Raw genomic sequence first — 115,343 nt, 5'->3', positions numbered from 1 at the left:
GTATGAAAAATACTTTACCCCCGTCCAATAACTCAATGCCAGCTAATCCATCTATGAGCACTACCCCTTCAAGCCAAATGCCCATGCAAGGTAGATCTGGTAGTCAAAGTGGCTCAGGAACACAAGGTATGATGCGATAATATCAAACCAAGCGCCTTTCACACAACGTGAAAAGGCGCTTGGTTGGTTACAGCTATAAACTAAGTAACGAGCAACGTTGAAGATCCCCTACATAATATTAATGGTGATGAAGATTATGATCTTGTGGTAGCTGTTGTTGCTGATGTTGGGAAGGAGGTAACACGGCAGAGATTGCTTGAGGCATGGATGTAATTACAAGAATAATAGAAATAATCGAGGAGATAAGATACACCCAGGCAGCAGGACGATCATAACTCCACTTGCGTTTTGCAATATAAATGAACCATGCGGAAACAACAAGGGAAACCAGTAAAAAGATAATCTTGAGGGGAGGAGATAACGATAAAAGGCTTGAGCTTAGAGTCGTTAACCCTAAGGCAAGCAATAAGGTATGAACCCAGTGGTGAGAAGAAGCAATCAGTGCCAATAGGACTGAGCCAATTCCCTTAATTATTCCCTTTCCCTTTTTTCTTTCGTCTGTTTTGTTCTTTTTCATATACACCCCTCCGTAATTCTTATGTTTATAAAAAGTTAGTTTGAGGTTTTCCCTCAGGACCAGAGTGTTTGTTACCAAGTTCAAAGTTGACTGAACTGATATTTCAAGTTTAATGACCAGATACGATTTCTCATGAAAAAGTTGTGAATTTCTAATGAAGTTAATTCTTAGGTTCTGATTAATGCCTGGCGACCCGATATCATGATGAAAGAAAAAAAGAATTAAACCTGATGAAGAATATGCTTGAGAGCGAAGAAGACACGGTCGGCATTTAACTGCCACCCGTATCCTCTTGCTCATTTCGAACGAAACTAATTAATTCTAAATTATTTAGTTAGGTTAGTTTACGTTCAACGTAAACTGTTGTGTCACATTGCTGCCCGAACTGTCAGTTACTATAACACTGAAAGTTGAAGATCCAGCTGAAGTCGGTATACCGCTAAGGATTCCATCATTCAACGTTAAGCCTGCAGGTAAACTACTGCCTGGTACCAAATCATAATTGTACGTTCCGGTACCACCTGCCACATCAAAACCGGCGCTATAGTACATACCGTTGATAGTTGAAGGCAGGCTTGTCACAGTGAAAGTTAGAGGCTGAGAAGTCGCTGTCTGTGGCTCTATGGTGATTATTCCGATAGCCGATGCAGTCGTGCTGCCACTGTCAGTGACAGTTACCTCAAAACAGTAAGAGCCTGGTGTCGTCGGTATGCCACTGAGTATTCCATTAGGACTCAGCGTTAATCCCGCAGGGGTCGTCGAGCCGTTTGCTATTGCAAACGTATACCCTCCAGTCCCTCTTTGAGCACTTAGGACTGCACTATAAGCCATTCCTTCTGTTGCGTTCGGCAACATTTGATTGGAGAAACTCAAAGCAGATGGAGTCGTACTGTCCGCAGTCACAACAACATTTATACTTGCCGTCACTTGATTGGGATTCGTAACATTAGCCGGGAGATTCGACAAAGTTCCACTAAATGTATACGTTCCCGATGTCAAGCCATCGTACGATGGAGTTCCATTATCCCATGTCACATTGGCGATGGCATGTGGGTGTCCTGGGGCACTTAAATTTAGCATTACAGCACTCGGTAATCCTATGGCTCCCTGTGTTGTCCCGTTCGCGACAGTGATTGGCGAGGTCGTTGTTACCCCAGTGACTATTTGACCTACGGTAACACTTACATTTGCCGTTAATTGATTAGGATTCGTTACATTGGCAGGCAAATTTGATAAGGCTCCGGTGAAAGTATACGTGCCTGCTGTGGTACCATCATATGTTGGTGTTCCGTTATCCCAGGTTAAACTGGCATTAGCGTTTCCGCCGCCGCTTAGGTTTACCGTGACTGTGTTCGGTAATCCAATGGCTCCCTGCGTTGTTCCATTCGCTACAGCGATTGGAGAAAGACTGGATATACCTGTAACTGTTTGACTTTGAACAACAGCGCTATCGACTGTAACACTAACACTTGCGGTTACTTGATTTGGATTTGTAACGTTGAATGGCAAATTCGATAAGGTTCCGCTAAACGTATACGTACCTGCTGTGGTACCATCATATGTTGGCGTTCCATTATCCCAGGTCACATTGACGTCAGCGGTCCCTCCACCGCTTAGGTTTACCGTGACGGTATTCGGCAGGCCGATGGCTGACTGTAGTGTCCCGTTTGCCGCTTCGATAGGGGAAGGTGACGTTACATCAGTGACCGTTTGTGGATTTGATTGAGTTACCGTTACTCCTGTTGCCGGAGTTACAACATCGACAGTCCCGTTACCAGCCAATGTGAAATCTACATCAGCCGTAATCGCAGCAACATGTGTACCCGAATCGACTGTAACCGTAGCCCCTGTGGCTTCAGCAGTGACTGTAACAAGGGTAAATATTCCAGATCCTGACAAAATCGGCTGAATTCCTGCAGCCGCCACCTGGACATCACCGATTGTAGCCCCGCTCGCCGCATTAATGGTAACGCTGGCACTGAGGGTAACAGTTGGGACGGTCGTACCCGCCGCAATGCTTATGGTTGCATTGTTTGCCGCACTTGTTGTCGACACAGCACTTACTGTACCAGTTCCTTGCACACTCAGACTAACCGGACCAGCCACTTGAACATTATTGATCGTTGCGGTACTATCTGCCAGAATTGAAACTGTTGAATTTACAGTGATCGGCCCAGAAATCAAAGCTCCGTTGGTCGCTTCTAATAATAAATTAGAAGCGGAGGACCCTACTGTAATTGGTGAACTTATCGTACCGCCAAGTTGCACCGTTGCGCCACTTGTTGGTACATTAAGGGTTATATCACCGAAGGCATTACTGCTGTTACTTCCCGTACTGTTATTAACAAGATTAGCTGCGGATTGTACTAATGTGTTGCCAATCATGGTACTGCCCTGCGTCACGATACGCACTGGAGTCTGATTTGGAGCGTTTACCGTTAGGGTATCTGCAATCGTCACCCCAATTAAATCAATGGAATGGTCGGCTCCTGACTGAACTACAACATTTTCTGCTGTTACGTTGTTCAGGGTTACACTACCTGTTGGACCTGGATTCAAGGTTAAAGTCCCAGAGACTTTGACATTCTGCAGGGTCATACTTGTGTTCGAGCCCCCGCCCAATGTCATATCTCCAGCAACGGAGAAGAGACCTGAACTTGGCCCGTAAGTATTGTCAGATGTTTCTGTTACATTCCCATAGAACGAATCTCCGGAATTCCAAGTTGGGTTAGTCGTGGTACCAGTTGAGTCGTTTGAATGACTTGAACTATCAGTACCACCAGCAGTACTGCTTACTCCGCCATTTTGGATCACCTGGACTCCGTCCCCTACCTCAATCATGTCTGACGGAAAATTATTTCCCATAAAGTTCACGACCGGAGCAGCGTCTTGGGATTGTGGGAAATATGATAATTTGATTTTACCAAATGAAGTCCCGTCGACAGCCTGAAAACTCGCCGAAGACGATGCTACAGTTCGTTCAATTTTAGTACTGCCTGTCGCATTAATTAGAACGTCAGGGCTGCTGCTTTGATTATCAAGCAATTGGGCGTTCACGTTCACAAGATTAATTCCTTTTGGCCCGCCAGATAGAATTACGATGTTTGTTGCAGTCACATCTTGCAAAGTAGCTGTACCATTGTCTCCCGGGTCAAGAAAGATCGTCCCGTTCACAGTGAGATTGTTTAGAGTGACGTTATCTCCTTGTACATAAACACTGTAGTCCGTTTTAGCATTCTTTACCGTTACATTATTCCCCGTTACTTTGAGGATCCCATTAAGTTTTTCTAACGTTTGAGAATCGTCTGACCCTTTGCTCGATCCGTCTTGACTGATTACCTCTGAAGGTACTAACGAATTAAGTGCATCTTCTGAGACGACAGCCGGTCCCCCGAGACCTATCACATTTGTCAATAAATTAGACTGGGCGTAATTATTGCTCGCCTCAGGCAACGTCTTGCCAGTTAATAAGATAAGCGCATCGTTTTTTACTGCCAGAGGTACTCCCGCCAAAGCATCAACCATTGTTTCCCCATTAGCTAGGTAGGTCGTTTTGTTTTTGGCTCCAGCGAAGTTCTCTAAGACTTCAAGGTTCGTATCATATTGAGTCTGCCCATAATACCGCTCAACTGTTCCAGGTATTTGAGCTTTTGCCGTTTCACTGATAACCGCTGGCCCACCAATGACATAGGTTTGCTTGACATTGGCTTGGACACCTTCCAGATAGTCTTTAACATAGGCAGATAATGAACTGCCATTGGTATATAGGATAGGCATCCCTTGGGCCCCAGCAATAGCAGCTACGGATAAGGCATCTGAACCGGCTCCGCCAGTGACTACAACCTGGCTAATTTTTACGCCTTGATTGGCCATTTCTTTGGCTATGTTTACAGATGTCTGAGAAGCATCGATGCCTCCGAGGTCCTTTACTTCTGTTACCGTTTCAATTGTTTTTACTTCATCAAGGACATTCTTTTTGATGACAGCCGATCCGCTGGTAACATAGACTTTCTTGACCTTAAGCCGTGTCAGTTCCTCCTTGGCGTTCTGATTTAGATCATTACCTTCAGTCAAAATAATAGGTGCGTTTAATTTGGCAGCTAAAGGTCCTGCGGCCAAGGCATCGATAAGATTTGCTGGCATACCTGCAGCCAGTATGGCATAATCAGAAGTTCCAGTCCAACCATTCTTGGCAATCTTAGCTGCCGTTTCATACTGATCATAACCATAAATACTGGTCGTGTTCGAAACCGTCTGTGCCACGGATGCTGCTGCCATAGACGGAGAAACTACACTGAGTAAAGAAAAACATGCAGCTAATCCTCCGATAAGCAAGTTTTGTTTTAATCCGTGCACCAATTCACCCCTCCTCTTCTTTTATTTTCTATATCTAGAGTTACCTCTAAATACCACTTTTAGCAAACAATAAAATCTTAAGTAGGAACAAACGCTTTCAAGTAAGTTGTGGTTATTATAAATACGTTGTAAATATAAATCTTTGAAATATTTACAAAATCGAGATTATACAAGGGGTATTGATTGAATCAAGAAAGTAGCCATGTTTGTAAATTGTGGTTGAACTATGTAATAACCTTTGGAAAAGTGCCGAGAATTTATTCTCAGCACTTTTTGTAGCATTCAAATACTTTAACCAATCATCATATAATCGCTTTAATTAGAAATTCATCATGGTACTTCCGGTATTAGCTCCCCCAATTCCGTTCATCATTGTATTACCCGAACTAGCAGCACTACTTCCACTCATCATATTCCCTTGAAATTGGCTCATGAATTGATTCATTTTGTTAAGGTTATCTTGTCCTATTTGAGCCTTAACGGCTGGGTCTGAATTCATGAGATCTTGCATTGACTTAACGTCTCCTGTTTGCATAGCTTTTTGCATTGCGGCTGAATTATGGAGATTTTGCATTGCTGATGAGTTCATTAATGTCTGATGTTGGGCTGGAGTAAAGGTTTGCTGCATGAAATTTTGCATTTGACCAACCCATCCATGGTCCTGTCCCTGAGTCGTTCCCGCCAAAGCCGGTAAAGCCATAAGCCCTACCGCCAATGTTGCAGTTCCTACGATTGTTGTAATTTTCTTAGTTAATTTTTTCATTGTAATTCCCCCTTATTTTTATTTGAATTTATTTAACTGCTTTTCTATGTTCTTAGTGTAGCTTTTGGATACGACTATCTCATGAAAAAGTTGTGAATTTCTCATGAAGAAAGGGATGCAACGAAATTATAAGTTTCGCTACATCCCAACCATAATCCAGCAATCCAATTTACCCAAAGTACTTGTTGTGTTGTAGTTCTCTAAGGGAAAGACTTAATTAATTAGGATCAAGCCCTCTCTCCCTAAACACAATCTCTATGACTTTGCGAGTTCCGAAACTCTCCTCTCTTGTCACGAAGAGCTCGTTAATATTAATATCTGCCTCTTTACGTGACCAATGGCAATGCGTATGTAAATAATTCAAAAAGCAGGATCCTTTCAATAAGTGACCCTGCTTTTTCATGACATCTAAAAGTTACTTTGAACCCATTGCTTCTTTTACTAAAGGCTGCAGGGCTGGATCTTTTACCATGGCCTCAAATGTTGCTTTCATTTTAGGATCAGCCATAATCTGCACCATTGGCTTAAACATCGATGGATTAGACATAATGCTTACCATGTTATCGAGATTTTGACTACTCCCCATAATCCCGATCATATTCTTTTGGACCTCACTGCTTTTCATAATATCGATCATCATCGGCGTTATTTGTGAAGACCCCATTACTTTTACCATGGACTGGCGTGTATCAGGTGAACTCAGAACATTTGCCATTTCTGTAGGATTGCTCGTCATATATTGAGTCATATTACTGGGGTTCATCACGCTATTTTGACTTCCACAACCAGCAAGACTTAACACTGTGATAGAACTTAGGGCAATAAACACTATAGTCTTGACTCTCTTATTCAAAATCGATCATCTCCAATCATTTTTGTACTTAATAACAATTACTGAGTTAAGAGCTATATAAATTTTAATAAGTAAGGTTAAAGAACTTAACAAATCAAATACGACTTAGCGGGCACCTCCTTAAAAAGGATTAATCATTATAGCTTTTAAATAGTTGAATATACGAATATCTCTATAATTCTCTTGTATTTCTACATAAATTCTTAAATTCCTTCTTATTTTGCAGGTTTATGGATATCATCACAATGTACTATTATTTACATATGTAGGAGCTATTCTTACAGGTTAATAATTCCAGGAACGATAACTTGGATTACATGTGTTCTATGATTTTTAAATTAAGTATTCTATTTTAAAGGAAAAGGAAATGGCTAAGACTGTAATCCTAATACCATTTCCTTTTTATTGTTACCTTGTTTACTATAGGTACAGTCATTTAAAGGTTAATCTCTTAGTCAATATAGCGCAAAGTTAAAGGATTCGACGCGCACCAAGGTAATGTTTTGACCAATAACTTTCCGACAAATTATGAATACCTACACCATCACTAGATGCTCCGACTGTTTGTCCTCCACCAATATAAATTCGTACATCAGTAGCTCCAGGAGCATAGGTTTGAAAAAACACAAGATCTCCTGGTCTTAGATTATTACGACTTACCGTTGAGCCTAGTTTGTATTGTTCGGCAGCAGTTCGTGGAAGTGAAATTCCGGAGGCCCTAAATACATGTTGGACAAACCCTGAACAATCAAATCCTTTTATACTCGTTCCGCCCCAGAGATATGGAATACCTTGTAAACTTAATGCATGACTTATAAGCTTATCTACGTATAAACTGCCCCTCGATACTTGGGGCATCGAAGCTTGTTTAGGTTTGATATTAGAAACCTTCTGTGCAGAAGTGCTTTTTTTCTTGGTATCCTTATTTATCGGAGGTACTCTTAATGTCTTTACTAAGGCCGGTGTTTTGCTAACAACAGGCGTTATCGATTCTTTTTGGTTAGAAATAATTTTACTAGTTATTTGAGGTTCATTCATGTTAGACTCGATTGAACTTGTCCAATGAAAGGCTACACGTATTGCTTGAGAATATGCTTTTGATTGAGAAACTACTACAGGGGAATTTTTGTATACGGTACTTGGTAGCTTAGTAACCATAGGGGTAACTTTGGAATTTAAAACCGCCGCTTGAGAAGGGGCAATCCCCACTAAACTATTTGTCAAAAGAACACCACTAAGGGCAACCCTAGTAAACCACTTTTTCTGGAGAATAAACAATGACTGGCTCCACCTTTCATAGCTTACGAGGTTAGTTGTCGGATTCGGGTAAAAAGGTGTAAACCCTACATGTTCAAAACATGATTCACCCCATATGAAATCCCCCGTTCCAAGCATTTATGCTCAGATTCAGCACTTCAATTTTTAAATATTAGTATTTAGCTTTGCGGATATTGTCTTATAGAAGTCCTCCTTTCTTATCTCGTAATGCTAAATCCCATTCATCTTGAAACATCGTAATTATACTCTAGTACTATGAATTTCCTATGAACGAACGTATTTTCCGATATTGAACATCTTCTTAGAACATACTCTTATTTGCTGGCTTATGATTTCCCTAAATACGAAGAAGGTGAAAGCGAATGGTTGTTTCGCCTGATCTCTCAAACTTATCCTTTATCATGCAAAACGGAGTTATTTTTCTTAGTTTATCGCCCAACCCGTGCAAAGGTTCAGATGGCCCTAGGGTTAATATTTTTAAAATTATTATAGAGTAAGAAGCAATTGACGTATAGAAATTTCAGGATGCAGCTTAATTCCTTTAGTTCAAAAATAATAAGTCCCCCTGTAGCTTCATCATACATCGAAAAATTACTTTGAAATTTTTTTCACTTTTTATCGTAGCATCTATATTAAGATGATACATTTGGGTACCGGGTAGATTCAAAATCCTGAATTGATTATCGAGATATTGCCCACGTAAAATTTTGAACTAATTTTATATCGGGCGCACCATCCATAATGTTTGGAACATCCAGGCCAATCCAATAGACGCTCTTAAACTCGGGCAGCTTATCATAGAATTGAATAGTAACATGATTCCCTTGATAGACTTGGATCATTGGTCCCGGTGAATTCAATTATATCCCCAATCATTAGTGCCGAGTCCGGGTAGAATTCCTCTGTATTTTTCATTTATGCTGTTACCTTCCTTATCTGTATCTGTCATTTTAGTGATCTGTTTAAGAACTACTGTTTTCCTCGAAATTTATAGATTTTTTTGTAACAGGGTGGTCCTTGTGATTTTCCTGGTCATGATGAGGATCCCCATGTTGGCCGCCGCAGCACCCCCCCATACCTTTCCTATGCATTAAGATCATCATCCCAAATATTAATAAATACCAACCATATTGGTTTAAGAACAGCCACATAAAACATCATCCTTTCTTTGAAATTGAAAAGTCTCCACTAAGACAATTGGTTAGTGTTAGCAAATTTCTTTGCTTCTAATGGAGTAATCTTAAAAAGCGGATTCTTTAGTTAGCTGAATGAATGAATTCACTCTTAGTCTGTATTCCTATATGATAAAACAATCGCAGAAATAAGAGCGATGACGATCATCCCTATACTACTCCATTGAGCCGAAGTCCAATGGAATAAATAACGTGCACCATCCCCTCGGAAAAATTCTAAGCCGAATCGTCCTAATGAATATAGAATAATGTAGATTAAAAAAAGAATACCCCTCGGCCATTTGCGCCAATGTGAAAGAATTATGATTAAGGCAAATACAATCAAATCCCATTGTCCTTCCCAAACCTCTGCAGGCCATAGGGGTTGACTTCCATAAGCAGCATAAGCAGTGGTACCAGGAGGATAGACTAGACCAAAACCTGAGTTTGTCGGTCTACCGAAGGCGTCGCCATTGAGGAAGCATGCTATTCGCCCAATTGCCTGTCCTATAATAATACCGGGGGTTGCAATATCTGCCATTTTCCAGAAATTAAGCTGATGTTTACGTGTATAAATCCACCCAACCATAAAAGCTCCTAGCAAAGCCCCCTGAATTGCCAGGCCACCATGCCAAATCTTCAAAATCTCGGCAGGATGTAGGTAATAATATCCCCATTCATAAAATAAGACTTGCCAAAAACGTGCTCCAATCACAGCTCCAATCACGGCATAGACTACTAAATCCAAAAGATGCCGACGATATTCTTTTTCAGAAGAAGCTAGTGAATAAGCGACCCCTAAGGCTATACTTATTGCAAAAGCAACTACGACACCATAGGATCTTAAAGAATATCCCCCGATGCTGAATAAAGTTTGTAGCAAATTCGACGCTCCTTCCTACTTTAGTATCAATAGATATACCTATTATCCATTTTGCTTTTTCAGTTTTTCCTCCTTTAATTACCCTAGGAATAATTTTCGCGTTAACTTGTCTTCATGTCCTGAGTATAGTAGAACAATTCGATTTTGATGTGAATTAGTTGTGAATTTCTAACGAATAAAAAACTTTGCAAATTAATGGGCGTTCTTAGCTCTTTTGACTAAACTTAGTAGCAATAGGAATGTTTCCGGTATTTCTCCACCTTTTTCCCTTCTTCAATACCTTGCAGGCTTAAGCACAGTTGTTTACATAAAGATCCTTTCCTGTAACTCCCCCACCTTGCTATCTAGTTGTTTGGGCTAATCCAAAGGCAGAATACGGAACAAATTGTATCTCATGAAGCATAGCTTCTACTGGTACTTCGGTGATGAGTTGGCCGTTGTCCGTGTTAAAAATTTGCACCCCTTGAATATATCGAGAGACATAAGCCGACTCACGTAAAGATACCACCCGAGCGGGTGGCATCTTAGTTTTTATAGAAAAATTGTAAATCATCTTAGTAATTCGTTTTATAACCGGCATTAAAAAGCAAGTGCAGAAAGTGAATAATTCTAAGGATAAGACTCTAACTATAGGCACTTTACAAAAGTCTTATCCATGGCCCTGGGAAAATCAGATGGATAACTCAACTAATGAGTTTAGCTGTAGCTTCTATGCCTTAATTTTTGTATCGGTTCGCAGCCTTCTTCAAGGAATCAGCATCAAAAAAGTGTTCATTACTATTAACTGGATATCGTGCAATTCTTTCCACTTAGTTTAGCTTTTAGTAGAGCTTTATCCGAGACGGCAATAACCTCATGAATAGATCTTCCATCATCCGGATAACTTGAAACACCCAAAGACACGGTTACCTGAGGAAACTCACCATTATCCAGTTGGCATATTTTAGATCTAATTTTTTCAGCCATTCTGATAGCATTAGCTTTTTCACAATCCGATAAAAATAGAACTATTTCCTCTCCACCATATCGATAAACTCGATCCGTCGCACGAACACAAGTTTTAATTGTTTTTCCTACCTTTTTGAGTACCATATCCCCAATAGCATGACCAAAGTGGTTGTTGAAATTCCTGAAATTGTCAATATCGAGAAATATAAGAGAGTAAACCCCATAATTTGTTACTTTATTTATATCTTGGTCAAATGCCCTACGGTTAAGGAGTCCTGTCATATTATCCATCAGAAGGCTAGACTTTAACTGACGGTTAAGCCTTTTAATTTTATCAAGCTGTTTATCATAAATAAGAAAGATAATGAAATTTGTCAGTCCATACGAAATCCCCATTATTAGGCAATGCAAAAACAGATTATTAAATAGTGGCTTAGCTATAAAATACAAAAGTATCATCGAATAAAATATCCCAGTCAATATCATAGCAATTAACAACCCTAATTTTCTCATACATTCCCCTCTCCCTCTAAGTAATCGCCAGAAGCCTCTCTTCACATTGTAAAAAGGCTTCTACGATTTCTGGGTCAAAATGTTGATTTTTACCGGCGACAATTCTATTGACAGCTTCCTGATGAGAGAGTCCTTTCTTATAAGATCTCTTCGATCGAATTGCGTCATAAGCATCACAGAGAGCAAAAATTCTAGCTTCCAAGGGTATTTCCTCACCCACGAGTCCCTCCGGGTACCCTCTTCCATTAAATTTCTCATGGTGATAGGCGCAGATGTTCATACCCATTTCAATGAATGACTCTGTCAAATGATATTTTTCAATCGTATCGCTAAGAAGGTTTTGGCCTGTTTGTACGTGTTTTTTCATTTCCTGATACTCTGCGTCCGTCAATTTACCCTCTTTTAATAAAACAGCATCGGGAACCGCTACTTTACCAATATCATGCAATGCTGCCGCGTAATAAAGATTATCTAAAAAGTCATGAGTAATTACCTTGTTATACCTTTTGTGGGTACTTAATTGTCGAGCTATGATCATGGCGTAATCCCTGGATCGTTCTAAATGTTTCCCAGTCTCTGGATCACGTCCCTCCGCCAGGGTGGCAAGTGAAAAGACGATAGCCTTTTGTGTGTTAATCGTCTTTTTCACCACTGAAAAAGTGGTGAAGATACTGAATATGATTAAACTGAGAAAAACCACACATATAGCTCCGAACAGGTAAATGAATTTACCTAAAGTTACCTTTAACAAAGGTAACTGATGATATTCGGCAATGATAAATGGTTGTTCAGAAAAGACTTTAACCCAAGAATAATGGATCATTTCCAAGTCAGTCACTGCATACCAACCCGTGTTACCTGTTAAATCATAACCCAGTCTTTGAATGTTAAACGTTCCAGTCTTCTGATCGAGGAAAATATCTGTACCATAATCCGTTTGCAGAAACAACTGCGTGTTAGGTAAAACCTCAAATACATTCATTAGATCGAGATCGATGAACAAGACACCTTCTTTCACAGAACGATCATCGTAGATAGGCATAGCAAGTGTCATAAATACCCGTTTTGTAGTGTTTGCCCCTTCTTTTACCGTCCCAAAATAGATTGAAGAAAGTGTTTCCCGTCCTTTGTTCAAGGCAATCGCTTTTTGGAAAAGTTTCCTATGTAGTTCTTCATTGCTCATACCATCGGACCAAGTGGATTTTCGTTTCGTTGATCCTTCCACTTTTAACGTCTCAGCACCGGACAGATTTGTGACGGTCATTTGATAAATTTTTTTGCTATCCAAAAAACTCGAGAGTAGTTTCTCTGCTCCACTTCTTTTTAAAGGATTGAAGTTTTCATTAAAGTAAGATTTCACATTTGGTAACGATAAAGTGAAGTCTAAGTCCCTCTGAAAATCCGAAAAATATTCGCTGATATTCGTTTTGCCTGAAGTAACTTCGGCCATAGTCTTTTGACTTCTCCACTGCTCTTCCTCTTCATAGACCTGCCTCGTCCCAAAGTATAACGATATTCCAAAGACAATTAGCATAAGGAGGATTACCAAGAGATAGACCAAATTTTTTCGAATTAACTTCCGTATTATAAATGAATCCTCTCCCGGCTGAGATAGAAAACGTTTCATAGTTGGTAATCCTTTCACTTAACGTATAATACCAAAGGTTCTCATTGACAACCATAGTATAGATGTTAATTATGACTAAGTTATGAATAACTTATGAATATGTCTTGAAAAGTTGGTAACAGGGCTTAAATTTTATCAAATATATAACGGCCAAAACATCTGAAATTCATAATTATTTCACAACAAATTCATACAAATTTGCAATTATAATTAGAAGGATTTTATATCTGAGTGAGGAAAGGAGGAGCAAAAGAAGTTATATAACGGGGAATACTTTTGCTTAAAATAAAGGACATTTATATAATATTGTAGAATATTGTAGCATAAAGCAGGATTTGAGGAGAGTGGAGTATTTGAATTTAAAAAATAAGGGTTTAGGCTTCCAAGTTACAGTTATGATGTTATGTATCGCATTAGCTGCCGGGATTGTCGGAACCATAGGAATCTACGGCATGTATCAAATGAACGATACCTCAAATATGGTTTATCAACAAGACGTTGTTCCTTTAAACCAACTCTCAGAGTTACGTTTCGATGCCCAAGGCTATATTATCGATGTTGCCTTTGCAGTTAACGCACGTACACCGGAAGAACGCCAAAAATACTTATCGGACATTACTCAAAAAAATAAAGATGTTAACGAACATATGGCCAATTATGATAAGATTTCCAAATCGAATCAGGATTTAGCTTCTTGGAACCAGTTTAAAACCACCTGGAATGACTATCTTGAATCATCAAAAATAACGATTCAGGAACTAACCGAAGGGCGGATTGAAGACGCTAGAGTCCACATGTATGATGCTGATGAGAACAAGCATATGATGGCTAGCGATATTATTCAAAAGTTAGTCGACTCTAAAATGAGTCAAGTGGATATGCACAGTACAGTAACAAGTAAAAATATATTTAAAAAAGCCTCATTAATTTCAATCTTGCTTGTTGTAATCGATGTCATCGTAAGCTTTGTAATAGGCTGGTTCTTGAGCCGCGCACTGAGTAAGATGATGCAAAGCTTTGTGTTCAATGCATCTGAAATAGCTGCTGGGGATATTGCTCAGAAGAAAAAGACTTCTTGGAAAGCATGGAACCGCGAAGGAGCTGATCTTCTACAGGCTTTTAGCGATATGGGGGTCTCTTTGAGGAATACTATTACTAAAGTTGTCGACATGGCAGATCATTTAGGGCAAACCGCTCATGAAATGCATATGGGTGCCGAGCAATCTGCTCGGGCTGCAGAACAAGTAGCCTCCACTGCCACTGAAATAGCGACGGATGCAGAGATGCAGGTCAAGGAAATTACGGAAAATTATCAACGCATGAACTCTGTAATCAACCAGTTAAACCAGTCTGAACAGCAGGCTGAAAAAGTAAGCCTAGCCTCCCGACATTCCGCTGAACTTTCGAATAATGGCAGCCTTGCCCTTGGAAAAGTCGTTGTTCAAATGAATGACATCGAACGTCAAGTCCAAAACTTAAGCCAGGTGATTGGCGATGTCGATGAAAAGTCTCAAGAAATTGCCGAAACGGTACAACTTATTGATGATATTGCGCAGCAAACCAATCTGTTAGCATTAAATGCCGCAATTGAAGCCGCACGGGCAGGAGAAAACGGTCGTGGATTTGCAGTTGTTGCTGAAGAAGTGCGTAAACTAGCCGAACAAGTTCAAACGAGCTTAGTCGATATCTCTCAGAGGGTTCAAGAAATGCAGCATGTTTCCCAAAGTGCACATCGCGGAATGACGACGAGTATGAAAAGCGTCCAGCAAGGCAGCACGTATTTAAAAGAGATTTCCGAACAATTCACCATAATCCTCAAGGCGGTTGAAGAAAGTTCTCAACTAGCTCAGGACATTGAAACTACTGTACAAGAAGTCCAACAAGATGGAGAACAGATCAAATTGGGTATGCAAAACGTCGTTCATCATGCAGAATCCACTTCGGCCGGAACACAAACTACAGCAGCTGCTGCAGAGCAGCAAAATGCGTCTGTTGAAGAATTATTCGCCTCTGCGGAAAGCCTAAATCAATTAGCCAAGGATTTGAGGCAATTGATGGATTATTTTAAACTCTAAGGTCCAGTTATATATCGCATCTAAAGAATAGTAATTAAGAAGACAGAAATGGATTGCAGTTAGGAACTATTGTCCATTTCTGTTTTCTTATCAAGAGCATAAAAAATCCTCTATAATATAAGTAAAGTCAAAGGAAATTGATTCAGGTTTAATCCTAGATCCATTTCCTTTGACTTTACTTTCTTATATGATTTGTAGTTTTTGCTTTTTAATTCAGAATACCCTTTCTAAGGCTCACATAGTCATTCTTATTAATCTCGCCGCGTGCGTAACGTTCACTTATAATACTCAGTGCATCGTCAGTTGTGTATGGAATATTGGATGTAGGAATCCTCTTACCCAGACAGCGAAATAAGGCCATTATCAAGACCAAGGAAAACAACTGGATACCAAATCCTAAAAGACCTGTCCACCAATAACCCCCTCCATAACCAGAAGCGAAATTAGAACCATATCCGTAGCCTTAACCCGGGCCCCAACCGCTCATCATTCCATAACCGAATCCCATCATTTGTATCATTCTCTTTAAGTGAATTTAATGAACTATTATTAACCTCTTTTAGCTGAGTTAAAGATTTATTCGTAAAGTGGTTGAACATTAAATCTGGAATAAATCTTTGTTTTTTATTTACACTGTATTACTACATCATCCTATATCCACTGTAACCGCCCACCATGCCGTAACCATATGGAATAGCCCCGCTAGAAGGTGGGGGAGTTAATTTCTTGACTTGGTAGAGAAGCTTGATTTGTTGTAGCAGCCATAGCCGGGATAGCAATGATCCCGATGGCTAGAAACGTAGCCCCGAGCAGCATAGATATTTTTTGTTAACCTTTTTCACACATTTACTCCTCCCTCAAATTTTTATTATTACTCTCATGGTGACTCTTATTAAGCCATTGTGTTTTGAATAAGCTATGAATTAACTATGAACGACAAGCTGGGTTCTACACCGAGCCTAAATAATTGCCAACTCTTATACTATTCCTATTGATTTAGTATGGATTATCATGTACAATTACTCTAAATGATAATGTTTATCATTATATGAGTGGTTAATCTTATGTACATACTCAGGCTAATGTTTCGTTTCATATATTCTTTAAATTTGGAGGAAACCACTATGGCAAACGAACGAGCCTTTAACGCGAAAACATTATCTCTATCAAAGTCTAATAGCATAAAACGATTAGTTCTCTTATTTGCTACGATAGGGCCTGGATTAACTGTCATGCTCGCTGATACTGACGCAGGTTCCATTATTACTGCCGCACAATCAGGAGCGCAATGGGGTTATAAACTGTTGACTCTCCAGTTACTTCTGATTCCTATTTTATATTTTGTGCAAGAATTAACGATTCGCATTGGGATTACAACCCGACGGGGCCACGGAGAACTAATTCAAGAAACTTTTGGAACGAAATGGGCTTGGGTATCCATTAGCACACTCTTTTTAGCAGCACTTGGTGCCTTGGTAACTGAGTTTTCGGGAATTGCTGGTATAAGTGCATTGTTCGGTGTACCGCAATGGGTAACGGTTCCTTTTGTTGCATTAATTTTAATACTTATTTCATCGACTGGAAAATATAAAGTTGTTGAGCGAATTGCAATTTTGGTTGGACTTTTTGAACTGGCATTTGTTCCAGCTGTTCTTTATGCAAAACCAAATTATTATTCAATAGTTCACGCAATTGTCGGAACTCAGCCACTTAATAACCATTCCTATTGGCTGCTGGTCGCAGCAAATGTAGGGGCAGTCATCATGCCCTGGATGATATTCTACCAACAAGGAGCTGTCGTCGACAAAGGCCTATCGTCAAAGGTCATTAAGTACAGTAGAATCGACACGGCTATTGGATCTGTTGTCACCCAAATTATTATGGGATGTGTCTTGATATTAACTGCTTCCACCATCGGACGGGTTAATCCCAACACACCCCTTGAAAATGTTCAGCAGATTGCCACTGCTTTGACTCCCTTTCTCGGTACGGTGACAGGTAAAACACTCTTTGCGGTCGGTTTAACCGGAGCTGCCTTAATCGCCGCTATCGTTGTTTCCTTGGCGAGCTCTTGGGCATTCGGAGAAGTTTTAAAAGTTCCATGCAGTTTAAATAATACATGGAAAGAAGCGCCTGCTTTTTATGGTTTCTATTGTGCTTCGATAATATTAGCTTCAATTATTACTCTTATAGGTATCCCGTTGATCTCACTTACGATTGCAATTGAAGTGATGAATACACTCCTCCTACCTATAGTCATGGGATTGTTGCTGGCTCTCGGTTGGAAAGTGCTTCCCCATCCGTATCAGCTTCACAAATGGGAAAAATATATTCTTCTCCTTATCTATATCCTTGTTTGTTCCTTGGGAATTTATACACTTATTCAATTATTTCCCACCCCTACAATCTAAATCTGAAATTAGAATTGACTGACTTTCGCCCAATTTTTCAAATCAATCTGTTATGACAAGCTCTTCCTTTTTCTATTCTTAATGTAGCCCAGTAACTTTGAATGGTTACTAAAATTAGGAATCCGGTCTAAGTCTCCGCATCGGAACTTAGACCGGATTCCTAATTTTAATCAATTGTACCTGAGATCGTGCTGCCTCCCTTATTACCCCTCGGAGGTAGGACTAATACTTCAGTGGCAATAACACTCGCGAGCTCACTATGAAAAGTCTTTGAAAAAATCAAACATCAGATGATATTTGTTTGCTTCTTCACCGTTAAAGCCAGACAGCAATCACTATGAGGAATTCTTTCCGTTGCCGTGTTATCATGCTAAATTTTGGTGAGTGAATTCGCTCTTCGTCATATTCCGCGACGCTAATACAACTCCAGCAATAAGAGCTATGATGATCATGACCACACTCCTCCATTGAGCAGAAGTCCAATAAAACAAATAACATGCTCTATCCCCTCGTAAGAATTCTAGGCTAAATCATCCTAGAGATATAGAACACTATAGGTTTATAACAGAATACCTCTCGACCACTTACGCCAATGCGAAAGAATTAGAATTAGAGTAGAGAGAATGATATCCCATACCCCTTTCCAAACCTCTGCAGGCCAAAGTGGGTTGGCTGCCATATTCGGAATTATTTTACATATTTTTTGTTTAGAGCGATTCAAATCAATTTGATGCTGCTGCGAATTGGAGGCAATTCCCTAATAAATTGGGAGCTTAAAGAAAACCCTCCCAATCGATTGAGAAGGTTTCGTTAAGATTTTAGTTTTTAATAGGCAAAATATTCAAAAACTTATATTGATTACATTCAAAGATTTCTTATTGGGCACTATAGCCGGCATCAGTTACCGCTTTGACCAGATCTTCGCGACTAGCATTACCGATTACGATAGCTACTCCTTTTGCGAGGTCAACACTTGCCTTTTCGACACCGTTTACTCCGCTGAGTGCTTTTTCCACGTGCATTTTGCAATGATTACAAGTCATTCCTTCGACTTTTAACGTAGTTTCGCTCATCTTATTTACCTCCAATAATTTCTATAATTATCTCCAGGCTGATTGGATTTGCCTAGAGAAATTTATCAGCAACTAAATTTGTATTCCGTTACCAAAACTTAGGCCGCAAGCTTTTGATCATACTTTTTAAGCAGAAGGGAACTGGTTACAACAGACACCGAAGAAAAGGCCATCGCCAGTCCAGCCCATTCTGGGGGCAATAATTTTCCGGTTACTGGGTAGAGCATACCCGCTGCTATGGGAATCCCGACCGTATTGTAAATCAGGGCCCAAAAGAGGTTTTGCTTGATTTTCCCTAAGGTTTTTCGCCCTAATCGTATAGCACGCTCAACATCGAGCAAATCATTCCGAACTAAAACAACATCCCCTGTTTCTTTTGCTACATCTGTGCCGGAACCGACGGCTATGCCTATATCCGCTTGGGCCAAAGCCGGCGCGTCGTTGATGCCGTCCCCGACCATGGCAACTTTTAACCCTTGATCCTGAAATTTCTTGACGATATTAATTTTATCCTGAGGTAAAACCTCAGCAATCACCTCGTCGATCCCTACTTGGGAGCCTACCACATTGGCGACCTTTTTATTATCTCCTGTAATCATAAAGGTCTTTATTCCTAAGTGATGTAAGCGAGCAATCGCTTCTTTAGTGCTTTCTTTCAATACATCGGCCAGGGCAATTAGGCCAATGACCTCTCCATCTATGGCCACAAAGCTTGTGGTTTTACCTTCTTCAGCTAAACGCTGAAAATCAAGTTCAGAAGAGCCTAAGTTTGCGTGATATTTTTGGATCAATTTTATATTGCCAATCAGCAGCTGCTTTCCTTGGTAAAGACAGACAATGCCATGGCCGCTTTTCTCCTGGTAATTTTCCACATCTTCGATAGTTACATTATCATCCTTAGCCCGTCCAACGACTGCCTGGGCCAGGGGATGAATTGAAGGATTTTCTCCGGCTGCCGCTATTGTAAGAACTTCCTTGTCCGTATAACCATTAAAACTAACGATATCGGTCACTTCCGGTCTTCCTTTTGTAAGTGTACCCGTCTTGTCAAATCCAATCGCCTCAAGTTTAGAAATTGCTTCTAAAACCGCTGCCGATTTGAACAAAATCCCTCGGTTTAAGCCCACACCGCTTCCCACCATCACCGCCGTCGGGGTTGCTAAACCTAAAGCACAAGGACAAGCGACGACGAGAACCGCAATTCCAGCAGTTAAGGCAAAGACAAAGCCGCTATGAATTAAGAAATACCAAATCGAGAACGTTATGAGCGCAATCGTAACGACCGTGGGAACGAAATAATTGGAGATTGTATCGGCTAAACGCTGAATTTCGGGTTTAACGCCTTGGGCATCCTCAACCATCTTAATGATTCCGGAAAGCATAGTATCTTTACCAGTTTTCGTGGTTTTAACCTTAATAATTCCCGAGGAGTTGATCGTGGCTCCGACAACCGGATCCCCTATTCCTTTGTCAACGGGGATGGATTCCCCTGTGATCATGGCTTCGTCAATACTGGCTTGACCTTCAATGATTTCACCATCGATAGGGATTTTTTCACCAGGTTTTATAACAACGATATCTCCGATTTTCACACTGGAAGCAGGAACTTCCTTTTCCTGGTCATCAACTATGATTCTTGCTTTATCGGCTTGAAGCTCTAGCAGACGCTTTAAGGCTTGACCTGCTCGACCCTTAGCTTTAGCCTCCAGGTATTTGCCAAAACGAACAAAGACAATCAGTAAAGCGGAGGTATCAAAGAAGTTAGGGCCATTGAAGAAAATTTGTGGAAAGGTTGTCATGGCACTGTAAGCGTAGGCCGCTGTTGTCCCTAAAGCTACTAAGACATCCATATTCGGGGAACGGTTTTTCAAGGCATGGTAGGCCCCTCGATAAAACGTCCATCCTGCCGTAAATTGAACAATCGTTGCCAACACAAACATAATATAAATGCTTGTTTGACTCATCTGCATATACATAAGCGGTACGATGGGTGCGGAGAGGATAGCACTAACGATCAACCAATAAAGTTGTTTTTTAACAGCTTGATCCTCTAAGCTTTCTTCGTTATTTTCGATGGGAGTATAGCCTGCATCCCTAACTTTCTCATAAATTGCTTCAAGGTTGATCACACTAGGATTATACTCAACGTTGACTGTTTCTGCGGCAAAATTCACACTGACGGAACTAACTCCCGGGGTATTCTTCAATTTCTTTTCAATGGTTAATGCGCAGTTAGCACAACTCATTCCGCTGACCTTAAACTGTTTCTTACCGTCTTCCATACCTTCACTATAGGCACCATAACCAAGGTCCTTGACCTTAGCCAAAACGTCTTCAGTCTTTACCAGGCTCGGATCGTATTCTATGGCCAGCTTTTCCGAAGCAAAATTTACCGATGCCCGCTTTATGCCAGACATTTTTGCTACCCCTTTTTCTATTGTCAAAGCGCAATTAGCACAGGTCATCCCTGTGACTTTAAGCTGGATTTGTTCATGAGTATCTTTTTGAGTAATCGGAGAACTTGATTCTATGGTTACAGTAGAATTTTGTTCTTCATTATGATTTTCGTCTTTTAGCTCTTCTTGTACCGGCGTCACTGAATATCCTGCTTCCTCGATGGCTCCACGGATATCGCCATCTTCAACTTGATTAGTATCAAAATTGAACTCAGCCTTTGAATCCGTTCTATATTCCGAATCGTCAACATTATAATCTGCCTCCTCGATAGCGCGGCGAATTGCCGCACGATCGATCACTGATGGATCCCAGTTAAAATTAGCCTTTGCTTGGTCTAATGTTACTTCGACATTTTCGATCCCGGGGAGGTCTTCCAAAGCTTTTGTAACCCTTCGGACACAATGTTCACACGACATTCCCAAAACCTTTATTTCTGAGGATTGTACTTGAGCCATAAAAATTTCACCTCACAGCTACTATTTCATCATTCTAAAAATAGTTTTTAGAATTTCATCGATTACTTCATCGTCATTAACTTCAAGTCGTTCACGCACGCAGGATTTCATGTGTTTTTCAAACAGAAGCTTGGCAACGCCGTTCAGTGCAGATTATACAGAGGCAATTTGATTGAGAATATCGTCGCAATAGACATGTCGTTCATCATACCCTTAATTCCCCGAACCTGACCTTCGATTCTATTCATACGATTGGATAACTCTTTAATCGTTTTTTCATTATGATGGCTTGTTCTATTATGTCCACAGCCCATATCATCGGAGCAACACCCACAAGATTTTACGTCTTCATTCATTTAAAAGCCCTCCCCCCTATTCTATTTGTTAATTCGATTTATAAAAAAATATTTGTAACTAGCTTGTCCTACTTAGAAAAATCAATGTGGTTATCTTTCGAACAACTGATAAGATATTAAGAGAATTTAACTGAAGCTTAGTGAAAACAGCTTTTGGCTGACACTAAGCTTCAGTAAATAGTTATAAGTTTGTATTTTTCAAGTGTAACCGAAATCTATATCACGCAGTTATTTTTGCAAATTAATTCTTCCTTCTAAATCTTGCATTTTGCTTTGAAATTCAGTAGCATCAATTTCGCCACTAGCATATCGTTCGCGGAGAATATCTGGAGCAGTATTTTTTAAAAAAATACTATTAACTGTTGCTCGAGAAGCTCTGTTTCGAAATATATAGAAAACCATTCCAATTATTATAAGGAGTGGTATAAACATCATTCCCATCCAGCTAAAACCACCATATCCATAACCACCCCAGCTGCCCATCATATTACCCCAACCACCCATCATATAAATCCTCCATTCAATCATCTAATTACAAATTAGAATTCAAAACTGAAAAAACCTCTTGTGAAACCAGTTCAAATTAGGAACCTTCTTCCTGATTCATTCCTACTAACAATTACCCTGCTGTTACATAGGCCTTAACTTTGCATAATCCGGCTAGTCCATCCTTGTAGCCAACAAATCTTAGTAATAGTATAGAGTAGTATAAGGGGGCTATCCTATATTGTTTTGCTTAAAAAATAACCCCGTTAGAGTTAATCAAAAAAACATCCGGCAAATCTTTATTGCTACTTTAGCATCATGAAAAAACTTTTTCTGGTCAGTCTACTGCACCCGATTCCGGTACTGAAAGTATCTCGGATTCAGTTTCTGGAGTTTCTTGATGCTTATGGGACATGAATTTCATCATTATCAAATGCCCTAACGGACAGACCATCATAAAAATTAAAAATAATACATTATTCAAACCAGAGCTTTGCAAGTTTAACAAAGGCAGAGCCGCTATAAGCATTATTGGTACCATACAACAAAGCAACATTAAGATACCGTGAAATTGATGCCCTTTGTTATTTTTCATCGGAATTTTTCCTTTCATTCTTAATCGCCCGTTAGAATAATTATCATCTGACCTTGTCTTCTTGTCCAATAGTTAGCCAATCAATTCAAACCACTCCTATTCATCTTCCAATAATAGAACTGTTAGTATCATTGACACCGTTCATCATGTTTCAGTTATATTTGACTCATAAATCAATTCATTTTGTTAAGGATATCTTTTCCGATTTGAGCCTAACATTCGGGTCTGAATTCATGAGATCTTGCATAGCTTTAACATCCCCTGTTTGCATAGATTTTTTGCATCTCGTCTGTCTTATGAAGATTGTACAAAATTCTTCTCTTGATTTAACTGCTTTTCTAATCTATGTTCTTAGTGTAACCCTTGGATACGACTATCTCATGAAAAAGTTGTGAATTTCTCATGAAGATTGACCCCTGATTTAACATGAGGTTTCTTTCCACATTGGAAATTGTCATAATCGAGTAACAGAAATGTACTGTAATCCTACATTTAATCAATTACTCAGTTTTTTCCATTATGGAGAACTAACCTTTATTCATTTCTACCATTTCTATCATTTTTAATTCCTCTTTAAGCTAAAGGAGGCGGTAATCATTATGATCACCGCCTCTCTTTGTTTAAGGATCCTAGAAGGATCATTAATATTATGAGCAAAATATAAATTAAATATACTTAAAGAACAAAGACTATTAAAATAAATTATTCCTTAAAGATCAAATTTAATTGCATTTAAAAGTAAACAATGACTATTGAATTTCTCAAAGAGAAGGGTAATTAACTCAAAGCTTACCCATTAAAGAGGGCAAGCCTTGAGTTTCCATGTTTATTTCGCTAAGTTTGGTAATGCTTTCTTAATCATGTCTAGTACTGTCGGATCTACGATTTCCACATTCTTTGTAGTAGGATTAACCTTCGTAGCAGACTCGGGAACAGCAGTAAAGCTATGGTCGGCAGTTATGTGACCTCTTGGATCTGACTTATTATCCCACATAATGGTTTTGACGTCATAATTTTTACCCGCGTGACAGGTTACGCAAATGTCATTTGGATTATCCGTCTTTATCAATCTTCCATTTGCATTTACAGCGTGTGGGTTATGACAGGTCAAGCAACCGTTAATCATTCCAGTCGTATTGTGCTTACTGAAAGTATAGTCGCGTGTACCATAATGGTTCGTAGCAATGATCGCCCCTGTTTTCGAATCTTTCGTCGGATCACTTTGATGACATTTCAGACAAGTTTGAGAAGTCGGCAAAGGCATAGTTGCATTTCTCTGTTCGTCGGTCGTTGCAGCAACATGTGCACTTCCAGGACCATGACAACCTTCGCAGGTAAAAGCTTTGTCAGGTGTTCCGGCTGCACCTAGAGAAGGACTATGACATTTTGTGCAACTAGTATAATCTTCCGCAGACCAGTTCTGAGTTCCCTTGACCACAGCAGCACTTGAAATTTTGTATGTTCCGTCAGGGTTTTTAGTTAATTTTCCTACCCGATAATACAGTCCGGCAAAACCGGCTGTTTTTGGAATTTGAGCCACAACATAAGTATCCACTTGAACCCCAAGAGCTTTACTCAAATCCACTGTTGTCGATTTTGCATCATTGGCTGCACCATCATATACAGTAACCGTGCCATAAGTCTTATCAAGTTTATAATCGGACAAAGGTTTAAAGGATTGATGATGAGGTGTTTTGTCAACGTTAGGCTTTTTATGACAACCTTGACATGTTTGTTCACCAACATATGTGGCCGTCACATTTGCAACTTGGGTTGCCGGGGTTTGTTGGGTTTGAGGGGCTGGAGCGGCCGGTTGTTGCGTATTACAGGCTGCAACGAGTGCTGTAACTAAGATAGCTGATAAACTTAAAATTATCATTCTAATCCGATTCACTAATTGATCCCTCCTTTGACTGTAATTAGTTTATCTAGAACAGTTTTTTTTATACTAAAGTATTAATACTTAAACCACATATTAGTAAATTGTTAAACTGCAACATCTATAATAAACAAACTCAAACATATTAACCGAAATTTTCGTTGGAAAAATATTAGTAAATCAAAAAGTTAAACCTTCTTACGTTCATTATCGTTATTCTCTCCTGGTTTTAATCTTAATAACATTTTTCGAGGAGAAATTACGCCAATACATCTCCAATAATGCGAGAGTATTAGGGCGTCTCAATACTAAAACGCATCAGCGAATCATTTCTGATGGCATTCCCAGCAGTAGAGCCTCACTCCAGCATATGTATGACATCTCTGACAAAACTGCTCCTCATTGGAATGACACTTCAGACAGGTTTTTTCAAGACTAATCGTATATTTCTGGCCACGACTGTTAACATATATGGTGTTACCCTCTCGCACATACTCATCTCGCCATTTATACAATAATTGCATATGATAATCTTTCATATATTCTGTTGGCTCAACGCATTGCTTGACCGCCATTGCGTTAATGACTGGTGTATCTAGCGATGGAGCAGGTGGAACATTTGCCTTTCCCAAACTAGCAAGAAATGGTGAAATAAGCAAGATTATAAATATCAATATTCCCAGGTAGACTTTTTTACCATAAATCATACTCAATACTCCCTTTCAAGAACTCGACATGTCATCTTACACCCTGTCTTTCCGGAGGTTTTAGCCGATATTCGCTTCGTTTTCGGATGCATTCCATTGATGCATCGGTTTTCTCGAAGATACTGCTAGATAAACCAAGAGGCTGCTGACAAGGAATATATGAATAAATAAAATACTGCCTACGTTCATTGGAATAAAGGGGCTGAAAGTAACCAAGCCCATGCTCAATTCTTTTACACTCACTATATCCACTCGCCAATAATAGACCATAATGATTCCTGAAAAAACACTTCCGAGGAGTAGGAATAAAGGGACATAACTGAAAGACACGGAGGTATTCTTCGAAAAGGAAGTATAAATACTGCGCAATATAATAACCGCTAAAGCCACCATAAACACGATATCAGTGATATAAATTACATTGTGAGGGAAACCAATTGTAAGAAAACTATCCAAACTCTCCAGGCCTTGAATAAACGAGGGTACTGGATTTAGAAACAATCGTAAATGCCGTATTAGAATAATAAGAAGAGCCCCAAAAAAGATGTAGGCACCTACCCAAAACCATTTTGAAGAACCCGACTCTTCATTTGATTCTTGCCTTTCTATCTTTATGTTTCCGAAGAATGAGCGGAAGAACAGTATTTCTAATATTCTTCTTGCCGACATTTTTTCAGTCCCCAGCGAATTTCCGGGATTATTTTGTTCGAATTTTAATAGACGATTTATGAAACCAATTGCGAATATGATTAAAGCTAAGTAGGGTATAACGATTCCAAATACAGCATAAAGCTTAAGAGCTCCAACCCCAAGCCAAGCAATAAAAGTTAAAGCCAAAACAACCAATAATGAAGACAAAAATTTCATTTTAATTAACGCCTCACTTCTTTTAACAAATTTAACTAGCCAAAAATATGCACTTCCTTATCTTTTTCTTGTAAAAGAAATAATCTTATCTTTTATCTAAGAAACATATTTTGACTATTGATGAGTTGAAAGATTACTAATATTAGATTTTGCCCCCAATCAGTTGTCCTATTCGTCTTAGTTTCTAAGCAATAAACCTTGATTTTGTAAAATAAATCCTTTCATCCTATCCATGCCTGATTCTCTCACTTGAGACATATGGGCCTGACTCCTCGTAATCATCATTTTACAAATAAGAAAAACGGCAATATGATTTTACTCATATCGCCGCTTAACCTGAACTATGTTGCTTGTTTTCCTCAACTAATCACTTGATATCCATATTACTTTACTTCAATAGTATTTAAGATGGGGCCGTGCCAATTTTCATACCAAACCTGACCCGTATATCCATTTACGTCAAGCTCTGCATAATCCTTACCATCTTTTTGAACCATAAATTCATAATAACCAGGTGCCACTTCAGGTTCTCCGATCGAATATTCTTGACCCATTTTGGTTACAAAGTCTTGAGCATTTTTTATAGCCTGTTCTTCACTTACCGTTATGGATCCAGTGTTACCCCAATTCATAGGTCCATATTGGGTATTCCACATAATATTGGGACCCATTTCAGCAATAATTTGTTCACCATTTTTGTAAATCATGATCTCATAGGCTTTAGCCCCAGTTTTAGCATCCTTAAACTCAGCTTCGTATCCATTGGAGAATTCATGGAGTTCGTCTACGACAACATTCTGGTCAATTTTTTGTGTGTACGCTTTAGCAATAGCCACGGCTTGATCCGAGGTGCTGACCTCACCGTTAGTAAGGTTAATACCTAAACTTTGAGCATTATACCCCCCACCCATCATTCCATAACCATTAGATCCAAAGCCTCCCATCATACCGTAACCTCCACCGGTTCCATTGGCTCCGTAACCTCCCATCATACCGTAACCCCCGCCGGTTCCATTGGCTCTGTAACCTCCCATCATACCGTAACCCCAACCATTTCCATTAGCTCCGTAACTACCCATCATACCGTAGCCCCCAATAGATCCATTGGAACCCGAAGTTATTCCACTATTCGTAGTATCAGTAAGTAAAAACTGCGTTGATTCATTCGTCGAAGGAGAACTATTATTTACCGCATTTATCTCGTTATTTGCAACAATTCCTTGAGATTGAGTTGTCGATACATTATGTGTAGTAAGTGTTTGTGAAGCTGATTGGGTAACAACTGAACCGGAGTTAAGAGCGAACGCCGTACCAGAAAGTGCCATCACGCCTGCAATTGATAGTCCCATAATCCATTTTGATTTTTTCATCCTTATTCCTCCTTAGATTTCTATGCTGAAAAGTTAAGTTTCTAACTTTTAGAATCTTGTCTTCTATGTCTCAAAGTATAGCGAATCAATTCGATTTTGCTGTGAATGAGTTGTGAATTTCTCATGAATGCCATCGCACCAATGATCTTTTTCTTCACGTATGAATGACATTGATGCGTATCATTAATCGCTCCTAAAGCTAACCCCAAATAAATCTCCCAAGTAGCTTAAGTCTGAGAAGTTATCAAGGGACGTATAAACATTTTAAGCGTACAGCCATCACGATATGATTACCCTCAACTAGAACAAGTTCTTGATCAATTTGGTTCTGCTTTAAATATTTTTGGGCGTCAGAAAAGATCTTTTGAGCATCGATTATACTTTTATATTTTCCTACAATGCCGTTTGATTTCTTTCCCTTTAGGATAAGCATTGTTATTCGTCCTTTCTTAAACAAACATAACAATATTAAAGGTAAATTAGGACAGTTTCTCCCATGGAGCTACTGTCCTAATTTGGACACTTAGAATTACTTTCCATCTAAGTCATGTTTCTTGCTTTGAAATTCTACGGAATCAATTTCACCACGTGCATAGCGTTCACGAAGAATATCCAGTGCAGTATTTCGATTATCAAAATTATTTGAAGTTCTACGACGGAACAAATAAAGAATAATCCAAATCCCTATAATTAGCGGAATTATCATCATCGCCATCATCGTTATCATACCTATCCAACTATACCCACCATAACCATAACCGCCATTACCCCAGCCTCCCATCATATTCCCCCAACCACCCATCATATAAATTCCTCCTTTTTTAACTTTAATTATTTTAGCGACATTTAAAATGCTTAAAACCTTACTCCTTAGAATCCCTAGGAAATATCTTTTTTTCGTTCGAGATATTCTTCCCTGCTAATTTCACCACGTGCATATCGATCATTTAATATATCCAGTGAATTACGAGCTTGAGTTTGACGATTCGGAAAAAATGACCTTTCAGTATTATTTGAACTAAACATATAAAAAGTTGCGATGATTAACAGAATAAAACCCAACATCATCTATAATCCCCCCTAAAATATTAGTTATCCCAGTAGTTCCCTTTGTTGTTCGAGTTCCGTTTGATAATCGAAGGTTTTTCTATGTATTTAGTGTAACCATGAGATACGATGATCTCATGAAAAAGTTGTGAATTTCTAATGAATAAAAAGACATAACAAAACCATCGTTTCGTTACGTCTCCGGTTAAAACATTATGAACATCTCTGCTTACTTAAGCTTCCACTTAATATAGTATGGTGTTTTCTCTCTGCCTTATCCGATCGATTCAGTAGACAATTTCTCACCCTGTTGCATCGAGTACGGCCAGTAAAGCAACACCCACATCGGTAGATACAGCCTCTCACATATTTGCTGCTCCGAAAACACCAAGGATTATAAATCCAAGGTTGATCCTCCATGATGACGACATCAGGAGCCTAAACCGCCCATCGCCACTCCAATATCAGCCTGTGCCAAGACCTGTGCATCGTTTATGCCGTCACTTACAAGGACCACTTTACCTTCACCTTGTTTTTCGCTCCTCAATTAGCTTCTCAACCCAAGTTACTTTATCTTCCAGCAGCAATTCAGCGTGAAACTCCGCAATGCCTAACTCTTCACAGGCGTATTTTGCTGCTGATTTGTGGTCACCGGTTAACATGACTGTTCTGACCCCAGACTTATTTATCGCTTGATCCGCTGCAAAAGCACCGGCTTTTGGTTTATCCGAAATCATTAAATATCCTGCTTAGCTGTCGTTAACAGCAAGGTAAACTATCGTGCCGTTTCTATCTCCAGGCTCATCTATTATTTCTACGCCTTGTTCGAGTAATGCAGCCTTACCAACTAATACTTTCTGACCGTACAGGTTTCACTTGAATTCCTTTGCCGCGAATTTCTTAATAATCCAGTCCAAAAATGGATGACACCGCATCCCTTTAATTAATTTGAGGATCATCCCAGACGATGGTCCGCCTTCTTTCCATATCCGTAAAGACCCCTTTCATGTATCAAAGTTAACTTTTACCGTCTAACATTTTCACTTTATTGGAATAAGTATCCTTAGCGTCCTATAATTCCATATTACGTCAAACAGAGTAATTTGGCAAAAATAGGATATCATTTTCATAACTTATTCATAACTTATTCATAACTTATTCACAGCTAATTCATAGGCCTAAGCAATAATAAAAACATCGAGATTAGAGTTTATGCAATCCCTGCTTTCGCGGGTATTATGTCGAACGCTATGAAAACCCCAGAAATCAAGGCCATCATGGGCGAACGGCACGTTAACCAAATGACAACTTACATAAAGAATGGAATGATGGACGGTACATTTGGGAATATGATGGGAGGTATAGGAAACACATCAACTACCGATTCGGCTATCGTAATGGGCGATCTTGAAACCAACAATAAAAAACATTAAAAAAAATGGGTTGTTCTAAGAACTGGCTATGGTATGGCTTAACCTGCTAACCAATATTTACGCTGTCGGGCCGCGTAGCTTTCCCAGCTCTCACGGATTACTGGTGCCCAGGTGTATCAGTTTCTGGAACTCATAAACTGGTGGGTATCGTACTGATCATGGAGGGCGAGAAAGAAAAAACAGTGATCTTCGTTTAAATGATCTCATTGTAAAGGAGGGAAATGAATAATGTATAAAGGCGGAAGAATAATTGCTTCCCTCGTTGTATTTGTTGCTTTTCTAGGCTTCCCATTCTTTTATAATATGGGAAAAGCCAATGCTGAACCTAAGAATTTAGCTGAGAACATTAAATTGATAGAAAGCACACAGCATGATATAGAGCCAGCTTCATGGATGATCGCTAATCATATGAAACTGCTCGATCAATGGCGACAGGCTTATGTTCGAGATGGTCAGACAATCTATGTCAATAATCGAGGTGAGAAATTCCCGATTAATATTAATACCTGGAGTAACACTGTCGGAGCTAACTCTAACCAGTTCTGTATTACCTGCCATAATTATGTAGGTGTTCAGCTGAACTGTTTCAGTTGCCATACACAAGGTGGAACTCTATAATGGGGCCCCACCAACATTTTAACGAAAACATACGCTAAGACAGGGAATTCCATAGGAATAGTTTGAAAACCAACAAACCAACAAACTGGAATAGGTTACTGCCTGTAATTTGCAGTAACAGATTAATTCTTTCTGGTTTCAATTTTATCATGTGAAGTGGTAAGTTAAACGGCTTACCTCTTTTTATTGCCGGATGGAAACTGCCGGAATTGGTTATCCACAGAAGTCGTAATCAGCTTAACACCCGCCACCCCACTAGACTCCCTAAAATTCAAATTCTAACAAATCATGTTGTTCTCAAACCATTAAACCAGGTAATTGAAAGTGAACATCCACAATGTTCCCCTCGCCAAGCCTTTTTCATCACTAAATTTTATACAAAAACCACTTAAAACTACCCAATTCATACTTCGGCTGAAATTGCTTCATCAACCCATGAACCTCACTCTGACATTCATAGACCTTCATACGATTTCCAGCAGGCTTTTCTTCAACGATTCTAATCTGGCGGTTTTGGTTCAACTGGCATCTAGGTGTCTCCGAATATTATCCGGAGGCTTTTTTTGATTGTTTATTACAATTTCCCGTCACACTATGGCAACTATAGCTTACCAATACTACTATATTATGTAAAATATAACAGACGACCTGCTCTATCGAGTGTTCAATGATTTTATTTCCGGTAAATCCTATCGTTATTATTTAGGATCGATCTTTTTCATTTCTTCCATCAACTTTTGAATCGCCTTTTTTTCAATCCTAGATACGTAAGACCGCGAAATCTCAAGAACTTTAGCTATTTCACGCTGAGTCTGCTTGGGGCTGTTCATAAGCCCATAGCGCTATTGAAGCACCATGTTCTCTCTTTTTGTGAGCTTCTTGACCAATTCCAATAACACTTTTTGCTCCGAATCATTTTCTACCTTGACGGAAATATCCTCTTCATTGGGACTCAGGACATCAATGAGAGAAATCTCATAGCTTTCGTCATTGTACCAACATTACCTGAATTTAAGTTATTGCTTTCCGCATTGTGCCTGTTCCTACAGTGGTCTGATTAGGTATTGTAGCTGGGAAAGCGGGGATTGCATAAACTCCAAATTTGATGGTTTCATTATTACTTAGGCCTATGTATTATCCATGAATAAGTTATGAATAAGTTATGACAGCGATATCCTTTTTTTGCAAGTTACTCTATTTTTTAAAATGTCAGTTATCAGACTCAAGTTATCCCCAGTGGAAAGGTCTTCCCTTATTTTGTTATGCCCAAAACAGTTTAATGCAAAAGCTCATTCTTAAATGAAGTGTATTTAGGCTGTTCTGGACAAAAAGAGGCCTGCCGCTCTACGTTAATACATTAACATTTTGCGACAGGCCCTTGCTATTGAGCTGTCCTCTTAGCTGGTTATAACTGTGCTGGCGTACCTGTCGAGAATGATTTTCCATCACTACCTAATGCAGAAGGTACTAAAAGTACTGATCCGTTAGTGGAGCCAAGTTCGAAGGGTTCGACATTGTTTCCTGTAGCGTTGATTGCACCGCCGTTAACCGTGGCAGATTGATAATTAATAGTCCCCATATTTGCTAAAGGGTATAATTGGTTATTATAGGTTGACGGATCCTCGCTGATCCATTCTGCTGAGGTGCCGATACCTGCTATATAGTCAGAGTCAAGAGTAACTGGTATGGTGCCTGTTTGTGCTTGACCACCAGAAGGCGTAATAGTGTAGGTTAAATTCCATACCGATGTTTGAGTTGGATCAGTTGATGGTGCAATATCGACAGTTACTGTTGCACCTGTTGGCACAGTTACTACATCGGTTGCAGGTGACGGCAATTTCTCCCAAAATAACTTATTAATTTGTTGACCGTTTTCTATTGTCTCAGTTGTGCCCATTTGAAGTAGATCGGATGATGAGGCTCCACCTAAACCTACCCACTGAGCTGATGCAGCATCTTGCTGGCTGCTTGTAATATCTGGGACCATCCAAGTCCCTGTTATGCTAGTGTAAGAACCTGATTGAGGTGTATCAACGTAGCCTGCCCAGTTTTGCGATTGCTGAACGTTAGCTGGTGCAGGCGTAAAGATTGACGTGCTTCCTGAGCCACCCATCATGTTTCCATATGTACCCCCCATCATGCCATTCTTCATGTAATTGGTCATTTGGTTAACGTGTTGTTCACCCATGATAGCCTTTATCTCTGGGGTATTCATAGCACTCGCCATTTGAGTAAAATCACCTGTGGTCATTGCCTTTTGCATTGTGCCTGAGGACATGATGGACTGCATAGCAACCATTCCTACGGTGGCCTGATTAGTTGTTGTATCTGCGAAAGCAGGGATTGCAAAAACCCCAAGTCCTAATACTACGGTTCCTAAGATAGCAGCTATTTTTTTCATGATTTATTTCCTCCTCAAATTTTGGTTTATTTATGTATTTGGTTTGCCTTTCGATGTTTTTATTATTGCATAGCTTTATGAATTCGCCGTGAAATAAAAATGAATAAGTTATGAAAATAGGCTCCTATTTTTTTACAGTTCAAATCCAGAGATTCAATAATAAAAGCACTAGCATATTTAAGTAAGTAAGTGCTCTTTTCGTAACCTTTTTTAAATAACTCTAATATAAGGTACCGAAAGTAATCTTCGCGAAAGACCCAGTATACTAAACCGCTGGCGCAGTGGTTCCGTAGCATATCGCCCCCCAAATTGCTTACTTAAATCTAAACTCACCCCTTGTCTCAGCTAAAAAAATCACTTCTGCTTGGGGCAATTGTCTCCTATTTCTATATGGTCCAGCGTTTTGAGCATGAGTTCATAGGAAAATTTATCAATTGGACCCATTTCCTCAATTAAACGCATCAGTTCTTTGGACCGGTACTTTTGAAGTACATCACCTTTCTGCAGGATTTCTTCCCAAGTGCGTGAGTACTCGTCATAGTGTTCGATCAACTTGTTCCATGCGGAAATAAATTAAATGTCCCAACGGATTTCTTATTGTCATTGTCGCCAAATACAGCAAAAAAAAATCATTTGCGTTCTTATCTATTTTTTGAAGACTTTTGATAATCCCTTCAGAGAAATTTGCGAATGGATTTTAATTAAACCCACTCATAACATTAGAAGAACCGCTAGTATTAACAAATATTTATTATGTAACCTTTTTCTCATGCAAATCCCCCCTCCTACTCATATGAAAAATGAACTATGTATGCCATTCTGATCTTGCCACTACTTATAAAGGAAACGATTAAGAGATTTTTCGTTAGAATAATGATTATCTCCATGAGCATTTTAAACCATACGTTCTTTAAAGTTCTTCGTATTGCCAAATCGTTGCGGTAGAAAAACATAGACATTATTTTTAATGTAGAGCATGTGTTTTAATATCCTATCTCACCAAAAGTACTAATGGAATATTCTGAACTTAATTTCTCACTATTTAACACCTCTTTCAGCCCATACGTCAAGTAAAACTCTTCTAATAGAATAGATTATAAAGAATGGTAGAACCATTGAAAGAAACTTTGAAATCAAGAAAGATAGTCGAATAACACTATAACTAAACCATAGGATTCCATTCGCTATAAAAACGCCCAGAAATAAGGTTACTAAATAAACGATGAAAGATTCCAGGTAATTTCTTGGTATGAATACATATTTCATTCCTGCAATAAACTGAAATATAAAGCCGACTGCTATCCCCAAGTTGCTTGCAAGAAGATAATGCAATTCTGTGACCCGATACAGATAATATGCAAGGGAAATATCAACAACTCCAGCTATACTCGAGATTAACGTGTATTTACTTATATTCCATTTTATCAATCGAGTAATCAATAGTTCATCTCCTAAGGAATTAGTTTTAACCATAAACAATGTTAGTTGAATGAAAACCCTATGTTAAACATTTAACCGAGGGTATGCTTTTCAAAACTCCTATAAAAGGTACCCAATTTGCCCTTGTAGTTACCCTTCCAAGGTTTATTCTTCCCGCAGTAGTGTATTATGACTGTGTTTCGGCGAATCCAGTCAAGGTCTATTTTACATTCCTTGTTTTTAGGTTTGAGATTGTGAATTAACCAATAACGTTCACTTAGATTGTAAATCTTAGGATCAACGATAATTATTCGACCAGCATACAGCCCGTTGATGACATCCTGGTCCGGGAAAATCAAACGATTCCTATATTCTTCAATATAATCAAAGACCTCTTGTATCTTTTGATACTTCCGCAGCATGGGTAAATTTAACATCATGACACCAGAATTAACATAGTTACTGTATTTCGGCATTTTAAGTCGTACCTTATTAATTATTTCGAGAGGTTGATAAACATCCGTAGCAGCTGCAAAAAGATTCTCTTGGAAATCAATGGAATACAATGCGCTTAAGGGATTAATTACGACTATATCAGGATCTAAATACAGAATTCGATCTAAACTTTTCGGTAAAAACTGAGCTGCGAAGATCCGAAAGTACATTTCTTTGGGATAACGTTTAGTAATGGGAGCACCATGAAACAAATTATCGTCAATACTCATTTCAACAATTGTGCAGTTTTCAGAATCTACTTGTCGGTTTATAAATTTAAAATCCCCTTCAGTCATAGAAGTATGAGCAATATACACTATAAAATGGATTTCTGGGTTCGATTGTGTTAAAGAAGTAAGCATAACAACTAATTGATTTAGATAGTTTGAATTCAAGGTTACGAGAACATTCATAGATTTGTCCTCCAAAATAGCCAAAAAATAGATCGAATCCCCTTCTTAAATTATTCTCCTCAAATATTGCCTTATTATTCTTTATACTAACAGCTGAGATTACTCATAAGAATATAGACGAAATTCATATACAAAAAGGCAAATTAAAGCCAATAGTCCGCTGACCGTTAAGCTCATAACCATGGTACTTGGGGGATGTATCCGCAGATAAACTGGGCTTAAAGCTAAGAAAAGCAAAAGGAAAAGATCGGCAACGACAATTAGCAATTGGGTAATCCAATTTCTGTGCCGCCCCAGAATATAACCTAGTACGGCATAAAAGGCCAAAGCCGCGAGGAGAAATCCCTGGCTGGGAGCCTGAAACGGTGTCAGATTTTCAAAAATGCTAAGGGTATATCCTCTAAAGATTAAACGAAACAGATAATCGATTAGAGTACCACCGACCCAAGCAAGAGTCAGAGGAATTACATGTGTCCAGCGTTTTGTCGATAACCGAAGTATTACCACAACAATTATAAAGATAACCAGAATAAACGATTGAGTGCCGATGGCATTGATTTTTTGCATAAACGAAACCAAAAACAGAGGTGTAGATCCTGCTAACCAATCAGCCACAAGACCGTCAAATTCCCCAACTTCCTGGGCCACAAAATCTTGAATTAAGCCCATTAATACCATAAACAGTACTAAAAAGAGCAACCCGGCGATCGTAACGAAAAGACGCCGCTTGCCGAGGGACATGTAACTTTCCGGCAACCGTTGCAATTGGTTATACAGCCAAGGCCCTAAGTGTTCATGGTTTTTATAGAAAAGATAGATAGCAAGAAACAGAACTGCTGCGGTAGCACCTAAAATCAAAGCATACCTGTGAACAATTGGGAGAATCGCTTCCCAACGGCTCCCTAATAACCGTCCGAGACTAACCCAAAGAGTGACCCAAATAATTGCACCCAAATAAGCAAAGAAAGCAAAGCTCCTATACCTTAAACGGCTCATTCCGGCAATGTAACCCGATAAGTGACGGACACCTGGGATGAAATAGCCAATTGTTAAGAGTTTCCCACCATGCCGGTGATACCAATTTATTACTTTCTCCAGGCGGGTACCTCCAGCATGTTTTTTTAGACGGGTCAATACCTTTTGTTCCAAAAATCTTCCTAATAAGTAGGCAACGGTAATCCCGCTGATGCTTCCACTTGCTCCTGCTAACACTGCTAAAATAGGGTTAAGTTTTCCTTCGAAGGTCATATAACCGATGAATACCATTAAAGCCTCATCGGGAATGGGCAGTCCTAAAATAGATATTCCCAATATGGCGTATAAGCCTAAATATCCATATTGGGTAACATAAGCAATAAGATGAGCTGAGGTCATAGAATCTCCTTTCGGAACCGATTTTATTTTAAAACTTACGCTCTTTGAAATAGATCCAGCCGGTGGTTAAAGTAACACCTAGACCGGCAAAAGCCACGCCAAGAAGAACAATAACTTCTATCAGAGGAAGATTAAGAGCCGCAACCAAACCAATAGCAAAGATAAACCATTTACTTAAGGCTGGATAATCTAATAAACGTGGTGAAAGTACTTGATGTCCGATATACTCCATTACCGGTAGGATTCCTAATAAAATGGCTATTATTCCCACAATAAATAGCAATATAGCCAGAGGGATGCCCACTACCGTAAACGAAAGAAGAATAATTAAACCTAACATCATCAATGCTCCCGCTAAACCAATTCCAAACAGTCGCAAAGAGGCTGTATGAAGAAAACTTACCCCTTGCTGCAAACGCTTGCGCAGAAGAAATCCCAAACTAGTAAACAAAACGATGCCTGAAACGCTGATAATTAATCTAGCCAGCCAAAGGCCCAAAATCATAGCCAACCCAATAAATAGTTGATTAACAAACTGAGAGGTCAAACTTAAGCGAAATATGCCAGTATTAGTGGTTACAGTAGCGGGGTTAAAAACCTGACCCCCTAAGTCAATCACCAGATCAGTCTGGGCAGTCGGCTCAAGATACACATCACCGTTGATTACTAGAACCACATCTCTCACAGCTCCACCAATATGGGCGTCCGTACTTAGTGCGAAAACAGAGTCCACAAGCCGATAATTCATCGGCTAGTGCCTTACCTGGAAAAAGAAGCAGTAAAGTTATAACTAAGAGTATACTCAGCTTCACTTGTGTCTTCATGGGATCACCTCATTTACTTCGAATTTTGTTAATAGCGTTTTAACGATATAAAGGCCCGTGATCATTAACACCAGCGATAGGACTCCGACGGTCACCGCGGCCCATGGAGAAACAAGTGTGACAATGGTCATGAGTGAACGCCAGAAGGCAGACCCTGTGGCATAAACCAAATGAAACACACTAGAGAACGTTCGCGAGAAAACATGCAAAATTGCCAAGAGAATGCTTGTCAACCAAATATCTTTGGCAGTGTTATACTGTTCCTTTTCAATCGCAGAGAGAATCCGCATGGATAAGTTGGTGGGAACGGGTATGCTGGCGATACTCTGGTTAATTTCTTTGCTAAGAGCCGCTAACTCGTCCCTTACTTGGCGGCAATCAGGACAACGATGTAAATGATCTTCAATTTTCCGGTATTTATTAGCATCTAATTCCCCGTCCAGAAGTTCGGGCAGGTGCTCTATACATTGCAGGCACTCCATAATGGTCCCTCCCCTTTTGTCTAATCTGAAAGTATTGTTCTTAAATGCATCCTAGCGGCATGGATCCGAGATTTGACAGTTCCAAGCGGAATCTCTAGAAGGGTGGCAATTTCCTGGTGGCTATAACCTTGCCAATCAAAAAGAATAATGATTTGGCGTTACACCCCATTATTAAATCCCCTTCTAAGAGGACAATTGGCTATCTAAGCCACAATATTTACGAAAAGAGCTTTTGTAATTATTAAGATCCATAGGAGGTATTGGTGCTTGCATAATCCACTTCTATTATCAGCTTTGCATTCTACAATTGCCGCTCAAATCCTAAAAATTCCGATAAACTACTTGATTAAGTGTTCCGGGAATTGGCAGGCTGCGCTAAAACCGGGAGGAATGCCTAGCTCCCATACTTCCCTAATGGTTGGATTAACCATAGCGACTCTGCTTAAATACGGTTTGAATAATCCCTATTTTGCTATTTCAACAGCGGTTAGTCTGATTGTAATTTATGATGCTGTAGGTGTACGTCGGCAAGCAGGACAACATGCGATAGTCCTTAATGAATTAACAGCAACAATTGATACTCTCAATAAAAAATTAAGCACAGAGATTGATATTAAGCCTACACGCCTGAAAGAGGTAATTGGGCATTCACCAATTGCGGTTTTGGGTGGGATTGTTGTCGGAATTGTAATAGGGTTATTCATTGTTCGCTAAAAATGCTGATCGAGGTTCCCTTAACCTGATCAGCATTTTTTTATACAGTATAGAAGGTAAAAGATTAAAATTTGTCACATTTTACTTTCCAATAATTATTGTTTTTACCGTAGTGATCTATTCAATTAAGTGGTTTCATTACTAATTTCTTGGTATAAAAAGGTTTCCTATTCCAATAACTCCATTAGTAAAAGAGCATTTCAATTTTGGAAAAACGTCTTCCAGTATTATATCTCTAAAAAAGCTTATAATCACGCTTTTAGTTTACTTCCAGAAAAAACAATACACAATGAATTAGAAAAGCGCGCCTACATGGGGAAACTAAAAAAGAATTTTCAAGAATATTGGGAGTACCTCCAAAAACTGTCGTTCTATGGGATTCTGGAAAAGTTAAACACCTTCGAACCTATAGATAGAGACACCTGAAAATATTAAGAACCGGGACCACATTACTCGATCCCGGCTCTTTCCCAACCTGTCATAATTGGTGGGCGATTTACATAATACTAGCTGTCCTTTCGCCAGATGCTATTTAACATTAAAAGGATTCTTAGATTTTCCAAACGAACTTTCTTTTGCAAAAGGATTTCCTGTTGCTCCCTGTTTTGAACCTTTTATAAATGGATTCGTTACAGTTACTTCAGATGGTGTAAATTGAGTACGCTTTGCGTCTGCTTCATTTATTTTTTCTACTTCTGTCTTTAATAATTGAGACAGTTCTTGTGCTCGACTTGGTAATCCCATTCCACTTACGATCGTATAAACTAATATTTCCTGCTGGCCCTCAACTTGTGCATGTCCAACATACGTTCCAAGGAGAGTAGGCATTTTCTTCTTTAGCTCGTCGATGATCGTTCGTTCCATTATCGGTCCGAATTCTAGATCCGGAGGAAGAATTAATTGAACTCCTGCGTATCGTGCTTCAGACAAGTTCTTGTATTCTGCTAGATAGCCCGAATTCAGGATTTTGGAAATTCTTAAAGCTATCGTTTCTAATAAAGCCGGATCGGGAAGGGATATTCGTGCTTTTCCAAACGTTACACATCCTCCACTCGTTAGAATTTTGGTTAACTCGGCCCCATCAAATGTCGTTGGTGAAGGCAATCCCGTCGTGGCGTTCATTTCATTGATTATTCGTATGATCTCCATATTACTGGCCGTCTTCCAATCCATATCTATACCTGATTCCTTGGCCCGATTAACGTATCGATTGTACAAAAGATTATTATCAACCACTATGACCGATGAGATCAGACCATTGTACATGAGTTCCTGCAAAGTCCCGAGAAAAAGATTGGCATTTTGTTTTTCTTCGACACTATCCAGGTTTCTTGGTAACGTGATCATGGCCGTCACTGAATAAGCTTTTACAGCGAGTGCCTCACAAACAGCTTGAATACATCCGGTTCCGGTTCCTCCTCCAATACCGGCAGCGATAATAACTTGATCAACTTCGCCAAAAACCCGAGCGACTCTGTTCGAAACAAGGTCTTCTAAAACTCCAGGTTGATTAATCGCAGCATATCCAAGTTCCGGTTGACGCATAGCACCAAGTCTAAAACCTGGTAAAGCTACACGCTGACTTTCAGGAATGTTCTTTAGAGCGTGCAGATCAGCCAGACACGTATTTACAGCGATCGCTTGGTAAGTGGATTGATTTTTACCAGGCAAACGACAAGCAGCAAGGGAGTCTGCTATTTTTCCACCGGCTTGTCCTAATCCTAGAATGCCAAAATTTATGCTAACAGCCGAATTTAAAATAAACGATTCTTGTTCAAGATTATTCACTGAGATTAAAGGTTCGACTATGGTTTCCTCGCAAGTTGTCGAATCTTCCTCATTTTCATTAGGATTATCGATACTATCGGAAGTGACTTCTTCAGGAATTAATAATGCTTCTTCGATACGCTTGGATTCTTCATTAAAAACAGTTTCTTGATTACTTTGAACGTTTTCCATAATAATTACCTCCGCATCTTCAATGGATTCATTTTTTGTTGGTTCAATCTTAAAAGGCATGGGTGGATTCTCTGGTATACTTGAACGAATAAATGGCGGACGAGTGTAAATGGCCATAATCTTTCCTCCCTTTTAAATTTCATCTCGTTCAACGAGATCTAGCATCGCTAAGCCATGTTCAGAGAGCTGAAACATATTGAGTCCATTTGTGGTATTATCACACTCGATTAGAGCTGCTGATTCCAATCGTTCAAAGGCAACACCTCCGACAAATTGTGATAAACCGGTTTTGGCAATAACCGTTGTTTTTAAAAAAGGAGTTGGGTAGTGCTCTTTAAAAAACATAAGAATTTCACCTGAAACAGGAGTTACTTTATTTTTAAGAACAATTAATACGCTTTTTTCAAATGCCATCTTATACACCTCCGTGCTCATTTCATCTTTCTATAAACTAGAAGAAAATTACCCACAAACTGAGTGAGCGTACTGAGTGAGTGTACTAAGTGAGGGCACTAAGTAAGCGTACTGAATAGTTCTCCTACTATTCCATTCACTCAATAGCTTAATCGACAAACATCTTAAGGTATCGAAAAGTGCGAGCATCAGAACAAAGAAGTGCCAATAAAAGTAAGCTGAGCAGAATGAATATAGTTTAAATTACTGTCATAACAAAAGTTGCGAAGGGTCCAAATAATATTAAAAGCCGTTTTGTAGGTTATGACAGCTTTATGGGTAATTCTCCGAAATAAGGCAATTCCATAACAGCACACTTTAGAATAGTTAGCTTCAACGAATTGCATAAATATTCACGTCCGGAAAAATTTATACATCGAATAAAAGGTTTACCAATTTTAATTTTTTTAATTGTCCCCCAGCAGCTTCTCCTTGCTTAAAATATAATTTCCTAGGGGTCTTATTTTCGGGGACAATTAAAAAAAATTCCTCAATCCCTTGGCACAGGCTAAACACGCGGGGACAATTAGAAATCTAATTGTCCCCGTAAAACTTAACCCTATATGAGCCGGATTTATGGTTATCTCATTTAACTTAAACTTGTATATTTATTCATTGAGAAGATGCCTTCAGGGAATACTTTATCGACTTGCTCCAAGGACACATAGATTTGACGCGGTGCATTGGGTCCCTTATAAGGAGATATAAGTTTCCCAGCCTCCATGAACTGCATAAGACTTTGAGCAAGATCCGTCTTAATATTTAAACGGGCCTTTAAGTATTCCCGGCGTGGTGCCCGATCCTTAACAATAATTCGCACGGAACAGCCATAAAGCACGGCCCATGCATCCTTAGTCATGGAAAGCGATTTCGGCTTCGACGGAATACCCAAGTTTACCATATGACCTCGGCTTCCCTCAACAATACAGACCTCTGGGATATTGGGTATTTCTTTTTCTTGACCCTTGGGTAAAATTTCTTTGTCTCGTGCCTGGTTAACTGAAGGCAAGTCCATGACTTTATCCGTACAGGCTGGGTTGCTGCTCTCTCGCTCCTGCTTATCCAGATTAATAGGTTTAAGTTGATCATTAGGGTCTTCATTAACTCTTTCAGGAGTAAATGTTTCATTCTTCGGTTTCTCTGAAGCATAATTCATATGCCAAAAATCCACCAGGCGTTCTATTTCCTCATCAGTAACAAGAGGACCTTGGGCGCGAACTGGCTCCGGATCAGTAGGGCCAAGCAGAAGAAGATCTCCCATGCCTGTCAGTGATTCAGCGCCCGGCCGGTCGAGAATGACTTGAGAATCGACCGTCGACGCCACTTTATAAGCTAACCGCCCAGGCATGTTTGCCTTAATTAAACCGGTGACAATATCCGCTGTCGGACGTTGGGTCGCCAGAATCAAATGTAAACCGGCTGCCCGAGCCTTTTGCCCGAGCCTGGCAATGGCGGTCTCCAAGTCTTTGCCGGTACTCTTCGCTCCCATAATCAGATCAGCGTATTCATCAATGATTCCTACCACATAAGGAAGCTGCCCCTGCGAAGAGACCTTGTCGTTATATTCACGAATATTCCGGGCTTTTTTTGATCGCAGGAGGGAATATCGTCTCTCCATTTCGTTGACCATACCATCCAATAATTGCATTGCGTCTTTCGGTTCTGTGGCTATGGGGGCCAATAAATGAGGAAGATCCTCATAAACGGTTAACTCGACGGCTTTCGGATCGACCATAATCAGCTTTAACTCACTAGGCAAGTGTCGAAGTACCAGGGAGAGTATCATGGCATTCAAGCCAACGCTTTTTCCTTGATTCGTTGCCCCGGCTACCAATAAATGGGGCAGTTTAGCCAGATCAGCTATCAGAGGTTTTCCGTTAATCGTGACGCCAATACATAAGGGGAGAGCACTCTTACTTTTTCTGAATTCAGGACTGGCTACCATTTCCAGAAGTGTTACAATCCCACGCTGCTCATTGGGCACCTCGACGCCAAAGCATCCGGGCATTCCGGGAACTGCCGAGATTCGAACACTTCCTTGGATTCCAAGTTCGGCAGCAATATTTTCACCTTCTCTGGTGAGCGATGAAATCTTTAAGCCGGCGCTTTGAAAGATCACTTGGGTAATCGCCGGGCCGATAACCGTTTTAACATGGCGAAACCTTGAGACTCCACTGGAATCGACACCGATACTTAAGCGACTGAAAGCTTGCAGGACCATTTCTGCAGTATCTCTCGATTCTTGTTTTTTGGCCTTGGGTTGGTCAAAAATGGTTAACGGGGGAAGGTTTTCAGAGAGGGGGGATAAATCCATCTCTTCCGGAGCGAGGGACTGAACCACCTGGCCCTTTCCCGCCTTGGGGATCGGCGGTAGGAGCGAGGATGGGGGGACAGTGGTTGCCCCAACCTTAACGACAATCGCTTCCTGGCCATCCCTTTCCACAAAAGATACGTTTCTGGAGGCGACCCCAAAGGCTACAGCGATGGTCCCATCATCGATCCGCTGGCGCATAGAAGAACGCAGAGAGGGATCCACCCCGTAATAATACTGAGGGATAAAGTGCACTTCCTGGTGTTCGGCAGAATAGCCCACCTGAAAGTCCAGGGTTTTCACTTTAGGGGCAGGGGTCGTGGCGCTGTCTTTGGATACATGAAATGGTTTTTGCCCTGGCAATTTACTGCGTTCAACAAAGATATGAGCACCGGAACGTTCTAGCGTGTGCGTCAAAATCGGGCGCTTCTGCCGGCCCCAAGTCAGCCATTCCTTTTCCATCGTTCTGTCGGAGTCATTCCTTGTAACAGGAACTATACTTATCGCTTGAGTCCAGGATCTTTTAAGGGGAGAAATCTGTCCCCAGTTCTTGGTGAAAAGGCCAAAGATCACAGCAACGAGGGTATCAAGGATCCGTCCCAAGAGAACAAATACATAAACCGGAAAATCCGAGACATGGATAACCCCGTTTCTCGCCTGATTTCTTAAAAAATCCAGGACAACCAGAACCAAAATACTTAATCCTACAACTTGACTAAAACTATACGTTTGCAACGATCACACCTCCATGCCAGCGAGCACTTTATAGACATTGACCACTAAATTTTGCCCGAACACTATGAGGGGATGAAGGATGGGCGCAGCAGGGAAGTTGAGTTTACTCCAATAGGCGATAAGAAGGTGCGATTGAGGCACTAATCGCCACACCAAAGCCCCCAGATTAAGCCAGATTAACAAGATTACTAAGAAATTCCACAGCCTTCGAATCTCATGTTTTTGAGAAAGCAGAACGAGACCTATTCCGAGTACCACCAGGATCGGCAATGATTTCAACCTCCCCTTTATTCGTCTTGAATCGTGATCGTTCCTAAGGACCACTTGCTCAGTGAGCCCTTAATGGGTACTGTCACCCTCATGTTTTGGGGTGTATTCGTCTTAACCACCGTAAAATGAAGCTGCAGGGTATTTTGGGCTGCCGTGACCTTGACAAAGGAAAAGAAGGCATACTTTTGTTTTAGCATCTCATTCCAGCCGGCATTACAGGCCTGTGCGATGGGTTCTGTTTGAGAGACGGCGGGCGGAGCCATCATACCGGGAGGAGCTGCCCAGCGTAAAGCAACATCCGGAAAGGAACTTTTAGGATCTTTCGTCAGTAACGCGATCATCCAGGCTCCCGGCTTGGAGAGATCCTGCTTGAGTTCGGGAGACCAAAGGTTGTTTTGTTCCGTGGCCTTCCAAATACTGGGGTCGCGGTAATAAGTGGGATCCCAGAAGGAGGTCAGGGCATAATGGGCATCCCCAATCGTCAATAAACTGCATGCTTCAGGGGTCGCTTGGGGATCGCCGAGCTTTCGAACCTGTTGAACGAGATCGCTTATCGTCTCTTGATCCGTCGTTTGCAGCTGGGAAAACGTCTCCGGCGTAAACTCTGACGAAGTTTGTTTTGAAGTTTGAGTCATGGGCTGTGGCTTTGAAGTTTCTTGCTTGGTTACTGGGACTGGTTTTGCCTCCTTTTTGGTCCTGATATCATGCCAACCCCACGCGATGAGAAGGATCATGAGAACTGAGGCACCGAATATCAACCACTTTTTACTCATTGAGCCTTACCTCCTGTTGTTCCCGTTAAAGGAACCAAATAACTATTTGGTCTTGAGGACAGAGTTTGAAACCAGAACTTGACCCCTTTCCACCACCGGAGATCTTCAGCATAGGATCCTGAGGGATTCTTAGGATCGTTAATCCACTGGATGGGATCCTCGCCGGAAGGGATAGGGTAGCTCAATTTGGTGGCCACGGTCCTGGCTGCCACCTCACAAGCCTTATTAAAACCGGGGGAATAAGCCATCCAACTCCCGTAAACATTGAACGGGTTTCTTTCGACCTGGGCGGCATCGCTGTTACGTGCCGGATCAAAGGATTGTTCTTGACCCGTGATAGCGACCAGGAGCAAGGGATTAACGTTGAACGTACGGCCATTGGTAATAAATGAGTCCACATCCCGTGTCAAATAGCTTCCCTGGCTGCTTAGAAAATTTCGCAGGTCGTCAGGATTAACTTCGTGAAATTGCAGGTCTGCCGGAGGGATTGCGCCGCCGCTGGGAATGCCACTTCCACCGTCACTGGATCCACTGTCTTGATTGTTATAAAAGCGATCCGGCCCGTTTCCCGCAAGGGCAAAAACAGGGATGAAGGCAATAGACAGGAGCAAGAGTGCAGTGATAACACCAGGAATAATAAACCACTTTAACTTTGAAACCATACGCTTTCCCCCTTACAGGTTGTAAGGAAATTACCCACAAAAAAAGATCAGACAACTCCTGCCCGATCCTTGGACCCATAAACTTACCTTCTTGAAAAAAGATTAAACTCATCCATATTCTTCACTAGTACGGATTGCTTGCAACAAATATTTTTTTAAATTTGTCGGGTATACTGTAATTCTTTGGCATATACAACTTCACAGAATAGCATTCTACAGCATTTCTTTTTCCTGCCTGATTAGAGGGGCAGAAAAGTCTATCCATGAAATCTAGTTTAATTTCGTTTGAAGAGTCTAGTACCAATTTTGGTTCTTTCACAGTTTCGTCCTCAAATATTTTCGACACCTTTATCGAATATCCCTCTCCTATATGGGAAGTTGCAACATCTGTAGCGTTTCTCCCTACATTGATTCTGGTTAACTCACGAACCGGTTGTTTTTCTTCATCAACAGGATAAACCGATATGATAGCAGAGGGATGACTAAATATTACGTCCTCATCCGCAAGTGCATCAAAACTATGAATATACACACCGTTTTGTAACAGTGGTTTTAGTTGATCATCTACAAACCCTGAGGAAGTTGAACATCCCGTTAAACTAACGGTTATTAGAATTAGTACTATGGTCAATACTTTTCTCATTCAAAAGTCTCCTCTATTTGTAATTTATTTTCTATAAAAAAGCAAGGAAATTACATACAAATGAACGAAACCGGACAACTCTGTCCGGTTTAGGGAATTCTCCAATATTTATTTTCAGAAATGTAAAGTTTACAGTGCTAAAAACGCCATAGAACATTTAAGATCTTGTTACCCCATACCAGCACAATCATGGAGCCGAAACTGAGGTATGGGCCAAAAGGCAGCTGCTGTTTCAAACCAGCCTTACGGATTCGCTGCAAACTTGTTCCCGTCAGTAGACCAGCAAGGCTAGCTAAAATGATCACAGGAACGATTAAGGGAAAACCAAAAAATGAGCCAAGAGCCGCAACAAATGTGGCATCTCCGAGACCCATATCCTGAGGAAAGGTTTTAGCAATAAGCCGAAATACCAGGCCGAATCCCAACGCCGTCAACAAACTGAATAATCCGTTTTGGGGGCCATCCAGAAAAGCATTGAGAAGCCCTATTCCCAGTAAGGGAATCGTAAATTTATCCGGCAGCCGCATGGTGAAGTAGTCTGTAATAGATAAACCAAGAATAAGCAGGACAAAGAGGAAATGTAGTAACCGATGGAAATAAGCTAAACAACTCATTTAACCCAATTCCCTTTTGCTTCCATCATCATCTCTCCCTTATTTCTGATTTGCCCAGTGATCTAATTCTTTAAGAATTCATCTCTTGTATGAAAATGATGGTTTCGTAATCAAGCATCCCGCCGGCCTCAAGAATACTCTCCAAGGCTTTTCTTCCTCCTTGAGGAATATAGGGACTTTCCTTGGAATCTTTAAATGCGAGATACCCTAGTCCTGGGACAAAGAAAGCAAAACCACGGCCAAACTCACGGTACCCCCCTGGGCATTTAAACCGTTTCCCCTTCATGCTTACAATTTGAAGCTTTGCATTGAGTTCCTCAGTGGTCATATATAATCCCTTCCTTATCTTGTTTCGATTAACTGCTAACGGCAGGATGCTACTAGGCCGATATTCCTTGAAGGCTTCTACGTTTATCAAAGGTCTTTAAACTACCTGGTCCGGACTTCCAATGGTCTTTAAAACTAGAAAAATCCGAGTTGAGCCTCACGGTAATCGAAGTTTTCGTCTCGTCAATAATCTCTGTAACATCCCAAAGGAACCCATCGTCCTCTGCTAGTTGATCCCCCACCTTTAAGTCTTGAGCCTTTATTAGCATGGCTTCTCTTAACCTCCTCTGGCATCGAGATATTGTCTCGTTTCAAGTTATCCTTCACTTGGTAATGTTTTAAGGCTTATACCATCTGCCCATACCCTTGCTAACAAAAATGTAACCGTACGTAACAGTTAAAAATGTGTCTTCACATAGCCTACAGCGAGATGATGCAAGTAGTCATTAACATCACCGTTTCTAAAATCAATACGAATAAGCATCTCTTTAATGGCTTTTTTCTCTTCCGCTGAACAGGTCTTTATTAGTTTAATCACAAAGTCGCTGTCAATGAGATGGATCGTCCCATGATGTTCTATCTCAAACGTTTTAACAGGCAAGTCCTTTTCTTCGAAGAATGTGTCAAACCACTTGTCCATTTAAAGCTGCCTCCTTGTCCTCTTGCTCATCGTTCCTCATTATGGCCCTGTTTCGTTTAAACACCTGAGGTTTACCCAAGAAAAACCCTTGCCCAAAGTGGCATCCGGCTTCTTGAGCCGCGTGCCATTGTTCCTTGGTTTCGATCCCCTCCGCAATAACCTTAGAACCTAATCGCCGAGCGTGATCGACCATGGCCGTAAGGAGGCTATTTCGGGCTTTAACATGGATAGATTGGGTAAGGACTTTATCTAATTTGAAGTACTCCGGACGCAGCTGCAGGAGCGTATCAAAGGTGGCATATCCCGTCCCCAAATCATCGAGTGCTAAGGGAAACCCCATGTCCCGAAGACGAAGTACGCCTTCCCAATAGATCGCCTCAACCTCGGTAATCTCCAAGACCACATTGCGCCCACGAAAAACGCTCCATAAATCAGGATTGGCGATCGACGGGTGAACATTAATAAATAAGGGCCCAGGGATATGGCACCGGCTCTGGAGAATCGCCTCAACGATCAACGATTCAAGCCGTTCTAGACCTTTATAGTTATAGGCTAACGAAATGATCTCCATGGGGGAGAAACTAGACCAGCGTGCCAAGGCCTCATAACCAAGAATTGTAGAATTTGTAAGATTCATAATCGGCTGCAAGGCGATATTCGTAGGGATTTTCCCCTCAAGAATCTGGAAATACGCTTGGATTAGGTTAGTGACGTTTAAAGGCATCGAAATACTCATCTCCCCCTTTCATCATTCCCACAAAGGTTATACTGCGGATGGTTTCTCTTTCTTCAATCCTCGGGTTGCATAGAGTTTTAGTTCTAAAGGTGAAAGTTCATATCGGGCTTGTTCCCAGTTCCGGTCCGCCACTTTCAGCATAAAGGTGTGCTGCCCGTAGCTGTTTTGAATGGCCTCGATCACGGGTTCTGGAACCGCCTTACTTGACTTAAGAATCTCCAGTTCATTATCTTCGATCCAAAAAATCATTTTTATATAGCTGTTGCTCCAAATGGATTGGGCCGGGGCCTTTTCTCCCAAATACACAGAGACCTTATTGGAGCCGGTGACGACCATCCCGTTTTGATGTCGAATGGACGTCGCCCAGGTGTTTAGAAACTTCTCGATCACCGGGTTATTAATCGAACGCTGCAATTCATCCATAAATATCGCCGTGTACCGTTCGCCCAGAAGCTTATCGCGTTTAATTTGTTCCGAAATGGTATCCAAGGCTAAGGTCATCTTTACATGACTGGCCCGAGTGTCCTCCCCGGCTTCTTCGGGATTGGACAGACGGACAACAATCATCTGGGAATCCAACTTCAGAGGTTCACGGTTACCGAAAAGATGGCTCTGCCCGCCTTCAAAATAGCGCTGAATACGGGTCCGTAAGTCTTGAGCCCCCGGAGTGTGGATGTCACAGAGGGCTTTGTACCAATCTGTAATGCGAAGAGATTTCGTAAACCAGGTTTCAGGCTTTTCCCGGTCCATGTTATTCTCGGAAAGGACTTGGGCAATCGCCTGATCGCAGGGGACTAAGAAATATTCCTCCTCAGTATCTGCTAAAATGGAGATCGTTCGCATGACGCGGGCGACCATGGTATCGATAGGGTTGCTGTCAAGTTCCGAGGCTTGAGGATAAATCATCATGGGTTCAATATAGGCCCCAGTTTGAGTCCGCTGGTCCAGGTAAGCACCGCCGTTATGCATACACCAATCATAGAATTCCCCGTTGAAATCTAAGTAGATGACTCGAAAGCCATGCTCCATAAGACTCTGGCCCAAGGCCTTTTGGGCTGCTGATTTACCGCTGCCGGTGGTTCCCAGGACGGCAATATTCTTACCACCTTGTCCTTTTAATAGATTTAGGAAGATATGGCCGTAATTTCGCGTGCTGTTCCCAAAACTAATGCCCGTACCATCGGAAATACTGCCGTTAACATAGGGTGTCAGACACGTCAAGGGATCGCTGGTGACAAACCGTCCGGGATATTCCTTGTAGAGTTCGTCCGGCGTGAGTCCCAAGGAAAGTCCGGCCTGAAATCCCTGCAGCTGTTCGAAAGAAAGGGAATTAACTTTCGTTTTATCTTCGGCTAACTGGTCCTTAATTTCTTTGATCGTTTTCCTGAGGGCCTGAACCGTAGGAGCCCAGGCTGTGATGTAGACCCAGAGTTCAAAGGGCAGGTTATCCGTATACTCAACCTCTTTAATGATCCTCTTTAGAGATTCATAGGCTTTGACAAGCTCGGAATCGGGAATCTGATGACGGTTCGTCGCCTCCTCAATGTCATGACGCAGCCGGTTTAACTTATGTTCATTGGCTTTACTGGCAAGGCTTTTAACGATAGGGTGTATTTCCACGGTATAGCGAACGGAATGGATGGAAGGAACGCCTCCCGAGTCTCGATTTCCAAAAGCAAGATTTCTGAAATGACCGAAGTTTAAGTTTTGAGGAAAACGCTTGATTAACAAGGTCGAGGTGTAGACCGTTTTATGGCCTTTGCCCAGCCTAAGGTACATCGTCGACAAGGATTCATCGGATTCTTGGGCTAGGCCTGCTGCATCCCGTAAAACCTGAGCATCAAACTCGTCTTTTACAGAAACGTAGGGATTCACTGGGATGGGAAGGAAGCGAAAGAGATGTTCTTGAAGTTCTTTCGGCAGAGGAATCTTTTGGGCAAGTTTGGTAAAGTCCCAACTCATAAGGAAGCCACCTCACGTTTCATGATTAGCTGACGAAGGATTTCCCAGGGTTTCCGAGGGAGTGTTAGGCCAAACTGGTCGTCATAACTTTTATCGAAGGGGATCATGATGCCGATCGGCATGCCCAGTTGGGCGCTTAACAGTCCCGGAGATAAACCTGAAGGCATGGCCTTGGTAATCGCCAAGGCCATCTTTTCGACGGGGAGCGTTTCTATTTGCTCAAGTGAGGATCCTAAACTCCCTGGCTGATTATCTATGACATAGATAATTTTTTGTGAGGCGTTCAGTAAATCAGTACATTCGCTCGTCACCAGGCCAAGGTCGACGGTCACATGGTCGAAGCTTTCTGCCAGTTTGGCAATGTCTGAAACTCTTTGTTCTCCGGAAACGTCTGTAACGGCGAAGAGATCCGGCCACTCTGCCGGCTGCTCTCCGCGCCCTAAATTAACCAGCAATCCGTCGGGTGGCGCAAGATTCACGGCAACCGTGGTAACTCCAACATAACGCTTTGTTCCAAGAACGAGTACAACATTCTCCGGAAATCGTATGGGCTTCACTAAGGGAACTACTTTCTGCTTTAGGGCACTTAAACTATGTTCTTGTGGGATCTTGGCAAAAGGGTTTGGCGTTTTCTTGAAGGGATTTATAGAAGACGGCGCTCTCGTTCCTTGAAATGGCGGGAGGACTTCTTTAGGAATCGTTCGCACGGCAGGGGACGCTTGAGGCTTTTCCAGCATCAAGAGATTTAGTTTAGGTTCGGGCAAAATATCGGGTTCCTCTGAAACCTCTTCAATCGCTGGAATTTCAAAATCGATACGTTTTTCTTCATAGACTTCGGAAAGATTACTCGATTCCTCTTCTCCTTCTTCACTGCCTCCATCGATAACGTCGTCATCCATTGGTTCGTCCGTAAATCCCAGGGGTAATGTGAGCTTGCTTCGAGTCCAGGGTGCGATATCCCTATGAATAACCCAAAGCAAATCCTCTTCCCCCATCGGAGAGAGGTTGAGTTTTGCTCGTTGCAGGACCTCAATAAAGCTGTTGACCGTATACGAAAAACTGGCGAGAGCAAGTTCTTTGCGTTCTAAATCCGTATCGCCGGTTTCATCCCTCATAAGATGGGCTAGACTGCCATCGATGCGGAGAAACAACCGGTTGGCAACGGCCATCGATTTTGAAACATTTTCAGAGGCCGTCATACGATCGAGCGTCAAGTCTCTCCCACCCGGCAGAATCGCCGCAAGGGCCTGTTCTCGCCGTTCCTTCCAAAAGGCTTCTTCATACTCAAGGTCGGCATCATCAATCCAGCGCAGCTGTAAATGGTTTGCCGAAGCCACCGCCAAGGCATCCTTTAATCCTTTCTGCGTCAAAGCAACCGTTTTGGAAGACTCAAAATCGATCGGTTCCGCCTGCACATAGCAAAGTACGGAAACCCAGCCGTTATCCCATTCAACCAGAACCTTGTCCTCCCGATAATGGAGCATTTCGGCCCGAATAAGATCCTGAAGGCAGGTTGCGTTCTGCTCAGAACTTTTGGACCCTGGTTTATCCGATAAAACCTTTAAGCGTTTGCGATAGCGTTTAAAGATCCCAACATATCGGGGGAGATCCAGGGCCATACAGCCGGCGATAATGAGGAAGATACCGATCGCAATGCCCATCCGCCAAATGATATCAGGAAACGGGAACCATAAAATATAACCGGCCAGGATGAGGCCCAGAGGAACGAGAACCTTCAGCATTTTTTCGATGGAAATTCCCCAAAACGTCTTGATATCCTGACGAATATCATCCTGAAACTGCATGATCCCTTACTCCTTTCCTTTTAAAGCCTCATCGGACTTTCCGTCGTCCTCCGATTTTTTCTTTTTTTCCTTCTCCTGCTGCCAAGGCCCCATATCAATACCGTTTTCGGGGGCTTTGATGGAAACGCGAGTGATTCCATAATCATCAACCGTTATGAAATTATCCTTTACTTCGCCGGTATCGTCATCTTTTTCGTTATGAACCCAGTAACATGGACGGCCTTTAAGGGTTTGAGCAGCGACATACTTAGCAATCTTCTCGTTTGGAAGATCGACAGCCCACTGGTCATCGATCGTATGAAGCTTCACGCCTTGTTCTTCTAATTGTTGGGCTATTTCATCCTTGAGAGGCCCATCATATTGGAAGAAAGTACCGCCGCCCGGCGTCGATATCGTTTTGAAATAGTTATGAACAGCTTCCGGAATGATTCGCTGCTCGGTTTTATCCAAGTAAGCGTCGATAGCATCGCCTAAACGATGATGGCTATCCGTATCCTTCATAGCCGGCGGTTTGGTAAACGGTCCTCTGAAGGTTGTTTTAAAGCCGTTATTGGGAGTGGGATTTGTGGCAGAGAGTTCATCTGCTGTCGCTCTTTCCTGACGGAAGTTCTTTTCAACCATTCTGGATAAAACGTCATTATGGCGTGTCGGAGAACGGCTGGCTTGAAGTTTAATTGCTTCTCCCTGATCCGAAATCACGTCGCCGGCAGTTTGCATTTTATGGCCTGCAGTGGCCACTTTACTGCTGCCGGTCACGGCCCCTAAAATACTGGCAGCCTTGCCGGCGGTTTGCAGTTTAGAACCAGCGCTCGACGTGACCTGGCCCTTGACCGTTTGCACAGGGCGTGAGAGCATTCCCAGAATTTCCGTTTCAATAAACTTCCACCAAAATGTCCATAATACAATGACAGAAACGATCACGACGAGGGCCTGTAAAATGACCTGTAGAACGGTATCTGTCTGGCTCTGATAAATATATCCCTGCAGTCCCCAGCTCACGGTAATGACGATGGAGGCGATAAGCGTCCGGACCAAACCGCTGATATAGCTCATAAACGGCGTGAAATCCGAAGCTAAGGCAGTCATCATCGTAAAGAACGGAGACCCAATCACTAAAAGCAGCCAGATCCCATAGACCAGGCCTTGGACGAATTCAAAGACTAGGATGATCAATCCTCCAAGTATAAAGGCTAAAATGGCCGAAACGGCATCCTGGTTGGCCATGATCGCTTTGGAGAGATCCGGCACGATAAACTGAGCCGTTGACTGTAAGGCATCCGGGGATAACCAGTGCTGGCCCACCATCCAATCTAACAAGATATACGTGACGTGATTGCGGGCATAGACCATCAGGTTAGTGGCCCAGATCGAAAGGAACACCCAGAGGATGAGCCCAAAGGAAATAAGGATGTCTCCTGCCGTTCGTTTCCCAGCCATGACCTGTCCGGCCATTCGCATCGTAGCATAAAGCATGAAAGCCAGGGCCAAGACCACGAGAATTTCCCACCAGGTAAAGGAAGGATCATCCTTGTTCACATAGGGATACTCAGCAGCATTTTGTTCTGCCCAAGAGACAATGGGTCTCAAAAAATCGCTGAGAGTTTGTTTCATCCAATCGTTGATGATCTTCCCGGGATCGAAGTTCTGAAAGAAATCGACCACGGACGACACGGAGGATTTAACATCGTTGACTCCGTTATAGATTTGTCCCAGGATCGGAATATCACCGAAGGAAGTTCCGCCTGAAGAGCTGCTCGTAGTTGAGCTTGCCCCGCTGGGTATTGTTTCGGCGGCCCAGACCGGACCGCCGAAACCATTAATAAGAAGGAGCAAGGTTAGGATTAGGACGCTGATTCGTTTCATAGGGCTATCACCCGCCGTTATTTATTGAGGAGTCGAGGTAAATGCTTGGTTAAGAGGAACTAATACAGAGACAAGTAAGTGGTACCAGGCCCCGGAAAGAACCAAAAGGACCATACAGAATCCAGCAACCACCGGAATAAACTCTTTGTACGAAACCTGCCCTTCCATGAGTTTTTTCGATTTGCCCAAGAGATGACGGATCCCATGAAACAAAATCCAACACCCGTAAAGACCTAACCCGTAATTAAACAAAGGAAGCAGGCTCAAAACAACGCCGCCATTCATCACGGAATCCCATTTGACTTGAAATGGATTGGTTGAAGGAAGTGCTCCGCCTCCGTCTGCCAGGACGCGAGTCGTATTGGCTAAAAGCATTAAAGGTATGACAGGAACGCTCCATTTAATTTTATAGCGAAGACGTTTTAAGATTGACAAGACAATCCCTCCAAAAAAAATATTCGGTTCGAATTAGATAAGTTTGGGCTGCACCACGGTGATAATGACTAACACCCAAAGCGCATTTTTTAAAACCACCCGTTCCATCCAATCTTCCGTGGAAAACGTTAAGGGATAGGGAAGAATTCGTGCCAGGCTGATCATCCAGGGGAGTGGCCAGAGAAGTTGAGCCCCTTCCGGATTAAGAATGTCCATCAAAACTGGATGACTTAGATAACCGGCGACAGCGCAAGTCAATAAAATGCTGGGCACCATGGGCCAAAGCCAGTGCAGGTACAGGCTAAAGAGCCAGGCTGCCGCAATAGAATGCGTAAAGTGGCGATGATCAAGCGCCATGCCTGCACTGCTTCCCAAGGGCAGTCGTTGATTCAAAAACGAACTGGGATGATCAATATCCGGCAGAATGGCTGAAGCAGCCCCGAACGCGATTCCGACCGGCCAATAGATGGGCGGGGCGTGGGAGACGCTTAAAACAATCTCAGCTGCGAGCATACCGGCAGCGGCATGAGTAGAACCCATCATGGAACCTTCACCTCCTTATCTTCTTTAAGCCTGTTTCCCACAAAAGGGATGACTTGGGCTTGGTTTTCAAACCAGTTCTCCGGAATATACCCAAAATTAATCTGCCATTGGTCTGGCTTGCCGCAATGAGGACAAACCTTTGTGCGAACTTCGCCCAGAATTCGAACTGTCCCAAAAAATGGGACCGTCGTCTTCGGACTGATTACTGTCCTGCGGCTAATCGGTGCATCCCCAGCCGGTAGGTTGCAAAGCAAACATCGACCTTCTCCGCAGGTTGACATTGCTTGAATCGGTTTAGCACTGATTCTCGGGAGTTGACTCACGCTGGTAACCTCTGCCAGGAGTCCAAGCTGGTCGAGCGCGATTTCTGTTTGCTTGCCGGCTTCCCATTCGGAGGGCGCGAGAATATAGATGGTGCCGCGCCAAGCACCATGCTTGCATTTCACTTTCCAAAAATTTGACAAAAAAACCCCTCCCTTCTTGTATGCCTATCTATTAATTCCACTGTTGTCCCGGGGCAAAGTAAGTTGGCAGGGCGACGAGATCACACACCGGATAGGTTCCGGTATGGCTGGCTCCCATGATCTCCGGCATGGCCCAAGTGACCTGGAGGCTGACATAGACACTGCGCCCTGGAATTGTGCCTTTAACGCCGGGCGGAGCCGGAGAACCGGTATCCTCATCACTATAGACAGTAAAAGCCTGAACCGCTAAATTTCCCGGTGGAACTTGAAGCTTCTGTGCGTATAATTGAAGAACTGTAGATTCCAAGGACGAATCATCTAGGTCAAGGCCCTGGGGAATCGGGATGGACACAGCTGTCTGGATTGAATCCTTGAGCAGAGACTGCATCCAGGCCTCCACATTAGCCCTCTGAACCGCCATAAGTTTAAAAGAAATCCAGACAAACCCTGTGGCCAAGACTAGCGCAAGAAGAAACACCTGTAGCACCGACTGGGAGATCGAACCGCGTTCACGGTCATTGTTTTTTGATATCATGGGTTGTTGTCCCCTTTTCCTGTTTCGAAACACCGGCTGGTGCTATGGTCAAAACAGACTTCAGGTTTTCCTTGGTGAGCATGCCTTCCTTGATCTCCGGAGTGGCTGGCGAACCGAGTTTCAGGGTGACCAGTGAAGGCACCGTTTTGACATAAGCATTGGGAGCACCCGCCTGAATGACGACCGTGCCGTTTATTTTATACTTTGCTACAAACTCCTTGGTTTCTTTAATTGCCTCGGGAAGATCGGACGTGGTTAGGAAAGTAGACACATAAATTAAGGGTTTCTGTGCTTTTAGATCGCTCACCATCTGTTGGATTTGCGGCAAGTCTTCCTGACAATGTGGACAATTCACCGAGAAAAACTCCAGGGGGGTTGCCGCAGCATTGAGATAAACACTTCGCCCGTCAAGGGTGTAGACCGGGATCAAGCTGTAGTCCGGTTTAATGGGAATTTCCACTGCTTTCTTCATGGGGTTACCGGTTAAGGTTACCCCTGCAAGTCTGAAACCGAAAATTGCGACTACCGTTAGAACTACAGCGATAAGGATCAACATAAGAGATTTTTTTGTTAAAAGTCTAATCATCTTCTTTACTCCTTTTCAGTTTATTGGGGCTCTTTAGCATCGGAATTGGTGCCGTTGGGCACAGGTGGAGTGTTTGAACTTGGAGCAGTCTGCTCTGTGGATGTTGGAGGATTAGTCCCGACCGTCGGGGTATTTCCTTCATCCCAAGGCGACAAGCTAAGAACAACCTTTCCTGCACTAAGCAGCTCATCACGCTCTTGAGTAGAGTTAACGGCAATTTCCACAGAAGCTGGCGTATAAACTCCGGAGGGAGTCATAGAAAGGCCTCCGGCCATATTGGCTGTCGAGGTAGACTCGATTTTTTGCCCGCCGGCATTGTAAACCGCCACCACCCTTTTGTGACGTAAAAGCGTCGATAAGGGTCCGGATTGTCCAGCCGTTTGTTTACCGGTGGATACCAGGGCATCGACATAATCCTCAGCCATAGCTCCTCCGGAACTCACGAGATCCACCGGGATTCGAACCCCAACTTCCCCCATGTACAAACCGTTCTGCATTGGCTTATCGGAAATGTCTGTTTTAAGAAGTGGATGGCCTGGTGTTAATTCGATGGCGGCCCGTTTTCCTACGGCTGCCTGTTTATCTGTGACCGCATTAACCGCAAATTTGGAGGGCATTGTTTCGGTTGTAAGGGCTGATTCAGGAATGGAATAACCGGCTTTGACGGTTCCAGTCACCATGACCATAGATACGCGCGGCCCTCCAACCGCCAAAACCCCTCTGATTATGAAAAAGGTGATGAAAACAGCGCCGACCAAGGAAATGATAATGCCTCTAGTACGTGATATCTTTTTCATAAACGTCTCCTCTCTGATTTATTATTCGTTCTGGTATTTCTAAGGGAATTTCCCACAAATGCTTTGTTTTCTTACATACTCAAACAATAAAAACCGCCTATCTATTTAAGAACTAATAGATAGGCGGTTAATTTTTTTTTTCGATAGATCATATTAGTTTAATTAATCCCAATCAGACATCGTTCGTTTATTTCGCCATCTGGCCATTTTACGAACAGCTTTCGCGAGTTCATCAGGACGAGACATTACGTAACGTGCAGTGGTCATGATGTTCGGCATCCCGTTTTTCTTAAGATGCCCCGCAACAAGAGCAACATCCGTCAGTTTCATTCCGCTATTTAACAAATCTGAACAATACGTGTGTCGCAGAGTGTGGTATGTGAAATGGAAACCAGTCTCTTCACGTAGTTTTTCCACAATCTTTTGCACTGCGCGTGTCGACATTTTCTGTTGATGACGCTGAGTGACAAAAAGATACTCATTGGTATCTCTTCGTCCAGAAAGATATTCCTTAAGAGTCAGCACTAAATCGGGAGCAATTGGTACTGTCCTAAATTTCATGCCCTTCCCTACCCGAACGTAAATTTCTCCACCCCTTTTTCTAAGTAGTAGATCTGAAATCTTAAGATTTATTACTTCGGATACCCGTAAACCAGCACTGAGGCCGACTTCAATTAAGGCACGTGTCCTAATTTTTTTAGTTTTTAAAATAGACCTCAATACATCAACATAATTTTCACTTAAGCTTTTCGGTGCCAATAACGGTTCTTCAATGTACTGCACTCTTGAAGCCGGGTTAACCTCAATAAGACCTTCTTCTTTGGCCCATCTGCAGTAAATTCGGATCACCTGTAAGGATTTATTAATGGTTGGAGGTTTTTTTCTAGATATAATGGCTAAATAGTTTCTATAATCTCGGACTATGCCCGCTGTTATAATCCACGGGCCGTCAAATTCAATTTCTCGTTCTCCAATCCATTTAATAAATTGCTTTATCATACGTAAATACATCTTGGACGTTTTAAGATTATACCCTTGATACTCATCCATCCAGGTAGCGAAAGTTCCTAGATCATTTAATTGGTCCACTGTAATACCCCTTTGAATCTAATGTATAAGTTATTTTCTTCCCTTATGGCGTGATGGAATGTATTCTAAAATATCTGATACATCACAATTGAGGGTTTCACAGATAAGGTCTAAATGATCGAGGTTAATCCGTTCCGCCAATTCATGGTAATAGTCTCCGATCGTGCTCGGACGAATTCCAGTTTTTCTAGCTAAATCAGCTTGAGTCCACCTTCTCTCCCCTAAAAGACGAGATAAATGAATTTTAATCATTTCACGTACAATCCTCCCAATTAAATTCGGGGGAATTGTATCATTGACCGTTAATTTATATTTGTTTTTGTGATATTATCACAGATTACGTTATTTAAATTGCACTATTTTTTTCACAAAATAAATAGATGATCGCTCCCACAAGGTTGTAAAAAGGGTTATTTTAGTACTTATTCCGATTCGTATGCGAATCCCGTTTTTGGGGCTACAATGACGGTTTCTGGAGGGTACGGAACTAATGCATCCAGCGTTTCAGATACAAATGGTTACTTCGCTATTCCGATTAAGCCAACAAACTTTGGTGGCCCTTTTCCTTTAACTTTTATGGTTAATGGGACGAGCTTTATTGGCCCATCAATTGATGTTACTGAATATTCGACGAACCAACTGACTTTACAAGCAATTGATGGAGTTAATTCAGCAATTCCAGGTTCCCCGTTTAGCGTAATTGCATGTCTTCTCGATCAATACGGGCAACCCATGAACGGGCAAAGCGTAAGCTTTCAAAGCTCAACCGATCCGACAGCTACGCTCACAAACCTTACTCCATCTTCACCGAATGGAAGTGGAACAGGTAGTTTAAATCAGACCTCTGGAACTTTCGTTTCTGGACAGGCTGCTATTCAAGTCGACTTTGATCGACAAGGTAACCAGAGTATAACTGCGATGTATCAAGATTTACAGGCTTCTCTAAACATTTCTGTAAACTCGGGAAACATTGCTCAAATTGTTTGGTCGAGTGTTAGTCCAACGACACTGCAGGCAGGAGGAACAATTAATATCTCCGGTACGGGACTTGATTATTTAGGAAATCCAGTGGGAAGTGGAAAACCCATCACGCTTTCTCTCAAAGAGGGAGGAGCTGTAAATCAGACGGTCTATACCGACATGATGGGACATTTTAGTGGTACTCTCACACCTACAGTTGTAGGAACCAAAACGGTAATTGCACAATACGGCAGTAACATTCAAGCCTATCCGACAAGCATAACGGTTAATCCGGGAGTTATTTCGGGCGGAAGTATTTCTTATACTACTGAGCCCTTCTTTAACGGAGACAACGTAACGGTTAATGTCCAAGTTATGGATGCTTATGGGAATCCAATTCCCGGAGTGAGTGGGATATCGTTAACTGGTTCAGGAACAGGCCTTCCAACGGTTATGCAACCAGCCGGTCCCACGAACACAAACGGGATCAATAGTGTTGTTGAAGGTCCGTTTATTAACACCGGAACCTATAAATACTCAGCAGAGATAAGTGGGATAACTATTATTGGGGCTAATTTCACCGTTTACCAAACTGTTAATCCTAAAAATGGAGTCATCATCACCCCTAGCACAGTAGACCAAGCAATCCCTAAAGGAGATTATGATGGTACGTCCAATACAGGAAAAGTTCTTGGGGACCCTAATCTCGTTGGCGAAAATATTGTAAGGGGTAAAAGTATTTTTGGCGTTACAGGAACAGCTTCTACAGGATTAGGTAACTTTAATGAATATTCCCAGTTTAAGATCCCTGCAAATTGTATGTACATGGGTACTAATGATGAAGGTATATGGGTCTGGGATACAACAGACAACATGCTTGAAGTTTATAGTTTGTCAACAAATAGTTTGATACGGCAATTAGCGCCCCCTACATTTGAAGGTAAAACGTATAAAAATCCACTGGTAGCAATAAACAATGATTATATTGTATGGTCATATTATGCTCCAACTTACTATGAAAGTTATTTGTTAACGGATACCCAAGGGAATCCTTTAAAGACTTTCAGTCCCGGGAGTTACGGATACCAACCATCTTCTATAAGTTTGGGACAAGATAGAGTTTGGATTATGGATTACAGGAGTGACGGTACACCAACTAGATACATTACAAGTTATGACTTTTCAGGCACTCGAAAAGTATATGTCGCGAGTCCGACTGGATATTTCGGAAATGCAAGTATCGTCGCTGTGAATGATGGTGCCCTTGCAATAGATTGGGACCTAAATTGTTACTATATAAGTAATACTGGAACAGTAGGGACCATGCCGTTTAATATATCCAGTATTCCTTCGATGGGTAATTAGGGATAGTCAAACACACAGCATCTGGTGAGGAAAACTAAAGAGCTAAGTAACTATTTTATCTCGCTAGCTTCACATTTCGATTCGTATGCGAACCCTATAAATGGGGCTACAGTGACCGTTTCTGGAGGGTTTGGACCTGACTCTACTCCGGTACAAACGGATAATTTGGGTTACTTTTCGACGTCAATTAAGCCTATTAATATTGGTGGACCCTACCTAATCACAATAACGATTGGATCATGGTCTGTCATTCTAGACGACACATTAACTATTACACCCACTCCACCAACATTAACAGTAACACCTCTGACGAATACGGCCATTGCTGATGTCAATGTGCCTTATAGTATTCTCGCTACCCTAAAAGACAGTAATGGCACACCTATTGCAGGAGTGCCGGTATCGCTTAGCATACCAACGGACGAGAATGCTGTTTATTCTACGCCTGTTACAACGGATAGTTCCGGAAGTGCTATTTTTACTATCGAATTTAGTAAGGTTAGTAACCAACAATTAAATTTTAGTGCCCTAGCGAATGGGAAAACGTTGAATTCGACGTTGTATTTGTATTCTGCAGTTCCAATCCTGGGGGATTTCGTCTATCAAACGGTTACTACCGAGGTACGAGCTGGAAGCACAATGAGCGTCAAGGGGTTTGTCTTTGACCAATTTGGTAACCCGATGCCGCCGGGTACGGCAGTCAGAGTTTCCCTGCCAGGCAGTAACGCAACGAATCAAACAGTGTTTACGGATAGCGATGGATCGGTTACAGCCTCTCTAACACCGACAAAAACAGGAAGTTTTTCGCTGGATTGTACTGTAAATGATGCTACCTTTATTTATGGAACCAGTATTACTGTCCTCGCAGGGCCTCCGGCAGCAGGCACTATAACCGTTGATTCGCCCTCAATCCAGACGGGTACTAAAGATATAGTCAATATACATCTTGCAGACAATTGGGGAAATAACGTACCTGGCGCGACGGTGACTCTGGGAACCGATGCGGGCATTACCGTAACACAGCCACTTCCGACGGACGAAAATGGGGATACCTCAGCTTCTGAAGGGCCATTTCCGACACTCGGAATCTATCATTTTTACACAACATCACCGGTTAGTTTATCCAGCGATACGTTTGTTGTGTATGATACGAAGTATGTTACAGCAATGGGGCCGAATTACTCAACATCAGGAGCCGTTCCCTCGACCTATAGTTATAATAGTGGCGGGTATGTAGGAACATTGAACAGAACGTCGATTGGCAGCGTTGTTGTAAGTGGGAGCTATTCGCCTCCTGACAGTAAAACCGTGTCATCCAGTCTAAGTGGCACTGCGACTAAAGAAAATGGCGTTGAAAGTGGAGATCCGCCAGGTAGTACTTATTATAGTAGTGGCGGTTACTCAGGTACATTATCTATGACTAGCTTCAGCCCGATTGGCCTACCAGTAACGACTAATAATATTACTTACTGGAGTTGGGTTGCGTACTATTCTGGTACAGTCTATCGTCCAGCTATAGATACGAGAGTCTATAACTATTACGGTAATTATTCTGGTTATGTAACGAAGATGCCATCGTAATACCGTTAAAGTATGGTATCTCAATTGGAAACTAAAGTATGAAAAGCAAGCTCTTTTAAGATTTAAGAATCCTAAAAGGGCTTGACAAAACATTCGGATAATCTGGATTTGAAAGTGTAACTTAATTATAACAAGATGTGGAAAGTAATCTGTTTTTGGAGCTTTAGCAATAATCGTGATCTTGATTATCGGTGTGAGCATTTTTTAGAGGCTCGCGGCATAGTAGTGATAATTTAGCATCCACTAAACGATAAACAAGTAGTCAAATAACAGAGGTCTATTGATTAATGATCAATAAAAATAGAAGGGTGGGAAATCCAAAATTGGTTCCTATCCTTCTATTTTTACATTATAAATTATCTGTACCACAAAGTAATACTCTGCCACTGGCACTTAGGCCTGGATCATGAATTAATTTACGAAAAACCCCATAGCCGTTGGTCCTCGTATTGCATTTTAATATTAGGGCATCTTCGTTACGTAACCCGAATAATTGCCATAGTAATAGTAATATCTTGTGTCTACAGCAGGTTTTGTAACTGTGCCACTATAATAAGCTGTCCCTGGTTGAGATTGGGTAAAAGTATCACCATCAGAACCCGTCGATGGTAATGATGGAGTAACTGAGCCTCCAATAGCTCCTGTGAATGTTAACGTACCACTATAACCTCCACTATTATAATAAACTGGATTTGTGTAATTTGATGGAGAAACTGATTGGCCTGTACTTTGCCATCCTCCCGAATATACCCAATAAATATAACAGGTGAGCGACTGAGATGTTGATACCGTTTTGCTGTCAGGAGGTGTATAGCTGCCGCCAGCAAGATAACTGCCTATGGACGTTCTATTCAAGGTTCCCACATACCCGCCACTATTATAATTGTAGGTCGAAGGTACGGCTCCTGATGTTGAATAATTCGGCCCAGTTGCTGTAATATACTTCACATCATAGACAACAAACGTATTGCTGGTTAAGTTAACCGGTGATGTTGTGTAAAAATGATAGATCCCAAGCGTCGGAAATGGCCCTTCAGAAAACGAAGTATTTCCGTTCTCGTCTGTTGGAAGTGGCTGCGTCACCGTAATATCAGCATCCGTTCCTAACGTCACTGTCGCGCCAGGAACGTTATTGCCCCAATTATCCGCGAGATGAATGTTAACCGTATTTTTGGTCCCCGTTTGAATTGAAGGCGAACCAACCGTGATGGTACCTGTTGTCGGAGGCCCTGCAAGGACAGTAATAGTGGTTCCATAAATAAAGGTAGCATCATTTACGGTACAATTCAGCGAAAAACTTCCCACCTTTGTGGGGGTTAGCGAGGCTGTAAACAAGCCATTGCTGTCCGTAAATGCCATTTGATTAATTGCATTACTGCCCGGCAAGGAAACACTAACCGCTGTCCCTGGCGGCATCGGGTTACCGAATTGGTCAAACACAAACCCCTTGATGCTCATCGCATTTCCAGCGTGCACTTCAGTGGGGTTGACCGATTGATAGACGAAATTCCCCAGGATCGGGACTGCGGAATATAAATACAAGGTTGTGTTTAAGGGTTTTCCATTGGCTGTGGCACTGAAATTTAAAATTTGGTTACTGACCTTACTAAATTCAACGGTAAAAACAGCACTTCCTGAACTGTCAGTCGTGACAGGCCTTGAATAAACGGCATCCCCGTCCGTGGGTATGGTCAGCGCTATCGGCACTCCTACGATAGGGGTGCCATTACTGTCTTTTAGTGTCGCGAGAATACTATAAGGCACATTAACATCAGCAATGGCTGTACTCGTGATAGGCGTTACTGTTAAGGTTGGCGGAGTCGGTGTTACCGTTAACGTATCTCCTATAATGACAGACCATGATCCAATCGTTACGGTGATCGGATACGGACCACCTATCGTTATAGGTTTAAGCGACGTCAGGAAGTATCCCAAGTCATCCGTTTGAACAGAGGGTGAGTCTGGTCCAAAGCCTCCTGAGACGATCACGGTTGCCCTTGGAATTGGGTTCGCATACGAATCGGTAACTGTACCTGAAATGATGGGTAGAGGTACCGGATTTTGCTCTGTCCATACAACTGTTCTGGTTGGCGACACGGTTGAATTCACGGTTGTAGGTGCCCCAGGAGCAACCGTAACTGCTGCAGATGCCTGCACATTACTCTGGTAAGAAACCTGAATAATCTGCGACGTCGCATGGGTCCACGTAACTTCGACATTCGTTTTTCCGCTGGAATCTGTTGGAGTGGCCGTTGTTATTGTTGCAGAGTCGGTAGGACTGCTAAAATTCAAGGTTGCTCCATTAACCGCATTTCCGGATTGGTCTAGTAACGTTGCAGTCGCTGTGACAGGTAACCCTGCAGTTGTCGTTCCAGGCGCCGAAATTGACAGCTGATAACCTTGAGTTTCAGTTACTGTCAAAGTTGGAGATGAGAATGTATGAGAGTATAGGCCAGAGGTTATTGTTAAGCTAAATGTTCCAGTATTCGTCGGATTAAGGGTTATTGCAAAAACTCCCGATGATGAGGTGACACCTGAGCTTGATTCCCCCCACCCTCCTGAGACTGTAACTAAAGCATTTGCAACAGGGTTGTTATAATTATCGATTAATGTTCCTGTCACTATTGGCCCTTGGTTCGGGTTTTTGACCACAACCTGGGGACTTAACGTCAACCCCATAACACTGAGCGATCCATTGGTCGTTGGGTCGGCTGAGTTAACCGTCACACTGCATGACGCTTGTATGTTTTGATACATCGCCTGGATCACTTGATGCCCGACTTTAGTAAAGATGATAGTGACCGATGTTTGACCGGAAGCGTCCGTACTGGCCGGAGTTGAAATCGTTGCATCGGTTTGGCTGGGTGAGGAAAATTGCAGGGCTAATCCTGAAACAGGATTCCCCCCGGCATCTTTTACTGTTGCCGTCACCGTCATGGCCTCTCCTACCTTTACATTATCAGGCGCTGCTGACAGACTCATCGAATCATTGACAGAGGAGGTTACGGTAAGAGCGAGACCACTGGGAGTGTCTGACCACGTCCCCGAACTTATGGTCAGGGGATAAGGCCCGCCAAGATTCTCGGGAGAAATCATCAAGAAGAGGTTTCCGTGATGATCGGTGGTTCCCGCTGCATTGGGTCCAAAGCCGCCACTTACCGTCACATCGGTATCGGGAATAGGGTTCCCATAGCTGTCAAAAAGCACTCCAGAGACGACCGGCAGAGAGCTAGGGTTTAATGTGGTCATCGTGGGAGATACCGAAGCGATCACCAAGCTTGGCCCTGCAGGAATCACTTGATAGGTAGCTGTTCCCACAGTATTCGTCACTCCGTTGACGCTTGCTGTGAGGGAGTGATACCCAGCCTTGGTTAATGGACCGAGAGTAGCCAGGGCTTGTCCTCCGCTGTCCGTTGTAACGGTGGACTGCGGTAGAGCTGATGGTTCCGGTGTTTCCGACAGAGAAAGGGTTTTACCGGCCACAGGATTTCCCGCGAAATCTCGAACGCTGATAGTCGCGGTTAGCGTTTGCCCAGCTGTAATGCTGGTTGCCGGACTCCCATTAAGGGCTGTGACGATGGAAACGATATAGGCTCCCTGAGGTAAGACGTTTACGTCCAGCGTACCCCCTCGAAGTGGTGTTCCGTTTGCCTGAACTGATAACGTCTCGGTACCGGTTGTGGATACCGTCTGAGTTACAGAGAATGTCCCGCCGGCATTCGTTTGAACTGATGTACTTCCGTCCGGCCCTACGAGATTAAGGGCTGTTCCACTTAAAACGTCGTTTCCAAAGGAATCCTCAATCTGCCCCGTTACAGTTACCGTACCGCCGGTTCCGATTTGAGTCGGAGTTGCCTGTAAGTTCACGACTTGATAGGGGCAGGCAGGTTTCACGGTGATTTGAACCTGAGCTGAACTGACCTGGCCCGTACTCGCTTGAATCGTTTGGATCCCGGCTTGTGTTAAGACAACATTCTTCTCTCCAAACCTACCTGAAGAATCACTCGTCGCAGGTCCCAATGGAATGAGGTTGTCAACCTGATCTGTTGGTGAACTTATCGATACAGGTGCGTTGGCTACCGGAGTGTGAGATGGCCCGGCGACCATACCTTGAAGATTTATCGACTGCCCTGCGGTTATAGTCAGTGGCGCTGCACTATAGGTATCACCGGTGCTGCATTGCAACGAAATGGTTTGCGGATTCCCTTGATTGACTTCGACATTGGCAGTCACAGAGGCGGACCCTGTAGTAAATGTGATTTGCTGATTTCCCAGTGTCGTTGGAGTGTAAGTCAGGCTAAAGGCCCCCTGGGCATTGGTCTTCAGACTCTGAGTGGTCACATCGGACGTATCGGCGCTCACTCCAAGGCTAATCCCTGGGATTGAGTTACCATTAGTATCCGCGACTAACCCTTGGATCGTCACAGGATTTCCTATAATCACTTGGTAACTTGATGCGTCGGCAGAGACACCCCCAAAATCCATGCTTCGAAATGCACCCATAAGCAAAGAGCCGCCACCCGAAGGTTGATTGGTTAACACGATTTGTGCCGGGGAATCCGGATTCACCGTCACATTTTCAGAAGCATAACCCACCCCAGCTTTAGCAGTAACCACCTGGGGACCTACGCTGGGAAAGGTGACCGTCGCTGTGAAGCTCCCGTCAGCCAAGGTCGTGACCATCGTAGTCCCATTAGGGGATTGAATTTCCACTTGAGTACCAGCTGGAGCAATCTGCATGCCCATATTTACCACGCCGTTGTACTGAACACTTTTTCCAACCGTCACCATACTTGGACCAGATAACGTTAATGCCGTTGGAATAGACGGGTTGCTAACATTCGATGTAGGGGAGGGTCCCAGATCCGTCACCGGCATCTGGACCCCGCTAAAATCGCTGAAGGTTCCGACACACGCAGACGTGTCCGCCGTCATGCCCGTCACATATTCCGAATTGACATTAGGGATCTCTTTTTCAAGATACACCTTAAAAATGGGGAGGTTAAACCCCGGAACTTTAATCGTAAAATCGTAACCTAACGCTCCATTCGCTGCCGTCGAACCGTAACTTTGCCTTCCGGTCGATGCATTGAAGTAGACCTGAGCCGGTTTGAGACCGCTGCTTTGGAGATACTGGGCAATGTTTGCCTCGGCGTTTTGCGTCAGGCAGCCATTGGCCTTGATTGACTCTTCGACGCGTTTAGCGCCTTCGCCCAGAATCCCCTTGATTTCTGCCGCTTTCTCAAATTCCAGAAAGACACCCAAACCGACTCCGATCAATAAAACGAGTCCGAAGATCCATTGTATAGGCTTGCCAACCATCGTATTCCTCCTCTCACAGAAAATTTAAAGAGCATAACCGTGTATAGCCAGGTTATGCTTCCTTGGGCTTAACCCTTTGGCTGAATTTTCTCCTTTTCATGGGCTCAGCTCCCAAAACTCGTAATTTTACTAAACTCAGTCATCAGCGTAGGATTCAAATTGCCGGTAATGAACAATACAATGATCCCAATGATAATTACCACGACAACAGCCTCTCCAATCTGCCATAACACTTCTTTAAGCATATGTTTCCCTCCTTTCCGGACTCCTGTACCTCTTCTCTCTATACTTAAGGGTTTTTCCCACAAATGTTGTCTATTGCGACCTATTTCAGGAGATTTTTGAAAGCCAGTTCCGCCACCGGGATTCCTAAGCGGATGGTATTGCCGATCATTCCTCCAAGCATAAGCATGGTTAATTTAATTTCCAGGGCTTCCAGGTCACTTTCCTGACGGTCTGCACTGATCCGCATCATATCTTCGGCCATTTCGTCAAAGACATTGTTCCGGTCCGTAATTCCCGAAAGGTGATAGGTTTGGATACGCTGCAGGACGGAGTGGAGATCCGTGTCATCCGTTTGCCTAATCATCCGGTCCAGGGCTTCGGCAAAACTCGTTTCCCCGTCACTCCAGCGCATAATTGTTATCACTATTTTTTCAAGGGGGCCAGAGATAAACTCCGCCGCCGACCGAAAGGCCTGCTCGATGGTATCTCCGGCAATGATATTAACTTTAAGGTTATTGATCAGCTCCGGCAGGGTATTTTTCAGTTGCGTCTGGTAGGTGTCTAACACCATGATGATCGCGACTCTGAGCACAAGGTACCCCGCCAGGACTCCTAACAGGACAAAGGCGACAACGAAACTTAAGGAGAGCTTGACTTTCAGGTGCAACACGACCCCAATGATCAGGCCAAAGATTAAGCCAAGGGCCGGGATCCCCAAACTCAGCAGAACGTACTCTCTCGGCGTTAATTCAACTTTTTCCAGTTTTTCGAGGTCTTCTTTCCCCATTTTTCGGATAATCCAGCCCACCCCACGATTCCAGTGGCGAGTGAGCAGTTCCCGGTAGCTTTGAGGCTGACCCGGATGGTACATGGCCGCCAGATAGGCACGGCCATAATCATAGAAAAGGGTGTAATGGAGGAGCATGGCGATCGAAAGGCCAAGGATCACAATACTTACCAGGTTCATCGTGTCATCAGTCCTCCTCTGCGCACATACAGACGAGTAAAGTTTTTCAGGCCCAAGGCCAGGTAAAGGTCAAAGACAGCGCCAACGCTCCAAGCCCAATGGGTTTGTTCGGTTGTCTCCTGCCAGACGTCGGAGTGAAAAAGCAGTTCTAAAACCGGAGTAGCCAGGCCGAAAGCGAGAAAGGCCATGAGCATTTTTAAGTAGGAACGAATTTTACTTGCCCGTTTATGGGCCATGGCTTCTCCTTCCCGCAAGCTCTTTTCCACCTGTATAAAGGCAAAGGTCATTTCTCGCTGGCCTTCCTGCAGACCTTTGGCCATAATCCGGCTGAGTTTGGCATAGACCGGATTGTGCAGGCGAACCCCGACATCAGCAATCGCTTCCGGAAGCGTCCGATTTCCCCGCGTACTATTGATCGCCAGCATCAACTCGCCGCGCAGAGGATCTTTAACCTGCTGGGCGGCATTGCGCACGGCTTCCAACAGGTTGCTTTCAACCCTTAGATTGTCTTTAATCCCACGCACAAATTGCAGTGTTTGTGCATCCTGCAATTGCTGCCGGTTCGCGGCTTTCAGCGCGATATACGCTCGATAGAACATGCGACCCAACAGACCGTAGAAGAGGGTACCGAGAAGGTCTCTTGTCACCATCAGTTCATAAAACCCCATACCGGCCATGGCGGCCAGCTCTAAGAGCTGCGATGCGGAAACGCTTAATCCCAGGATTGTCAAGGACTGTTCCAGTTCCGCATCCGGTTGCAGGAGCCTCAAGCGCAGCTTGATTTTCGGGAGATCTCTGGGCTTCCAGGGTTTGTGCCGGTCTTTTTTGATCGACGGTGAAATCCAGCAATACAAGATCACAAACCAGCAACCGCAGAGGAGAAGAGCGAAATTAAACATGGCCGCCTCCTATCGTATGATCGATAAATTTTTCCGGGATGATAATTCCGTTTTCCAGGCATCGTTGACAGGTTCGTTCCTGCAGTTTTCCGCGCTGGATATGCTTTTTTTGCTTAAAATCGTAATAATACAAGAGGTTGTACCCGTCGCTGTTGGGGTCATAGGGTAGAACTTCCCACATCGTAATGATTTTCCGCGTTCCATCATCGTTGGAACGTTTGAAAAAGACCAGCCAGTCTAGTGCGTCATGGAGCATTTGCCGAACAAACCGTTCCTCAACTTTCATGCCGTTTTCCTGCAGCCAAACGACCATGAGGTTCTCAAAGGTCCAGGGATTTTTGGAGTGGCCGGTACAAAGAACCCCGTCATGGCCATGACTGATGATTTTCATAAAGCCTCCGGCCTCCACAGCCTTGCGCATCTCTTCCATTATGATCCGGTCCGGACGCATGGTTAAAACTTGTTCAATCAGTTCATCGATACCGATAGGATTTTTGTCGCGCTTGACCGTCTGCATCGGAATGTAGTGCGGGTGCAGGGGGTTGAGTTCCGAGTTGTCGCCCAGGCCGAAGACCCGTTCTTTAAGAGTATGTTCTTCAAGCATGATCCTGAGGAACGTTGTTTTGGTTGATCCTGTAGCCCCCAAGGCCACTCCGTTGCAGAGTCCTTCGGTGAGCAAACCGGAAAGTTCCATCATCTCTTCCGTCGCCGCCCCGGTTTGAATATAGTTTTGGGAGGTATAGCGCTTGCTGGTATCGGGCGTCTTGCGGATGCTGAAAACGGGAACCCGAACGACCAGCGGCCAAGTTACCGAAAGCCGGGAGCCATCGGGAAGCTCCGCCCGTACCAGGCAGTCGAGTTTATCCAGGCTGCGTTTTGTCTTGCCATAGAGTTTCCGGATATATTCCTCATAAGCATGTGCATCGGGGAACTGAATTTCCGGATAGAAGTCGGTGCCGGGACCGATATCATGCGGGAGGCCGTCAATCTCGATCCAGAGATGTTTGTAACTATTGCCCCCGAACTCCGTGATCCGGGTATCGGCAACGAGGGGCTGGAGAATGTCGTAACCGACATAACGGTTGGCAACCCGCTGAAAGACAAAGCGCTTTTCTTCCACGTTGAGATCTTTTTGGGCGACGAGGTTGGCCACAACAATCGGCAACTCTGTTTCCCGGGCCTCCTGGTCGCCGTCCAGAAGGTGCCCGTATTTGCGGCTGATTTCCTCATAAACCTCTCGCTCCGCAACGTAAACATCATCGTAAATAGATTCTAGGCTGACCGATTTGTTCATGAGACTTTCCGGGCTTTCCTCTCCCAGAAAATCGGCCTGGAGTGCGATTCCCGCTGTCTCCCCTCCGGCATTTTTCTCCTGATAGGCCCGCTGGCGTTCCACTTCACGTTTTACCCGTTCTACATCAATTTGGGGACGCGGCTTAATTTTAATGTTGTACCCGTTCAACCTTTTGCCTCCTTTCTCCGTCTCTTAGGCACGTTCCTAAATCCGCGCCCGCCCTCCTCATGCCCTCTTGCGCCATCCCAAAAACCAATTTTTCAAGGATAATCGCTGGAGTTTCTGAACCTGGACAGTATTGACCGGCACTTCCAAGTCCTGAAGGACGGCCTGACAAAAGTTTTTCCAGGGGGAGACCCCTTTTTTAATTTTGGGGTGATAGGGTTTGCCCTGATGGGCCGCCAGGCGGTAACCTTCCACATCCAAAGGAACCTGCAGGCTGACGGGGATCTCAAGGGTCTGGGTAATAACGCGCAGGCTTACGAGGTCGCCGGGGGTACACTTGTTAAGGATAATTCGATAGTTGGCAAGATTGATGCCGAGCTCATATGCCTGATCGATATGCGCTTCGGCAGAATCCAGAAACACCTTGGTGGCTTCCATGACATAAAAAATGCGTTTGGCCATTTTCAGCGCGGTATAGACCGGCGGATCAACTGAGCTCGTATTGGTGTCGACAATGACGATTTGAAACTCTTTCAGGGCGGCACTGTAAAAGGTTTCGGCTTGTTTGCAGGGATCAACATTCCCCTTTTCCAACCCTTCGAGGTGAAAGGGCAAGACGACTTTTTTAGGGCTAATCGGGCCGACGGGCAGGACATAAAGGCCGTGGACCTGACGGCTGGTTCTGCGCAGGGCCTCAATGGCCGTGTTTTCACTGATAAAATCCGAATGATTCCAGGCAGCCAGGCCGGGGCAATCCTCCGCAGCACCGACAGACCTAAGCAACGATGGTTTTTCCGTGTCCAGTTCGACGATCAAGGTCTTATAGCCCATTTCAGCAAAAGCAAAACCCATTTGCGTTGAGCCGGTGCTTTTCCCTACCCCGCCGCCGGCACTGTGATAAGCGATAAGCGCCGGACTAAGAACGGTACTTCGAACCGCAGGCAATGCCGTTACGGGTTTGGTTTCCTCATCCCATTTAAAAATCACATGGCTCTCTTGAGACTCTTGGTTCCTCTTGAGAATGCTCATGAGGTGCCCGGGGAGGTTAGGAATCACCTGCCATTCGATGTCCAACGGATCGAGATGGTCTTGGTACATGGAAGAAAACGAGTCCGTTCTTCTTTCGATAAGGATGATTCGGGTTCCATGTGCCTTTTCTCTGAGGAGTTTCAGGTTTTCAACCAGATTGCGTTCCAGACCCGGAAGCTCTCGGTGGAGAAGTATCACGTCATAAAATCCTTTTTCGGCGGCCTGAATAAGGTTCATATAGGACTCGACGGCCTCCAGGACACGATATTCACCATCACTTTTGGCATGAATATATTGTTTTAGGCGCTGCACATTATCACCCAGAGGCGGAAGTGCTAAAACAACATCCTTTCGTGAGCTTAAAGGTTGAGGCTCAACCTCGGGCTCAGGTTCTCTGGCTTCCTCAGGAGGGGTATTTGCTGACAATGACCGTTTTATGAGATCTCTTTGCAGCCGAATGCTATGTTTTTTTTCGGCTGGTCGGGGCGTAAGAGCCGGTGGAACCGTAAGGCTGCGGCTTTTCGTAAATGGGGGATGTTCCACCTGTTCCCGAAGTTTCCGGGCAAACTCTTCAAGTTGTTTCTGGATGGCTTCACCACTTTCCACATCCTTTACATACTCAATCGTTTTTTGTTGGCAAAAAGCATTGGTGTTTTGATTTCCGACGACGATACAGCGCGGATCAGCAGCAATATCGGAAAAATCCTCTTTTTTGGGATCGATCCATAAAAGAATATCGGCATCGTCTTGCCCGGCGAGCTGGAACCCGGCCTGTGGTATCCAGGATTCCCAATCCTTGGCTCCCGGTCCTAGTACCGAAATTTTGACAGGCTGTTCCTTCTCGATGCGAGCAACATTTTCTTTGAGCACATTGATCTCCTTCTTTCTGTCATTGAATCCACATACTTTATATGAGGTTTACCCACAAAATCACAACGTTATCGTCGCAGGACGGTTTGGATTAATGCTTGGATAGCTTGTCGATCACGAACTTCCGAAAGCGTAGGATAATGGCCTTTGTATTCATTTGCTGCTATACGGTCCTGGATCAACTCATTCTTACCATTAAACAAAGAGCCATGCATGTTCAATGAAAGGTCATCGAGGTTCCTGGTGTTAATTGGGGCATTTCTCATAAACACATAACCTCCTCTCAAGCCGTTAAATAAAAAGCCCTATTAATTGATCGTCCTCATAAGTTATAAGGGACTTTCCCACAAAAAAAAGAAACGGTCGTTGATACCGTTTCTTTTTTAAATTTAGGGCATAAAAACACTCTCCAATTTCTTACCCCCGTATTTATTTGTTACTTGACTTTGAGAACAACGAGTTACTTTTAGGTTTTTCTATGAATCACTGATGGCAAAATCATCGGTTTCAGGTCCATTCTCTCCCCTTAGTTTCTTGAGCGTCACTCGTTTTTTATGAGCTAGATTATATTTTTTCATGAATTCGTCGGATAGTTCATAGACCTTTTCGACAAGATAAAGTGATCCAAATTTCTCAATGGTTTCGCCTTGGATAAACATGGCTCTCCTCCTTTATCTCATGGATGTTTTCAAAACGAAGTCATAAAGTGGCGTTATAAACCACCCGACCGCACCGGCTTGTAAAATAAAGATACAAATCAACGAGAATCCTCTGGCAATAAATGTTATTCTTTGCTGACCTGAATCTTTATATTGTTTATAAACTAAAACCCCGATCACTAGGCCCAAGATCCCAACAACAACCAACGCTAAGTGGTATCTTGCTAAAACGAGAGGCATCGCGATATTCATAAACTCGGCTCCATCGTGAAGCCCTGAAAGTAAACTTAAAATGCTGCTCATCCAAAATACTCCTTCATTTGGTTTAAATCTGATTCATTATAAGTAAAGTAACAATGAACAGGGGACTAATCAAAAGAACCATAAAACCAACTAAAAAATGCAATCATTTCCCTTACCGAATTCATAAAATCACATCCCATAGTTTCCTTAATACGTATAACTGCTTCCCGAAATCACAGGAACGACTACGAAATCGGTACCATAAACCTGAATTGGAGTGATCGTTGACCCCGGTACATCCATTTCTGCTGTTTGATAGACAACCCCACACGCTTCGCCGCTGCAGACCAAAACAGGATATTGATAAATGACATGGACAACGTAATCCACCCCAATATTAACAGGAGCGTCGGGCGTCTGGAGTGTTGGCGCTCGATAAGCCCAGGATGGGGGTTCCGCCAGATATTTTCCCGGCTGCCAGCCGCCCCAGGTCTCTTCGAATTGTAACGTTGCCTTAAGAGGTGCTGTTATCGTCATCGGGTCTTGAATCGTATGAGAAAGCCATTGGGAGCCCTGGGCATATCCCTCTGGTCTGGTGACTGTGGCAGACGTTAAATATGCGGACACGAGGATATCTGAGGAATCGGGCAATTTGGGTGTTGCTACGGTCAAGTCTGCGAGAATCGTATCTCCCAAGTAGGTGGTCCCGTTTGGGTGCTGCATAGATAATTGATCCCTCGGCCAAGCTTTAAAGGATTCACCTTGTTTCAGACGATTTTCCGGCATAGCATAGCTGCCGAGGGTAAGAGTGGCCCCGTTATCACTGACAATCCCTCCCGGTGGTTTCACGACCTCATAGGGAGCACTTGCATCAATAGGCGCTGCCGTTGAACCTGGTGCTGTAATGCGTAACTCAACAGGAACACTGTATGTTCCCGGATTGGAGGGTACTTGGAACGGCAGCTGCCAATGATAAATCGTCGTTCCATTTGGCCCTGGCGATTTAGAACTATAGTTCATTTCGGTCGCTTGAGTAATAGGGACAGGATCCCCATTGGCATCAGGCAATCGAGCCACCACATCACTCATGGTGTTATCTATGGTGGTATCGACATTCAGCGTTGCTGTGGCGTTAGGTTGGTTCTTTTCCGGGTTAACCGTTGCTGTTAATTGACTCACTTGTGGTACCCAAAATTCCAGGGCACCATTCTCCCCGCCGGCAACCGCATCATTCGTCCATGAAGCAATCAATTGATTGGGACCGGCATCCATGAGGACCGAAACATACGGTGGAGGGGCATATCCTTTAGCTGAGGTAGATAGGCCGCCAGATCCCATAAAAACCCCGCCAGAAGAGCTATTATAGGCTGATATATGAACGTATCCATTCGCGTCATTAACAGCCACCAGGCTTGTCTTTGTCGTCGGATTAATTACAACGCTGGGATCAATGAAGCCCGTGGCTCCGGAAAATACAGTCCCATCGTCGGTCATTGTGTATTTATCGATCGCATGAATCTCGCTATAGCCGGATTTAACTGCAAAAATATAATTAGAATCAACCGCAAGGTTTGATATGATGAGGTTTCCGTTATACAGAGAATTATTCTGGGCCATGTAATTACCATTGTTATTGAAGCAATAAATGTTTCCCATTTTATCTGGAACATAAATGTTTCCCGTATCAGAATCAATAACCGGCGCGCTGGCAATGCCATATTTGATGGCCCCCCCTCCCGTATAGCCCATGGTCATACTCGAGGGATGGAATACAAAAAGTTCAGGATATCCGCCGTCAACTCCAAAGAGAATATCTCCGTAACCATCACTCTGAATCGCCGGAGATGACGTAAAAATTTCACCAGCCCAGGACGGATTAATAGAGGTTGTCCTATAACCATTAGGTATAACCGACCCAGGATCAATATTAGGCGGAACGTATAGAGGAGCAGCTGCGAAACCGCCGTTCCAACTGCCTGCGCAAGTGACCGGCGCATTAAAGTTGGTTGTTTCCAAGGTATCCATATCCGTCCCTTGCCATGAATACGATTGTTTAGATATTGCCGGACTCATTGCAATAAGGTTGGTAGTTTGCCCAGCATTTCCTTGAATCTCATACTTGTTATATTGTTTCATGAAACCATTACTATCCGGTACATTCGGAGATCCATTTACACTCATCGGCCATGTATAAATATATTTTCCCACCGCTATGCTCATATTACTTCCATCTGGTGATATTGAAGGACCCGGACTGCCATCGATGCGTTCTCCTGCTTCAGCTTTAAACTTAGCTGCCCACAGCACAGGAAAATCTGAGGCGCTCTGAGGATTCACTTTAGAAATATCGACGGCAACTAAATAACCCGTGTTTGAATCCGTGTTCCAGGCATATTGATACAATGTATTCCCATAAACAATGGGTGTCGAATAGCTATAAAGCCAGGTTCCTAAGGCATCCCCTATCGATACGGCTATCGGGGTTTCATTATACAGCTGGCTCATTTCGTCGGTGGTGGCTCTCGTTCGAGAATAATTTGTATCCCACGTAAGATTATTCGCAGCCATGACCGATGTGGGAAGTAACAATATTAGACACAAAACAAAAGCTATGAGTTTCTTAATCATGGTATCCTCCTTTCAAAAATTTCTTCCCATCATCTTTAAGGATTTTTCCCACAAAAAAACCCGGAGCTAAGGTTAAGCACCGGGTTTTTTCCCTATGTATAAAATTAAGCCTTTAAGTATTTAAATTTGACAAACACTATAAATCCTATGACTAGAATTCCTGATCCTATAATTCCTGCGTAAGTCGGCCAAGGCGTTTTGGCAGATTCATCAGTGTTCTCTGCCGAAGATTTAATCTTCGTTTGAGTTTTATCGTTCAAAGCCATAACGGGCGGATCCGTTCGTTTAGGATCCGCCTTTGAGGCAACAGCTGTTTCCTGAGTCTGAGGCACTGAATTTAAATTGGTTCCCACCTTTGGAGTCGATGTGGCTTGCTTTGAGGTCGCTGTTGCAGCTGACGATGAAGTGCCAGATTTAGCAGCGGGAGCAGCAGCCTGGGCGGGTGGAGTTGGATTTGAAACTGCCGCCACTTTTTTTTCGGTTGTAGCCGAACTGACACTTTTTCCGATACTAGAAAAATCCGGGGCGGGAACTCCGACACCGACTAATACCTTTCCAATATTGCTGCCATAATTTGCCTTGCCCACAAGATTAGCCGGAGGAGTGCTTCCCGCCGGAACATTCGGTCCGCCTAATTGACTTAAATTAATTCCTTGTGCTGCAAGTGATTGGAATATTGACGGATCAAAACACGTTGGGTTCATTGATTCTTCGATATTATTATCAATACCGTATTTTTTTATATAAGCTAACAAGGGAGCTGCTGAATCGTATTGAGTCCATGAAGGATCGCTGCTATGTCCTGCCACTAGTGAAGGTTCAATTGGAAGCGTTGACACAAGCGATGTGCCATCGCTTCCAATGTAACCAAAATTAATACTTGCACTATCGCCTCTGACTCCCATTTTCCACATCTTAAGTTCATAATGTGCGCTATCAGCGGCTTTGACAATCGTCGGAATAAAAAGCATCTGTACGGTTATAGTTATTATTCCTATAATTCCAACCAACTTTGCTTTTTTCAGTTTCATGGTTTATACACCAACCTTTCATTGATTACTAAGGAAAATTCCCACAAAATCAACTTATCACATGGATAAACCCGTTACTTTATCGTTCTCTAGCCGTTCTCTTTGACATCTACTAAGATATCAAAAATATCCATTTGTCGCCCCTTTTCTAGAAACTTTAAATAGCTTTTTCTGTGAATCGGACAAGGCCCGATCCGTCTAATTACATCCATGTGTTTTTTCGTCGGATAACCTTTATTTTGATCAAACTCGTATTCTGGATAAACTTTAGCGTACTCCATCATCAGTTCATCACGGTAAACTTTAGCCACAATGCTGGCTGCAGCAATAACGGCTGACTTCACATCACCTTGGATAATAGCCTTCTGAGGAATCTTCTCTGTTGTAATAAACTTACCATCAATTAAAATATAATCCGGTTTTACTGCAGAGCTTCTAATTGCCCTGCTCATTGCTGTTAGTGTAGCTTTATGTATATTAATAGTATCTATTTCTGATGCTTCCGCCTGCCCAATAGACCAGCTAATCGCTTGTTCTTTAATAATTTCCGTCCAAGTACGTCTCATTTTCGGTGTAGCTTCTTTTGAATCCCGAAGGTCCATAAGACAAAAATCAGGATTCAAAATTACTCCTCCAGATACACATGGTCCAGCCAAGGCCCCCCTGCCCACTTCGTCGCACCCCATCACGTGTGTATAACCCTGATTCCAACATTCTTGCTCATCTTGGCGCAACATAATCCAATGCTCTTCGGAATTATCGTGCATAGCCTACACCCCAGTTTTCCATACTCTTCCTTAATAATGGTTTCTATCTATTCGTTACCCCTTATAATTTCGTGAATAGCCTTTTTAAGCTTTGGTACTCTAAGACATATTATACCAAACCTTGCCCCTTGTAACAGCTTCGATGGTATTAATGCTAAAATAACAACCTTGCAGACAAGCTGCTTCGAATTGGCTCTATTGTTCACTAATGCATTTTTAGCGGCATTTAGTAAGCTGTAATTTCCATTATCTAAGTGCAAATAACTTAAACTGTCGTCCCTATCACTTCATATTCTGCCCGCTTCTTTAGTTCCGATATCTAGTTTTGATGGCCTTTACGAAGCTGCTCAATACGTTCGCTGAGAGTATTGATTTTATTTTTTGACTCTTCTTCTAAAGCTAAAAGTTCAGTTTGATGGTCATTACGAAGTTTCTCTATGCGCTCATAAAGGGACTGAATTTTCTTCGTCGATTCTTCGTTTAATAACTGTAGCTTCACCTGATACTCTGTCTGCATTTTTAGGAGTTCTCGTTCTTTTTCGAGGTCTTTCCTCTCACTTAATCTATCTATGATATCTTTATGGCTGTTCTCTAACGTTTTATTGACATTATTACTTTCCATCAGCTTTGATTCCAATCCAATAATAACTTGGTTGAGCCTGCTAATCTCAGTTTTTAAGCTATTGCTTTGTTCATGCCCAGCTTTGTATTCTGCTACCAGTCCCGTTAGGGCATCGTTTTTTTCTTTGTACTCCTTAATTAATAATATATGATTTTCAGATGCAGCTTCTATTTGGCGAACCAGACGCCCTGCTTCTTCTTTTTCTTTTTCGTAACGATCTCGATCTTCTTCGCGATCGGCAAGCAATGTCTTTATCTCCTTTGAAAGGCGCTCCAACTGCTGAACAAGTTCCTCATTTTCCTCTTGTAGTTCACTTTTCTGTCGTAAAACATCATCTTTCTCATGGGCAGATCGCTGAATCATATTTAAAACTAACTCATTGATACGCTTTGTATGCATCTCAAGTTCGGAGATGTCTTGCTGGAAATTCGGTAGACCAACTTTAGCATCTTGCATTACCCAAAGGTTTGTCACGGCATCGATCCAATTCATATCATTTAGACCTGATGCTTTAATCGTGGTATTGATCTTATCTTTTAGTTCTTCCGAGACCTTAAAGCCCTTCGTTGTTTCGGCCATGTTACTACGCCCCTTTATAGATGTTAACTTGTATATTGTTATTATATCACGAGTTAACCATGTTAACCATGTTAACATGGCAAATTCTATTGAAATATTAGAATTTTTTCAAGCTTTTTGAATTAGGAATATTCTGGTTCCCGAGAATGACTATAAAATAACCAAAAGCCAGTTTGCCCTTTACGTGTAGGGAAACTGGCTTTTGGTTATTTTATAGGTTGCCTCTCGTCGTCTTGGTCTACAGCAGCAAAATTATAAAGTTAACATCTCAAGGTAAACTTCTTCTATGGTTAACCTGGTTTTCCGAGTTAACTAATGCTTGTGTTTACGCAATTTCTCTATTTTTCATATGTCTTTACTTTCCACAAAAGCTCAACAATATAGCCTCCTTTAAAATATAATACGCGTATCCAAAGCACTGAATCACTTTGGAAGCTAAGCGTTAATATGAAAATCAGCTTTACCTTTGAATGGCTACAAGATGAGAAGGGCAACGACATATGCTTTACCGAAATATAGGCGACCACGACCATTGTCTTCCTCCATCATATTAAAAAGTTCTACAATCTAAATAGACTCAGAAATAACTGAAGAAATTCTTTTATTTTATTTTTCGGCAACCAAAGGATAATACAGACACGAAGAAAGTAGCCCGCCCTCAAAGCAGCTACTTTCTTCGTTATATCAACCGAACCACTACACTATCCAAACATACCAGGAAGCACATTTCTTACACCCCAGAATATATAACTTGTCAAACATTTCTGGATTCCAATCAGCTTCTTTCCCAGCTTTCTTTGGATCTCCGTCAAAGAAATAGTCTAAGTAGTCCTGATCAAAACGTATTGTTGTGAGCTCTCCGTTTTTATCAAATTCACACTTCCAAACCCAATACCAATAAGCCTCCCAATTACCTTTTTCACCACATTTACATTTAGCTATAAAAGGTATCTCGTCTTGATCAAGGATTTTAACAAATCGGTGAAGGTTTGTTTTCGCAAAGTTGTAACAACGTTTTTTATAAAATCTATTATTTGGATCGTCACTAAAACAATTGTCAATGTCCTCTTCTACTAAATTTTTAATATCAAATTCCAATAACTCTCAATCCTTTCTTGTTGGAATCGTTCGTTTTCTTTTGCTTGATTGATGAATTCAATCTTTCTTTGCCCCTGGTGTCGGCTTGGCTGGCACTACCCCTAATAGGAGAAACATTAAGGAAAGCCACGTTAGTGCCATCCATCTGGCTCACCCCCTCACTATCCCTCTACTCCCATGAAATTTTCTCTACTTCAGCTTGCAAGTCAGCACGGGTTGCTTTCACATAAATCATTGTCGTATCAAGGCTGTCATGCCCCATGATCTGTGCTAATCTATGTAAAGGTGTATTTGCGGCCATAACATAACCAAAACGATGTCTTAGATCATGAGCGCTTAACCCTTCAATTCGAGCAATCTTCATGTACTTTTGAATGACATGTCTCAAAGCTCGCTCAGTAAGCCTATTAGCCGTTTTTTCCGAAGGGAACAAGTACATACTATCTGGTGAGAGTTCTTCTATATATTTTTCCAGAATAGCTCGACATGTTGAGTTTAAAGGAACCTCTCTCTGTTTATTACGCTTTCCGGAACGAACAATAAGTTGCCCGCTACGTCTCCCAATCGTTATATCGTTAGGGCATAAATTACATACTTCCATTGAGCGTAGTCCGGTATGCAGCATGAGAATGATAATTGCCTGATCTCTGATCGACCCATTATACTCGGCTGCCGCAACTAATGCAGCTTCTTCTTTATCAGTCATTTGTCGTGGGCTAACCTTTTCTTCCGGAACAAGCTTTACCGGCTTGGATGGATCTCGCCGAATAATCCCCTCTGTGATAGCCCAATCAAAAAACCTCTTAAGGGTTATAAGTCGTCGGTTAATTGTTGCTGGTTTAAGTTCAATTATCCTTTGCATTACATCCCGATACCGTGTTAATGTTGGAGTGGAGACATCTTCAATGTTGAAGATAATTATTTCTTCCTGATGCTCGGGGGACTCAAACCAACCTACAAACTGTTTTAAATCACTAGCGTATTCTTTTAACGTCTTTGGGTTTAAATCTTCCTGGGTGCTTAACGTATTAATAAATTTAGAAATAAGTAATTCCCCTTGGGTAGACAAATTCATTACAGCAATTCCTCCTAGACCTTGACTTACCTTAGCGGACATGATAATTTAATCTTAATTGAAACCTTAGCGGACATCAAGTGGTAGTTTCAGAAGCAGTATATAACCGCTAATCTTTATTAGCGGACATTAGATAGGGGGCGTTTTCATGGCTATCAGTAATGATGATTTATTTAAGCTGGTAAGGATACTCCCGGAAGAGGCTAAGCAATCTGCTTATGATTTTTTGAAGTTTTTAACAAATAGTCCTAAGCGACCAGATTGGGACGAAATTGACCTAATGGAGCCGGACGATATACCATTGAGTGAAGAAGAAGAACGACAAATGAACAGCACGGAATTTGTGTCATGGGAGGATGCAATGCATGAACTCAATTTACCAACTGACATTAAGCCGTGATTCTGTTAAATTTCTTGCTAGGCAGGAAAGAGCTATTCAGGAACGTATGCGTAAAGCATTAACAGGCTTAGCTGTTCGTCCACCGATTGGTGATATTAAGCCTCTAAAAGGCCGAGGAAAATTAATGCGATTACGAGTTGGTACATACAGAGTAATTTTCGAAGTTAATCATATAGAACAATTTGTATATATATTGACTATCGACAATCGCGGTGATGTCTATTAAAAGATGCAAGCTTCAAAAAGCCGGTTTATCCTCAGAGTAAGGAAAACTGGCTTTTTGCTTCCAGAATATATCTTAACGCATATTTCGCTAAAATGTTGCCGGGACCCTAATAATAGCTTACACGCACAAGTACGACGATTCCCCTCAAGAACTACATAACCTTCATCTCTTTTGTAACATGAAATCAATTCAGAGCCGTGCAATTTTTTGACATAACTAATTGTCAACATCTTTGATTACTTTAATCGCTTTTTCTGCATCATCACGGGTAATGGTATAGTACTCAAGAACCCGAAGGACGTCCTTATCTACTGTTAATGAGTGAATATTACTAAAGTCATTTGCATGGATAATAGGTTTGATAATCTCTAGATTCTCCGGAGTAAGAGACGAAAAAGCGTTCCACCAAACATCGGTTAGGCCTTCGCCTTCATAATAAAATCTGTAGACAATCATTACTTCTGGCATATACAGGAGCTTTTCGTACTCATCTTCATTGCTACCAAAGGCTTTTTCAAAAAAGGATTTGCCCCTTCCTATCTTGCCCTTCGTGGAATTAAGAATGGCTTGAATTGAACGAATAAACTTTCTGTTCCAATATTCCCCAACAAATGTCCTATTCCTGAAATATACTGGGTCTTGGATTGGGTGATACTTCATAGGAAAGGAGTAGATGTTCACGTTTAGCTCTTCGCACAACTCCACATTAAGCTTCATGCGACGGTATAAGTCGACAGGCTTTTCATCATAATTATATAGCAGATAGTTGGACATGTTTCGTATTCCGTTATCAGCCGCTAACCTCACAGCCGCTTCGTAGACATTTCGCAATTTCCAAGAGTCAAAGGCTATTCGTAAGGGATAAATAGGGATTTCAGCCAACCGTCTCATTTTTTCTGGCGTTATCAGACGAGCATCAACACCTTGGTTGAAATCCACATACCGAGCTTTTGGTTTGTTGTTGTGATATTTTTCAAATAGCAGCGCAAAGAACTCGTCTGTTGCCAGTATTGCTTCTTTCGTAGCAGTATCAACACTCAACAGTTTGTGTTCATATAAAATCGAATACATTTTCGACTTGCTCTCGCCATTGACCTTTTTGTACAGCCATTTATATAAGCCAACGATTTGCTTTATATGGCCATGGTAATTTTTTGCCAATCTTCGCAAATCATGAACCAACACCAAATACTTATTAGGTTCAACATAGGTTGCGCCAGCATAAAAGCCACATTCAATAATTTCATCAATAATATCATCAAAACGCTCAGATGCCAAAACATTATTGTCGAGCAGTAGGAGATTGCGCTTTTCACCAAAAGTATCATTCACATACCGAATTTGCTCCTTGATGCTGATGAAGCAATTGTATTGCGGTTCGAGCTGTGGTACAGCACAAAATGGGCATCGATTGACACATCCACGAGTCATATATGCGTAATATCCCTCGTTCTCCGCGTAAGTGTAGTCAATCTCGTTTAAGATAGAGTAATCCAACGGGAGATGGTCGATAATAATAGTGTTATCATCATACTCGCCGCCATTGTCGAGTAGCCCAATGTGGGGGCGAATTCCGGTTTCCCTTTCAATGTCATTAGGGAGTAATGATGCGGCTACGCCTCCAACTTTCACTTCGTTTATGTCCTTACAGAGCACTTTGAAGAGATTGATTGTATTAACGGTCTTCTCCCAGTAGAACGTGAACAAGGATGAAATGTATACTCTATCCCATTTTGGGTCATCCAGATATTCCTTTTTATTGTAGTATCGCCGATAATATTTTAGGTTTTCACTTACTAACTGGCTTTCACTAAGTGCTACGAGCTCAGAGTATTTTGCAGACAACCCTTTTTTTAGATATTGATCGATTTCTGATCGATGTTCTCTCCAATCAACTGAATCGTCGTTTGCAGTTAGTTTTTTTAGTAGTTCTTCATGTATCTGCTCCAAAATGAACTCTTTAAACTCTCCCTTGAAAAACCGCACTTCGTCACCAAGCATCTTGTGGTAGGTGGCGATTTTCATCAATCCCATGGGAGGGTATTTATTCTTATAATTTGGCTCAATTAGTAGAATTCTTCTTACCATTTTTTAGTTCCTCCTGTATCTTGTTGATTAATTCCTCGCTTTGTTCAGGAGGCAGGTTGCGTGCAATAACATCATAAATCCGCGAAACTAGTTTTTTTTGCTTATCAGGGAAACTTGTCAACTCATCAACAAGATATCCCTTTTTCTTTTTAGGTGTGGGTTCTTTCGATGGTAAAGGTGATAATGACGGCTGTGAAGTATGATCAGAAAGCCCTTCATCTTCCAATGTCTTATTATGCTTGTCCTCAATATGCTTAAGAATAATGCTGAAAACATCATCGTTTTTGGCCTTTGCTTTTAGGCGATCAATATCTTTCTTTGCTTTGATATCCTCAGACTTAGCAGTTTCAATTTGATGTTCAATCATTTGTTTTTCTCGATCGCTTACAAAGCGGCCAGCCTTTTTTGTGTATTCATCCTCCTTCTTATGGAGAATAATCTCTTTCTTAAAAGCGTTTTTGGCACGATTTGCGTCATTATACACAGAGTGAAGTTCTGTATTACAGAAATATTTTAGTCGCGCTTCAAAATCATTTCTCGAGCTGTTTTCATTGAAGTAATCTCTCCTAGCATTGGGGGTCAAGTCTTTATGTACAGCATGAACTTCACCTATAAAATATAAATTCCCTCTCGCTTCCTTAAAAAAGGGTATCAAAGTTCGTTCATTACCAATCTGAATATTCGATTGGCGTACCCTAATGCCTGCCGTCTCATTAAGCGGGTGAGGGATTTGTTTCTCAAAACGACTGATTCCATACCACATCCAAGCAAGCAATTCATCATTCTCGTTATAAAACTCTTGTATTCTGACATCGTATATATCATCATACTTTCGACGCTGTCCAGCAGGATTTTTTTCAAAAAGGCTGGTAGTGTACATTTTTAGAATGTCTTCACCGTCTACATATATTTTATATTCATTTCGTGGAAGTGCTTTATTCTGAAGATACTCATATATCTTCTGTTTATAGTAAAACTTGCTGTCATAAGGTACTGGTGCGTTGAGAGAAATATATTCTTTTACTTTTTCGGTATCCAGCAATTCCATATTCTCATTAGTTATGCCAAGCAATTCAACGATAAAATAATGGTCGTCCACAGGGCAGTCTTCCCACTCATATGAAATTATTTTTTGTAAAAGAGATCCTGCATCGTCTTTGACTGAATCATCATCGAGCATTATATTCAGTGCTTTGGCGTCCCACGTCATAATGGTCCTTTGACTTTCACCTTTAGCAGTGGTTATAAAGCGTAATCTATCACAGTAAGCTAAGCCTCCTAAACGACCAATACCGCGAAAGCCCTTTGTCTCACCCTTTACTTTATCTGAATCTGCTACATAGGCGAGGGTAGATTCGATCATTTCCCGTCTAACGCCAGTAGCATTGTCTTTAATGGTTAGGTTTCGTCCGCTTTTATCAATTTGTATATCGATAAAAAGTTCTTCTTTAAACAAAGTGTGTTTAATTGCATAGTCTATCTGATCGGCGGCATTCTGAATATATTCCCTGTAGATAATCTTGGAATCCTCATACATAGCACGGGTCAGATTTTCTATGGCGTTTTTTCCGATTTTTATCTCGCCCACAAAATCAGCCTCCTTATGATTTGAATTGCTTGTAAATAGGCTCTGGGAATTTGATATTAAGAAGCGATCTAAAAATCGGATTCTGAACAATATATTCGCCCTGTTTCAGACGGGTCATCATGTTCTTGTAGACAGAAGGAATATACTTATACTCACTGTTAGAGAGCTCGATAGCATTAGTACGTCCATATGCAAAGGTTGAGCAATTGCCTGAAACCCTATTATGTATAGCGCTTTTGAACTGCTCCGCAGCAAACAAAACCACGCCCAAAGAACGGCCTCTTTCAGCGATATCAAGTATTTGTTTCAATATTGGTGAATCCTTCGGAGAATCCTTAGATGCAAACTTATTCAGCTCGTCGATGAACACAATAATTTTGGAGGGTGGGTATTTGCCATTACTGAAAGCCTTCTCCTCCAATTGAAAGTTGTACAGTTCTCTGATGACGTTACCAAATACATACGACTGCATGTCGGTGTCTAGTTTAGCAATATCTATCACATAAACATCATTTTTCTGTATTTCGGATATTTTGTCAGCAATACGTACTTCTCCATTGCCCTCGCTAAGGTCATTGAACAAAGGATTATTATGGACAGACTTTTTGATAAGGCGGGTAAATTTCCTCCAGCTCACTACACCTATTTCCTTGTTTCTGGTGCTAGAGGTGTTGCCAGACTCGCACTGTTCTTCTAGCTTTCGAATAAAATTCTGCCAGGTAGATACTAAATTGAAGCCGTTTTGCCCATCAATGATCTGGTTAATAATACCGGCCATCGTCTGCGTGGAGTCTTCTATGTTTGAGAACATCAAATCAATAGTATCTTTGTCTTGCTCGTAAGTAAATTTATATTGAAATGCTTTTTTCTGCTGTTTCTGTTTGTCAAAAAGTTCCTTTGGAGCATAGGAATTTGATTTTGTTTTTGTAGAATACGGATAGAAGTACTTGACCTGACTGAAAGGTTTAGTAGACAGTTTCAGCATCTTGTATTTATCTTTCACCACTTCCGCTCTTTCTGTTTCCCCCCCAAAATCATTTGGTTCATCTATAGCTAGTAGATCACGTCCCTTGACATTAAACACAACAAAGGCAACGCTGTCATTTTCATCGTCTTCTTCTTTATTGAGATACTTATCTTGAATGGCCTTTAACAAGAACATAGCATATGACGTTTTAGCTGCCAGACCAGATATGCCGGAAATGTTCAAATGTGCGCCTTCCGGCCCAATCAGGAAATTGGAGTCAACGTTGACGGGGAGCGTAATTTTGTTGTTGTCACCAGAACTTTCATACATTTCGAGATAACCACATACCAACGGATTCTTAATATCTGAAAGGCCTAGCGCTTCACTTACCTCATCCCTACTCGCCAAATATACTCTCTGGCCACTCTGAACTGGTATAAAAATGTTCTTGTCGTTTCCAACTACATTTGCCCTCACGTAGTTCATGCCTATGCGAAGGGTTGGAGCGTCTGTATTTACGTCACCAAAATCGTTTGAAATAAAGTTGGAAAGGAAGCTGGCCGAATCGGTAATATGTGAGATTTCCTCTATTACCGCAAACGTCTTGCTCCCTTTGATGTGTTCAACCTTAACAACATCAAAGGGATTGAGAATTAAATCAGTATTTGTCCAGAAACAAAAACTGTCAATAGTAGTCGGCACTTTTTCTGTTGCTATAATACGCCCAATTAAACTCATATCTCTGCCTCCTAAAATAGTTGCAAGAACAAGTTATTACTTAAGTATTTGCTTTTAACATATTGTTCTGTTAGATAGACAGGATATAAATGATTTGCCCATCTTTCATCTGCACCATAGCACACCGGATTTCGCTCGTTAATCAAGTATGCGGTGATATTGTTAATGTCATCAGAGTCTATGCCATGAACTCGCTCTTTTTCTGTAATGACTATTTTTTCAATTTTGAGTATGCCATCAAAAATACTATGAGTATATCGTGCATCCCGAATTCTTAGATACCAAATACAAAAATCAACATTTGCTCGCTTCGATTCATAGCGAAAAGCTGGTGTTCTTTGATAAGGCTTTAGGTTTGCAATAATATTAGAGTTTGTCCCTCCACCTTGCACAAGACATTTTGTCGGGTCAAAGGACTTTGAAACACCTATAACTCGCCGGTAATTATTTCTAATGTGTTCGCTACTTAGATTTAAGGCATGTTTATTTTTCTTTGATGATACTCTTTGATAATCAAGAGATCCATCCTTTATTAAATAATTTGATTCATTCAACTTTCCAGCCGCAACCAAGTCTGCAACCATTTGCTTTTCAAGTTCAATCATGTAATCTTGAATTTTTGCTATACCTTTTTTTTCGAATTTTTCGTCTTTGTTCGTATCATAAATTAGTAATTCACTAAAATGAATAGGATGTTGGTTTTTTAGTATAGTATTTTTATTAATTTGCTCTAACAAAGGTTTTGCCTGATCTTCACCATCCCAGTCGGTGCTAAAGGCTTTATCCGGTAAAACAATTGCAAGTTTACGTTCAAATGATAGAGCCGGACGTAGTGTTCTGTTAACTCGCTGACAACAACCAACGCCAATCTGGCCAGCGATAACAGGATATACATTCCTTTGGTAAGACATATCGTCAACTTTATAAGTATGGCGCGAGCCATCTAGGAAGTAGGAAAAAATGGACGGAAAATCCCTTCTAGCATCTGCAGCGGATTTCAAGTCTACTGGTTTGGTAAGTTTTTCGGTCTCGCCGTAATCTTTCCAAACGATGTCTTTATTGTCATCGTAATCAATACTACCTCGATCAAAGTTTTCATGGCAGTATTTGTGAGAATTGAAACTAACACCTGAAGTTGCCTTCTCAATCACGCTAATAACGGTTCCCATTCAACCCCTCCTTCCTACAGATTACTTTCAGTAGCACCGCCTGATCTAACCCAGTCATCAATTTCAGAAGTGCGAAATTTCCATAAGCGTCCAACTTTATGAGCAGGCATATTCTTTTTGTTTATCCATTTAATAGCTGTATCCCTGCTTATTCCAAGATATTCGCATATTTCAGCTAGAGAAAGCCACCGATCATCATTGCTCATGAATGCATTTCCTCCCGAAATAAAGAAATTGAGTGTGCACAAACTATTAATATCAGTATAAAAAGAGAAAGTCAACGTTTTTTGTTGTTCTATAACTTTTAAAGTCGTTCTATCTAAAATTATAACTTATTCACGGCATTGGTGTGCATCTCATAATGCATATCGATTGTGTATTTTCTCTTTAAAGGTAAAGACTGAGCATTCTTTGAAACTCGGTCGACTATACTTAGTTCCGGTGATTTCTCTATCGCTTCTAGTACCAAATAAATTACCGTATATTAATTTGAAGAAATGTTTACAGTTTCTTCAACCTTCATGAATCTTTCGCATACTTATATTGGAATTATTTTTATAATCATAACCTTGATGAAACAATACAAATTCCCTAATATTTTTCCACCGGCGCAATCTTTGACTGTTCGCCCATCTGTAAAATCAATCAATCGGCTTTAAACATAGTAAATGAGGCTAAAAAAGCGCGCAGCCGCACGCACTTACATCATTTATCTTTTAGCGCTTTATATGACTTTTAGCATGAGTTATTATCAATCCCACCCCTGCCGGCGAACGACTTCTTGTAAATCATCAAGATTGAGCTTTGTGTAGATCACCGTTGTATCAAGATTTAGACGTCCGTTTTTCTTAATATGCCCGGTAATTTGGGCAATACGATCAAGGGGTTCTCTGTAATCCGCCATTTTCTTAAAACAGGTGTGTCTTAACCGATGATACGTTAAGGGTTCTTCGAACTCAAAGATTTCCTGAAGATCCTGCATTATGTATTGAATAGCACGAGTTGTTAATTTTGTGCCTTTCCTTAAGTTCGCAAACAGATATCCCTTGCGCCGGTCCGGATAGTCCTGACAGTAATTCCTAATAACATCAACGACATCTTTATTTAAAAGAACGATTCTTCGTCATTCTTGATTTCCGTGACTTCTTCAGCTCTTAATCCTGCCGAAAGGCTTAACACGATCAATAGAATAATTCGACTATCCACGTCTCCACGATAAAGATAATTAATCAGCTTCTTTCTCTCCCCAGGACTTGACCCATTTTGGGCCTGAGTCCACTTGTTCCAGAAACTTGATCGATTGGGCCGGATCATGATCAATAAATTGTTTATCGTACGCCCATAATGTAAACATTTTTATGAAGACTAGACTCTTGGTGATATAGGCTGGGGACTTTTCTCTTATGGATTGCATATAGTCTTCAATAATCATTTCACTCAATTGATCAGGAGTGAAAGAATCCCCCATTGTCTCTTCCACCCATTTCTGAAATCGCCGGGGAACATAGTTATAACTTTTTAAGGATGTCTCAAAGACATTGCAATTTTCCAAAAACTTCTCAATATAATCTATTCACGGCAGCCCCTATTGCCTTCTCTCATAAAGCTATTTAGGTCTTAGAATACGACATTCTACGATATTAAATTCTTCTAATTATCTGGGATCTTTTTCAAATAAAATGTCTTTCTATTTTCGGTAAGCCAATCTAAAATATTGGCTATCTGTTAATTAAGCAGGTCGCATATGCGAAATAAAAATTTTATAACAAAATAGAGGTTTCCTTGGAGCTATCTAGGTTTATTCCAAAAACTAAATTTTTCAAGCAAGTAATTTATAAAAATTGAAAATAGGAAAGCAATTATACCTAGACCAATCTCTATATAACGTAGACAAGAGGAGTTTAATTCATAAAGATGTATATAATTATTAAAGTATATTAATACAGTCATGATCAATAGATATAGAATACTTAAGAGAATGTTTCTTTGTACCCTATGTAAATAAAAAAGTTTAGTTGTATTACTTTCATTTAACTTATTATACTGCCATATTTTCCATTTTACTTCGTATTGTAGTGCCTCTATCTCAGAAAAGGACTGAATTTCATTCACCATCTCAGGGGAAAGCTGATCAACCTGTTTAACTAATATAGTCATCAGTGCATTAGAGACTGACATCACAAGTAATATAATTACTCCAATAAAGATAAATTTAAGAATAATAGAAGGATTACTATCTTTGCCAAATATAACACCATTAGTAGCCAGAATAACAGAGGCATAAATTCCTATAAGACAAAATAATATATTAATTCTATTATCCGCCGATTCGCCTCTGGCGTTTTCCTTCTCTATTTGTTCTGAAATTAGTCTGGCTGAAATATCAAGAACATTTGCATCGTTAGAAGGGTTTTTATATTCATAACTAATATAGCTCAATTTTTAAACACCTCAAAATAATCAATAATTGTATCCCTTAATGGATATCCTGTGTTTTCTTCAATCCATGCCCATTGACCGTTTGGATTAAGTTCTAAAAATATATATTCTCCCGTTTTAGATAGAGCCATATCAATTGCAGAAAAACCCAAGTGAAAGTGTTCGTTAATAGTTATACATTTTTTTTCAATATCAACTGGTAGCTTTATTGGTTTATGTTTTAAATCAAATTTCTCGCAAACATCCCAAACTCTCCAGTCGAGCTGGCTTATGGGGTACTCTTGTGACAATATAGCAGTAGCAAAAACCTTATCACCTATTACGTTAATGCGAATATCATATTCCTTGTCTATTCTTTTCTGTAAAATCATTGGAACTGTTGCGTATTTCTCAATACGCTCTAAATAAGAATCATCAATTTGTTGAGTAAAAGCTAGGTAGACTTCATCATCAAACGCATAAAAGCCATGCTTAACAGCCTTAGCAATTACAGATTTATGCATTTTGGCAAAATGCCTTATTGCATCTTTATTGCTGGTTATTAGTGTGTCAGGTATAGTCATTCCCATTTTTCTCGCAACTGCTAATTGTTCAATTTTATTATTTGAAAGAAAAATATACTTTGGATGATTTAACCATTTTGATTCATCAATTAGTCTAAAATAGCCTGATAAAACAGTTTCCATTTCTCTTTGGGCAAATTTAATTTGGGACGGAGCTATCTTTCCGTCTAAATTTGGAAGGGCTGGCCTTCTAAAATAAGCCCCAGTAATTTCATGTAAGAGAATTTGCTTCCCGTTATTACTTAATAAATAGGATTCTTGCTCATTTTGTATCGAAAAATCAAGACCGAAACACGAAGTATAGTCTTCTGTGTTTAACCGAATAAATGGAACTTTTCTTTCTAACAATTTCAGTATTAAATAATCAGTAGTAAGATCAGCTTTCTCAGTAATTATCAGTAACATCTTCCCTCGTCCGGGTCGTCATCCCCTGGCCATGCCATAGTTTTTGAATGTGTAGGGCTGAAACATTGCATCATGACTGCGACTTTCTTTACACCATTCTCCGTAATTATATTAAGACCACTATTTTCATCATAAGTATAATTCTGCATCTCCATTTCTGAGAGTTTAAACTTATTTGCTTTGGATAACAAAAAAGTTTCTTGCATATTTAATCCCACCTTTCTTGTCTTTTCCTTTTCGTACAGATTTGAGTACTTTATTACAATTATTTTACATCAAAATAATGTGATTAGCATCCATACACAGGGCCTGGGGCATTCGTGTCACCACGGAGGCAAAGTATGGATACTTAAACGTACATTTTGGATAATCAAAGTGGTTTTTTGGCTACTATATTCCGGAAATGGATAATCATTTCTTATCGTGGGTTTTGTTGGAAAGTTGGCGACACCCCAACAAATCAATCTAAAACTCCTGCCTGTCTGATCATATTTGAAATGAAAATCTTATCACAGAATATCCGATGAACTTTAAAACTGTATAAACGTCTTGATTTGAAATATTGGTATATATTACTCGAATCCCTAGTTACCCAAATGAGTTTACATTCTTCATCATCTTTTAAAATCACAACTCTCTGACGGGCATCCCCATATTCTTCAACAATTGCTAGTTTCCGTGTATATCGTTGATTTTCTTGATATTCCATTGATTATAACCTCTTTCAAAAGGTAATACCTTGACGAGAAGGAATTTTAATATCCATAACAACAATCACCCTATTACAAATAATACCCTTTGTCTTTTAGTGTAATTTCTCCAAACATACGTCGACATTTTGATGCTACCATTCCAAGCGGGATAATTGGATGTAGGTACTAGGCTTCTATTTTTTGGTCCGCTAGGGATTAATACTATTTCTACATAAGTATTCAACCGTTAGGTGATAAAAGAGACAGCTAAAACTACCTCTTATAAGTAACTATATTGAAATGCTGCAAAATTGTATTACTCCCGTTGACAGCATTCACCGTGTAGTGTCTGTCTAACAGGAGTAATATAAAACGTTCAATTAGTAAATAAGTTACCAACGAAGCTACCTATAAATCAAATGAATATTTATCTATATATCATCAAGGTTCTACTCTTACTAATTGATGCCACCAATAATTTTTTTGTTCGTAAAAATCATTACGAGTCACTAATAACAGACATTTTCAAATACTCCAGAAAAAGTTAACACCCTTCTATTCGTAGAAAGGTGTTAACTTTTTCTAGAGTATCAATAACTGTCTCTTTTTAAATAAATTGAATATTGGTTTGATAAAACTTAAGGAAATTAATAGGCTCATTGTACTTTTATAGATCTTGTAAAATCAATAAGTAAACCGGATGCTTTTGTTATACTGTTATAACCTGACTGTTTATATACCCTAAAATACTCTGTGTGATTTCCTAAAGAAGAATCCCCCCAATAATCCGGATAATTAGTTAAATTCCAACCATTTTGCAAATTTAATTGAGTATGAGTTAGCACTCCGTCATGCCAAACTTCCATCATATAATAGCCTGTTTCACCTGTAGTAAAAGATGCATTGTAATATACCCAGTAGTTATTTGATGAATAAGCAGTGTCTGAAGACGGGCTAACACTTAAACCATAAAATGCTGAAGCTTGTGCAATAGACGAAAATGCGAAGGTAAGGACAATAAGTAAAACGATCACAATCCCTAATTTCTTTTTAGTGAACATCTTTTTCTCCTCCATTTACAAATTTTTAGGAATATTTCCCATTTCTTAATCATAATATATATGGGCATCCACTTTTTGTCAACCCTTAATTTTCCATGCCAATAATTAATATGAGAGTAGGGGAATTATGAATAAAATAACACAAACTAAATTAATTACATTAATAATTATAATTTTAATTATGTCAACATTTATTTTATACAATGGTTCTGTTTCTATTTTAAAACAGACGGCTGAAAATAATTCTTTATCTAATATATCAAACAACTATCGTTCTACGTCCTTAACATTGGAAGATTATACAGTTACCTTAGAGCTTCCTGAAACAACAAGTTTACATTTCGACTTAAACAATTTTGATCAGGGACAAATACGATCCACCAAATATTTTGAAGATAATAAATTAGGATTTCGTGGTTATATACAAATGTGGAAAATAAGCAATTTATCAGATTTTTTGAATGAAAGCAAATCCTTAAGCCCTTTCGATTACAAATCATACCGTGTTAGTAAAATCAATCAAAATAACTACGACACTTTTCTAACGGAATGGACTGCTTCTTTTGGTGACAAATATATCAGCACTGAGGAGTATTGGATATCAATAGGAACAGATGATTACATAAGAATATCGTTCTATGCTGACACGCCAACTTTTCCGACAAATATAAGAGATATTACAAGAAACCTATTAAAAACAATAAAAATAATAAATAATAGTAAACTTTAAGACTTCTTTCAATGAAAAATCCTAGTGAATTTCATTTCTAAATTTAATCCAAGTATAAGTGTAACTCTTTAGAAAAAATAGGCCCCGAAGGGCCTATTTTTTATTGCATTCTTTTAGATCTTTCCCGGTAGCCACATACCCGCATATAGGCATCGATACGACCAGAAGTTTTTTCCATAGCCCTCACTTATGGGTTTACAACCACCGCCGTGGTATCTAGTGTTTTCAGCATTCAATTCATCTGCCGTGTGAGCCCTTTCGCAACTGGGCATTTTAGATATTTGATTAAAATCTAGAATCCTCCCCATTTTCCTTGATTACATCTTAAATAAGAACCACTTGCAAGTGCTTATTTCGTACTTGACTCCATAAACTTTCTGTAAACCATTGATAACACTTTGGCAGCGAAAAATAATCATCTTATTTCCGGCCAATTTTTCCTCAGTTCGTAGTATAACCTTATCAACCTTAACAACAACCGACTCGCTTTGTTCAGATGTGATCCTATACCTTATTGGATTTATCACACCTTCTTTCGTAAACCAGGCAAGCATTTCAATAGGCCGCATGAGGATTTTCACAAATAAATCATCTCTAAGCAGCTATTTGACTATTAGCCATATCACTATTACAGTAATTCGATATAAGCAATTCTTTTTTCAAGGTACTCTTATCTTTCCGCGAAACAGAATAGCGAAGGCTCACTTCTTCAATATTGAATCCGTTATATAACTCTCGAATGTCTGGATGGTCATTGATGCTTAGTAAGTATCGGCCTTGGAGGCGAGATAAAACGTCTCTGAGCCTGATATGATCCTCTATTGTAAATGCCCCACTCCCCTGGCTACTATACCCCGTCAGTCCGTAATACGGAGGGTCACAGTAAAACAATGTGCTGGACCTATCATAACTTAAAATCAACTTCTCAAAATCCCGATTTTCAATAATTGTATTTAAGAGCCGCACTCTAGACTGTTTTATTTCTTGTTCCAATGTCTTAAGAGCAAGTTTAACGTTGGTAGGACTAATGATAAAACTTTGCATCCTTGCCCCAAAGCTGAAATGCACTAAATAATAGAATCTGACGGCCCGTTCTATATCATCTAATTCTTGAGGATTTGCTCTTTTATACTCTTCAAAAATCTGCCTGGAGACCAGAAGATATTCAAACGCTCGAATGAAATCCTGCGTTTTGTCACGAACAACTTTGAAAAAGTTAATAAGTTCACCATTGATATCATTCAGAACTTCTATTTTAGAGAGAGATTTGGCGAAGAGTACCCATCCTGCCCCGCCGAATACTTCAACATAGCAAAGATGATCTTGGGGCAACATCTCTAGAATTGTATTTCTTAAGCGAAACTTTCCACCCATCCATTTTATTGGACTATTCATTATCCTCACTCCTTATGCGAATTATAGAACGTATGTTTAATATATCGAAAACGTATGTTCTATAATTATTTTATCAACTTCGTATCCCACATGCAAGCAAAAGCACCTCAAAAATTTGTGGTGCTTTTGCATAAATTATTAATTCATTTTCAGCTAGTGTATAAACGGGCCGAGCATTTCAGGGTCTTCATCTTCTAAGATGTTGATAAGCTGGGAGATGGTGCAAGTGTCTTCATCGACTTCATACACTTCGCAGAGGGCATCCCATAAGTCTGGGTATTTACCTGCTATAATTTGGGTTGCTAAGGATCGGGCTTCGTCTTTTTCCATAAAAGTAGTTTCCTCCTCATGCTAACATTCTCTGCCTTTGTGTGTCCATTAACGCTCTGTTCAGGAAAAATTGCAAGAGGTTTTTACTTGTATCGATAGATTTCTTAATTCATAATATTTGGAGTTATGGTGGAAAAGCTCTACAATCTACCATCTGCAGACATGGATAAACCCGAATTTTTACGTTTAGAATAGCCAGGCAAATAAATGACACCTCGCAAAATTAGTTCTTTTTGTACACTGTCTGCAAGATTCCATACTTCTTCCACTGTTAACTTCGTTTCCCTGTTAAGCCCCAAGACATCTAAGACCTTGATGTAACTATCACCTTGGGTGTAAATCGTTGTTAATTCAGTACAAAATAATTTAACTCGCTCTAAGCTTTTTTCCAGCATCTTTTGAGACCCCTTTTAAATTATTTTTCATTTCAGCCGAAGCTTTAACATGCAAGAGATCCCCGGCTTGCCGTTCTCATCAATTACCTGTGCCCTTAATTCACGATTAGCATTATGATACGGCTTTGTCGGTAGCTCCTGGCATTGTGGGCCAGACATTCGACCGGCCACGTTTGCTTCCTCATAGGCTTGCTCGATCATTTGCCTTTTTAGTCGGCTGAGCCACTCCCTATGGGATCGATTTTTGCCTATAAAGCCCTTTTGATCCGCCATGGCCCGATACTCTTTAAGCTCACCACTTAGCCGGGCACGTGTCAGATAAAACCACCAAGGTTCATATTTAATCGATAGCTTGTCCGCCCAGCAAAGTCTGCTGGGATTCGTGTTATGGCTCTGGGCATAGCTGCGGCTGTGACCAAGGACGAGCTGCCGATACTCTTCTCCAAACAATCGCCCAGCCAATTCCGCACCAGCTTCTGGATGATTCACTCCATCGTTGCCATTCATACTTTTCTTACCCCAGTAGCCAAGATCGTGCAGGACGATGCACAGAGTTTCTTGCCAATTTGGACGGCCATAAAGCTCCTTCCAAGCCAACCAAACTGTGACGGGATGCCATAAATATTGGTGCACACCGAATAGCAAGCTTCGGGTACCCACTGAACCGTATCGTTTCATGTTAGTCCCTCTCTTCTGGTCTCTTCCTGAACCCAGGCAATAGTGCCACCCAAGGCTATCAAAAGGGCAATGCTGATGAGAACATGAATCACTTGACTTCCTCCTTCGAAAACTTTCAGCTGATTTTTAACAGTCCACCATCGATGCTGATGGAATACAATGTCACATGGCCTTCACTGATCGCAAATTGTGTACAGCAGTCCGCGCAAAAGTATTGCCCGTTACTTAAAATTCTTACAGCACGGCTCTTGCACTGAACGCATTGGATTTGTATATCAAAAGTACTCTCTATTCTTTTTACCTTCTCCGACTTGGCCTTTTCGCCCACCTTTTCGCCCATCTTTTCACCTTCTTCCCTACGAAATCGCTTACTTAGAGTATACAAATAAAAGTTTTTGTATTTATCTACTTTGTCTACTCCTATACAGTTTCTTCCCGTTATTGATGTTGTACCTACACTTATAAATTTGGTATTGTAAACCGATAAAGAAATTATAGAGACAAACAAAATCATTAAAGGTGGTAGCTAAAATTGTATACAATTTTGAAGAGTAACAAGTACAGAAAAGTATTTATAAGGGTAGAAGAATTTGATGAAAACGGAAACTTAGTTAATGAAGTTGAATATCCCGGCGATTTTTTCGAGATTCTAGCCGGCAGTTCGTTTGAGAATATGTTTCGAGATTTACCATTTCATATTAGAGGTCAATTTGCCGCAAAAGATCTAAAATTAATGAAAAAAATTAGTGCCATGAAGCTTGAATCTGGTCTAAACTTGGAACTAAACTTTATAAAAAATTGTTTAACGTTAATAGATTTATATGGCTTAGAATTCTTGGAAAAAACTTTGGACTTTATGAAGAAACATAAATTACATCTTTATTCATTCCCTTTTAATGACCAAAAAAAGGCACATCAATTTAACTTTAATGATAGACTAAATTTTTTTTGCGAACGAAAGAATAATGGTATTTATTTTTCTGCATATACAAACGGAGGGGTAAGAATTATTTACGAAGAAACCCCAACTAAAAAACAAGCCAAATACCAACGACTAAAAAACGACTGCCATATCGAGTTTATGAAACTTCCTGAGTTTAAACTATGGAAGGTTTCCGAGGGAGAATTAAATTAAAGTAAAGATAGTTATTAACAAACTGTTTATGCAGGGCCAATCTATATACAATTACTTAAGTATTGTTCCAGTAATTTTGCGTTAACTGGCTCTGACACTGTATGCATTGTGTTTGTTTCCCGAATAAGCCCCGATTCGTTTTACTTTATGTAATACGTTCTTTAACTCACCTATTATTTCACTTTCCTTGTATTATTTGGCTTATTTCTGGTTAATGAAAATCATTTAAAGTCATATGACATCCTTCTGGCGATGACCACAATTTACGCCTTCAGAGATAAAAATTTGCGTACTTTTCGCCCTTGAGAGCGACTCCAGAAGAAGACACTTGCCCTGTATCTCTGGTATGCACTCGTTCTTTATTACCTCGACGCTTGACATCTTCACCACGTGATTTTTTGCGATCCCCATCAAGTTTGGCTAAGCTAGCATGATCTATAATTCCGTTAACTCGCCAATCTTCTATGATTGATTGGACATAGGGTAGCTTCTTGTTTGCATCAATACTTCGCTCGATTGCTTTAATCAACATTCCATCCGGATCACAACTACCATCTCGCGCCAAATCAAGACAATGTTGAACGATCTTGACTTTTTCAAATGGAACAAGGTCACGACCCCAATTTTCCCTGGCGAACTCTATCGCAAGATTTCCGATTTCCAAGTCTGTTTCCGTTTTCTCAGTTCGCGCGCGCGCATCATCATCAACATCATCATCAATAATTGGTTTATATTCTGGTACTGTTAGTGTTAGTGTTACGTTGGACGACTCTGGATTATTTATGGACGTCCGTTGGACATCCGTTGGACGTACTAACGATACAGACTTCCCATCCAACGGAACTCCAACCGACGACCCCTCGTCATCCTTTGGACCATTACAGGATGATTCGTCCAGAGGTAAGGGATTTTCTTGGGACATCGAGCGATTGGGAAGTGGATTTTTTTCTGTGGATGACGACGAAGTATTTGTTGGTGTTTCAAAATGATTCGTTTTTTGCAATCGTTTCTTTTCTCGATCCTCTCTCTTTCTTGCCGCATCTTCTTCGCGCTTTTCTATGAGTTTTCCTGTATACTCCTTCCAATCGTGAATATACTTCTGTCCATCAGGATCCTCTGGGTTACCATCAATCCAGCCAGCACTTATTAAAGCTGCCACAAACGTCTTCTCATCCCCATCCCATTCAGAGGCTGCGGCAAGATCGAAAGCATCAAACTCAGTTAAATTACCATCTTGAGCAAAATCGAGCGCCCACCACCATAAAAAATGTAAGTGACCGACTGTAGCTGGGAGAGATACTCCTAGTAGTCTGGCTAACCGTTTAGTCTTTGGATGTCTAGCAATTTCTTGGTTACTTGGTATCCACGCCATTGTTTCCACTTCCTCCCGTTATGTCTTTTTTGTAGTCATATGTTGCCGCTTTGTTTAAAAACAGTTTTGTTGAGATAAAAAAGATCTAAACTACTAGTGAGTAAACTGGTGTCTATTACGGGAACTTAGTTTCTCTACTCCTTGTTCTCCTCCGCTCTTAACAAGCTTCAGCTTCGGTCTTTCTGGCGGCAATTCTCCATTTTCGTCTGACCAGTACCAAATATCCGCCCAAAAATGAACTCCATGTAACCCCTTGGCATTAGTATTCCATTCCACCTTGCGAATGTTGGTGATAGTCAACGTTTTAGCTACCCCACGCATTGTCCAGTCGGTAGTTTCCTCGCCTATTTCCGGGATGTCTATTCCAAAGGGAACGTCAAATTTTATGTTTTCGAGATATTTTCTGCAACCACGTGGATCTCGCTTAAATAGTAAGCATGGAATAGTGCTTATTTTGCCCTCGCATTTTCCACCGTGGTCGTTACGAAGAAGGCAGAAATAACATTCGTTCATGACTCATCTTCCTCACAGATAAAAGTTCTCATTTTCCTTAAGTACATGACCTTCGTTTTTTCTTCTTACCTGTATCCGCCAATTCCACCAAAGAGGTTGCTAATGTCTTTTTTCTCATAATCCACACCCTTCGGTTGCGTCCTGATTCCAAATTTACCAAATTCAATATCGTTTCAATTCTTAAAAAACTTCTTGATTAATTTCATGACTAGATACCTCTGGCAGCTCATCCCATGTCCTACCGTCAAGTAGGCGTCCAGCTTTCTTCTTACCTATACGCACGTATTTAACAGCTCTATAATCCGGAACTGGTTTCCCGGTACAACTGCTGCAGAGACCAGGTTCAATCCAATAACATCCGCCATTACAGGCGTTATTCCATGTACATCCGCATACTCTACATGACTCGGCACCATCCTCTGGAACGAACCACTCACCCCATTGCTTAAAGAAAAAGGGAACTTCAGTTGCCTGGCATTGATCTACCAAACTCCGTACCCAATCCGGATGTGTCGGTCTTGCTCCTGGTCCTGATTCTCCGCCTGTAATTACCCAACTTAAATTAGCAAATGAACCGCTGTAGCCGCCTTCTTTCCCACAGGTTTTGCAATGTGATGAGAATTGATTGGCATAACTACCACAAAAACTACATTGATAACGTGTACCTGGTGGAGGAATCAAACCCGTTAGATTGATTGACGTTAACAACGGTTCAGCGCTAATACCTCTGGTGTAAGCAGGTATTTTTAATAGCTTTGGTATTCTTTCGTTGGCAGTTTCTTGATTCTCCGTGGTAGCAATAAACCAAACGTTTCTTAACCATGCATAACTATCAGGGCAATGTCCAGTCTTTTCAACATCCCATCTATAAAATCCCAGTGCACGGTCTACTCTCTTTGTGAGTATTTGGAAAGTATGTTGTGGGCATTGTTTAATAATGTCATACACTTTGGCAATAAACTCAAACGGTACATCCTCATGAAATAAATCACTCATAGAGTTCACAAATATCCTTCGCGGCTTTTTCCACTGTAAAGGCTGATACAATCGCTCTGGATGACACACCACGTCATTAAATTTCCGACCATAATAAACTGTTTTAGAGTTACTCGACAATCTCCGCCATTCGCGTTCCGCATAGCAGTTTCGGCAACCTTCTGAAACCTTACTGCAGCCGGTTACTGGATTCCAAACAGCATCGGTCCATTCAATCTTCGACTTGTTCATGATCAAACCGCCTCTAATCTCTCAAACTCCATATCCCATACCCAGGGATTTTCTACACTTCAATATCACGAACCTTAAGCCACTGAAGGGGCAGCCAGTACATCCCACCGTCGTCATCAACAATCCCAACAAGGATCTTATCTTTATCCTTTTCCTCAATTGTTACAACAGGATAAACCCTGCTAAGCGAGATTTGCCCTCCTGGACGCCTGTCCAATTCTTCCTGAGTAATTTCTACCGAGAATTTTCGAATTACCTGAAGCACTCTTTATTAAGCCTCCTTCCTATTTCGCGGGCGTATCCTACCGTATACGGTGGTCCATGGAACGTTATAAATTCTACCGAGCTCCGGCCAAGAAACACCCTCGGCTTTGAGTTTTCGCATATCTTCCAGATCATCCATTGAAAACTGAGGATGAACCATTTCCGGATGATCGCTTTGAACTTTTTCAAATGCTGTTTCTATATTGCATTCTCCTAAGATAGCTATCGTCAAGGCATAGTAATTGAGTTTTAAGTCAAGAAACTTGGATCTAATCAATGGAAATCAGCGACCTTTCCCTAATCACTTAGCAGTTCTAAACTCTTTCATGACTCTTAATTAATAAGACATTTTGGGCAATGCCTTTTACACTCTAAATATACGAGAAGCCTTTAATTTCCTCCGTATTCCGCACTGCAATCATCCACTTTTTATCTGCAGCTAATTTATCGAGATCCTTCTGAGCTTCATGGGGACTATGTCGCCAAGGGAGGCGAGTGTAGCCCCGTTCTTTTTTGCTGCCGGGTCTCCGATAAAACGTCTTAAAAACATCACCACCGATTCCAGGCCGGACGAAGTAAACCCATCCTCGATTATCCTGATACGTATTTGCACATTGACAAAGAACCGGTGCACCTTTTGATTCGGACATGTTTTAAAACTCCTTTTCACTTAAATTTCTATACTACAATCAGGACCATAAAGACATTTGCCCAAATGCAATTCCTTTAGCTATCTGTTTTTGCTCTAAGACCAAAATCTCTGGATCCGTGTCCGTTATCTTCTTAGCCACTTCTTCTGCTAAATCCCAAAAAGCAAGCCAGTTTCGGGCACTATAGGCACGACCATTTTCATAGTTAATAACAATGGATGTCACCTCATTACCTTTAACAACTTGAATTGGGTACCAGGCCGAGTTATAAGGAAGTCGTTGAAACTCAAAGCGTTCATCGCCAAATGTCACTGTGACGTCATTATTTCGTTTTGTGACCACCAAGGAGATGGTCGGATATTGATAGACTTTAAAAAATTGCTCATCATTCATAAAAGAATTGTAGTCGCAGGCCCGGTGGAGTACCCGTTCAACTTCCGTTTGCAGGTTCAACATATCCTCACCTCTCCATGTTAAAAGTTTGGCCATATCAGATTTCGATATAATGCTGATGTAGGACTGTTCCATTAGTGAAAATGCAACCATCAGAATTCCATTACACGGTCTTTCTTAAAGTCATTTGCCTAACTACCTTGGCAGACATCCCATCGTCCAGTGTTATATCAAAGTAGGTATACTTTTCGGTAATCACTGCATTATCAAACAGGTCATGAGCTTCCCCCCAGTCCTTGCATATTGTTGTTTCTTGGTGCTCATTGTCCGTAAATCCGAAGAATACGACTTTTTTCATTAAGTATCCTCTTCCTCTTTACGGAATTCTGCGCCTATGACACTTGGGTAAACTTCCTGCCCGTACTTATCCAATGGCCCGAACTTAACATAAACCTTTCCTGAACTGCTTGGTTTATGGGGGGCTGGCCAACTCATTACTGTGCATTTTTCCCCCCTGAATGTTTCTACGACTTGGCCTTTTTGGACTAGCTCACCATCTAGAAATAATTTCATTCAATTTCTCTCCCGTACATTCAGAGGACCAGACCGCGCTGACCTCCCACTTTATTCAAGGACACGTTCTAAACGAAAATACAAAAGTTACTAGCAATATCTTTCCTTGATATCATCCCAATTGTCAGCAATTTCTCCCCAATGCAGAGCAACTTCTTCTAACATGCCCTTCTCTTCACGTTCTTGTTTGAGCACTGCCCTGTAAAGCTTATCGTTTCTGTATTTTTGGACATTTGAACCGATTAGCTCACTGATCACTTGAGGTTCCAGCGCATCCAGCTCCCAGCAGTCATGACCGAACTCCCGGATATAATTACCGGCCCGGCTGTCCGTTATCTTCGTTGGATTCGGCGGCGGACCATATAGTTCCACCTGGTCCATATTCAAGGCCAAGCGATGAAACTCAACTCCATAGGTTTCAAACGTAATAAGTCTTTCCTGAATGTCACGGCTCATATCCTTACCACTTGGATCATGATCACCAAGGTGAAGTAAAATAATTTGTTGGCCCATGTCTTGCCTTCGTTTCAACCTTCTAGCTGCTCCCCACATTTCTGATTGACTGACATAACCACGGCATGAAAAAAAATTAACGTCGAGTTGTTGACATATTTGCCCAACGATACCTATGAGGGCGTCTTTTTCCACCCACACCTCTACGTAATTCCTTTGTCCGTTCCAATAATCCAAGTGGTAAGAATAGGCGGCAGAGTCGATCATGTTTCCGGGGGTCTGCCAGTGAGACCTTCCCTGTAAATTTCTCGTCCTATCTTCAATAGCATTCCAGTCAATGAATCCCGCTAAGCGAGCGTCACTGATTAAAACGCCCAGATTCTTATATGATCTCTCGTTATTTGGGATAATGGCTCGGGCAACCATTTGGTAATAGACTTGTCTAAGCGTAAGATTGTACCCCTGTGCTGAGTAGTCATCGATAACGTTGTTAATTTGTTCGACAAGACTGAGGCGATCGACGCTGAAATTTTTAGTTTTATATTCAATCTTAGGCATCTCGTTCATTCCTTTCGCTAAATTTATAACAACTCATCGTTAATCGATAAGGTAACCTTGAGACGTTATGCGATAATACGTCTTACACCAAGGATCCGTAATGTCGTTTGTGATAACTGTGACTGAATATCAACGATATAGTTTGATGGCATTTCTAAAGGCACATGGCAATTGATCTTAGCGAGATCCCAACTTAGTAACGCCTGCTCTTTAAACTCCACGAGCTTTCTGGCCGCTTTAACACCTAAAAAAATATCCGGATACTGCAGAAGATCCTTTAAGGATAGTCCTTGTTTTAAAATTGGCCACACTGTCTTTTCACCAATGCCTGGAACTCCAGGAATGTTGTCGGTCGAATCACCCACCAGTGCTTTAAAATCGACCCACTGGCCGGGATCGATTCCGTAAATTTCTTCGTGACGAAAATACGTTAACGGCTGGGGTTGCTTTCTTGGTCTAAGATAATCCACCAGCACGTTTCGTGAGATCACCTGAAAGAGATCCCTGTCCCCGGAAACGATCCGGACCAGCTCCTTGGATTTTGAAGCCAGTGTCCCAATGACATCGTCGGCCTCATAGCCGCTGACTTCGACTTGAGCAATACCTAAGTTTTCCAGGGCTTTTTTGGCTCGAGGGATTTGTTCGGTCAGCTCCGGCGGTGTTGGTTTTCGGGTCGCTTTATAGGCTGGATAGAGCTGATGGCGAAAGGTTGGACCATCACAATCCCAGCAAGCAACCATCATGGTGGGCTTATACGTATGATGAAATCGAAGGACCCAGGTCACGAGGCCGGAAACCGCATGGATAGGCAGACCTTTTGCATCATATAACGGTGGTCTTCCGTAAAAAGACCGGGACAATAAGTTGTTGGCATCAAGAAGCAAAAGCATTCTTAATCCTCCTTTCTCGTTATTAAAATAGGGTCAATTGTGTCCGCTGTTTAGCTAGTTTTAACTGTGAAAGACTTCTCTTATCCGAGTCTTTATTTTTCTTACCCTGATGATTGCGGACGGTCGGAGGAACGTCAAAACCTGAGAGAACCATTTGCGCTGACTTGTGATACTTGGCGATCATCTTCGTGCGAGCCCTGATTAAATAGGTGGATACGTTCCGCGCACTGCAGCCCATGTAATGAGCCGCCTCGGTCGGACCTAGACCATTGAGCCAGCACATGGAAACCGCCTCATACTCCATAATCGTGAGTCCATCCATAAGCTCTCTAACCATCGCCGACTCCTGCCAATCGTCCTTTATCTCGAACGGATCAAGGAACTCTGTTTTAGCTGTAACATTTATAAGCTCGGGATCACTGAGCAGTATTTCATCTCCAGTATTTTGGTAATGCCTGCGTTTTTCCAAATCCGGTTTATAGCCTGGATGATGCTTACGGAGGATATATAGGTCAATAAGCCATTCCTTAACAAACTGTGCTCTTTGCGGATCATACGCCTGCTTTTTTAAGTCGCTTTGGCATTGACGCAAATAAATAATTGCCTTTTCCAATTCATCCAGCTCAGAATGACATTTACATTGACATAAGCCCTGCTTCACAACATTTCCTCCTTTCCATATAACGTGGCACTCTTCAAGGTAATAACGATAGAAAAAATTCTTCCCCCTTCTTTTAAAATGTTGATAAATTTGATATCGGTTTTCGTCTAGGACCTCAAAAAGCGTATAGAAAATACAGCCATAACATGGTAGTATATGGCATATATGATTGAGTTTTTTAAATTATTGTTCTTAGATTAAGTTCAGTTATATGTATCCCTACACAGTGACGTAGTCTGACTACCTTAAATCCAAAAGCAAAAGGAAGAAAATCAAATGTTAAGCTAGATAAATGTAATGACAATTTCCAAAAAACTTTGCTGTGGGGTATTAAACAAAGTCGCTTTTTTCTCTTCGCTTGAGTTATAACTATGAATCCATAAGAACTGCGTCCTGCTTATGGAAGTATTACCATACTTCTTGGAATCTATCTTTCTTTTCCGAAAGCATGTCCATTCAATATGCTTCAAAGAAGACACTTATCAAGCACGACAAATTGAGTGCCAAATATTATTATTAATATTTTTATTTAATTAAAAATTTCACTAAACAGTCACTTTAATTCCAAGCCTTGATTTATTATTTTTTTCAGCCCTTTTTCTGATTTCTATCTTAATGGTATTAAAAAGCTCTAATTTTCTATCAGCCTCACAGGGTAGTTTTTGAATGTTATTTATGATGGCCTCAACATGGATTTCAGCCACCTTCATTTTTAGTTGTTGAATGCCCTCTTCAGTATCAGGCATATGAACTCTAATTTTCATTCTTAACACCCCTAAGACTTTATCTTGGTTAAGTTTATGAAATTTCTTCAGAGGGACTACCCTAGTTTTTTTGCTTAAAATTTACCAAATCTTATTAATACAAAACGAATGAAAATAACCATGAATCTAAAATCCAAACTATTAAAATATCAATGTTCTATTTTCTTGGACTTCCTGCCTAAAAAATTTTGGAAAAAGTTTCTCAATTGGCTCATTAAGAACCTTCGAAATCTTTTCCGCCATAGATAAAGTTACTTCAACTTCATCATTTTCTATGTTGTAATAAGATACCTTACTTTTATACCCCAATTCTGTAGCCATCTCCTGAGCAGTTTTACCCTTATTCTTCCGCACTTCTCTTAATGATATATTAACAGTCACTTTATATACCTCCTTCATCCAATATTCTTGTACTTTTTAGTTATTATAGTTTAATTATCTTGTACTTGTCAATATTAGATTTATAAAATGTTGTTGTTTTTTGAACTTTATTTTATTTCGTTGAAGTAGATGTTAGAATAAGTTCAGTATATTTGAACGTAGGGGGTGAGAAATTGGATAATATTGTAGGTCATAGAATACGAGAAGAAAGGAAACGACTTAATCTTACACAAGATGAGCTTGCTCAAAAAATCAACGTTTCAGGTAAGTCAGTCATCTCTAATTACGAACAAGGATATAGTAAACCAGACTTAGACACAATAATAACTCTTGCCAAGTTATTCGATTGTTCATCGGATTACCTCCTTGGACTTTCGAGTTATACTAAACATGATAATAAGAAAAACAATGACGAAATAGAATTGGATTTTAGAATTGCTGCCAACAATGAAGATAAATATGGGCAAGAACCATCTCCAGAATTAAAACGATTCATAAAAGAAATTATTAAAGAAGAACTAAATAGGGCAAAAAAAGAATGAAACTACCTGCCCCAAGGGAACGGTAGTTTCATTTGATTATAATCTAACTGAAGGTGATATCTTGGATAAACTTTGGGGCATAGTTAAAAGAGAAAATATTGGAGTACGTTATAGGGACTTTTCTCAAATACCGGAGAATATACACGGACTCTACCTTTATGAAGAGAATATAGGCCCATTGATTGTCCTTGATAAACGACTTCACTATTCACATCGATTACATAAATGCGTATTTGCTGAAGAAATAGGACACTTCTATACTGCGCCCCGTACAAACCTACTTACAGTTCATGCTTCTGCCAATCTACAGACTATGGAATCTCAAGATGAAAGAAAAGCAGCTCAGTGGGCCACAGATTTTCTTATTCCCGATCATGAGCTTGTAAAAGCTTTGGAATCGGGGCATCAAAGTTGCTCTGAATTAGCGGAATATTTCGACGTTACTGAATGGTTTATGTATCGTAAACTAAGTTTATTTAAAATAACTAGAACTGACAGATGAGTTGGTCACAATTCGGCCCGTCCTGCTTTTTCAGCCTTTCAGCTTTCGTACTCTTTAGGATTCCTGAAGACTTAGTCTAGTATGTGGCCTTATTGGATATTCTGGTGGAGACGCTTTTTCCACACCTAAAACAGTTGCAAATAATGTGAACTATTGCAAATGGCAATAAAACTTTGGACCGATTTAATTTTGAATATCGTCATAAATTAAGCGGTTATAAGTTAAATAGGGGGACATCTCAAATTTCACTTTTTGAGAACGCCCCCCTTTTTCCATATCTTAATTTCATTCTGATCCTGAAAGATTTATCAAGAGTACGATAACTTCCTTGTTTACATGTATCATCAAGACTATTATATCCAAATGCCACATGCATGGTTTCAATTTTCGTTTGACCCAAATCGAATCCTCACATCCCAAAACTATTAAATTGAAAATGGATATCTTTGGTCGAGTACTCGAACACACATACAATAATGACTATGCCAATGAATCATTGACTCGTTCAAATTTTGAAACTTAAGTGTGCTTCGAAAATTAACTTACAGCGGTATCTTAAGGAAAAACCTAAATCTTTACCAATACTCAGCTAGTGAGGATTTCAAAAACTAGTTTGATCTGTACAAATCAACCTTGGAATATACAAAATGTTCCATATCATTTCCGCTATAATGCTTAATAAACGATTCTTCCTTACAAAAGCCCGCCTTTTCACCAATTGCAATAGAGGCTTTATTGCTGGTTTTTATATAAGCGTAAATTTTAGCGATCTTCATAACTGTAGAAGCGTAATTGGTAAGGGCATTCACTCCTTCCAGAGCATATCCCTTATGCCAGTATCTTTGTTTAAGCATATAGCAGATCAAAAACATGCTTTCCATTAAGACTACTTCTATGTAAGCCCATCTGACCAATGAACTTATTGTTTTCTTTTAAAATAGCCGCGAAATATCCTACACTGTCATATTGATAGTATTTAAGTTGAGTTTCAATCCAATCTGTAATTTGCTCATCAGAAAAAGTATGCTCCCAGGCATACATAACTCACGAATCAGACAACATCTCTTTTATTTGCTAAAATCCTTTTGAGTAATTCTACGAAAAGAGATGCGTTCGCTTTCTAAAACATTCATATCGTGTTCCTTTCAACTAGTTCATCAATATTTAGCCATTTTGAGATGTATTTGAATCCTATCAAATAATTTTTTACATATCAATTCAATACTCATCGTACATTCATACTATAAGGAAAAATGAATTGCACATTCAGAGAATTGAGTTTTTTATATTTGAAATTTATAATAAACTAAACATTAATAATGGCCCGGCTATGAAAAGCGATTAATGAGTAACGTTAACATGTTATTCCTTGATAGCAGCTTACGACTATAGAACTAGCACCAACTTAGCAAATTTTGTATTATTCAAGGGGGCAACAAAATGATTTCTGAGGACGTTTCTTCAATTACCGAGAATGATTTATGTTTCTATTCGCGGAAAAGCAAATTCACAGGCAAAGGCGAATCGATCGGTAATCAGATCGAAATGGGAAAAGATTACGCTTCCAGAAACTTTGGTGCCATGCTGAAAGATGAGAACGTCTATGAAGACGAAGGCTATTCAGGGGGAACTACGGACAGACCGAAATTCAAGCTTTTGATGGAGAATATTAAAAAGCGGAAATATAAAATTTTGATTGTTTATAGATTAGATAGAATAAGCCGTAATATCATTGACTTTGCAGATATTATTGAAACATTAAACAAATATAACGTGGCTTTTATTTCAATTCGCGAGTCTTTCGACACTACAACACCTATGGGCCGTGCCATGATGTATATTGCTTCAGTATTTGCTCAACTGGAAAGAGAAACCGCGGCAGAACGTATCCGTGACAATATGATTGAACTAGCCAAAACAGGAAGATGGTTGGGCGGGATAACTCCGCAAGGATTTATATCAGAGCCGATCACCAGAATTGACCACAATGGAAAGGAGCGACACCAATTCAAACTGGTTCCTGATCCAAATGAGTTAGAGCTCATTAAACTCTTATTCGAAAAATTCACTGAGCTAAATTCTCTAACTAAGCTAGAATCTTTTTGTGTTCAAAACAATATAACAACTCGAAATAATATTGACTTCTCCCGGTTTGCTCTGCGCTCTATTCTAACTAACCCCGTTTATGCAACTGCTGATAAGGAAGTATATTCTTATCTAGTTAACAACGGCTTTGAGATATATGCGGACGAAAGAGACTTTGATGGCATGCATGGACTTATGGTTTATAATAAAACTTCCCAAGAAAAAGGCCACTCAAATAAAATCAGAGATAACGCTGAATGGATAGTAGCTATCGGAGCTCACCCCGGAGTTATTTCAGGAAAGCAATGGGTAAAGGTTCAAAATCTCATACAGCAGAACAAATCCAAATCCTACCGTAAGGTTAAGAACTCCGAATCACTTCTTTCTGGACTCCTACGTTGTTCGAACTGTGGAAGTTATATGCGCCCACGTATTAGTCGTACTAACAAAGACGGAGTTACGGTGTTCTATTACATGTGCGAACTCAAAGAAAAAAGCAAAAAGACTAGATGCGACATTAAAAACGTCCACGGAAACACTCTAGATAGTCTAGTAATTGAAGAAATAAAAAAGCTTGCATCGTCTGACTCAGAGCTAAGTACCAGGATCGGAAAAGAGAAGCTAAATATTGAAATCTCTAAAAACAGCATTTCCAATGAGATTGAACTGCTTGAAAATAATATTAAGGAGAATGAACTGTCTATCTCAAACCTTGTTAATACCCTTTCACAAGCTCAAAATACAGGGGCAACCAAATACATTATTGCTCAGATTGATGAGATGGACAAACAAACCGCATCATTTAGAGAAAGATTGGCTGAACTAAGAGAACGTTCTCAGAATGCGAACCTCATGGATGAAGGATTCGATGTCATGAAAGATATTCTTTCAACGTTTTCGCAAATTATTGATACGCTGGATATTCCCGAAAAGCGCAATATGATTAGAAGCCTAGTTGAAAAGATTACTTGGGACGGACAATTTATAGATCTAATAATGTTTGGAGCGAATGCTAAAAAAAAAGAAACGGCACTGTAAAAATGTTTCCGTTTCGTGATGATTGCATTTTCAATGCACCGGGCAGCATACGTTGCCAGCTTTGTCCCCTTGCCAGGATCAAAGGTGTTTATGCCTTTAATTAAACCAATCGTTCCGATGGAGATTAGATCATCCCCATCCTCTCCCGTTCCGTCAAACTTCTTGACAAGATGAGCCACTAAACGCAAATTATGTTCCACGAGCGTATTACGCGCGTCCTCCACCTCACGAGTCATTGTAAAGGGCTGCGTCGATTTGCTTTTATTTAAAATTGATAAACATCGAGCTTCTTCATGCTCGCTCAATGGTTGGGGAAAAGCATTATTATTAATATAAGAAACTAGTAAGGTTACACCTTTAAGAACGGATAGAGCAATTGCAGCCAGCAAAAATTCAGTGAACACCCTCTCACCCCTTTCGAACCATGTTCATAACTATGCTCGAAGAAGGAGAATTGTGCTTTTCCACTAAATAATAAACTAAACTTGGTCAAAGTAATGATAATTGATTTGTTTTTTGGAAGAGCTGACTTTAAGTGATGAACTCATAAAGGAAGGTCTTGATGTTTGATCATTAGAAATTGCTTTCATGAATCACAATAAAAGAAGAAGGAACTCAAAATCGAGTTCCTTCTTCTTATTGTTAGATATAGTCTATGACCATCGGCATTTTTTCAATAGCCGTTTTCAATTCAGGCCAGCAAAAGATTGTAGTTTGAATCATTACCTCACCAATCTCTTTGTTCGTTGTTGTAACAATTCCCAAATGCCCTAGACCTTCAACGAGCTTGCATAACATTTGTATTTCAGACCGATCGAGACGTGCTTTAACGATTAGGTCAGTATTATTAAATTGAGAGCTTAGCGGAGATCCCACCGCTGCTCTAATACATTCATTAGTCATACTCTAATTCACCCTTAATCAAATTTTCAATTATTATATTATTGACACTTCTGCCACGTCTTGAGCAGGGCGTCGATAATCCCTCTAGAGACTGAATCCTTATTTAGTTTCTAAAAACTCTATCTCAAAGGGCATCTCTTCGATGGCTCTTTTCAAATCCGGCCAACAATGTTTCGTTGATTGAATCATGACTTCTCCCAAAGCTTTGTTCGTTGTGGTAACAACGCCTAAATGCCCTAATCCTTCAACAAGTTTATCGAGCATTTGCATTTCTTTTCTCTCCATGCGCGCTCTAACGACTACATCGACATCCGCAGGCAAGCGGCTCAAAGACTCCGAATCATGAGAATTCATTCATTCCTCTCCTTAACCATTTAACTCTATGGTATACCTTAGAGCTGAAGCAGATGAGTATATAGGACCAAGAGATTACCACTTACTCACTTACTTCTTATCACTCCTCGCCCGCCGCAAGACACTGTAGGGCAGAATTTTCTGCGGTGTCCTGATTTTTATCTTCTGCTTGGCATGACGCGCCACCTCTAGAAGTTCCCCATCTATATCCCACATCTCCCGAATTTGAAAGGACCAAGGCTTACCTTGAGGAGTCAAGACTTCTAAGACCTCTCCACGTTTAAAATTGTTCCGCTGCTCAACCCAGGATGCCTCTTGATCTGTAATCATGGGCAAAGTCTCACCCTCTTCCTCACTTAACCCTACCCCTACAAAATCATAATCCCGCACATAATGAGACGTTTCTAAATTATGAGATTTCGCCCCCGGCTTTCCAAATAAAAAGCCTGGTGAATAATCTCGATGACTGACTTTGTCCATTTCTTCCAGCCACTGTGCCAGTTTCCCTTGAAATGATGATTCCCCATCCTCCCAAAGGGTGTCGATAGCTTCTCGATAGACTTTGACGGTGCTGGCAACATAATGGACACTTTTCATCCGACCTTCAATTTTATAACTGTCTAAATTAAGAGGTTTTATTAAGGGCAAATGAGGCAGCAAGCATAAATCATGAGAGTTAAAGACATAGGTTCCCCGTTCATCCTCTTCAATCGGAAATACTTCTCCCGGCCGTTTCTCTTCCACCAAGGCATATCCCCAACGGCAGGGTTGGGTACATTCTCCTCGATTGGCGTCCCTCCCAGTCAAATAATTACTCAGCAAACAACGGCCGGAATAAGACATACACATGGCGCCGTGGATAAACACCTCTAAACCGCCTTCTACCTTGGTACGAATTTCCCGCAACTCTTCCAGCGATAATTCCCGGGCCAGAACAACCCTTTCGATGCCCTGGTTCAGCCAGAACCGTATTGAGTAAGAATTTGTGTTGTTTGCCTGGGTACTTAAATGCAGCGGCAAAGAAGGTGCTACGTCTTGAGCTAAAGCAATAATACCCGGATCGGAAATAATGGCTCCGTCTGCGCCTAAGGCTTCTAAATGCTTCAGATAGGCGGGGAGTTCTTCAAAATCTGCTTCATGGGCGAAAATATTGACAGTTATATAGATCTTTTTCTGGAGTTTATGGGTCCATATAACTGCCCGTTCTAATTCATCCAGATTAAAATTTCCCGCATATGCTCTCAGGCCAAACGATGGCCCTCCCATATAAACTGCATCCGCACCATAAGCCAAGGCATACTTAAGTTTTTCCCAATCTCCCGCAGGTGCTAATAATTCAGGTTTTTTCATGTTTTTTCCCCTTAACTTTTCCCAAGAATCTCGCCTCAAGAATAATCTATAGTATTCCTAATTACTATACCTTAAATTAGCGTTTTTGTCGTCTTTAAGGCCATGTATAGCAACTGCTCCAAACAGGTATCAAATAATTTCCACTATTTCACTCCAGGCTATCCTTTCTTAAGGAAATAAGTGGTATTATTATATCATTACCTTACCATGAGAGGAGGATAGTTCGGAATGACCGATCAGTATATCTTTCAAGGAACCGAAGACTATATTGTTTCGAAGGATCTGCAAAATAGTGTTAACATCTCCGTT

115 protein-coding genes, 3 pseudogenes and 1 riboswitch (2 of these 119 cut by a window edge) are annotated in these 115,343 nt (G+C 41.3%); of the genes and pseudogenes, 15 read left to right on the top strand and 103 right to left on the bottom strand.

Features of this window, described 5'->3' with window-relative positions; genetic code table 11:
- Window positions 1-140, top strand: partial view of an anti-sigma factor domain-containing protein gene (locus B5771_RS04390; RefSeq protein WP_088186454.1) — the final stretch only. The gene continues 895 nt to the left of window position 1, outside the view; 140 of the gene's 1,035 nt are visible here — the last part of the coding sequence; its start codon lies off the left edge, out of view; it ends in the stop codon at window positions 138-140.
- A 98-nt stretch (window positions 141-238) separates the two neighbouring features.
- Here B5771_RS04390 and B5771_RS23775 read toward each other — a convergent pair whose 3' ends face one another.
- The 8 genes from B5771_RS23775 to B5771_RS04340 form a co-directional block, all read right to left on the bottom strand.
- On the bottom strand, window positions 239-637 hold the full coding sequence (locus tag B5771_RS23775; protein WP_140417689.1) for a hypothetical protein: 399 nt from the start codon (window positions 635-637) through the stop codon (window positions 239-241).
- 339 nt (window positions 638-976) lie between these two features.
- A complete protein-coding gene (locus tag B5771_RS04380) occupies window positions 977-4,993 on the bottom strand; it encodes a cell wall-binding repeat-containing protein (RefSeq protein WP_088186452.1) in 4,017 nt (1,338 codons plus the stop codon).
- Window positions 4,994-5,312: 319 nt separating this feature from the next.
- Window positions 5,313-5,756 (bottom strand): hypothetical protein, encoded by a 444-nt coding sequence (locus B5771_RS04375; RefSeq protein WP_088186451.1) that lies wholly within the window; start codon window positions 5,754-5,756, stop codon window positions 5,313-5,315.
- A 415-nt stretch (window positions 5,757-6,171) separates the two neighbouring features.
- Window positions 6,172-6,609 carry a hypothetical protein gene (locus B5771_RS04370; protein WP_088186450.1) on the bottom strand — a complete coding sequence of 146 codons (438 nt, stop codon included), beginning with the start codon at window positions 6,607-6,609 and terminating at the stop codon, window positions 6,172-6,174.
- Between the two features lie 471 nt (window positions 6,610-7,080).
- Entirely contained in the window at window positions 7,081-7,887 is an 807-nt protein-coding gene (locus B5771_RS04365; RefSeq protein ID WP_242966728.1) for a C40 family peptidase, read from the bottom strand.
- Between the two features lie 5 nt (window positions 7,888-7,892).
- Window positions 7,893-8,032: riboswitch (cyclic di-AMP (ydaO/yuaA leader) on the bottom strand.
- Window positions 8,033-9,171: 1,139 nt separating this feature from the next.
- A complete protein-coding gene (gene lgt / locus B5771_RS04350) occupies window positions 9,172-9,942 on the bottom strand; it encodes a prolipoprotein diacylglyceryl transferase (protein ID WP_088186446.1) in 771 nt (256 codons plus the stop codon).
- A 780-nt stretch (window positions 9,943-10,722) separates the two neighbouring features.
- On the bottom strand, window positions 10,723-11,403 hold the full coding sequence (locus B5771_RS04345; protein WP_088186445.1) for a GGDEF domain-containing protein: 681 nt from the start codon (window positions 11,401-11,403) through the stop codon (window positions 10,723-10,725).
- Between the two features lie 16 nt (window positions 11,404-11,419).
- Window positions 11,420-13,030 (bottom strand): HD domain-containing phosphohydrolase, encoded by a 1,611-nt coding sequence (locus tag B5771_RS04340; RefSeq protein WP_088186444.1) that lies wholly within the window; start codon window positions 13,028-13,030, stop codon window positions 11,420-11,422.
- A 353-nt stretch (window positions 13,031-13,383) separates the two neighbouring features.
- Here B5771_RS04340 and B5771_RS04335 point away from each other — a divergent pair, with 353 nt between their 5' ends.
- Both B5771_RS04335 and B5771_RS04330 read left to right on the top strand, forming a co-directional pair.
- A complete protein-coding gene (locus tag B5771_RS04335) occupies window positions 13,384-15,105 on the top strand; it encodes a methyl-accepting chemotaxis protein (RefSeq protein ID WP_088186443.1) in 1,722 nt (573 codons plus the stop codon).
- Between the two features lie 1,124 nt (window positions 15,106-16,229).
- Window positions 16,230-17,516: a divalent metal cation transporter gene (locus tag B5771_RS04330; protein ID WP_088186442.1), complete on the top strand. Its 1,287-nt coding sequence runs from the start codon at window positions 16,230-16,232 to the stop codon at window positions 17,514-17,516.
- 875 nt (window positions 17,517-18,391) lie between these two features.
- Here B5771_RS04330 and B5771_RS04325 read toward each other — a convergent pair.
- From B5771_RS04325 to B5771_RS24690, 13 genes and pseudogenes are all read right to left on the bottom strand, one after another.
- On the bottom strand, window positions 18,392-18,589 hold the full coding sequence (locus B5771_RS04325) for a heavy metal-associated domain-containing protein (RefSeq protein ID WP_088186441.1): 198 nt from the start codon (window positions 18,587-18,589) through the stop codon (window positions 18,392-18,394).
- 98 nt (window positions 18,590-18,687) lie between these two features.
- Window positions 18,688-21,501, bottom strand: coding sequence for a heavy metal translocating P-type ATPase (locus B5771_RS04320; RefSeq protein WP_088186440.1), 2,814 nt, complete (start codon window positions 21,499-21,501; stop codon window positions 18,688-18,690).
- A gap of 21 nt (window positions 21,502-21,522) precedes the next feature.
- Window positions 21,523-21,815, bottom strand: a pseudogene (locus tag B5771_RS04315) (metal-sensitive transcriptional regulator).
- A gap of 270 nt (window positions 21,816-22,085) precedes the next feature.
- A complete protein-coding gene (locus B5771_RS04310; protein ID WP_088186439.1) occupies window positions 22,086-22,364 on the bottom strand; it encodes an SHOCT domain-containing protein in 279 nt (92 codons plus the stop codon).
- A 316-nt stretch (window positions 22,365-22,680) separates the two neighbouring features.
- The gene (locus B5771_RS04305; protein ID WP_172408153.1) at window positions 22,681-22,956 is read right to left on the bottom strand and encodes a hypothetical protein; all 276 of its coding nucleotides are present in this window, start codon (window positions 22,954-22,956) and stop codon (window positions 22,681-22,683) included.
- Window positions 22,957-23,764: 808 nt separating this feature from the next.
- Complete coding sequence (locus tag B5771_RS04300) at window positions 23,765-24,832, bottom strand: cytochrome c3 family protein (RefSeq protein WP_088186437.1); 1,068 nt, start codon at window positions 24,830-24,832, stop codon at window positions 23,765-23,767.
- Window positions 24,833-25,143: 311 nt separating this feature from the next.
- The gene (dsrJ, locus tag B5771_RS04295; RefSeq protein ID WP_088186436.1) at window positions 25,144-25,524 is read right to left on the bottom strand and encodes a sulfate reduction electron transfer complex DsrMKJOP subunit DsrJ; all 381 of its coding nucleotides are present in this window, start codon (window positions 25,522-25,524) and stop codon (window positions 25,144-25,146) included.
- Window positions 25,525-25,584: 60 nt separating this feature from the next.
- The gene (locus B5771_RS04290; RefSeq protein WP_088186435.1) at window positions 25,585-26,391 is read right to left on the bottom strand and encodes a menaquinol oxidoreductase; all 807 of its coding nucleotides are present in this window, start codon (window positions 26,389-26,391) and stop codon (window positions 25,585-25,587) included.
- A 383-nt stretch (window positions 26,392-26,774) separates the two neighbouring features.
- A complete protein-coding gene (locus B5771_RS04285; protein ID WP_088186434.1) occupies window positions 26,775-27,761 on the bottom strand; it encodes a PepSY domain-containing protein in 987 nt (328 codons plus the stop codon).
- A gap of 244 nt (window positions 27,762-28,005) precedes the next feature.
- Window positions 28,006-28,194, bottom strand: a complete 189-nt coding sequence (locus tag B5771_RS04280) for a hypothetical protein (RefSeq protein WP_140417687.1) — start codon at window positions 28,192-28,194, stop codon at window positions 28,006-28,008.
- A 96-nt stretch (window positions 28,195-28,290) separates the two neighbouring features.
- Entirely contained in the window at window positions 28,291-28,566 is a 276-nt protein-coding gene (locus tag B5771_RS04275; protein ID WP_088186432.1) for an SHOCT domain-containing protein, read from the bottom strand.
- A gap of 74 nt (window positions 28,567-28,640) precedes the next feature.
- On the bottom strand, window positions 28,641-28,829 hold the full coding sequence (locus B5771_RS04270) for an SHOCT domain-containing protein (RefSeq protein WP_088186431.1): 189 nt from the start codon (window positions 28,827-28,829) through the stop codon (window positions 28,641-28,643).
- Between the two features lie 503 nt (window positions 28,830-29,332).
- The gene (locus B5771_RS24690) at window positions 29,333-29,545 is read right to left on the bottom strand and encodes an HAD family hydrolase (RefSeq protein WP_088186430.1); all 213 of its coding nucleotides are present in this window, start codon (window positions 29,543-29,545) and stop codon (window positions 29,333-29,335) included.
- 924 nt (window positions 29,546-30,469) lie between these two features.
- On the opposite strand from B5771_RS24690, the gene dsrJ (B5771_RS04255) reads away from it, so the two are divergent.
- Window positions 30,470-30,859, top strand: coding sequence for a sulfate reduction electron transfer complex DsrMKJOP subunit DsrJ (dsrJ, locus tag B5771_RS04255; protein ID WP_088186428.1), 390 nt, complete (start codon window positions 30,470-30,472; stop codon window positions 30,857-30,859).
- 698 nt (window positions 30,860-31,557) lie between these two features.
- Here the strand turns inward: dsrJ (B5771_RS04255) and B5771_RS04250 are convergent.
- The 6 genes and pseudogenes from B5771_RS04250 to B5771_RS04215 form a co-directional block, all read right to left on the bottom strand.
- Window positions 31,558-31,836 (bottom strand): annotated as a pseudogene (locus B5771_RS04250) (sigma-70 family RNA polymerase sigma factor); the annotation flags it as partial.
- A 428-nt stretch (window positions 31,837-32,264) separates the two neighbouring features.
- A complete protein-coding gene (locus tag B5771_RS04245) occupies window positions 32,265-33,260 on the bottom strand; it encodes a G1 family glutamic endopeptidase (RefSeq protein ID WP_242966727.1) in 996 nt (331 codons plus the stop codon).
- Between the two features lie 1,511 nt (window positions 33,261-34,771).
- Entirely contained in the window at window positions 34,772-35,587 is an 816-nt protein-coding gene (locus B5771_RS04230) for a glycosyltransferase family 8 protein (RefSeq protein ID WP_088186425.1), read from the bottom strand.
- Window positions 35,588-35,686: 99 nt separating this feature from the next.
- The gene (locus B5771_RS04225; protein WP_088186424.1) at window positions 35,687-36,961 is read right to left on the bottom strand and encodes a DedA family protein; all 1,275 of its coding nucleotides are present in this window, start codon (window positions 36,959-36,961) and stop codon (window positions 35,687-35,689) included.
- A gap of 28 nt (window positions 36,962-36,989) precedes the next feature.
- Window positions 36,990-37,709 (bottom strand): hypothetical protein, encoded by a 720-nt coding sequence (locus B5771_RS04220; protein WP_088186423.1) that lies wholly within the window; start codon window positions 37,707-37,709, stop codon window positions 36,990-36,992.
- A 72-nt stretch (window positions 37,710-37,781) separates the two neighbouring features.
- Entirely contained in the window at window positions 37,782-38,267 is a 486-nt protein-coding gene (locus B5771_RS04215; RefSeq protein WP_088186422.1) for a zf-HC2 domain-containing protein, read from the bottom strand.
- A 267-nt stretch (window positions 38,268-38,534) separates the two neighbouring features.
- Between B5771_RS04215 and B5771_RS04205 the strand changes: the two genes are divergently transcribed.
- Window positions 38,535-38,981 carry a divergent PAP2 family protein gene (locus tag B5771_RS04205; protein WP_172408151.1) on the top strand — a complete coding sequence of 149 codons (447 nt, stop codon included), beginning with the start codon at window positions 38,535-38,537 and terminating at the stop codon, window positions 38,979-38,981.
- A 528-nt stretch (window positions 38,982-39,509) separates the two neighbouring features.
- On the opposite strand, the gene B5771_RS04195 is transcribed toward B5771_RS04205, so the two are convergent.
- The 23 genes from B5771_RS04195 to B5771_RS04085 all read right to left on the bottom strand — a co-directional run bounded on the left by B5771_RS04195 (window position 39,510) and on the right by B5771_RS04085 (window position 59,435).
- Entirely contained in the window at window positions 39,510-41,057 is a 1,548-nt protein-coding gene (locus B5771_RS04195) for a cell division protein FtsZ (protein ID WP_088186419.1), read from the bottom strand.
- A gap of 15 nt (window positions 41,058-41,072) precedes the next feature.
- Window positions 41,073-41,354, bottom strand: a complete 282-nt coding sequence (locus B5771_RS04190; RefSeq protein ID WP_088186418.1) for a hypothetical protein — start codon at window positions 41,352-41,354, stop codon at window positions 41,073-41,075.
- 628 nt (window positions 41,355-41,982) lie between these two features.
- Window positions 41,983-44,439 (bottom strand): DNA translocase FtsK, encoded by a 2,457-nt coding sequence (locus tag B5771_RS04185; protein WP_088186417.1) that lies wholly within the window; start codon window positions 44,437-44,439, stop codon window positions 41,983-41,985.
- Between the two features lie 3 nt (window positions 44,440-44,442).
- Window positions 44,443-44,709, bottom strand: a complete 267-nt coding sequence (locus tag B5771_RS04180) for a hypothetical protein (RefSeq protein WP_088186416.1) — start codon at window positions 44,707-44,709, stop codon at window positions 44,443-44,445.
- A 17-nt stretch (window positions 44,710-44,726) separates the two neighbouring features.
- Complete coding sequence (locus B5771_RS04175) at window positions 44,727-45,482, bottom strand: hypothetical protein (RefSeq protein ID WP_088186415.1); 756 nt, start codon at window positions 45,480-45,482, stop codon at window positions 44,727-44,729.
- A complete protein-coding gene (locus B5771_RS04170; protein WP_088186414.1) occupies window positions 45,479-46,144 on the bottom strand; it encodes a hypothetical protein in 666 nt (221 codons plus the stop codon). The genes B5771_RS04175 and B5771_RS04170 overlap by 4 nt, the downstream gene beginning before the upstream one ends.
- Window positions 46,145-46,268: 124 nt before the next feature.
- A complete protein-coding gene (locus B5771_RS04165) occupies window positions 46,269-46,787 on the bottom strand; it encodes a hypothetical protein (protein ID WP_088186413.1) in 519 nt (172 codons plus the stop codon).
- Between the two features lie 137 nt (window positions 46,788-46,924).
- On the bottom strand, window positions 46,925-47,401 hold the full coding sequence (locus tag B5771_RS04160; RefSeq protein WP_088186412.1) for an A24 family peptidase: 477 nt from the start codon (window positions 47,399-47,401) through the stop codon (window positions 46,925-46,927).
- 70 nt (window positions 47,402-47,471) lie between these two features.
- Window positions 47,472-47,729, bottom strand: coding sequence for a hypothetical protein (locus tag B5771_RS04155; protein WP_088186411.1), 258 nt, complete (start codon window positions 47,727-47,729; stop codon window positions 47,472-47,474).
- Between the two features lie 52 nt (window positions 47,730-47,781).
- A complete protein-coding gene (locus B5771_RS04150) occupies window positions 47,782-47,997 on the bottom strand; it encodes a hypothetical protein (RefSeq protein WP_088186410.1) in 216 nt (71 codons plus the stop codon).
- A 128-nt stretch (window positions 47,998-48,125) separates the two neighbouring features.
- The gene (locus B5771_RS04145) at window positions 48,126-48,368 is read right to left on the bottom strand and encodes a hypothetical protein (protein ID WP_088186409.1); all 243 of its coding nucleotides are present in this window, start codon (window positions 48,366-48,368) and stop codon (window positions 48,126-48,128) included.
- On the bottom strand, window positions 48,352-49,104 hold the full coding sequence (locus B5771_RS04140) for an EAL domain-containing protein (protein WP_242966726.1): 753 nt from the start codon (window positions 49,102-49,104) through the stop codon (window positions 48,352-48,354). The genes B5771_RS04145 and B5771_RS04140 overlap by 17 nt, the downstream gene beginning before the upstream one ends.
- Window positions 49,105-49,131: 27 nt before the next feature.
- Window positions 49,132-51,066, bottom strand: coding sequence for a DUF87 domain-containing protein (locus B5771_RS04135; RefSeq protein ID WP_088186407.1), 1,935 nt, complete (start codon window positions 51,064-51,066; stop codon window positions 49,132-49,134).
- Window positions 51,063-52,871 (bottom strand): hypothetical protein, encoded by a 1,809-nt coding sequence (locus B5771_RS04130; protein ID WP_088186406.1) that lies wholly within the window; start codon window positions 52,869-52,871, stop codon window positions 51,063-51,065. The genes B5771_RS04135 and B5771_RS04130 overlap by 4 nt, the downstream gene beginning before the upstream one ends.
- A gap of 6 nt (window positions 52,872-52,877) precedes the next feature.
- Window positions 52,878-54,734, bottom strand: coding sequence for a hypothetical protein (locus B5771_RS04125; protein ID WP_088186405.1), 1,857 nt, complete (start codon window positions 54,732-54,734; stop codon window positions 52,878-52,880).
- A gap of 21 nt (window positions 54,735-54,755) precedes the next feature.
- Entirely contained in the window at window positions 54,756-55,169 is a 414-nt protein-coding gene (locus B5771_RS04120) for a hypothetical protein (protein ID WP_088186404.1), read from the bottom strand.
- 33 nt (window positions 55,170-55,202) lie between these two features.
- Window positions 55,203-55,712: a metal-dependent hydrolase gene (locus tag B5771_RS04115; protein ID WP_088186403.1), complete on the bottom strand. Its 510-nt coding sequence runs from the start codon at window positions 55,710-55,712 to the stop codon at window positions 55,203-55,205.
- Entirely contained in the window at window positions 55,709-56,176 is a 468-nt protein-coding gene (locus tag B5771_RS04110; RefSeq protein ID WP_088186402.1) for a hypothetical protein, read from the bottom strand. The genes B5771_RS04115 and B5771_RS04110 overlap by 4 nt, the downstream gene beginning before the upstream one ends.
- A gap of 31 nt (window positions 56,177-56,207) precedes the next feature.
- Complete coding sequence (locus tag B5771_RS04105; RefSeq protein WP_088186401.1) at window positions 56,208-56,711, bottom strand: hypothetical protein; 504 nt, start codon at window positions 56,709-56,711, stop codon at window positions 56,208-56,210.
- Entirely contained in the window at window positions 56,692-57,297 is a 606-nt protein-coding gene (locus B5771_RS04100; RefSeq protein ID WP_088186400.1) for a hypothetical protein, read from the bottom strand. The genes B5771_RS04105 and B5771_RS04100 overlap by 20 nt, the downstream gene beginning before the upstream one ends.
- A gap of 20 nt (window positions 57,298-57,317) precedes the next feature.
- Window positions 57,318-58,094: a hypothetical protein gene (locus tag B5771_RS04095; RefSeq protein WP_088186399.1), complete on the bottom strand. Its 777-nt coding sequence runs from the start codon at window positions 58,092-58,094 to the stop codon at window positions 57,318-57,320.
- Between the two features lie 162 nt (window positions 58,095-58,256).
- Window positions 58,257-59,183 (bottom strand): tyrosine-type recombinase/integrase, encoded by a 927-nt coding sequence (locus B5771_RS04090; protein WP_242966725.1) that lies wholly within the window; start codon window positions 59,181-59,183, stop codon window positions 58,257-58,259.
- Window positions 59,184-59,213: 30 nt separating this feature from the next.
- Window positions 59,214-59,435 carry a helix-turn-helix transcriptional regulator gene (locus B5771_RS04085; protein WP_088186398.1) on the bottom strand — a complete coding sequence of 74 codons (222 nt, stop codon included), beginning with the start codon at window positions 59,433-59,435 and terminating at the stop codon, window positions 59,214-59,216.
- A 210-nt stretch (window positions 59,436-59,645) separates the two neighbouring features.
- On the opposite strand from B5771_RS04085, the gene B5771_RS04080 reads away from it, so the two are divergent.
- A complete protein-coding gene (locus tag B5771_RS04080) occupies window positions 59,646-61,508 on the top strand; it encodes a hypothetical protein (protein WP_088186397.1) in 1,863 nt (620 codons plus the stop codon).
- Window positions 61,509-61,619: 111 nt separating this feature from the next.
- Window positions 61,620-63,089, top strand: a complete 1,470-nt coding sequence (locus B5771_RS04075) for an Ig-like domain-containing protein (protein WP_088186396.1) — start codon at window positions 61,620-61,622, stop codon at window positions 63,087-63,089.
- 462 nt (window positions 63,090-63,551) lie between these two features.
- Here the strand turns inward: B5771_RS04075 and B5771_RS04070 are convergent, their stop codons facing one another.
- The 16 genes from B5771_RS04070 to B5771_RS04000 form a co-directional block, all read right to left on the bottom strand.
- Complete coding sequence (locus B5771_RS04070; RefSeq protein ID WP_088186395.1) at window positions 63,552-68,411, bottom strand: Ig-like domain-containing protein; 4,860 nt, start codon at window positions 68,409-68,411, stop codon at window positions 63,552-63,554.
- A gap of 104 nt (window positions 68,412-68,515) precedes the next feature.
- Window positions 68,516-68,656 carry a hypothetical protein gene (locus B5771_RS24150; RefSeq protein WP_172408150.1) on the bottom strand — a complete coding sequence of 47 codons (141 nt, stop codon included), beginning with the start codon at window positions 68,654-68,656 and terminating at the stop codon, window positions 68,516-68,518.
- Window positions 68,657-68,736: 80 nt separating this feature from the next.
- Window positions 68,737-69,603 (bottom strand): type II secretion system F family protein, encoded by an 867-nt coding sequence (locus tag B5771_RS04065; protein WP_088186394.1) that lies wholly within the window; start codon window positions 69,601-69,603, stop codon window positions 68,737-68,739.
- Window positions 69,600-70,502: a hypothetical protein gene (locus B5771_RS24145; RefSeq protein WP_088186393.1), complete on the bottom strand. Its 903-nt coding sequence runs from the start codon at window positions 70,500-70,502 to the stop codon at window positions 69,600-69,602. Before B5771_RS24145 ends, B5771_RS04065 begins: the two co-directional genes overlap by 4 nt.
- On the bottom strand, window positions 70,495-71,964 hold the full coding sequence (locus B5771_RS04055; protein ID WP_088186392.1) for an ATPase, T2SS/T4P/T4SS family: 1,470 nt from the start codon (window positions 71,962-71,964) through the stop codon (window positions 70,495-70,497). The genes B5771_RS24145 and B5771_RS04055 overlap by 8 nt, the downstream gene beginning before the upstream one ends.
- A gap of 57 nt (window positions 71,965-72,021) precedes the next feature.
- Window positions 72,022-73,860: a hypothetical protein gene (locus B5771_RS04050; RefSeq protein ID WP_088186391.1), complete on the bottom strand. Its 1,839-nt coding sequence runs from the start codon at window positions 73,858-73,860 to the stop codon at window positions 72,022-72,024.
- A 68-nt stretch (window positions 73,861-73,928) separates the two neighbouring features.
- Window positions 73,929-74,126 (bottom strand): hypothetical protein, encoded by a 198-nt coding sequence (locus B5771_RS04045; protein WP_088186390.1) that lies wholly within the window; start codon window positions 74,124-74,126, stop codon window positions 73,929-73,931.
- A 210-nt stretch (window positions 74,127-74,336) separates the two neighbouring features.
- Window positions 74,337-74,519, bottom strand: a complete 183-nt coding sequence (locus B5771_RS04040) for a hypothetical protein (RefSeq protein WP_088186389.1) — start codon at window positions 74,517-74,519, stop codon at window positions 74,337-74,339.
- Between the two features lie 12 nt (window positions 74,520-74,531).
- Window positions 74,532-74,822, bottom strand: coding sequence for a hypothetical protein (locus B5771_RS04035; protein WP_088186388.1), 291 nt, complete (start codon window positions 74,820-74,822; stop codon window positions 74,532-74,534).
- 147 nt (window positions 74,823-74,969) lie between these two features.
- The gene (locus tag B5771_RS04030; protein ID WP_088186387.1) at window positions 74,970-77,390 is read right to left on the bottom strand and encodes a PQQ-binding-like beta-propeller repeat protein; all 2,421 of its coding nucleotides are present in this window, start codon (window positions 77,388-77,390) and stop codon (window positions 74,970-74,972) included.
- 104 nt (window positions 77,391-77,494) lie between these two features.
- A complete protein-coding gene (locus tag B5771_RS04025) occupies window positions 77,495-78,421 on the bottom strand; it encodes a hypothetical protein (RefSeq protein ID WP_088186386.1) in 927 nt (308 codons plus the stop codon).
- A gap of 89 nt (window positions 78,422-78,510) precedes the next feature.
- On the bottom strand, window positions 78,511-79,188 hold the full coding sequence (locus tag B5771_RS04020) for a ribonuclease HII (RefSeq protein WP_088186385.1): 678 nt from the start codon (window positions 79,186-79,188) through the stop codon (window positions 78,511-78,513).
- 319 nt (window positions 79,189-79,507) lie between these two features.
- Complete coding sequence (locus B5771_RS04015; RefSeq protein WP_088186384.1) at window positions 79,508-80,389, bottom strand: hypothetical protein; 882 nt, start codon at window positions 80,387-80,389, stop codon at window positions 79,508-79,510.
- 696 nt (window positions 80,390-81,085) lie between these two features.
- The gene (locus tag B5771_RS04005) at window positions 81,086-81,487 is read right to left on the bottom strand and encodes a hypothetical protein (RefSeq protein WP_088186382.1); all 402 of its coding nucleotides are present in this window, start codon (window positions 81,485-81,487) and stop codon (window positions 81,086-81,088) included.
- Window positions 81,477-81,632, bottom strand: a complete 156-nt coding sequence (locus tag B5771_RS24140; RefSeq protein WP_172408149.1) for a hypothetical protein — start codon at window positions 81,630-81,632, stop codon at window positions 81,477-81,479. The genes B5771_RS04005 and B5771_RS24140 overlap by 11 nt, the downstream gene beginning before the upstream one ends.
- A 24-nt stretch (window positions 81,633-81,656) precedes the next feature.
- On the bottom strand, window positions 81,657-82,562 hold the full coding sequence (locus tag B5771_RS04000) for a tyrosine-type recombinase/integrase (RefSeq protein ID WP_088186381.1): 906 nt from the start codon (window positions 82,560-82,562) through the stop codon (window positions 81,657-81,659).
- A gap of 148 nt (window positions 82,563-82,710) precedes the next feature.
- Here B5771_RS04000 and B5771_RS03995 point away from each other — a divergent pair, with 148 nt between their 5' ends.
- Window positions 82,711-82,962, top strand: a complete 252-nt coding sequence (locus tag B5771_RS03995; protein WP_088186380.1) for a hypothetical protein — start codon at window positions 82,711-82,713, stop codon at window positions 82,960-82,962.
- The gene (locus B5771_RS03990; RefSeq protein ID WP_088186379.1) at window positions 82,928-83,188 is read left to right on the top strand and encodes a type II toxin-antitoxin system RelE/ParE family toxin; all 261 of its coding nucleotides are present in this window, start codon (window positions 82,928-82,930) and stop codon (window positions 83,186-83,188) included. Before B5771_RS03995 ends, B5771_RS03990 begins: the two co-directional genes overlap by 35 nt.
- A 216-nt stretch (window positions 83,189-83,404) precedes the next feature.
- Here B5771_RS03990 and B5771_RS03985 read toward each other — a convergent pair whose 3' ends face one another.
- The 12 genes from B5771_RS03985 to B5771_RS03935 all read right to left on the bottom strand — a co-directional run bounded on the left by B5771_RS03985 (window position 83,405) and on the right by B5771_RS03935 (window position 94,898).
- A complete protein-coding gene (locus B5771_RS03985; RefSeq protein WP_088186378.1) occupies window positions 83,405-85,276 on the bottom strand; it encodes a hypothetical protein in 1,872 nt (623 codons plus the stop codon).
- On the bottom strand, window positions 85,251-86,864 hold the full coding sequence (locus B5771_RS03980; RefSeq protein WP_088186377.1) for an ATP-binding protein: 1,614 nt from the start codon (window positions 86,862-86,864) through the stop codon (window positions 85,251-85,253). The genes B5771_RS03985 and B5771_RS03980 overlap by 26 nt, the downstream gene beginning before the upstream one ends.
- Before the next feature lie 13 nt (window positions 86,865-86,877).
- The gene (locus B5771_RS03975; protein WP_088186376.1) at window positions 86,878-88,569 is read right to left on the bottom strand and encodes an ATP-binding protein; all 1,692 of its coding nucleotides are present in this window, start codon (window positions 88,567-88,569) and stop codon (window positions 86,878-86,880) included.
- Window positions 88,570-88,580: 11 nt separating this feature from the next.
- Window positions 88,581-89,738 (bottom strand): hypothetical protein, encoded by a 1,158-nt coding sequence (locus B5771_RS03970; RefSeq protein WP_088186375.1) that lies wholly within the window; start codon window positions 89,736-89,738, stop codon window positions 88,581-88,583.
- 14 nt (window positions 89,739-89,752) lie between these two features.
- On the bottom strand, window positions 89,753-89,944 hold the full coding sequence (locus B5771_RS03965; RefSeq protein ID WP_088186374.1) for a helix-turn-helix domain-containing protein: 192 nt from the start codon (window positions 89,942-89,944) through the stop codon (window positions 89,753-89,755).
- Window positions 89,945-90,489: 545 nt separating this feature from the next.
- Window positions 90,490-90,855, bottom strand: a complete 366-nt coding sequence (locus tag B5771_RS24685) for a tyrosine-type recombinase/integrase (protein ID WP_282433314.1) — start codon at window positions 90,853-90,855, stop codon at window positions 90,490-90,492.
- A 108-nt stretch (window positions 90,856-90,963) separates the two neighbouring features.
- A complete protein-coding gene (locus B5771_RS24680) occupies window positions 90,964-91,206 on the bottom strand; it encodes a hypothetical protein (RefSeq protein ID WP_242966724.1) in 243 nt (80 codons plus the stop codon).
- A gap of 320 nt (window positions 91,207-91,526) precedes the next feature.
- The gene (locus B5771_RS03955; RefSeq protein ID WP_088186373.1) at window positions 91,527-92,177 is read right to left on the bottom strand and encodes a hypothetical protein; all 651 of its coding nucleotides are present in this window, start codon (window positions 92,175-92,177) and stop codon (window positions 91,527-91,529) included.
- The gene (locus tag B5771_RS03950) at window positions 92,174-93,145 is read right to left on the bottom strand and encodes an MvdC/MvdD family ATP grasp protein (RefSeq protein WP_088186372.1); all 972 of its coding nucleotides are present in this window, start codon (window positions 93,143-93,145) and stop codon (window positions 92,174-92,176) included. The genes B5771_RS03955 and B5771_RS03950 overlap by 4 nt, the downstream gene beginning before the upstream one ends.
- Entirely contained in the window at window positions 93,136-93,351 is a 216-nt protein-coding gene (locus B5771_RS03945; RefSeq protein WP_088186371.1) for a hypothetical protein, read from the bottom strand. Before B5771_RS03945 ends, B5771_RS03950 begins: the two co-directional genes overlap by 10 nt.
- A 254-nt stretch (window positions 93,352-93,605) precedes the next feature.
- On the bottom strand, window positions 93,606-93,854 hold the full coding sequence (locus tag B5771_RS03940; protein ID WP_088186370.1) for a hypothetical protein: 249 nt from the start codon (window positions 93,852-93,854) through the stop codon (window positions 93,606-93,608).
- 639 nt (window positions 93,855-94,493) lie between these two features.
- Window positions 94,494-94,898, bottom strand: a complete 405-nt coding sequence (locus B5771_RS03935) for a hypothetical protein (RefSeq protein ID WP_088186369.1) — start codon at window positions 94,896-94,898, stop codon at window positions 94,494-94,496.
- A 127-nt stretch (window positions 94,899-95,025) separates the two neighbouring features.
- Here B5771_RS03935 and B5771_RS03930 point away from each other — a divergent pair, with 127 nt between their 5' ends.
- A complete protein-coding gene (locus tag B5771_RS03930; RefSeq protein ID WP_088186368.1) occupies window positions 95,026-95,628 on the top strand; it encodes a hypothetical protein in 603 nt (200 codons plus the stop codon).
- Between the two features lie 317 nt (window positions 95,629-95,945).
- On the opposite strand, the gene B5771_RS03925 is transcribed toward B5771_RS03930, so the two are convergent.
- From B5771_RS03925 to B5771_RS03905, 6 genes are all read right to left on the bottom strand, one after another.
- The gene (locus B5771_RS03925) at window positions 95,946-96,209 is read right to left on the bottom strand and encodes a hypothetical protein (protein ID WP_088186367.1); all 264 of its coding nucleotides are present in this window, start codon (window positions 96,207-96,209) and stop codon (window positions 95,946-95,948) included.
- 13 nt (window positions 96,210-96,222) lie between these two features.
- Window positions 96,223-97,023, bottom strand: coding sequence for a DNA adenine methylase (locus B5771_RS03920; RefSeq protein ID WP_088186366.1), 801 nt, complete (start codon window positions 97,021-97,023; stop codon window positions 96,223-96,225).
- Window positions 97,024-97,176: 153 nt separating this feature from the next.
- Window positions 97,177-97,353, bottom strand: coding sequence for a hypothetical protein (locus B5771_RS24135; protein WP_172408148.1), 177 nt, complete (start codon window positions 97,351-97,353; stop codon window positions 97,177-97,179).
- 140 nt (window positions 97,354-97,493) lie between these two features.
- Complete coding sequence (locus B5771_RS03915; protein ID WP_088186365.1) at window positions 97,494-97,748, bottom strand: hypothetical protein; 255 nt, start codon at window positions 97,746-97,748, stop codon at window positions 97,494-97,496.
- A 27-nt stretch (window positions 97,749-97,775) separates the two neighbouring features.
- Window positions 97,776-98,426, bottom strand: coding sequence for a hypothetical protein (locus B5771_RS03910; RefSeq protein WP_242966723.1), 651 nt, complete (start codon window positions 98,424-98,426; stop codon window positions 97,776-97,778).
- Window positions 98,427-98,541: 115 nt separating this feature from the next.
- Entirely contained in the window at window positions 98,542-98,766 is a 225-nt protein-coding gene (locus B5771_RS03905; protein WP_088186364.1) for a hypothetical protein, read from the bottom strand.
- Between the two features lie 192 nt (window positions 98,767-98,958).
- On the opposite strand from B5771_RS03905, the gene B5771_RS03900 reads away from it, so the two are divergent.
- Window positions 98,959-99,561: a hypothetical protein gene (locus tag B5771_RS03900; protein WP_088186363.1), complete on the top strand. Its 603-nt coding sequence runs from the start codon at window positions 98,959-98,961 to the stop codon at window positions 99,559-99,561.
- Between the two features lie 271 nt (window positions 99,562-99,832).
- On the opposite strand, the gene B5771_RS03895 is transcribed toward B5771_RS03900, so the two are convergent.
- The 14 genes from B5771_RS03895 to B5771_RS03830 form a co-directional block, all read right to left on the bottom strand.
- A complete protein-coding gene (locus tag B5771_RS03895) occupies window positions 99,833-100,933 on the bottom strand; it encodes a DnaD domain protein (protein ID WP_088186362.1) in 1,101 nt (366 codons plus the stop codon).
- 93 nt (window positions 100,934-101,026) lie between these two features.
- Complete coding sequence (locus tag B5771_RS03890) at window positions 101,027-101,446, bottom strand: hypothetical protein (RefSeq protein ID WP_088186361.1); 420 nt, start codon at window positions 101,444-101,446, stop codon at window positions 101,027-101,029.
- Window positions 101,447-101,626: 180 nt separating this feature from the next.
- Window positions 101,627-102,673: a phage Gp37/Gp68 family protein gene (locus tag B5771_RS03885; RefSeq protein WP_088186360.1), complete on the bottom strand. Its 1,047-nt coding sequence runs from the start codon at window positions 102,671-102,673 to the stop codon at window positions 101,627-101,629.
- A gap of 52 nt (window positions 102,674-102,725) precedes the next feature.
- Entirely contained in the window at window positions 102,726-102,938 is a 213-nt protein-coding gene (locus tag B5771_RS03880) for a hypothetical protein (RefSeq protein ID WP_088186359.1), read from the bottom strand.
- A 6-nt stretch (window positions 102,939-102,944) separates the two neighbouring features.
- Entirely contained in the window at window positions 102,945-103,214 is a 270-nt protein-coding gene (locus B5771_RS03875; protein ID WP_088186358.1) for a hypothetical protein, read from the bottom strand.
- Between the two features lie 94 nt (window positions 103,215-103,308).
- Entirely contained in the window at window positions 103,309-103,587 is a 279-nt protein-coding gene (locus tag B5771_RS03870) for a hypothetical protein (RefSeq protein WP_088186357.1), read from the bottom strand.
- 39 nt (window positions 103,588-103,626) lie between these two features.
- Window positions 103,627-104,043, bottom strand: coding sequence for a hypothetical protein (locus B5771_RS03865; RefSeq protein WP_088186356.1), 417 nt, complete (start codon window positions 104,041-104,043; stop codon window positions 103,627-103,629).
- Between the two features lie 100 nt (window positions 104,044-104,143).
- Window positions 104,144-104,338: a hypothetical protein gene (locus B5771_RS03860; RefSeq protein ID WP_088186355.1), complete on the bottom strand. Its 195-nt coding sequence runs from the start codon at window positions 104,336-104,338 to the stop codon at window positions 104,144-104,146.
- Window positions 104,338-104,553 (bottom strand): hypothetical protein, encoded by a 216-nt coding sequence (locus B5771_RS03855; RefSeq protein WP_088186354.1) that lies wholly within the window; start codon window positions 104,551-104,553, stop codon window positions 104,338-104,340. The genes B5771_RS03860 and B5771_RS03855 overlap by 1 nt, the downstream gene beginning before the upstream one ends.
- 90 nt (window positions 104,554-104,643) lie before the next feature.
- Complete coding sequence (locus tag B5771_RS03850) at window positions 104,644-105,564, bottom strand: hypothetical protein (RefSeq protein WP_088186353.1); 921 nt, start codon at window positions 105,562-105,564, stop codon at window positions 104,644-104,646.
- Window positions 105,565-105,629: 65 nt separating this feature from the next.
- The gene (locus B5771_RS03845; protein ID WP_088186352.1) at window positions 105,630-106,454 is read right to left on the bottom strand and encodes a 5'-3' exonuclease; all 825 of its coding nucleotides are present in this window, start codon (window positions 106,452-106,454) and stop codon (window positions 105,630-105,632) included.
- A 22-nt stretch (window positions 106,455-106,476) separates the two neighbouring features.
- Window positions 106,477-107,115, bottom strand: coding sequence for a hypothetical protein (locus tag B5771_RS03840; RefSeq protein ID WP_088186351.1), 639 nt, complete (start codon window positions 107,113-107,115; stop codon window positions 106,477-106,479).
- 545 nt (window positions 107,116-107,660) lie between these two features.
- Complete coding sequence (locus tag B5771_RS03835; protein ID WP_088186350.1) at window positions 107,661-107,879, bottom strand: hypothetical protein; 219 nt, start codon at window positions 107,877-107,879, stop codon at window positions 107,661-107,663.
- A gap of 141 nt (window positions 107,880-108,020) precedes the next feature.
- Window positions 108,021-108,260 (bottom strand): helix-turn-helix transcriptional regulator, encoded by a 240-nt coding sequence (locus B5771_RS03830; protein ID WP_172408147.1) that lies wholly within the window; start codon window positions 108,258-108,260, stop codon window positions 108,021-108,023.
- 173 nt (window positions 108,261-108,433) lie between these two features.
- Between B5771_RS03830 and B5771_RS03825 the strand changes: the two genes are divergently transcribed.
- Together B5771_RS03825 and B5771_RS03820 are read left to right on the top strand one after the other, a co-directional pair.
- The gene (locus B5771_RS03825) at window positions 108,434-108,802 is read left to right on the top strand and encodes a helix-turn-helix transcriptional regulator (protein ID WP_172408146.1); all 369 of its coding nucleotides are present in this window, start codon (window positions 108,434-108,436) and stop codon (window positions 108,800-108,802) included.
- A gap of 61 nt (window positions 108,803-108,863) precedes the next feature.
- On the top strand, window positions 108,864-109,304 hold the full coding sequence (locus tag B5771_RS03820) for an ImmA/IrrE family metallo-endopeptidase (protein WP_088186347.1): 441 nt from the start codon (window positions 108,864-108,866) through the stop codon (window positions 109,302-109,304).
- Between the two features lie 608 nt (window positions 109,305-109,912).
- Here B5771_RS03820 and B5771_RS24675 read toward each other — a convergent pair.
- Window positions 109,913-110,185 carry a GNAT family N-acetyltransferase gene (locus B5771_RS24675; RefSeq protein WP_242966722.1) on the bottom strand — a complete coding sequence of 91 codons (273 nt, stop codon included), beginning with the start codon at window positions 110,183-110,185 and terminating at the stop codon, window positions 109,913-109,915.
- A gap of 559 nt (window positions 110,186-110,744) precedes the next feature.
- Here B5771_RS24675 and B5771_RS24670 point away from each other — a divergent pair.
- Window positions 110,745-112,427, top strand: coding sequence for a recombinase family protein (locus B5771_RS24670; RefSeq protein ID WP_088186346.1), 1,683 nt, complete (start codon window positions 110,745-110,747; stop codon window positions 112,425-112,427).
- Window positions 112,428-112,444: 17 nt separating this feature from the next.
- Here the strand turns inward: B5771_RS24670 and B5771_RS24665 are convergent.
- From B5771_RS24665 to B5771_RS03790, 4 genes and pseudogenes are all read right to left on the bottom strand, one after another.
- A pseudogene (locus tag B5771_RS24665) lies at window positions 112,445-112,831 on the bottom strand (sigma factor); the annotation flags it as partial.
- Between the two features lie 238 nt (window positions 112,832-113,069).
- The gene (locus B5771_RS03800) at window positions 113,070-113,330 is read right to left on the bottom strand and encodes a DUF4911 domain-containing protein (protein ID WP_088186345.1); all 261 of its coding nucleotides are present in this window, start codon (window positions 113,328-113,330) and stop codon (window positions 113,070-113,072) included.
- A gap of 99 nt (window positions 113,331-113,429) precedes the next feature.
- Complete coding sequence (locus tag B5771_RS03795) at window positions 113,430-113,684, bottom strand: DUF4911 domain-containing protein (protein ID WP_088186344.1); 255 nt, start codon at window positions 113,682-113,684, stop codon at window positions 113,430-113,432.
- Window positions 113,685-113,774: 90 nt separating this feature from the next.
- Window positions 113,775-115,034, bottom strand: a complete 1,260-nt coding sequence (locus B5771_RS03790; protein WP_088186343.1) for a U32 family peptidase — start codon at window positions 115,032-115,034, stop codon at window positions 113,775-113,777.
- Between the two features lie 228 nt (window positions 115,035-115,262).
- Here B5771_RS03790 and B5771_RS03785 point away from each other — a divergent pair, with 228 nt between their 5' ends.
- Window positions 115,263-115,343, top strand: partial view of a MoxR family ATPase gene (locus B5771_RS03785; RefSeq protein WP_088186342.1) — the beginning only. It continues 783 nt past the right edge of the window; the window shows 81 of its 864 coding nt (coding positions 1-81); its start codon is at window positions 115,263-115,265; its stop codon lies off the right edge, out of view.

The organism is Desulfosporosinus sp. FKA, from assembly GCF_002196785.1.
In the GTDB taxonomy this organism is placed as follows: Bacteria; Bacillota; Desulfitobacteriia; order Desulfitobacteriales; family Desulfitobacteriaceae; genus Desulfosporosinus; species Desulfosporosinus acididurans.
Note: the sequence above shows the minus strand (reverse complement) of the source record. Positions and strands in the feature narration are given on the sequence as shown.

Coding starts and splice junctions, on each gene's coding strand:
- B5771_RS23775 (WP_140417689.1), bottom strand. CDS start 637: ATGAAAAAGAACAAAACAGACGAAAGAAAAAAGGGAAAGGGAATAATT.
- B5771_RS04375 (WP_088186451.1), bottom strand. CDS start 5,756: ATGAAAAAATTAACTAAGAAAATTACAACAATCGTAGGAACTGCAACA.
- B5771_RS04345 (WP_088186445.1), bottom strand. CDS start 11,403: ATGAGAAAATTAGGGTTGTTAATTGCTATGATATTGACTGGGATATTT.
- B5771_RS04340 (WP_088186444.1), bottom strand. CDS start 13,030: ATGAAACGTTTTCTATCTCAGCCGGGAGAGGATTCATTTATAATACGG.
- B5771_RS04330 (WP_088186442.1), top strand. CDS start 16,230: ATGGCAAACGAACGAGCCTTTAACGCGAAAACATTATCTCTATCAAAG.
- B5771_RS04325 (WP_088186441.1), bottom strand. CDS start 18,589: ATGAGCGAAACTACGTTAAAAGTCGAAGGAATGACTTGTAATCATTGC.
- B5771_RS04320 (WP_088186440.1), bottom strand. CDS start 21,501: ATGGCTCAAGTACAATCCTCAGAAATAAAGGTTTTGGGAATGTCGTGT.
- B5771_RS04310 (WP_088186439.1), bottom strand. CDS start 22,364: ATGATGGGTGGTTGGGGTAATATGATGGGCAGCTGGGGTGGTTATGGA.
- B5771_RS04305 (WP_172408153.1), bottom strand. CDS start 22,956: ATGAAAGGAAAAATTCCGATGAAAAATAACAAAGGGCATCAATTTCAC.
- dsrJ (WP_088186436.1), bottom strand. CDS start 25,524: ATGATTTATGGTAAAAAAGTCTACCTGGGAATATTGATATTTATAATC.
- B5771_RS04290 (WP_088186435.1), bottom strand. CDS start 26,391: ATGAAATTTTTGTCTTCATTATTGGTTGTTTTGGCTTTAACTTTTATT.
- B5771_RS04285 (WP_088186434.1), bottom strand. CDS start 27,761: ATGAAAAAATCAAAATGGATTATGGGACTATCAATTGCAGGCGTGATG.
- B5771_RS04280 (WP_140417687.1), bottom strand. CDS start 28,194: ATGCTTATCCTAAAGGGAAAGAAATCAAACGGCATTGTAGGAAAATAT.
- B5771_RS04275 (WP_088186432.1), bottom strand. CDS start 28,566: ATGATGGGTGGTTGGGGGAATATGATGGGAGGCTGGGGTAATGGCGGT.
- B5771_RS04270 (WP_088186431.1), bottom strand. CDS start 28,829: ATGATGTTGGGTTTTATTCTGTTAATCATCGCAACTTTTTATATGTTT.
- B5771_RS24690 (WP_088186430.1), bottom strand. CDS start 29,545: ATGATTTCGGATAAACCAAAAGCCGGTGCTTTTGCAGCGGATCAAGCG.
- dsrJ (WP_088186428.1), top strand. CDS start 30,470: ATGTATAAAGGCGGAAGAATAATTGCTTCCCTCGTTGTATTTGTTGCT.
- B5771_RS04245 (WP_242966727.1), bottom strand. CDS start 33,260: ATGAAAAAAATAGCTGCTATCTTAGGAACCGTAGTATTAGGACTTGGG.
- B5771_RS04230 (WP_088186425.1), bottom strand. CDS start 35,587: ATGAATGTTCTCGTAACCTTGAATTCAAACTATCTAAATCAATTAGTT.
- B5771_RS04225 (WP_088186424.1), bottom strand. CDS start 36,961: ATGACCTCAGCTCATCTTATTGCTTATGTTACCCAATATGGATATTTA.
- B5771_RS04220 (WP_088186423.1), bottom strand. CDS start 37,709: ATGAATTATCGGCTTGTGGACTCTGTTTTCGCACTAAGTACGGACGCC.
- B5771_RS04215 (WP_088186422.1), bottom strand. CDS start 38,267: ATGGAGTGCCTGCAATGTATAGAGCACCTGCCCGAACTTCTGGACGGG.
- B5771_RS04195 (WP_088186419.1), bottom strand. CDS start 41,057: ATGGCCATTTACACTCGTCCGCCATTTATTCGTTCAAGTATACCAGAG.
- B5771_RS04190 (WP_088186418.1), bottom strand. CDS start 41,354: ATGGCATTTGAAAAAAGCGTATTAATTGTTCTTAAAAATAAAGTAACT.
- B5771_RS04175 (WP_088186415.1), bottom strand. CDS start 45,482: ATGAGTAAAAAGTGGTTGATATTCGGTGCCTCAGTTCTCATGATCCTT.
- B5771_RS04170 (WP_088186414.1), bottom strand. CDS start 46,144: ATGGTTTCAAAGTTAAAGTGGTTTATTATTCCTGGTGTTATCACTGCA.
- B5771_RS04165 (WP_088186413.1), bottom strand. CDS start 46,787: ATGAGAAAAGTATTGACCATAGTACTAATTCTAATAACCGTTAGTTTA.
- B5771_RS04160 (WP_088186412.1), bottom strand. CDS start 47,401: ATGAGTTGTTTAGCTTATTTCCATCGGTTACTACATTTCCTCTTTGTC.
- B5771_RS04155 (WP_088186411.1), bottom strand. CDS start 47,729: ATGACCACTGAGGAACTCAATGCAAAGCTTCAAATTGTAAGCATGAAG.
- B5771_RS04150 (WP_088186410.1), bottom strand. CDS start 47,997: ATGCTAATAAAGGCTCAAGACTTAAAGGTGGGGGATCAACTAGCAGAG.
- B5771_RS04145 (WP_088186409.1), bottom strand. CDS start 48,368: ATGGACAAGTGGTTTGACACATTCTTCGAAGAAAAGGACTTGCCTGTT.
- B5771_RS04140 (WP_242966726.1), bottom strand. CDS start 49,104: ATGAGTATTTCGATGCCTTTAAACGTCACTAACCTAATCCAAGCGTAT.
- B5771_RS04135 (WP_088186407.1), bottom strand. CDS start 51,066: ATGAGTTGGGACTTTACCAAACTTGCCCAAAAGATTCCTCTGCCGAAA.
- B5771_RS04130 (WP_088186406.1), bottom strand. CDS start 52,871: ATGCAGTTTCAGGATGATATTCGTCAGGATATCAAGACGTTTTGGGGA.
- B5771_RS04125 (WP_088186405.1), bottom strand. CDS start 54,734: ATGAAACGAATCAGCGTCCTAATCCTAACCTTGCTCCTTCTTATTAAT.
- B5771_RS04115 (WP_088186403.1), bottom strand. CDS start 55,712: ATGATGGGTTCTACTCATGCCGCTGCCGGTATGCTCGCAGCTGAGATT.
- B5771_RS04105 (WP_088186401.1), bottom strand. CDS start 56,711: ATGATATCAAAAAACAATGACCGTGAACGCGGTTCGATCTCCCAGTCG.
- B5771_RS04100 (WP_088186400.1), bottom strand. CDS start 57,297: ATGATTAGACTTTTAACAAAAAAATCTCTTATGTTGATCCTTATCGCT.
- B5771_RS04095 (WP_088186399.1), bottom strand. CDS start 58,094: ATGAAAAAGATATCACGTACTAGAGGCATTATCATTTCCTTGGTCGGC.
- B5771_RS04085 (WP_088186398.1), bottom strand. CDS start 59,435: ATGATTAAAATTCATTTATCTCGTCTTTTAGGGGAGAGAAGGTGGACT.
- B5771_RS04080 (WP_088186397.1), top strand. CDS start 59,646: ATGACGGTTTCTGGAGGGTACGGAACTAATGCATCCAGCGTTTCAGAT.
- B5771_RS04070 (WP_088186395.1), bottom strand. CDS start 68,411: ATGGTTGGCAAGCCTATACAATGGATCTTCGGACTCGTTTTATTGATC.
- B5771_RS24150 (WP_172408150.1), bottom strand. CDS start 68,656: ATGCTTAAAGAAGTGTTATGGCAGATTGGAGAGGCTGTTGTCGTGGTA.
- B5771_RS04065 (WP_088186394.1), bottom strand. CDS start 69,603: ATGAACCTGGTAAGTATTGTGATCCTTGGCCTTTCGATCGCCATGCTC.
- B5771_RS24145 (WP_088186393.1), bottom strand. CDS start 70,502: ATGTTTAATTTCGCTCTTCTCCTCTGCGGTTGCTGGTTTGTGATCTTG.
- B5771_RS04045 (WP_088186390.1), bottom strand. CDS start 74,126: ATGAGAAATGCCCCAATTAACACCAGGAACCTCGATGACCTTTCATTG.
- B5771_RS04040 (WP_088186389.1), bottom strand. CDS start 74,519: ATGTTTATCCAAGGCGAAACCATTGAGAAATTTGGATCACTTTATCTT.
- B5771_RS04035 (WP_088186388.1), bottom strand. CDS start 74,822: ATGAGCAGCATTTTAAGTTTACTTTCAGGGCTTCACGATGGAGCCGAG.
- B5771_RS04030 (WP_088186387.1), bottom strand. CDS start 77,390: ATGATTAAGAAACTCATAGCTTTTGTTTTGTGTCTAATATTGTTACTT.
- B5771_RS04025 (WP_088186386.1), bottom strand. CDS start 78,421: ATGAAACTGAAAAAAGCAAAGTTGGTTGGAATTATAGGAATAATAACT.
- B5771_RS04020 (WP_088186385.1), bottom strand. CDS start 79,188: ATGCACGATAATTCCGAAGAGCATTGGATTATGTTGCGCCAAGATGAG.
- B5771_RS04015 (WP_088186384.1), bottom strand. CDS start 80,389: ATGGCCGAAACAACGAAGGGCTTTAAGGTCTCGGAAGAACTAAAAGAT.
- B5771_RS24140 (WP_172408149.1), bottom strand. CDS start 81,632: ATGGATGGCACTAACGTGGCTTTCCTTAATGTTTCTCCTATTAGGGGT.
- B5771_RS04000 (WP_088186381.1), bottom strand. CDS start 82,562: ATGAATTTGTCTACCCAAGGGGAATTACTTATTTCTAAATTTATTAAT.
- B5771_RS03995 (WP_088186380.1), top strand. CDS start 82,711: ATGGCTATCAGTAATGATGATTTATTTAAGCTGGTAAGGATACTCCCG.
- B5771_RS03990 (WP_088186379.1), top strand. CDS start 82,928: ATGAACTCAATTTACCAACTGACATTAAGCCGTGATTCTGTTAAATTT.
- B5771_RS03985 (WP_088186378.1), bottom strand. CDS start 85,276: ATGGTAAGAAGAATTCTACTAATTGAGCCAAATTATAAGAATAAATAC.
- B5771_RS03975 (WP_088186376.1), bottom strand. CDS start 88,569: ATGAGTTTAATTGGGCGTATTATAGCAACAGAAAAAGTGCCGACTACT.
- B5771_RS03970 (WP_088186375.1), bottom strand. CDS start 89,738: ATGGGAACCGTTATTAGCGTGATTGAGAAGGCAACTTCAGGTGTTAGT.
- B5771_RS03965 (WP_088186374.1), bottom strand. CDS start 89,944: ATGAGCAATGATGATCGGTGGCTTTCTCTAGCTGAAATATGCGAATAT.
- B5771_RS24680 (WP_242966724.1), bottom strand. CDS start 91,206: ATGGGGGATTCTTTCACTCCTGATCAATTGAGTGAAATGATTATTGAA.
- B5771_RS03950 (WP_088186372.1), bottom strand. CDS start 93,145: ATGTTACTGATAATTACTGAGAAAGCTGATCTTACTACTGATTATTTA.
- B5771_RS03945 (WP_088186371.1), bottom strand. CDS start 93,351: ATGCAAGAAACTTTTTTGTTATCCAAAGCAAATAAGTTTAAACTCTCA.
- B5771_RS03940 (WP_088186370.1), bottom strand. CDS start 93,854: ATGGAATATCAAGAAAATCAACGATATACACGGAAACTAGCAATTGTT.
- B5771_RS03935 (WP_088186369.1), bottom strand. CDS start 94,898: ATGTTCACTAAAAAGAAATTAGGGATTGTGATCGTTTTACTTATTGTC.
- B5771_RS03930 (WP_088186368.1), top strand. CDS start 95,026: ATGAATAAAATAACACAAACTAAATTAATTACATTAATAATTATAATT.
- B5771_RS03920 (WP_088186366.1), bottom strand. CDS start 97,023: ATGAATAGTCCAATAAAATGGATGGGTGGAAAGTTTCGCTTAAGAAAT.
- B5771_RS24135 (WP_172408148.1), bottom strand. CDS start 97,353: ATGGAAAAAGACGAAGCCCGATCCTTAGCAACCCAAATTATAGCAGGT.
- B5771_RS03915 (WP_088186365.1), bottom strand. CDS start 97,748: ATGCTGGAAAAAAGCTTAGAGCGAGTTAAATTATTTTGTACTGAATTA.
- B5771_RS03910 (WP_242966723.1), bottom strand. CDS start 98,426: ATGAAACGATACGGTTCAGTGGGTACCCGAAGCTTGCTATTCGGTGTG.
- B5771_RS03905 (WP_088186364.1), bottom strand. CDS start 98,766: ATGGGCGAAAAGGTGGGCGAAAAGGCCAAGTCGGAGAAGGTAAAAAGA.
- B5771_RS03895 (WP_088186362.1), bottom strand. CDS start 100,933: ATGGCGTGGATACCAAGTAACCAAGAAATTGCTAGACATCCAAAGACT.
- B5771_RS03890 (WP_088186361.1), bottom strand. CDS start 101,446: ATGAACGAATGTTATTTCTGCCTTCTTCGTAACGACCACGGTGGAAAA.
- B5771_RS03885 (WP_088186360.1), bottom strand. CDS start 102,673: ATGAACAAGTCGAAGATTGAATGGACCGATGCTGTTTGGAATCCAGTA.
- B5771_RS03870 (WP_088186357.1), bottom strand. CDS start 103,587: ATGTCCGAATCAAAAGGTGCACCGGTTCTTTGTCAATGTGCAAATACG.
- B5771_RS03865 (WP_088186356.1), bottom strand. CDS start 104,043: ATGTTGAACCTGCAAACGGAAGTTGAACGGGTACTCCACCGGGCCTGC.
- B5771_RS03860 (WP_088186355.1), bottom strand. CDS start 104,338: ATGAAAAAAGTCGTATTCTTCGGATTTACGGACAATGAGCACCAAGAA.
- B5771_RS03855 (WP_088186354.1), bottom strand. CDS start 104,553: ATGAAATTATTTCTAGATGGTGAGCTAGTCCAAAAAGGCCAAGTCGTA.
- B5771_RS03850 (WP_088186353.1), bottom strand. CDS start 105,564: ATGCCTAAGATTGAATATAAAACTAAAAATTTCAGCGTCGATCGCCTC.
- B5771_RS03845 (WP_088186352.1), bottom strand. CDS start 106,454: ATGCTTTTGCTTCTTGATGCCAACAACTTATTGTCCCGGTCTTTTTAC.
- B5771_RS03835 (WP_088186350.1), bottom strand. CDS start 107,879: ATGAAAATTAGAGTTCATATGCCTGATACTGAAGAGGGCATTCAACAA.
- B5771_RS24675 (WP_242966722.1), bottom strand. CDS start 110,185: ATGGAAAGCATGTTTTTGATCTGCTATATGCTTAAACAAAGATACTGG.
- B5771_RS24670 (WP_088186346.1), top strand. CDS start 110,745: ATGATTTCTGAGGACGTTTCTTCAATTACCGAGAATGATTTATGTTTC.
- B5771_RS03800 (WP_088186345.1), bottom strand. CDS start 113,330: ATGACTAATGAATGTATTAGAGCAGCGGTGGGATCTCCGCTAAGCTCT.
- B5771_RS03795 (WP_088186344.1), bottom strand. CDS start 113,684: ATGAATTCTCATGATTCGGAGTCTTTGAGCCGCTTGCCTGCGGATGTC.
- B5771_RS03790 (WP_088186343.1), bottom strand. CDS start 115,034: ATGAAAAAACCTGAATTATTAGCACCTGCGGGAGATTGGGAAAAACTT.